At 33.7% G+C, this 115,343-nt stretch carries 86 protein-coding genes (2 of these 86 only partly in view); 34 read left to right on the forward strand and 52 right to left on the reverse strand.

Annotation, left to right across the window (positions count from 1 at the left end; all coding sequences use genetic code 11):
* The 10 genes from QL232_RS01845 to QL232_RS01890 all read right to left on the reverse strand — a co-directional run.
* Positions 1–1,811: the 5' portion of a beta-L-arabinofuranosidase domain-containing protein gene (locus QL232_RS01845; protein ID WP_168882270.1), read on the reverse strand. It extends 217 nt beyond the left edge of the window; the window shows 1,811 of its 2,028 coding nt (coding positions 1–1,811); its start codon is at positions 1,809–1,811; its stop codon lies off the left edge, out of view.
* 183 nt (positions 1,812–1,994) lie between these two features.
* Positions 1,995–4,985 carry an Ig-like domain-containing protein gene (locus QL232_RS01850; protein ID WP_281612825.1) on the reverse strand — a complete coding sequence of 997 codons (2,991 nt, stop codon included), beginning with the start codon at positions 4,983–4,985 and terminating at the stop codon, positions 1,995–1,997.
* 241 nt (positions 4,986–5,226) lie between these two features.
* Entirely contained in the window at positions 5,227–6,840 is a 1,614-nt protein-coding gene (locus tag QL232_RS01855) for a hypothetical protein (RefSeq protein ID WP_281612826.1), read from the reverse strand.
* Between the two features lie 11 nt (positions 6,841–6,851).
* Positions 6,852–8,546 carry a RagB/SusD family nutrient uptake outer membrane protein gene (locus tag QL232_RS01860; RefSeq protein WP_281612827.1) on the reverse strand — a complete coding sequence of 565 codons (1,695 nt, stop codon included), beginning with the start codon at positions 8,544–8,546 and terminating at the stop codon, positions 6,852–6,854.
* A gap of 19 nt (positions 8,547–8,565) precedes the next feature.
* The gene (locus tag QL232_RS01865; protein WP_281612828.1) at positions 8,566–11,649 is read right to left on the reverse strand and encodes a TonB-dependent receptor; all 3,084 of its coding nucleotides are present in this window, start codon (positions 11,647–11,649) and stop codon (positions 8,566–8,568) included.
* 302 nt (positions 11,650–11,951) lie between these two features.
* Complete coding sequence (locus tag QL232_RS01870; RefSeq protein WP_281612829.1) at positions 11,952–15,179, reverse strand: glycoside hydrolase family 2 TIM barrel-domain containing protein; 3,228 nt, start codon at positions 15,177–15,179, stop codon at positions 11,952–11,954.
* A gap of 10 nt (positions 15,180–15,189) precedes the next feature.
* Positions 15,190–16,701 (reverse strand): family 16 glycosylhydrolase, encoded by a 1,512-nt coding sequence (locus QL232_RS01875; RefSeq protein WP_281612830.1) that lies wholly within the window; start codon positions 16,699–16,701, stop codon positions 15,190–15,192.
* Positions 16,702–16,705: 4 nt separating this feature from the next.
* Positions 16,706–18,088 (reverse strand): sulfatase, encoded by a 1,383-nt coding sequence (locus tag QL232_RS01880; protein WP_281612831.1) that lies wholly within the window; start codon positions 18,086–18,088, stop codon positions 16,706–16,708.
* A 94-nt stretch (positions 18,089–18,182) separates the two neighbouring features.
* Positions 18,183–19,022: an AraC family transcriptional regulator gene (locus QL232_RS01885; RefSeq protein ID WP_168882277.1), complete on the reverse strand. Its 840-nt coding sequence runs from the start codon at positions 19,020–19,022 to the stop codon at positions 18,183–18,185.
* A gap of 407 nt (positions 19,023–19,429) precedes the next feature.
* Positions 19,430–23,476 (reverse strand): ATP-binding protein, encoded by a 4,047-nt coding sequence (locus QL232_RS01890; protein WP_281612832.1) that lies wholly within the window; start codon positions 23,474–23,476, stop codon positions 19,430–19,432.
* Positions 23,477–23,782: 306 nt separating this feature from the next.
* Here QL232_RS01890 and QL232_RS01895 point away from each other — a divergent pair, with 306 nt between their 5' ends.
* Positions 23,783–24,658 (forward strand): family 16 glycosylhydrolase, encoded by an 876-nt coding sequence (locus tag QL232_RS01895; RefSeq protein ID WP_281612833.1) that lies wholly within the window; start codon positions 23,783–23,785, stop codon positions 24,656–24,658.
* Between the two features lie 777 nt (positions 24,659–25,435).
* Positions 25,436–26,185 (forward strand): class I SAM-dependent methyltransferase, encoded by a 750-nt coding sequence (locus tag QL232_RS01900; protein ID WP_281612834.1) that lies wholly within the window; start codon positions 25,436–25,438, stop codon positions 26,183–26,185.
* Between the two features lie 114 nt (positions 26,186–26,299).
* On the opposite strand, the gene QL232_RS01905 is transcribed toward QL232_RS01900, so the two are convergent.
* From QL232_RS01905 to QL232_RS01920, 4 genes are all read right to left on the reverse strand, one after another.
* Positions 26,300–29,083: a bifunctional aconitate hydratase 2/2-methylisocitrate dehydratase gene (locus tag QL232_RS01905; protein WP_281612835.1), complete on the reverse strand. Its 2,784-nt coding sequence runs from the start codon at positions 29,081–29,083 to the stop codon at positions 26,300–26,302.
* A 455-nt stretch (positions 29,084–29,538) separates the two neighbouring features.
* Complete coding sequence (locus tag QL232_RS01910; RefSeq protein WP_281612836.1) at positions 29,539–30,615, reverse strand: efflux RND transporter periplasmic adaptor subunit; 1,077 nt, start codon at positions 30,613–30,615, stop codon at positions 29,539–29,541.
* 26 nt (positions 30,616–30,641) lie between these two features.
* Positions 30,642–33,788 carry an efflux RND transporter permease subunit gene (locus tag QL232_RS01915; protein WP_281612837.1) on the reverse strand — a complete coding sequence of 1,049 codons (3,147 nt, stop codon included), beginning with the start codon at positions 33,786–33,788 and terminating at the stop codon, positions 30,642–30,644.
* A gap of 1 nt (position 33,789) precedes the next feature.
* Positions 33,790–35,187 (reverse strand): TolC family protein, encoded by a 1,398-nt coding sequence (locus QL232_RS01920; RefSeq protein WP_281612838.1) that lies wholly within the window; start codon positions 35,185–35,187, stop codon positions 33,790–33,792.
* Positions 35,188–35,929: 742 nt separating this feature from the next.
* Here QL232_RS01920 and QL232_RS01925 point away from each other — a divergent pair.
* The 3 genes from QL232_RS01925 to QL232_RS01935 all read left to right on the forward strand — a co-directional run bounded on the left by QL232_RS01925 (position 35,930) and on the right by QL232_RS01935 (position 39,847).
* Positions 35,930–36,517 carry a hypothetical protein gene (locus QL232_RS01925; protein ID WP_281612839.1) on the forward strand — a complete coding sequence of 196 codons (588 nt, stop codon included), beginning with the start codon at positions 35,930–35,932 and terminating at the stop codon, positions 36,515–36,517.
* Positions 36,518–36,538: 21 nt separating this feature from the next.
* The gene (locus tag QL232_RS01930; RefSeq protein WP_281612840.1) at positions 36,539–37,789 is read left to right on the forward strand and encodes a hypothetical protein; all 1,251 of its coding nucleotides are present in this window, start codon (positions 36,539–36,541) and stop codon (positions 37,787–37,789) included.
* A 384-nt stretch (positions 37,790–38,173) separates the two neighbouring features.
* A complete protein-coding gene (locus tag QL232_RS01935; protein WP_281612841.1) occupies positions 38,174–39,847 on the forward strand; it encodes a hypothetical protein in 1,674 nt (557 codons plus the stop codon).
* On the opposite strand, the gene QL232_RS01940 is transcribed toward QL232_RS01935, so the two are convergent.
* Positions 39,844–40,341 (reverse strand): hypothetical protein, encoded by a 498-nt coding sequence (locus tag QL232_RS01940; RefSeq protein ID WP_281612842.1) that lies wholly within the window; start codon positions 40,339–40,341, stop codon positions 39,844–39,846. The genes QL232_RS01935 and QL232_RS01940 overlap by 4 nt on opposite strands.
* 182 nt (positions 40,342–40,523) lie before the next feature.
* Here QL232_RS01940 and QL232_RS01945 point away from each other — a divergent pair, with 182 nt between their 5' ends.
* On the forward strand, positions 40,524–44,513 hold the full coding sequence (locus QL232_RS01945) for a T9SS type A sorting domain-containing protein (RefSeq protein ID WP_281612843.1): 3,990 nt from the start codon (positions 40,524–40,526) through the stop codon (positions 44,511–44,513).
* 111 nt (positions 44,514–44,624) lie between these two features.
* Here the strand turns inward: QL232_RS01945 and QL232_RS01950 are convergent, their stop codons facing one another.
* On the reverse strand, positions 44,625–50,027 hold the full coding sequence (locus tag QL232_RS01950) for a leucine-rich repeat protein (RefSeq protein ID WP_281612844.1): 5,403 nt from the start codon (positions 50,025–50,027) through the stop codon (positions 44,625–44,627).
* Positions 50,028–50,243: 216 nt separating this feature from the next.
* On the opposite strand from QL232_RS01950, the gene sigZ reads away from it, so the two are divergent.
* Together sigZ and QL232_RS01960 are read left to right on the forward strand one after the other, a co-directional pair.
* A complete protein-coding gene (sigZ, locus tag QL232_RS01955; protein WP_281612845.1) occupies positions 50,244–50,792 on the forward strand; it encodes an RNA polymerase sigma factor SigZ in 549 nt (182 codons plus the stop codon).
* A gap of 153 nt (positions 50,793–50,945) precedes the next feature.
* Complete coding sequence (locus tag QL232_RS01960; RefSeq protein WP_281612846.1) at positions 50,946–52,169, forward strand: PatB family C-S lyase; 1,224 nt, start codon at positions 50,946–50,948, stop codon at positions 52,167–52,169.
* An 84-nt stretch (positions 52,170–52,253) separates the two neighbouring features.
* On the opposite strand, the gene QL232_RS01965 is transcribed toward QL232_RS01960, so the two are convergent.
* From QL232_RS01965 to QL232_RS01995, 7 genes are all read right to left on the reverse strand, one after another.
* The gene (locus QL232_RS01965) at positions 52,254–52,973 is read right to left on the reverse strand and encodes a DUF481 domain-containing protein (RefSeq protein ID WP_281612847.1); all 720 of its coding nucleotides are present in this window, start codon (positions 52,971–52,973) and stop codon (positions 52,254–52,256) included.
* Between the two features lie 182 nt (positions 52,974–53,155).
* Positions 53,156–53,452, reverse strand: coding sequence for a GNAT family N-acetyltransferase (locus tag QL232_RS01970; RefSeq protein ID WP_281612848.1), 297 nt, complete (start codon positions 53,450–53,452; stop codon positions 53,156–53,158).
* 117 nt (positions 53,453–53,569) lie between these two features.
* On the reverse strand, positions 53,570–54,016 hold the full coding sequence (locus QL232_RS01975) for a hypothetical protein (protein WP_281612849.1): 447 nt from the start codon (positions 54,014–54,016) through the stop codon (positions 53,570–53,572).
* 249 nt (positions 54,017–54,265) lie between these two features.
* Positions 54,266–54,652 carry a DUF3037 domain-containing protein gene (locus QL232_RS01980; protein ID WP_281612850.1) on the reverse strand — a complete coding sequence of 129 codons (387 nt, stop codon included), beginning with the start codon at positions 54,650–54,652 and terminating at the stop codon, positions 54,266–54,268.
* The gene (locus QL232_RS01985; RefSeq protein ID WP_168882294.1) at positions 54,639–55,421 is read right to left on the reverse strand and encodes a HipA family kinase; all 783 of its coding nucleotides are present in this window, start codon (positions 55,419–55,421) and stop codon (positions 54,639–54,641) included. Before QL232_RS01985 ends, QL232_RS01980 begins: the two co-directional genes overlap by 14 nt.
* A gap of 117 nt (positions 55,422–55,538) precedes the next feature.
* On the reverse strand, positions 55,539–55,751 hold the full coding sequence (locus QL232_RS01990) for a hypothetical protein (protein WP_168882295.1): 213 nt from the start codon (positions 55,749–55,751) through the stop codon (positions 55,539–55,541).
* Between the two features lie 81 nt (positions 55,752–55,832).
* Positions 55,833–56,375, reverse strand: a complete 543-nt coding sequence (locus QL232_RS01995; RefSeq protein ID WP_168882296.1) for a hypothetical protein — start codon at positions 56,373–56,375, stop codon at positions 55,833–55,835.
* Positions 56,376–56,828: 453 nt separating this feature from the next.
* Here QL232_RS01995 and QL232_RS02000 point away from each other — a divergent pair, with 453 nt between their 5' ends.
* Positions 56,829–57,413, forward strand: a complete 585-nt coding sequence (locus QL232_RS02000) for a hypothetical protein (RefSeq protein ID WP_281612851.1) — start codon at positions 56,829–56,831, stop codon at positions 57,411–57,413.
* 195 nt (positions 57,414–57,608) lie between these two features.
* Positions 57,609–58,028 (forward strand): hypothetical protein, encoded by a 420-nt coding sequence (locus QL232_RS02005; RefSeq protein WP_168882298.1) that lies wholly within the window; start codon positions 57,609–57,611, stop codon positions 58,026–58,028.
* Between the two features lie 101 nt (positions 58,029–58,129).
* Here QL232_RS02005 and QL232_RS02010 read toward each other — a convergent pair whose 3' ends face one another.
* Together QL232_RS02010 and QL232_RS02015 are read right to left on the reverse strand one after the other, a co-directional pair.
* On the reverse strand, positions 58,130–58,693 hold the full coding sequence (locus tag QL232_RS02010) for a hypothetical protein (RefSeq protein WP_281612852.1): 564 nt from the start codon (positions 58,691–58,693) through the stop codon (positions 58,130–58,132).
* A 158-nt stretch (positions 58,694–58,851) separates the two neighbouring features.
* Entirely contained in the window at positions 58,852–59,358 is a 507-nt protein-coding gene (locus QL232_RS02015; protein ID WP_281612853.1) for a hypothetical protein, read from the reverse strand.
* 276 nt (positions 59,359–59,634) lie between these two features.
* Between QL232_RS02015 and QL232_RS02020 the strand changes: the two genes are divergently transcribed.
* The 3 genes from QL232_RS02020 to QL232_RS02030 all read left to right on the forward strand — a co-directional run bounded on the left by QL232_RS02020 (position 59,635) and on the right by QL232_RS02030 (position 61,582).
* Entirely contained in the window at positions 59,635–59,892 is a 258-nt protein-coding gene (locus tag QL232_RS02020; protein WP_281612854.1) for a hypothetical protein, read from the forward strand.
* Between the two features lie 206 nt (positions 59,893–60,098).
* Positions 60,099–60,545, forward strand: coding sequence for a hypothetical protein (locus QL232_RS02025; protein ID WP_168882301.1), 447 nt, complete (start codon positions 60,099–60,101; stop codon positions 60,543–60,545).
* Between the two features lie 71 nt (positions 60,546–60,616).
* Positions 60,617–61,582, forward strand: coding sequence for a hypothetical protein (locus tag QL232_RS02030; RefSeq protein WP_281612855.1), 966 nt, complete (start codon positions 60,617–60,619; stop codon positions 61,580–61,582).
* 202 nt (positions 61,583–61,784) lie between these two features.
* Here the strand turns inward: QL232_RS02030 and QL232_RS02035 are convergent, their stop codons facing one another.
* From QL232_RS02035 to QL232_RS02060, 6 genes are all read right to left on the reverse strand, one after another.
* Positions 61,785–62,189 carry a DUF4345 family protein gene (locus QL232_RS02035; RefSeq protein WP_281612856.1) on the reverse strand — a complete coding sequence of 135 codons (405 nt, stop codon included), beginning with the start codon at positions 62,187–62,189 and terminating at the stop codon, positions 61,785–61,787.
* A 220-nt stretch (positions 62,190–62,409) separates the two neighbouring features.
* Positions 62,410–62,727, reverse strand: coding sequence for a hypothetical protein (locus QL232_RS02040; protein ID WP_281612857.1), 318 nt, complete (start codon positions 62,725–62,727; stop codon positions 62,410–62,412).
* 138 nt (positions 62,728–62,865) lie between these two features.
* Positions 62,866–63,312 (reverse strand): GNAT family N-acetyltransferase, encoded by a 447-nt coding sequence (locus tag QL232_RS02045; RefSeq protein ID WP_281612858.1) that lies wholly within the window; start codon positions 63,310–63,312, stop codon positions 62,866–62,868.
* A complete protein-coding gene (locus tag QL232_RS02050) occupies positions 63,313–64,980 on the reverse strand; it encodes a glycoside hydrolase family 3 N-terminal domain-containing protein (RefSeq protein WP_281612859.1) in 1,668 nt (555 codons plus the stop codon). It lies immediately after the preceding gene.
* Positions 64,980–65,261, reverse strand: coding sequence for a hypothetical protein (locus QL232_RS02055; RefSeq protein ID WP_168882307.1), 282 nt, complete (start codon positions 65,259–65,261; stop codon positions 64,980–64,982). The genes QL232_RS02050 and QL232_RS02055 overlap by 1 nt, the downstream gene beginning before the upstream one ends.
* A gap of 41 nt (positions 65,262–65,302) precedes the next feature.
* Positions 65,303–65,731 carry an NUDIX hydrolase gene (locus QL232_RS02060; protein WP_168882308.1) on the reverse strand — a complete coding sequence of 143 codons (429 nt, stop codon included), beginning with the start codon at positions 65,729–65,731 and terminating at the stop codon, positions 65,303–65,305.
* Between the two features lie 422 nt (positions 65,732–66,153).
* Between QL232_RS02060 and QL232_RS02065 the strand changes: the two genes are divergently transcribed.
* The gene (locus tag QL232_RS02065; protein ID WP_281612860.1) at positions 66,154–66,369 is read left to right on the forward strand and encodes a hypothetical protein; all 216 of its coding nucleotides are present in this window, start codon (positions 66,154–66,156) and stop codon (positions 66,367–66,369) included.
* A gap of 124 nt (positions 66,370–66,493) precedes the next feature.
* Here QL232_RS02065 and QL232_RS02070 read toward each other — a convergent pair whose 3' ends face one another.
* A complete protein-coding gene (locus QL232_RS02070) occupies positions 66,494–66,814 on the reverse strand; it encodes a hypothetical protein (RefSeq protein ID WP_168882310.1) in 321 nt (106 codons plus the stop codon).
* A 155-nt stretch (positions 66,815–66,969) separates the two neighbouring features.
* Between QL232_RS02070 and QL232_RS02075 the strand changes: the two genes are divergently transcribed.
* Positions 66,970–67,302, forward strand: a complete 333-nt coding sequence (locus QL232_RS02075) for a hypothetical protein (protein WP_281612861.1) — start codon at positions 66,970–66,972, stop codon at positions 67,300–67,302.
* Between the two features lie 447 nt (positions 67,303–67,749).
* Here the strand turns inward: QL232_RS02075 and QL232_RS02080 are convergent, their stop codons facing one another.
* The 4 genes from QL232_RS02080 to QL232_RS02095 form a co-directional block, all read right to left on the reverse strand.
* Positions 67,750–67,881: a hypothetical protein gene (locus tag QL232_RS02080; RefSeq protein WP_262889529.1), complete on the reverse strand. Its 132-nt coding sequence runs from the start codon at positions 67,879–67,881 to the stop codon at positions 67,750–67,752.
* A gap of 92 nt (positions 67,882–67,973) precedes the next feature.
* The gene (locus tag QL232_RS02085) at positions 67,974–68,501 is read right to left on the reverse strand and encodes a M15 family metallopeptidase (RefSeq protein ID WP_281612862.1); all 528 of its coding nucleotides are present in this window, start codon (positions 68,499–68,501) and stop codon (positions 67,974–67,976) included.
* Between the two features lie 62 nt (positions 68,502–68,563).
* Complete coding sequence (locus tag QL232_RS02090) at positions 68,564–69,940, reverse strand: ParB/Srx family N-terminal domain-containing protein (protein WP_281612863.1); 1,377 nt, start codon at positions 69,938–69,940, stop codon at positions 68,564–68,566.
* 14 nt (positions 69,941–69,954) lie between these two features.
* Positions 69,955–70,785 (reverse strand): helix-turn-helix domain-containing protein, encoded by an 831-nt coding sequence (locus QL232_RS02095; RefSeq protein ID WP_168882314.1) that lies wholly within the window; start codon positions 70,783–70,785, stop codon positions 69,955–69,957.
* A gap of 1,538 nt (positions 70,786–72,323) precedes the next feature.
* On the opposite strand from QL232_RS02095, the gene QL232_RS02100 reads away from it, so the two are divergent.
* Positions 72,324–73,472, forward strand: a complete 1,149-nt coding sequence (locus QL232_RS02100) for a replication initiation protein (RefSeq protein ID WP_281612864.1) — start codon at positions 72,324–72,326, stop codon at positions 73,470–73,472.
* Between the two features lie 303 nt (positions 73,473–73,775).
* Here the strand turns inward: QL232_RS02100 and QL232_RS02105 are convergent, their stop codons facing one another.
* Positions 73,776–74,714, reverse strand: coding sequence for an AAA family ATPase (locus QL232_RS02105; protein ID WP_281612865.1), 939 nt, complete (start codon positions 74,712–74,714; stop codon positions 73,776–73,778).
* Positions 74,715–75,127: 413 nt separating this feature from the next.
* On the opposite strand from QL232_RS02105, the gene QL232_RS02110 reads away from it, so the two are divergent.
* On the forward strand, positions 75,128–76,120 hold the full coding sequence (locus QL232_RS02110; protein WP_168882317.1) for a DNA-directed RNA polymerase subunit alpha: 993 nt from the start codon (positions 75,128–75,130) through the stop codon (positions 76,118–76,120).
* A 111-nt stretch (positions 76,121–76,231) separates the two neighbouring features.
* Here the strand turns inward: QL232_RS02110 and QL232_RS02115 are convergent, their stop codons facing one another.
* Positions 76,232–76,702 carry a DUF4493 domain-containing protein gene (locus tag QL232_RS02115; RefSeq protein ID WP_168882318.1) on the reverse strand — a complete coding sequence of 157 codons (471 nt, stop codon included), beginning with the start codon at positions 76,700–76,702 and terminating at the stop codon, positions 76,232–76,234.
* Between the two features lie 403 nt (positions 76,703–77,105).
* Between QL232_RS02115 and QL232_RS02120 the strand changes: the two genes are divergently transcribed.
* Both QL232_RS02120 and QL232_RS02125 read left to right on the forward strand, forming a co-directional pair.
* Positions 77,106–77,723 (forward strand): YtfJ family protein, encoded by a 618-nt coding sequence (locus QL232_RS02120; protein ID WP_281612866.1) that lies wholly within the window; start codon positions 77,106–77,108, stop codon positions 77,721–77,723.
* Positions 77,724–77,915: 192 nt separating this feature from the next.
* On the forward strand, positions 77,916–79,214 hold the full coding sequence (locus QL232_RS02125) for an L-serine ammonia-lyase, iron-sulfur-dependent, subunit alpha (protein ID WP_281612867.1): 1,299 nt from the start codon (positions 77,916–77,918) through the stop codon (positions 79,212–79,214).
* Positions 79,215–79,729: 515 nt separating this feature from the next.
* Here the strand turns inward: QL232_RS02125 and QL232_RS02130 are convergent.
* The gene (locus tag QL232_RS02130) at positions 79,730–81,112 is read right to left on the reverse strand and encodes a hypothetical protein (protein WP_281612868.1); all 1,383 of its coding nucleotides are present in this window, start codon (positions 81,110–81,112) and stop codon (positions 79,730–79,732) included.
* 351 nt (positions 81,113–81,463) lie between these two features.
* Here QL232_RS02130 and QL232_RS02135 point away from each other — a divergent pair, with 351 nt between their 5' ends.
* From QL232_RS02135 to QL232_RS02155, 5 genes are all read left to right on the forward strand, one after another.
* Positions 81,464–83,332, forward strand: coding sequence for a glycoside hydrolase family 13 protein (locus tag QL232_RS02135; RefSeq protein ID WP_281612869.1), 1,869 nt, complete (start codon positions 81,464–81,466; stop codon positions 83,330–83,332).
* A gap of 651 nt (positions 83,333–83,983) precedes the next feature.
* Positions 83,984–84,547 (forward strand): TetR/AcrR family transcriptional regulator, encoded by a 564-nt coding sequence (locus QL232_RS02140; protein ID WP_281612870.1) that lies wholly within the window; start codon positions 83,984–83,986, stop codon positions 84,545–84,547.
* Between the two features lie 93 nt (positions 84,548–84,640).
* A complete protein-coding gene (locus QL232_RS02145) occupies positions 84,641–85,999 on the forward strand; it encodes a coniferyl aldehyde dehydrogenase (RefSeq protein WP_281612871.1) in 1,359 nt (452 codons plus the stop codon).
* Between the two features lie 3 nt (positions 86,000–86,002).
* Complete coding sequence (locus QL232_RS02150) at positions 86,003–86,800, forward strand: SDR family NAD(P)-dependent oxidoreductase (RefSeq protein WP_281612872.1); 798 nt, start codon at positions 86,003–86,005, stop codon at positions 86,798–86,800.
* An 11-nt stretch (positions 86,801–86,811) separates the two neighbouring features.
* Entirely contained in the window at positions 86,812–87,225 is a 414-nt protein-coding gene (locus QL232_RS02155) for a hypothetical protein (RefSeq protein WP_281612873.1), read from the forward strand.
* Positions 87,226–87,355: 130 nt separating this feature from the next.
* Here the strand turns inward: QL232_RS02155 and QL232_RS02160 are convergent, their stop codons facing one another.
* Both QL232_RS02160 and QL232_RS02165 read right to left on the reverse strand, forming a co-directional pair.
* Positions 87,356–88,573, reverse strand: coding sequence for a pyridoxal-dependent decarboxylase (locus QL232_RS02160; protein WP_168882327.1), 1,218 nt, complete (start codon positions 88,571–88,573; stop codon positions 87,356–87,358).
* Positions 88,574–88,710: 137 nt separating this feature from the next.
* A complete protein-coding gene (locus QL232_RS02165; RefSeq protein WP_281612874.1) occupies positions 88,711–89,748 on the reverse strand; it encodes a dipeptide epimerase in 1,038 nt (345 codons plus the stop codon).
* Between the two features lie 188 nt (positions 89,749–89,936).
* Here QL232_RS02165 and cysK point away from each other — a divergent pair, with 188 nt between their 5' ends.
* Positions 89,937–90,854 (forward strand): cysteine synthase A, encoded by a 918-nt coding sequence (gene cysK / locus QL232_RS02170; RefSeq protein ID WP_168882329.1) that lies wholly within the window; start codon positions 89,937–89,939, stop codon positions 90,852–90,854.
* Between the two features lie 59 nt (positions 90,855–90,913).
* On the opposite strand, the gene QL232_RS02175 is transcribed toward cysK, so the two are convergent.
* Genes QL232_RS02175 through QL232_RS02190 form a run of 4 tightly spaced genes read right to left on the reverse strand, consistent with a single transcriptional unit; the run spans position 90,914 to position 97,720 of the window.
* Positions 90,914–92,050 (reverse strand): adenylate/guanylate cyclase domain-containing protein, encoded by a 1,137-nt coding sequence (locus QL232_RS02175; RefSeq protein WP_168882330.1) that lies wholly within the window; start codon positions 92,048–92,050, stop codon positions 90,914–90,916.
* Positions 92,051–92,061: 11 nt separating this feature from the next.
* Positions 92,062–93,309 (reverse strand): Pycsar system effector family protein, encoded by a 1,248-nt coding sequence (locus QL232_RS02180; RefSeq protein WP_281612875.1) that lies wholly within the window; start codon positions 93,307–93,309, stop codon positions 92,062–92,064.
* Positions 93,310–93,311: 2 nt separating this feature from the next.
* Positions 93,312–96,926 (reverse strand): BamA/TamA family outer membrane protein, encoded by a 3,615-nt coding sequence (locus QL232_RS02185; protein WP_281612876.1) that lies wholly within the window; start codon positions 96,924–96,926, stop codon positions 93,312–93,314.
* 2 nt (positions 96,927–96,928) lie between these two features.
* Positions 96,929–97,720 carry an SdiA-regulated domain-containing protein gene (locus QL232_RS02190; protein WP_281612877.1) on the reverse strand — a complete coding sequence of 264 codons (792 nt, stop codon included), beginning with the start codon at positions 97,718–97,720 and terminating at the stop codon, positions 96,929–96,931.
* 302 nt (positions 97,721–98,022) lie between these two features.
* Between QL232_RS02190 and QL232_RS02195 the strand changes: the two genes are divergently transcribed.
* Positions 98,023–98,937, forward strand: coding sequence for a phosphatase PAP2 family protein (locus tag QL232_RS02195; protein WP_281612878.1), 915 nt, complete (start codon positions 98,023–98,025; stop codon positions 98,935–98,937).
* Positions 98,938–98,979: 42 nt separating this feature from the next.
* Here the strand turns inward: QL232_RS02195 and QL232_RS02200 are convergent, their stop codons facing one another.
* Positions 98,980–99,381, reverse strand: a complete 402-nt coding sequence (locus QL232_RS02200; RefSeq protein WP_281612879.1) for a DUF2809 domain-containing protein — start codon at positions 99,379–99,381, stop codon at positions 98,980–98,982.
* Positions 99,382–99,572: 191 nt separating this feature from the next.
* On the opposite strand from QL232_RS02200, the gene QL232_RS02205 reads away from it, so the two are divergent.
* The 3 genes from QL232_RS02205 to QL232_RS02215 all read left to right on the forward strand — a co-directional run bounded on the left by QL232_RS02205 (position 99,573) and on the right by QL232_RS02215 (position 101,921).
* Positions 99,573–100,670 carry a GIY-YIG nuclease family protein gene (locus tag QL232_RS02205; protein ID WP_281612880.1) on the forward strand — a complete coding sequence of 366 codons (1,098 nt, stop codon included), beginning with the start codon at positions 99,573–99,575 and terminating at the stop codon, positions 100,668–100,670.
* A gap of 65 nt (positions 100,671–100,735) precedes the next feature.
* The gene (locus QL232_RS02210) at positions 100,736–101,083 is read left to right on the forward strand and encodes a DUF1801 domain-containing protein (RefSeq protein ID WP_281612881.1); all 348 of its coding nucleotides are present in this window, start codon (positions 100,736–100,738) and stop codon (positions 101,081–101,083) included.
* Between the two features lie 160 nt (positions 101,084–101,243).
* Entirely contained in the window at positions 101,244–101,921 is a 678-nt protein-coding gene (locus tag QL232_RS02215; RefSeq protein WP_281612882.1) for a hypothetical protein, read from the forward strand.
* Positions 101,922–102,053: 132 nt separating this feature from the next.
* Here QL232_RS02215 and QL232_RS02220 read toward each other — a convergent pair whose 3' ends face one another.
* Positions 102,054–103,166 carry an acyltransferase family protein gene (locus QL232_RS02220; RefSeq protein ID WP_281612883.1) on the reverse strand — a complete coding sequence of 371 codons (1,113 nt, stop codon included), beginning with the start codon at positions 103,164–103,166 and terminating at the stop codon, positions 102,054–102,056.
* 199 nt (positions 103,167–103,365) lie between these two features.
* Entirely contained in the window at positions 103,366–104,790 is a 1,425-nt protein-coding gene (locus tag QL232_RS02225; RefSeq protein WP_281612884.1) for an arylsulfatase, read from the reverse strand.
* Between the two features lie 452 nt (positions 104,791–105,242).
* Between QL232_RS02225 and QL232_RS02230 the strand changes: the two genes are divergently transcribed.
* From QL232_RS02230 to QL232_RS02240, 3 genes are all read left to right on the forward strand, one after another.
* Entirely contained in the window at positions 105,243–106,256 is a 1,014-nt protein-coding gene (locus QL232_RS02230; protein WP_281612885.1) for an FUSC family protein, read from the forward strand.
* Between the two features lie 192 nt (positions 106,257–106,448).
* Positions 106,449–106,784 (forward strand): hypothetical protein, encoded by a 336-nt coding sequence (locus tag QL232_RS02235; protein WP_168882341.1) that lies wholly within the window; start codon positions 106,449–106,451, stop codon positions 106,782–106,784.
* Between the two features lie 218 nt (positions 106,785–107,002).
* Positions 107,003–107,992 carry an AraC family transcriptional regulator gene (locus tag QL232_RS02240; protein WP_281612886.1) on the forward strand — a complete coding sequence of 330 codons (990 nt, stop codon included), beginning with the start codon at positions 107,003–107,005 and terminating at the stop codon, positions 107,990–107,992.
* Positions 107,993–107,998: 6 nt separating this feature from the next.
* On the opposite strand, the gene QL232_RS02245 is transcribed toward QL232_RS02240, so the two are convergent.
* Entirely contained in the window at positions 107,999–108,967 is a 969-nt protein-coding gene (locus QL232_RS02245) for an AraC family transcriptional regulator (RefSeq protein WP_281612887.1), read from the reverse strand.
* 955 nt (positions 108,968–109,922) lie between these two features.
* Positions 109,923–111,227 (reverse strand): serine hydrolase, encoded by a 1,305-nt coding sequence (locus tag QL232_RS02250; protein WP_281612888.1) that lies wholly within the window; start codon positions 111,225–111,227, stop codon positions 109,923–109,925.
* 153 nt (positions 111,228–111,380) lie between these two features.
* On the opposite strand from QL232_RS02250, the gene QL232_RS02255 reads away from it, so the two are divergent.
* Entirely contained in the window at positions 111,381–112,205 is an 825-nt protein-coding gene (locus tag QL232_RS02255) for a TlpA disulfide reductase family protein (protein ID WP_281612889.1), read from the forward strand.
* Between the two features lie 75 nt (positions 112,206–112,280).
* Here the strand turns inward: QL232_RS02255 and QL232_RS02260 are convergent, their stop codons facing one another.
* Complete coding sequence (locus QL232_RS02260; RefSeq protein WP_281612890.1) at positions 112,281–112,940, reverse strand: DUF6090 family protein; 660 nt, start codon at positions 112,938–112,940, stop codon at positions 112,281–112,283.
* A 137-nt stretch (positions 112,941–113,077) separates the two neighbouring features.
* Entirely contained in the window at positions 113,078–113,371 is a 294-nt protein-coding gene (locus QL232_RS02265) for a hypothetical protein (RefSeq protein ID WP_281612891.1), read from the reverse strand.
* 219 nt (positions 113,372–113,590) lie between these two features.
* Here QL232_RS02265 and QL232_RS02270 point away from each other — a divergent pair, with 219 nt between their 5' ends.
* On the forward strand, positions 113,591–115,343 hold the 5' portion of the coding sequence (locus tag QL232_RS02270; RefSeq protein ID WP_168882359.1) for a 7TM diverse intracellular signaling domain-containing protein. 299 nt of this gene lie beyond the right edge of the window; only the first 1,753 of its 2,052 coding nucleotides appear in the window; its start codon is at positions 113,591–113,593; its stop codon lies beyond the right edge, outside the window.

The raw sequence follows: 115,343 nt of genomic DNA on the forward strand, positions 1-115,343 counted from the left end.
AATGGAGCTGCACCTTTGATATAAACATCAAGAATATTTACATCTTTTGGTAAGTCTGGAGTCTCTACACAATAAACTACAGGACCACGTTTTACAGCCACTTGGTTTCTTGCTTCTTCAACAAGTGGGTTTGCCTCTACCAACTTCACTTCCATTGGCATATCAATAGTGACAATATCACCTTTCTTCCACTTTCTGTTTACTATTGCAAACTCACCTTCAGTTACTTTGATATCCAACTCTTTATTATTGACCTTGATTGTTGTTCCTTCCGCCCATTTAGGAATACGCAACATCATATCGAAAGCCTCTTTTTTCGCCTTTTCTACAGTGATATTTACTTCACCATCCCAAGGGTAATTAGATACTTGATTAAGGATCAAGTCCGAACCATCCTCTAATTGTGTCTTCAATCTGTTTCCACCGTATAAGTTAACAGCTACACCATTTTGTGATAAACTGTAGGCCCAATTCGATGATTTTGCAATAGTTCTTACAATGTTAGGAGGACAACAGAAACACTCAAGGTATGGCTCTCTTGTAGGTGTCTCTGTATTATGTTTTGTATAATCTCTAGACCCAGCCACCATTCTTAGTGGATTAGAATAGAAATAATCTTTGCCCTCTAATGAAATACCAGATAATCCACTGTTATATAACACTAGTTCCATGATGTCCGCATATTTCGACTCACCATGAATCCCCAACATTCTGTATGAGAACATTGAATTACACACATTTGCACAAGTTTCGTTATATGCCGTCATGTTTGGCATCATGTAGGCATCAATAAAGCCTTCTTCAATTTTATCTCTATGTGTAGACGCACCATAATGTGCTTGACCAACTGCACCTGTTACATACATTTTCTTTTCTGTAACATTACCCCACAATCTATCTAATGCATCTACTAATTCTTTTTCTCCAGTTTCTGATGCAACATCTGCAGCTCCTGCATAATAGTATAAAGCTAAAACGGCATGACCAACCGCCTCATCTGCTTCTCTAATCGCAACTCTTTCTTGCACCATATCACCAATAGGGTAGCCTTTGGTTTCATTCGTTTCAACTACAGGATATTTACCTCTATTATTGATGAATTGCTCTGCTAATTTTAGGTAGTTTTCATTTGAAGTTGTTCTATACATCTCAACTAGCCCCATAATCTGAGTTTGATTGAAACCAAATCTTGCTAAACGCTCTTCGTTACTACCAAATGTTGCATATAAATAATCTGCATGTTTCTTTGCTACGTTCAAGAAGTTATCCTGACCAGTAACTCTATAGTGAATACAAGCAGAAGTTAGTAAGTGCCCTGAGTTATACATCTCATGGAACTTTCTATTTTCGTATCTATCTACGTTAGATCTTAATTGCACTTGAGTTTGAAGATAACCGTCATCCTCCTGTGCTTTTGCGATAATGTCTATGTAGCCATCAATTTCTTTTAACAAGTCTTTGTCTCCATTTTGGGCATATACATACATAGAAGCTTCTATCCATTTATAGAAATCTCCATCATGCCAGTGCATACCTTTATGCTTTCCTTCTTTTAAACCTGCTGCTATTTTGAAGTTGTTAAGTGCATGTCCCACATCACCAGTCAACACCTCTCCCATATAAGGGACCATAGAATTTTCAGCCACATCAAATTTGTCAGCCCAGAACCCTTCTGTCCATTTACAGTCTCCTATGTTGATACTCTTAAGATGAACATGAGGTGTTTTTTGCTGACCTAAAATTCCTTTTTCTTGTGCTGCAGAAATATTTGTTACTAATGCAGCGCAAGCCATAACGATCAATTTTTTCATAATAATAGATTGATTATTGCTTTATTATTATATCTAGTGCTATAAGCTTTGTTGTATATTACTACTAGTTTACAGTGTAAAATTACTAGCTGCTGCAGAGAATTTATTCTCAAAAATTATCCAATCACGGTAAAAAATTAGCATAAAAAAAACTGACCCAAAATGGGCCAGTTTTACTCCTTCTTATTCTATAAGAACTTTCGAATTGAATAGATAATTAGTAGTTGTAACATGTAAAAGGTAAACACCCTTTAAATGCATAGTATGAAATGATTCTATTTTAACTTGAGATTTATTACTAAATGATTTTTCTAAAACAAGTTGTCCATGTAAGTCATATAACTGTACCATACCTTCTTCACTACTTGGTAAGGCAACATTTAAATCTTCTCCACGAACAGGGTTAGGATATACTTTAATCGATGAGCTTTCATCAATAACTGATGTCACTCTATTTGATGAAGAAGTATCACCCCAATTGAATTTTGTCGCATTCTGACTATTGCTTGTCGATGCAAACAATGGATTATTATTTAATGATTCATCCACCACTAAATACTTTCCATTTACTTTTCCTTTGATTAGTAGATAGTTATCAGAGACTTCGAATGTAAACTTTTGTCTATCAAAAATACCTGTGGCACCACATTTAATTGGATCATTAGTTCCTGAAGCTACTGTAACATACTTTCCAGTACCAATAGACTGTAAAGCAAAGTACCCATCTGCATCTACTACTAAGTACTCTTCATTTGATGAAACAGATGATTTAGTCGCCTGCAGTGCAGTTCCTGAACCTGCATTCACCGTAATATAAGTACCATCAACTGTACTTAACCAAATTGTACTTCCTCCAGTAGGTACATCAGTAACTCCACCGTTATTATCCTCAGTAACAGTTACTGAACAAGATGCAGTATAGCTACCATCATTAGTAGTTACACGAACTGTAGTTGATCCAGCAGCAACTGCCGTAACAACACCATTATTTACTGTAGCAATTGAGTTATTATCACAAGACCATGAAACTGACTTGTTTGTTGCGTTAGAAGGTAAAACATTTGCAGTAAGCGTAACGTTTTCTCCCGCATTTAAATTAAGATTATTAGTATTAAGTGATACAGAAGTTACAGGTGTAGTCGTATTACTACCTTCTTCTGTTAATTTAAGGTCATCAATATAATATTGTCCTCCTTGGTTATTCCAGAACCAAATACGGTAATCATTTACTGATGATGAAGTTGTAAAAGTAATGCTAAGTTGATTATATGATGTTGAAGTGAATAATGCATTTTCAATAAAAGTATTAGTAGTAGCATTCGTTACACCAAGGTAAACACTTTGTCCTTGGCTTTGAACTTTACCCCAAGCTGTTAAAGTGTAGGTAGTATTCGCAGCTAAAGATACCACCTGATTGATCGAACCGTTACCGTTAATATAGCCTGCTTTCGATCCATTTCTACTGTTGTTATTCACAATAGCTCCTCCGCCTTCTAAGTTCCAATCTGATTCATCTGAAAGTTCGAAACCAGGATTGTCAAGCAAGTTATCATTGATAAGAACAGTGACTGTTGCTTGATCTTCAAAACTACCATCAACGGTTGTCACCTTAATGGTTGTTGTACCTTCATTCACTGCTGTAATAACACCGTTGGAAACCGTTGCTACATTGTTGTTTGATGAAGACCAAGTAACCCCTTTATTTGTTGCATTAGAAGGAACTACATTCGCAGTAATTGATTGTGTTTCTCCTTTGTTTAAGCTTACTTGATTAGTAGAAAGGTTTACTCCTGTTACTCCAACATCTGGAGTTTCTTCTCCCTCTCCTTCAACAATTTCAAAATTATCACAAACTGCATCGTTTGCAGACCAGAACCATAATCTGTAAGTAGCTTCTGTTGCTCCTGTGTTTACAGTAATACTTCCATTTGTGTAGTTCGTCGAATTGAATTCATAATTCTTAACTAATGTATTCGAAACGGCTTCGTTTAAACCAAAATAAGCTTTACCGCCTTGGCTTAATACTTTTCCATCTACAGAAATAGTATAAGTTGTATTTGCCTTTAATGTAATTATTTGAGCAACATTTCCGTTCGTTACTTGAGCAGCATAATTACCATTAGATACATTACTTTGAACAATAGAACTTAAACCGGAACCTGCATTCCAATAGTTCAATGAACCTTCTTCAAAACCCGGGTTACCAATATCACCAACACCTAATACAGGGTTGTTATTTGTACCTGATTTCTCCCAAACTCTTACATAGTCTACATACATTGTTGTAGGCATTCCTGGTAATTGAGCTTTAGCATCTGCATCAGTTTCAGGGTTTACTGCGTTGTTTCTGTTGTTATAGAACTCTACAAACGGCTTTCTTAACCCCAAAGATAAAGTAACGTTCATTGGACGATACCAATAAGTATTTGGTTTTCTTCCAACTTCAATACCATCAACATACCAAATGATTTCCGTCTCATTTACTTCACAACCATAAATATGGTAGTCTTCCGTCGGATCCCATGGTGCGCGGTACTTATTTAATTGCTCATCTGGATAAGCTTTTGGTCTTCTCCAAACGCCTTCATTACCTACTTTTACTACAGCATGAAGGTTATGGTCCATATCTCTGATATCATCCTGATGACCTTCGTACCAGTCAAATTGTTGTAATTCTACTACATCAATTTCACTATAAACTGTTTTTCCATTCCCTACTGAGTAATCAAAGTTTGAATACAACCAGAAAGATGGACAAACACCTTCACCGATGTCAGCACCTTTAATTTTTGCTTCGTAGTATCCATATGTAAAAGTCTGATACGATTTTAAAATACCAGATTTAAAATAGGTACCACCATCAGAAGCATTGTTAGGGTTCTGACGCATTGTTAACTCAGCTGCACCATTGATGATTTGTACATTCTGAGCATTGTCCCACTTCCATGCCGTGGTGTTTGGAAGGTTTCCTGTTCTGATCCACTTCGACCAGTCGGGTGTTGCTCCGTTGAATTCATCTGAAGCACTCCATTTAATTTCCCACTCATCGTTGGGATTTGACGTTTTGATTGGTTTTTGTGCATACGCACTTGAAGAGAGCACCAAACATAAAATGATTGATACCAGTTTTGCCCAGGCCTTGGGCAAATTTTCATTTAGTTGGTCTTTGATCATAATTTAGACGTCTTGATTATACAAGGCTATTCAGCTGGTTTACAAATAGCTACATGCACAATCGTGGTGAATAATTCATTTCAATGACAATTTATGGCTACATAGAAATTTTAAATAACTGATAATTACCCTCTTATAATCAATTCTTAACCTTTAGTTTTCACCATAAATAGAAAGCAAAAAAAGCAAGGTCATTACCAAAAAGTAACGACCTTGCTGTGCTTCATCAGTTCAATTATAACTATGGTCTCGGGTAGAAACGCATCAATTGAATATTATCAAGATAAATTACGTATGTTTCCTCACCTGTATGAGCAACTTTGATGATTAAGTTGAATTCATCCAATGGGTTGTTGACTGAGATTACATTATCAAATGTATACCATTGATTTTCATCTAAAGATCCAAATGGATGAGCAGCTTCTTGCCAATCTCCACCTCTGTTACTTAAGTGAATTCTAACGTTTGTTTCGAACCCACCAGAACCAGCTGCAGGAGATCCACCGTTTGCTTCAACAAATACATCATATGTCATCAACAGTTTGTTGTTTTCGTTTTCAGTAAAGTTGAACGTATGAGGTGCACCAGCTACATAAGTTGAAATTGCAGAAGCATTTGCTCCTGAACCACTAAATGGTCCTCTTGAGATTTTTAAACTAGAGCTTCCATCTGTTGCTTGAGCAGTAGAAGTTTCCAAAATATCTGGAACAAAACCACCTAACCAAGCTGGGTCTCCACCTACATATGAAGTCGCAGAGCTTTCAAAGCTATAGTTGTAATCCGATGCTTTTAATAGATCGTCTTCAACATGCACTAACTCTTCATCTTCGAATTGTGGTGCGATTGCTGCATCTTGCGACTCTAATTCAGTACCTGAATAAGTAACTAATACATCATCATCAGTATAAATCAATTCGCCATCGATTTCTAATAATACTGCACTTTCGTTTTGTGGATTAACAGCTGCAGCAGTTACTTCAGGAGTTAATGTAGCACCAGCAGCAGTAGTAATTTTCACTGTGAAATCTTCTTTGTTTACTGAATTAGCATTCAGACCTCTAGAGAAGATTACATTTACTTTTCTGTCTTCATCGTTGACAACCTTATCCAATGTAAGTGGTACCGACGAACGAACACACTTCACAAAATTCGCTACATATAAAGTATCTGAACTGTTTGGTTGAGGTCTTGTAAAGACTGGGGCAAAATCATAAGTTGCATCTAATGTTACATACTTTACATCGAAAGTACCATCTAAAGCACTTTGTTCTAATAACTCAGCGCCAAAGAATTCACCTGCTACCACAGTTGGATTACCTTCTGCAGTGTATGTAAAACGTAATACACTACCAAATGGAATCTCTGTTGGTGTTTCAGGAGTCATGCTTACTTCATCTCCTAAAGTACCATCAAGATTAACGATGTTGGCTTTGATTGTCTGTAACTGAACTGCAGGCATTACCGTAACGATAATTGTAGTATCAAGAACATTTGTCTCTCTTGCAGTAGTTTCAGTACCTACATAAGCATTGTTTTCGAATTCTTGGTGTAAAGTCACCTCCCATTCTCCAACCTGAGGGAAAACACCTCTTACCTGTGCATCTTCAGGGTTACCTTCCATTATTGTACCTTCCTCTGGGAAGATCCATTCTCTTGAAACTACACCTTGAGAAACATCAGCAAAATCAATATGCTGATTCATATTAATGATGTTCTCGTTGGCAGCTTGCGATATTTTTAGAACACTGTGACTAGGAACTTTAACCACAGGTTTGTTTTCATCTTCTCCACATGCACTTAACAGAAGTGCTATCAAAGCGAAAAGACTAAATCTTAAATCTTTAATTGTACTCATTATTGTGATGTTTAGAGTGCTTCGTTCGATTGAACTTCAGCAGATGGAATAGGGAAATAATCGTGTCTTTCTGAGTCGTAGAAGTTGTAGTTGTTTACAAAATCTGGACGAACTCTACCTTCGATATAAAGAGGTCCTTGAGTAGGGTTTTCACCTGCTTCTAATCTGATTACCTCATCGTTGTGATGACTAGTAAATACCTCTTTTACAATACCCCATCTAATAAGGTCTCTCCAACGAGTATTCTCATAAGCTAACTCTAATGGTCTTTCTACCATTCTTAAGTGAGTTCTTACATTTTCAACACTTGCAGGAACTATTTGGTAATTACCATGCAACTCTCTACTAACATGTAATTGAGGAATACCTCCATCATTAGCAATGTAATCTGAAAGCGTTACCACACCTGCTCTCTCTCTCACTTTGTCGATATATTCGATAGCTACTGTTAAGTTACCTTCACCTTCAAGCATTGCTTCAGCATACATTAAGTATACATCCGATAATCTCATGTGCTTGTAATGAATTGATGATCTCCATTCAGGATCTTCAATATCTAAGTGGTACCAGTTAGCGTATTTCTTCACATAAGAAGACTCACCAAAGTTCCATCTTCTTGGAACATCTGCTTTTAATTTCTCTGCAGTTTGGTTGTAGTATAAACCTTCAGCATCTCTACCTGCTAATGTCGCAGTATATCTTGGAGAGTGTGCTGTAGAACCTGACACTGAATCTGCTGCAAATAACTCATGAGCCCAATAAGTACCCATTAATACTTGCCATCCTCCTAAAGAGTAAGGACCGTACCATCTTGCTAAAGCGTTAGATTCCGCTCCTGAAGAATCATCGGTATCATCAACATAACTTGTGTTAGCTGCACCTTCGTTTACTGAACCGTCAAATGGAACTTCCATAATAGACTCTGAAGTATAGATATAGTCATGTCTAAAGTTATCACCATAGTTTGGTAGTAAGCTATAAAGACCTGAATCCATTACTTCCTTGAATTCTTCAGCTGCTTTCGCCCAATCCTTGTTATATAAATATACTTTACCTAACAATGTATTGGCCATACCCCAAGTAGCTTTACCTAAAGAAGCTTCTTCTCTTGTAAGAGGTAAATTTTCAATAGCATACTCCAAATCAGGAATAATTACTTGGTTGTTTACCTCTTCCATTGGAGACAATGGAATATTGTGATTCTGTGTTGTTGAAGAAGTTCTAATTACAGCCTGACCGTAAGTATTTACTAATTCAAAGTAGAAAAATGCTCTTAGGAATCTTGCTTCTGATAAAAGTTCAGTTTTTCTCTCATCAGTAAGTGCTTCCATTGTAGGAATGTTATCAATTACTTGATTACATCTAAAGATACCATTGTAACATTCTGCCCACTTGTTGAATACAGGAGTATCGTTATCAGAAATTGAGAACTCTGTATAAGGGAAGTGTCTTACCCAGTCGTTAGTACCACCCATATCACTACGTATCATTTCGTAAGTTAGGTTACCACCACTAATCGATTGGAATTGTAATGCTCCGTATGCTGCTGTTATTGCGCCTTCCGCGTCTGCTTCTGTTTGCCAGAAGATCTCGTCAGTAATTGCATTTGGGTTCCTCTTGTTTAAAAAATCGTCATGGTTACAAGAAGAAAATAGCAAAGACAATGCAACTACTTTGAGCTTGAGTATATTTTTTAAAGTATTCATCTGTATTATACTTTTTAAATTAGAAACTTAGTTGTGCACCGATTAAGAATTGTCTTGATACAGGGTAGTTACCTCTATCTACACCTCTCATTAATAAACCATCACCACCAACTTCTGGATCATAACCAGTATACTTTGTGAAAGTGAAAGGGTTTACTGCTGATACATAAATTCTTGCTTTAGAAATACCTGCTGCGTTGTTGATTACTCTACTTAAATCATAACCTAAAGTCATTGTTCTAATTCTAAAGTAAGAACCATCCTCAATCCATCTGTCAGAAAATGCTCTTACATTTTGATCTTGTCTGTTTAATGATAAAGGAATATCTGAGTCAGGGTTTTGAGGACTCCACATACCTACTAAATCAGCGTGTCTTGCTTCTGCGTAAGCATAAAGTTTTGCACCGTTAATGATTTCTGCTCCATGAGAATAGTAACCCTGAATGAAGAAATCGAAACCTTTGTAACCTAATGTTGCTACAATACCTGATTCAAAATCTGGCATACCTGAACCAGCATACACTCTATCGTTATCATCAATAGTACCGTCACCATTTTGGTCCACATATCTAATATCACCTAAACGAGCATTAGGGTTGATTGCTTCTTGGTAAGCTACTAATTCCTCTTCAGTCTTGATTACACCGTCAGTTTGTACTAGGAAGAATGATGCTGCTTCGTATCCTTCTGCCATAAATGTAGTGTAGTCCATCCAACCGTGAGTAAGTGATGGTCTACCACCTGGATAACCTCTCTCAACACCATTTAAACTAGTAATAATGTTCGTATTTTTAGTGAAAGTCATACCAAGGCTATAGTTTAAACCATACTCCGTTTGGTTCTTGTAGCTTAATGATAATTCAATACCTTCGTTGGTCATATCACCAGCATTCAATGTCATTGTTCTGTAAGTCTGAATCTCTGAATCAGGTCTTGTTAAGTTAACACCTGCTGATAAAGGAAGTTGTTGACCTAAGATCATGTCTTTCTTATCGTTTTGATAAACGTCTGCAGTAAACTGTAAACGATCGTTGAACATGTTCATGTCGATACCAATGTTTTTCGCTACACTAGTCTCCCAAGAGATATTCGGATTCGAGAATCTTCTTTGCGTTAAACCAGGAGTTAATACTTTACCTGAACCGTAGATATAGTTAACACCTTGCTCGATTACTGTTGATGCGATATAAGGGTTGTTACCTACTCTGTTGTTACCTAACTCAGCATAACTTGCTCTTACTTTCAATCCGCTGATCCAATCTACATTGAAGAAGTTTTCTCTATCAATATTCCAACCTAATGATACACCTGGGAATACATCAAATCTGTTCTCAGGGTTAAACTGTGAAGTACCGTCTCTTCTTAATGATACTGAGAATAAGTACTTACTGTCATAGCTATATTGGAATCTACCCATCATACCTACTAATGCTGTTTCGTTTAATCCACCTGTAGGGTTTGAAACTGAAACTGCTGCACCTGGAACTTGAACATCGTTATTACCATTTTCAGCAAATGTCATGTTAAGACCTGTAGTTCTGTTAGTATACTGCTCAAATGAGTAAGTACCAGTGAAGTTTAAGTTGTGCTTACCAAATGATTTGCTATACGTTAAGATATTTTCTAATGTATATCTTTGGTTCCATACATAATCATCGTTTAATCTTGCCTGAGGTCTAGAAGCTGTAGGGTTGTAGTTTCCGTTATAATCCAAAACAATATATTTTGGTTGGAATTGTGATCTTGTAGAATTAAAGATGTTACTACCCGCTCTAACTTGGTATGTTAATCCTTTTACAAACTCATAAGATGCATTGAAAGCAATGTTTAATCTTTTGATGTTTTCTAAGTCAGTGTTTGATAAGATACCTGATAAGTAACTATAAGTAATCTCATTTTGATCTGGAACTTGAATCACATCACCATTTGTAGGGATATCTTCAATAGGAGTATTCCAAGGTCTTTGTCTTAAGGCTTGCTCATATAGACCCCATGGCTCTCTTTGTCTGTTTTCGTTTTGGAAACCAATCGAAGTAAATAACTTGAATTTATCCTTATTGATTGATCCTGTTAATCTAGTCGCTAATCTTTCGAAACCAGAGTTAATCAAAATACCTTCTTGGTTAAAGTAGTTGACGTTAGCGTTAACTAATAAATCACCTTTTCCTGATGATACGTTTAATTCATAGTTTTGAATTGAAGCGTTATCATTCTGGATAGTGCTGATAAAATCTGTATTATTTTCTAATGCTCTTGGGTTTACTGCTAAAACTGAAGATTCAATACCTGTTGCTTGAGCTCTTAACTCATCGTAGTAGAATTGTTGGTGAGTATCCATTAATTCTGTACCTGAAGTAATGTTTTGAACACCACCCCATGCTGTAAAATCTACTTTTACTTTTCCTGGATCACCTGTTTTTGTTGTGATTAAGATTACACCGTTTGATGCTCTAACGCCATAAACCGCTGCAGATGCACCATCTTTTAAGATATCAATTGACTTGATTTGAGAAGGAGCAATATTTGGATTTCCTTGGTAAGGAATACCATCTACAACATATAATGGCTCTCTTGATCCTGCTAATGAACCTACACCTCTAATTTGGATGTTTGCTGCTTCACCTGGAGCACCACTAGCAGCCTGAACGTTTACACCTGCTACTTGTCCTTGTAATGCTGATCCTAAATCCGGAGTTGGAACTTTTTCTAAAGCTTCAGATCCTACATTGTTTACAGCACCTGTTACTTCTTTACGCTTTTGAGTACCATAACCTACTACAACTACTTCTTCTAGTAATTCACGGTCCTCTTCTAATTCGATATCAAATGTAACACTCGATCCAACCTCTTTTTCTTGAGTCAGATAACCAATATAACTGAACACTAGTATATCTTGTTTTTGCACAGTGATACTAAAGTGTCCATCAAAATTTGTTACTGTACCGTTTGTAGTTCCTTTAACAACAACATTTACACCTGGTAAAGATTGTCCAGCACTAACAACAGTACCACTTACTATTACTTCTTGAGCAAAAGCTGAAGTAAATACCGCAAATAATAGTAGTACTGACAGGCAATACTTTGGTATTATTGGTGGCTTCATATTTAGTTTACTTGAGAATAACATAACTTGAAACTTTAATGAATAGAATAGAAAAGAGCTTCCTAGGTCAAACTCTTTAAAAAAATAGAGTTGAAGAATTTGTTTCTTACATTACAATATTAGCCAAGTATTGACTCTGCTTATGTGTAAGAATTACCCTTTAGTTGCACTTATTTAACCTGTGTGATTCTGAGTGGTAAATTTTATTCATAATTGATACTTATGATCCATAAAACGACAAAAAAAGTACCCATAAACTCAAGGCTTAATGGGTACTCCAATTCAATTAAACTTAATTTATTCTACTGATTCACACCATTTAGAGACAAAATCCCCCAGGTGAAGCTAAGACGATAATGTTGTTTAGACATTTTATATTTGTCTTGTGTAACGGATAGTGTTCCTCCTATCCCTGCCTGCTGGCAATGAATATTTAATGTATAGAAATTATCTTCTTCTAGCTCATACTGGTGTCGAGCTGTTTTAATTTTATCTTTTGAATAAGGCCATACAGAAAATTCAAAGCTATCCTCTGATGCGATTTTCACTCCACCTTTACTCTTCGATGAAGTTAATTTAAGCCACTTCGTCTGTGTACGATTACCATTCTCTTGAGGCTTCACATAAGGATAAAAAGCATCTGCTGTGTTAAAGCGATACACGCCCATATTCACTGCTCTTTTTCTATCTGAATAGGATTCAAATGGACCATTTCCGTAGTATTGCAAAGCATCCATTTCTTTGGATACTCCTGCAGTCATACCAATAAGAATAGCATCAGGAACGCCTTCCTTCTTTTCAAGCTCTAGGTTAACACTAAGCTGATCATTAACCAAAGCATAGGAAATGTTGATCTCTACCTGATCTTTCAGCTTTTTTGTCACAATCACTTTACCATTTTCCTTTTGTACTTTCTCAGAAGTCCATTGGTCTTCGATGGATCCCCAATACTCTCCCGATTTTTTCATCGGTCTAAAACTAATACCTCTAACATCATTATCAATTGGAGGTCTAGTAAAGTTAAGTTGTAACGGTTGGTACAGCTGTTCAATACCCTTATACTGGTAAGAGATGACCTGACCATTTTCTTTACTTACCTTAATCAGTACGTCATTACCTTGAATACTGAAAAATGTATCTTCTTCTTGAATTGTTCCTGTTGTCTTTTTCTTCTTCTTTTGCTTCGCTGCTTCTTGAATTTTCAGTTGTTCTTGAGCCAACTGATGTCCTTTTGCACACCATAATTGATCTTTGCTCTCAAACATTCCAAAATTCAACCAATAATCCTTATTCCCTTTTCGCTCTATACTGTCAAGAGGAATTGTAAAGATCAAGGAATCTCCTGCAGGAATATTTAAAGTAACTTCAGAAGCTCTAACCACTCTTCCTTCCTCTTGAATTTCATAAGAGAAAGTATATTCGGAAAGGTTTGTAAAAGCATATCGGTTATAAATCACCACTTCTCCTTTAGCAACATCCGACCATCTCACCTCAATAGGTTGAAATGTATACTTCATCTCCAATGCATGAGGATGTGGATTTAAATAACTATCAAAAACACCATTAATACAGAAGTTTTCATCATTAGGTACATCTCCAAAGTCACCTCCATAAGCTAAAAAGTCTTGGCCATTTTCAGTTTGGTTGATCAAACCTTGGTCTCTCATATCCCAGATAAACCCACCTACAAGATTTGGTGTCTTTCGGATATAATCCCAATAGTCTCCCAATCCGCCCATAGAATTACCCATAGCATGCATGTATTCACATAGAATAATAGGTCTCTGGATATTTTTATTCGTAGACAAATGTACTATTTGTGCATAGTTTGGATACATTCTACTCACAACATCTACAAAAGATGGGTCTGTTGGATTCGCCATAGAAGGCCAGTTTTGAGAAGTATACCCTACATTATCTCCTTCTTTATATTCAGGATGTGTTGGGTCTCCTTGTGCTCCTTCATAATGAACAAATCTACTCGGATCAAAATCCTTAATCCAACCTGCTGCTGCTGCAAATGCAGGTCCAGTCCCCGATTCGTTACCTAATGACCAAGAAATAACACATGGTTGATTTTTATCTCTTTCAACCATTCTTGTGATTCTACTCATCATTGATGGTACCCAAGAAGGTTGATATGGAATGTAACTACCTAAATGATGACATTCTATATTTGCTTCGTCCATCACATACAACCCGTACTTATTACATAATTCTAAAAAATAGGGATCATTTGGATAATGAGACGTTCTTACTGCATTTACATTAAAGCGTTTTAATAACTGAACTTCTTCTTCAAGGTCCGCTCTGCTAATTGCTTTTCCTTTTGTTGGATGATGATCATGACGATTCACACCCATAATTTTCACAGGTTGATTATTCACCAACAGTGCATTTTCTGCATTGAAAGTAATCTCTCTAAAGCCAATCTTATGACTTCTTGACTCTATGACCTTACCTGATTTATCCTTTAATGAAAGAACTAAAGTATATAAATAAGGTGTTTCTGCAGTCCATAAATGAGGTTGAACTACTGTCGATTCTAACAAAGCAAATTTAGGCAAGTCCCTTGGAGGCCATCTTTGCTCATAAATTTTCTTTGCTCCAACCGACAGTTCGTTATCCAACACCATTTTATTTTCCTCATCAAATAACTTGGCTGTTACCTTGTAATTCTCTAATTGCGATGGAGAATCTTCTACCCATAATTCAGGTCTAATCTTCAGCTTCGCCTTTGTAAAATCATTATTGAAATCAGTTTTTACATAGAAATCATTGATAGATATTTTAGGTTGAGCAAGTAACATCACATCTCTGTGTATACCACTTAAACGCCACATGTCCTGATCTTCTAAGTAACTTCCATCACTATAACGGTAAACCTGAACGGCTACCTTATTTTTTCCTTCTTTTAAGAAGTTTGTGATGTCAAATTCTGCTGCCAAGCAACTTCCTTGAGAATAACCTACTTTTTGTCCATTTACCCATACATAGAAAGCAGAAGTCACTCCACCAAAGTGAAGAATAATCGATTGATCTTTCCATTCTTTAGGCACTTTAAACTCTCTGAGATAAGACCCTACTGGGTTCTCTCTATATATTTTAGGAGGTAATGGAGGTGTCGGCCCTTTCCAGTCATATACCAATGTAGTATCTAAGATATTTGGTGTGAAAGGATAGGTGATATTCGTATAAATCGGTTGACCGTACCCTTTCATTTCCCAATTAGAAGGCACCTCTATGTCATCCCATTTCTTCCCATCGAAATCAACATTCATAAAGTGTTCAGGCTTTTCCTCCACTTTAGGAACAAACTTAAATTTCCATGTTCCATTTAGAGAAAGCATTCTTGATACCTCTCTATTACCTTCAAGAGCATCTGATTCATTTTCAAAAGAATATGAAGCCACTCTTGCTGGTAATTTATTGATTTCAAAAACATGTTCATTTTCCCAATCTACCTGTGCATGACAGACAAAAGCAGAAAATAAACTCACAGAAAGAAGAAAGATTGCTTTTTTCATCATCAGTTAAACCTTATAACTTCAATAATCTTTTCGTATATACTTTCCCTCCGATGTTTACTTTTACGATATAAACACCATTTGTTAACGATCGTACGTCTACTTCAGTATTAGGAGTAATACTACTTTCCAACACCACGTTGCCTGTTGGGTTTAAAATAGAAATATCTACCGGTCCTTGAATTCCTTTTAGTCTAAAAGAAGAAGACGTTGGATTCGGGTATAATTCAATATTTTGTCCTAAATCGATATCACTAGACGTAATTTGATCAACAATCTGAAGGTCTTTGATTGATGTCGTTAAAGTAATTGTTTCTTCTTCATTTTCTGTAGAAGTGAAAGAAGCTGTTATTTCATAATAATGTCCGTCATCCAATTCCGATGTATTTTTCACATTTTGGATATTGATTAGAGAAGCAGTTTCCCCTGCAGCCTTACCAACTATTAGTGCTTGTGATTTCCCTACTACTTCAACAGACTCTCCATTTTCATCCATCTCATGTAATTCAACTTCAAGGTTTGAAGCCGCAACAGAACCACTTCCTGCATCAAAATATGAAATAAAATTAATGCCATCAGCTTTCGCAAATTCAACATTCGAGTACTGATCTTTATCCGCATAAATTTGAGATTTTGCTTTCCAAACTCTCACATACTGACAAGCCATTTCTGTAGGAAACCCTACAGTAGTTGTAGAATCTGGAACGGGACGTCTTGAACCGTCTTCAATATATTCCACAAATGGAGCTCTAAGACCCATTGACACAGTAATATGCATTGGTAAATGCCAGTACAAGTTTTCTTTACGTCCTCTTTCAACACCATCCACATACCAGAAGATAGAATCCACTCTACTTAATACACCATAAGTGTGATAATCTTCTCTAGGGTCAAAATCTGCAATCCACTTATTTTGTGCAATTTCTGGTGTTTTATGAGGTCTGATTTGAATCAACTCACCATTTTCTCTAGCAACAGCGTGAAGGTTCATATCGATGGCTTCAGGTCCTTCCCAATCGTTGTTTTCAAAATCCCACTCTCTTTGTGTTAACTCTACAACATCGATTTCTGAATATTTGGCTTGTCCATCTTCAGTTGGATCAGGTTGGTTGATACTGTATAACCAGAATGCTGGAGATACACCAGGAAACCTATCTGCTCCTTTTATCTTTGCCTCAAAATAACCGTAAGTAATCGTTCTATTATTTCTAATAATTCCCGATTTGTAATATAATTCTTGATTCGAACCATAGTTTGTATCTCTTCTATGAGTCTCTTGAATCATTTTTATTTTCAGCTCATTATCTTCTACATAAGCTAATGAAGGCTCCCAAGACCATACTCCCCAATCGTTCGGATCATTTTCCCACTTTTGAGTATCTAACGATTCAAATTCATCAGATTGGTTGTCATCTAACTCCCATTCTAAATGTCCATGAGAAACAGGAGTTTGTGCAGAAATATGGTTTGTGAATGCTGCTATCATTAAAAATAACAGCAGCATTTTTGTTCGTTTGTTTTTCATTATTCTAGTTTAGTTTGTAATTGTCCATTCTATCGATATCATATTTTTCGAATTGTCTTTTTAGCTGCCACAATGGACGTTCTAAAGTCAATTCCCACTCGTACAGTAGTTTAAAAAGTTCTCTCACTTTTTCTTTTTCGACGTAAGCAAGGTTGTTTTTCTCAGAGATGTCTTCTTTGATATTATACAACTCGGCTGGTCTATCTGAGTATCTTATTAATTTCCAGTCACCACTTCTTACAGCCGCTCTCGTTTCTTTTTTCCAGAATAGATTTTCATGTGGTGCTGCAGTATTTTTACCATTGATATATGGCATTAAGTTCACACCGTCTACGTTCACTAGATCTTTTACATCTCCGCCACCTGCAGCATAGAAAGTTGGAAGTAAATCGAAAGTACTTACAGGAAAATCAAACGATGTGTTCTTTTTGATTTGCCCTTTCCAAGACATTAAGAATGGTACTCTAATTCCTCCTTCTAAATGATTTGATTTTGTTCCTGATAATGGGAAGTTAATTGATCCATTCTTATCTGATGGACCACCATTGTCGTTAGTATAGACTACAATTGTATTTTCAGTTAATCCTAATTCTTCTAGTTTATCTAATAATTTACCAGATGCTCTATCCATAGCCCAAGTCATAGCTGCTAATTCTTTTCGCTTACCATGTAAATTGGGAAACCTTTTCAGATCCTCTTCAGTAGATTCCAATGGGGTGTGCACAGCGTTATAAGACAAGAAGATAAAGAAAGGCTCGTCTTGATTTTTCTCTACAAACTGAATCGCCTCATCAGCAAAAATATCTGTTGCATAACCATCTGGCTCTTCGTAGTTACCAAAGTTTCTTTCCATCTTTTTATCTGGGTGTGGAAACTTATCATAAGCAAAGTAGCTTCTGTCACCACCTCTGAAACCATAAAATTCATCAAACCCTCTTTTATTTGGATGGTATTTATCAGCATCACCTAAGTGCCACTTTCCATAGAAAGCAGTTTTGTAACCTAATTTCTTCATGTAGTCACCCATTGTCTTTTCATCCAACGGTAAGCCCATGTCCACATCTAATAATTTTGACGACTCACTCATGTAGCCCGGTACGTTGTTTTCCTCGTATCCGAACTTTTGTTGGTACTGACCAGTAATTAAACCTGCTCTTGAAGGTCCACATACCGATGCAGTCACATACCCTTGTGAGAATATTAAACCGCTTTCTGCAAGTTTATCCAAGTTAGGCGTTTTAATTTCTTTACTTCCATGAAAACCAAAGTCTGCATATCCGCCATCATCAGAGAAAATCAGAATGATATTAGGCTGTTTTTTATCCTGTGCATACAGCTGGTCGATAGATAACAGAATAAAAAGAGTGAAGATCCAATATAATTTCATATGTAATACTTTTTATTTTTCAGATGAAAAAATTTATAATAATTGTAATATTCTTTCGATATATAGCTGATTTAAAGAAGAGTAATAGTGATGATTACATAGCCATTCTGTATTCCCTTGGTGTTTTACCAATGATCATTTTGAATTGCTTATTGAAGTTCGTGATCGAATTAAATCCTACTTCATAACATACATCAGAAATCTGATAATTTTTCTGTACTAATAATCTGCTAGCATTTCTAATTCTAACTTCATTCAGGTATTGTTTGAATGACTTATTAGTTACTTTCTTAAAGAATCGACAAAACGAGTTGGATGTAAGGCATGCAATGTCTGCTATCTCTTGCAAGTCGATATCCTTCTCATAATTATCAGAAATATATTTTAATACTCTGTCTAATCTCTCTTTATTAGAATCACCTTGTTGTCTCATATCTGATGTTGACAACTGATGAATACATTTTGAGTTGGCTAGTTTTAATAATAAGCTCAATAAGAAAATATTCTTTTCAGCTGAACTTAATTGTTGACAGTTCATCAATTCCTTCTCCAAAGATTTTCCAAACTCTTTAGAAAAAGAGATTCCGTATTTTGAATCACTTAACATCTCATTGATACAAGCAAACACTGGATTATCAAAAGTGTTTGGTCCCATAAAAGACTTATCAAATTTGATCACAAGGTTGCACATCTTTGTACAGTCATCATTGTTCTTCCAAAGGTGTGGAAGATTAGGACTGATCAAAACCAATTGACCACTTTCAAAACTTGAAACATGATCCCCTACAAATCTCACCCCGCTGCCTTCCTTTATATATATAAGTTCATACTGTTGGTGGTAATGCCAAATTGTTTCGTGACAAGGTTCGTTTTTCTGAGCAATAGTGATAGCGTTGTTTACTTGTTTTTCAGTGTCTTTAAATACTAATCTCATAACTTCGAAAATTTAATTCTCTTATTAGAGAAGGTGTGTGATAATTCATTTCAAATAGTCAAATAAAAAGCGGCTAGTGTTTTATGCTTTTCATTTCAAAAAATCATTGTTGACATTGTAAAACTCACACTTAAAACTGAGGAAGTATTTAAATTACGTATCAAAAATGTTGTTTTCGGTGTCATTTTGCGTCCAAAAACAGCATTTAAAGCATATGAGACTAATATTTACATTTGTGATACTAATGGAGACATTATTAGCATCATTTCTTCATGGATTTTTATTCTGATCAGATATTGTCCAAAAAAAAACCTTATCGCTACCAAATAGCGACAAGGTTTTTATAGTATAATGTTCCTCTCTGAGACGAAAAACATCAGTAATATTCTTATGTTTTAAGTGATTCTTTATCCTTTATTCATGGTATCTACACTAGCAGAATACTTACCTGGTGTAACACCATACTGTTCTTTGAATAATTTACTGAAGTGTGTCCTATTCTTGAAGCCTGTTAATATCACAACATCGTTTACAGTATTCTTCTTATCTAATAGAAACTCCGCAGCTTTCTTAAGTTTGAAGGAACGTATAATATCCTGTGGAGTAGAATCGGTAAGGGCTTTTATTTTCCTAAAGAACTGACTTCGACTCATCATCAACTCTCTTGAGAATTCCTCTAAATCAATATTCTCATTTGAGAGATTATCTTGTAATAGTTTAGACAAACCATCTAAGAACTGCTGATCGCTGTCTGATATTTTCTGTTTAGAGATTGGTAATGGCACCTCAGATTTTAAGCGTTCCTGTATCTTGCTTCTGTTATTTAAGATGTTTTGTATGGTAGCAACAAGCTGTTTCATCTCAAATGGTTTTGTAAGATAAGCATCTGCTCCAACCGACATCCCTTCTATCTTTTCATCACTAGAAGATTGTGAAGTAAGTAACACCACAGGTAAATGACTGGTCTGTAGATCGTCTTTTATTTGTCTACACATTTCAAGACCATTCATCTCTGGCATCAATATATCACTGATAATAAGACTTGGCCACTCTTCTTCCAAAGCCTTAATACATTCCGCTCCGTTATTAAATGTCTTTACTCTGTAATGCTGAGAAAGAACATTAGAGACAAAATTTCTCAGATCAACATTATCTTCAGCATAAAAGATCAAACTATCTTTATTACGACCATCTTTAGTAATAAAAGATAAGTCCATGTTTTCATTCACAATTCGTTGCTTCTGATCATGGTCTTCCTCTTGTAATACCTCTTCTAATCTTAATTGACTTGGAGCATCTTCCTCAACTACACCCACTGGCAATGTAATTTCAAATTTGGTTCCTTTTCCTATTTCACTGCTTACTTGAATTTTACCCTTATGTAGGTCAATAATCATCTTAGATAATTCTAGACCGATACCAGAACCCACAGAATAAACTTCTTTCTCATCAGATTGGTAGAACCTTTTGAAGACATGCTTCTGATCTTCTTTAGATATTCCGAAACCTGTATCCTCAATACTAAAACATAGATCCTCTCCCGAGAAAGAGTATGATATTGTAATTTCGTCACCTTCTTTTGTAAATTTAAAGGCGTTATTCAATAAGTTATTGATAACCATCTCAAGTTTACCCTTGTCAGCGCGTATGGTTAGTTGATTTGTTTCTCCTACCAGATTTAACTTCTTATTAGAATTAATTGCCAGTTGTTCAAAATCCTTTTTTACGTCAGTAATCAAATGTGTAAAGTCAAAAGCAGCTATTTTCAGTTTTAATAAATTTTGATCTGCCTTTCTCACTTCATGAACTTGATTTACTAATTGAAGCATCTTCTTCGATTGACGTTGAATCAAATCAATATGTTCATAGGCATCTTTGTTGTTCTCGAACATGTTCCTCAAAACATTAATAGGTCCATTAATTAATGTAAGAGGAGTTCTGAACTCATGAGAGATATTCATAAACAATTTCAACCTAGCCGCATCCAATTCTTTTAAACGAGAACTTTCTAAATGCTCTAATTTAAGCTTATAACGAAGCGACTTGAAACGTAATAAAATACCTATGCCAATACTTAATACCAATAAGAAAACAAACACATAAAAGATCTTAGCAAAAGTGGTATTCCACCATGGTTCTCGTATTTGTATTTTTAGGCTTTTTACGGCAGACCATTCGTTGTTTGCGTTCGATGCCTGAGCTTCAAAAGTATATTCACCAGCAGGAAGAAGGTTATAAGTGGCTATCTTATCTTTTGAAGAAGTGACTCTCCAAGTCGTTTCCTTTGGTAGCAACCTATAACGTAAGTTATGAGTATTGGCATTTCTAAAATGAAGAGAGATCAATTCAATACCTAATGAGTTTTGATCGTGATTTAGCTTAATTTTAGCCGTTTCATTCAACCTCTTTTTTAAAACTCCTTCTTCATCGTTGGCAGTAATATTCACTTTTGCGTTATGCACTCTTAAATCCCCAAATAATAACTGAGGTTGTTCTGAGTGATATTTAACAGCATATGGATCAAAATAACATAGGCCATTATTTCCACCAAAGACCATCCTATCATTTGAAAGTTTTGTGGAGGTAACTTCGAATGATGCCGGAACAATCCCTTCGTTAGTGGTGAAATTGATAATTTTCTTTGTGCGCGGATCTACTTGGTTAATGCCTCTATTTGTGGCTACCCAAAGGCGATTTCCTTTATCAAATTCTATTGACATCACATCATTATCATCCAACCCATCCTTTTCTGTGATCTGATCAAAAGAAAATAAGCCGTTTGATTCATTGATTTTAATCAATCCTTTCTCTAATACACCAATCCATAGTTCATCATTCAATGTACGGCGAATACATGTTACGGAGTTTTCATAGATGGAAATCTTATTATCCTTATCACGAATTTCTGTGACTTCGCCACCATCAGATAAGCTTTGATCATTTCTATATTTAAATCGAATCAGCCCTTTGCCATTAGTACAAATCCATAATACATCGTCTTTTGGATCTGCATAAAGCATATTCACCAATAAATTGATATCATAACTGATATCTCCTAAATCTTCAACAAAATCAATATTTTTAATTTCCCCTTGGGTATCTAGTTGAATTCTATAGAGTCGATCCAACCCTGCCAACCAAATATTTCCATGTCTATCGGTAGTAAATGCTCTAGCCCCTTCATCGATAATTTCCGGAATGTTTTTCACCTGTTTCCAATCAGAAGACAAATTTTTCATTCGGAAAATCCCTTTTCTTCTACTTCCTCCCCAAATTGCTCCAAACTGATCTCTTGTAACTCTAGAAATTCTCTGGTTATTGACTTTTGGATGTTCAAGATTAATGATCTGCTGTGTTCTTAAATCAACAACCTTATTTTCATTGGCATTTAAGGTGATGTAAACTTTATCAGGACCAAAAGGTAAAATATTAAGTACTTGTGACGATCGATTTTCACTATACTTCTCTTTTAAAGCCGAATATTTAAAAGTAGGTTGTTCATTAAAGAACTGGAAAAATCCCTGATTAAAGCTACCAATCCACCCGCCCTTGTTTGTAAGGGCAATACTACTTAAACGCGTAAAATCATCCCTGAAGGTATGGAAAACAATACTTTGCCCGATATTTTTAACGTAAGATGGAGAAGGTATTAAAGCAACTTTATTATTATTTTTCATGAGCCAAAGCTCCCCTTCATCACTCAACTTTAATTTAGAAAACTTCTGATTATCAAGAACTTTAGAGACAAATGAGATGGATTTACCCTCTTTATTATAGTTAAATACATATAGATCGAAATAACTAAGAGCATAGATCTGCTTGTTACCATCGAACGTCACATCAACACAATATTCTAATTGTCCACCTAATATATATATCTTCCGTCCTGTAAATGGATCAAATTGGATTAAGCCCCTGTTTGTTGCTAATAATATTTGGTCATCAACAAAATGAGAGATCTTAAATGTCTTATAATTTTTATTCTCAATTTTAAGAGGGTGTACCTTTTTTTCTAAAGCATAAGTGGTCTTATTAAACATCAATAAGTCACCAAGAATAGTATTACAAATGATGTAATTCTCTGTTTCCTCTATATCATTAATTGGAGTATTCTTTGTCTCTTCTAGTTCGTATAAACTTTCAAAACGATCTTCTTCGTATCTGTATAGTGTTATGCCTTTCTCTGTTCCTATAATGATGTTGTTCTTTGAGTCTTTGAACAGAGTTGTAATTCTATTACTCCCTAAGGCAGGAAAGTCCTCCTTAAAAAAAGTTTTGAACTCATAACCATCATATAGATTAAGACCTTTAAAAGTCCCTATCCACACAAAACCTTGATGATCTACCTCTAAGGACGTTACACCAAAGTGAGAAAGTCCTTCATTATAAGTAAGATGATTTGAGATATTTATACTTCTATCATTACCAAAAGCAGCAAGAGAAGTAATCATCATTATAACACAGGTAATTACAAATATGACGTATTTAATCATTGATTTCGACAGTGAAAAAATCATATTATATCTGAAGAATAAAGCAAACGCTCGTCTAGAATAAAAAATATATCAACCCTCTAAAGCAGTAGAGTTTGACCCCAAATATGAATATAAAACATATTTCTCTTAAAAATAGGTTGAGGTACACATTCGGTAATTTTTAATCATAATTTGGATAAGAATAAGGAAGAAAAATTCGTGAGTTTAAAAGTACTTTGTAATTAAGGATTATTGTTATTATCAAATTTTAAGCTTTCTATAAATATGTATAGACTGACAATCGTCATGCTTGTCATTATTCACCTGATGGGTTGTAAACAGAACCATCAACAACAAATAACGAAGAGTGTGATACAAAAAGAACTACTTCCGTTTATATTACAATCAAGTACCCTCCCTCAGTACTGGCAACTCAACCATAAGTTAAGTGATGAGTTTAATAGCACTACTATTGATACGGCCAAGTGGAACGTTCAAGGTGTAAATAACTATAGTAATAATTGGAAAGGTAATGCCCCTTCACAGTTTAAACATAGCAATATATATCTAGATAGTGGAATTTTAGTGATTCAATCCGCTTGGGACCCCAACTATAAATTTTCTGAGGCGAAGTATAATGGCATCGCTTATGAAAATGTAACAACAGGCAAGATCTTAAGTAAGCATGATATCACTCATGGGTTTATTGAAATAAAGGCTAAAATCCCACCTTCTAAAATTTCTAATATCTTTGGTGTTAAAGGGCAATTCAATGAGTTTCAAATCTTTGAACAATATGAAAGTAACTTCTCATCACCACAACAATCCTTAACTTTAAATTCTATACAGTTAACTCAACAACCCATTTTTAATAAGGTAAATATCTTTAATTTACCTTTGGAAGTAGCACTTAGTAATGATTTCCATATTTATGGCTGTGAATGGAATGCCCATGAAGTAAAGTTATATTTTGATGGGAAACTAATATATAAGACTCAGAAAGATCAACTGTTATGGTCTAAGCTCAATAATACATTAAAGTTATATGCAAGTTCGGAAACGAACCATAAAAAAGGATTACCAAATGAGACTGATTTACCCTCATACTATGAGATAGATTATATCAGAGTGTGGAATCCAACTTCATTTGCAAGCAAGTAGATTAGTAAAACGGAATATATATAAATAAAAAAAGGTCGTACCATTTGGTCGACCTTTTTTGCTTGTATCTAAAATGCTTTGTTAAAATGTAATTGTTTAAATAGATGTGTAATTTCTTTCGTTTGCTTTATTCTGTGTTCAATATAATTATACGCTATGAATTGAAGGGTGGTTTGGTAGAAAAAATATTATTAGTGGTAAAAAATAATTTTAGAATAACCGGAATATGAAACTTAATAACAGTTTAATGAAAAATGATCACTCAGAAATGGAGTATATATATGTGTAGTTCAATTAATAGTGATTATAACATACCCAAAAACGATTTTTTAATATCGATATTTTTTGCCCTTATCGATAATGCTTTGTTGAGATGATGATAGTTTAAAGATGTAAAGATTTTACAGCCTGATTCAGTTGAGTCAGGCTGTTTTTGTTTATTTCTTTCCGATGTCAAGCTAGATAATATATACCAGATACAAGTACAATAAATATAATTAAAATACTACATATCAGATATTTAACATCATTATGTATTATATTAATGGAATGAAAACTCAAAATACATCATTATATCGTTCAAAAATTGAAGAGATTTTAGCATTTGGAATTCAATTCATCACCATTGTGTCTTTATTGATGGGTATCATTATTAATTTATAAAATTGCCCCTGATCTACCTTATGATTAAAGCATTTGAATAATTTTCTGCTCTAATAAAGGTCTAAAAACTAGAAACATCATTTTATGATGAATCAATAAAACCAATAGCTCAAAATGACAGAATTAGAATTAATCATGGATCTTTTTAAGCATCTGGATCGTCAAGGTCCTGGAAGTAAAAAAGAAACGTTGAAAGCATTAGAATACCTGAATATTCCAACACATAAAAAATTAGAGATCGCCGACCTTGGATGTGGTTCCGGAGACCATTCGATACCATTGGCTCAAAAGTTAGATGCAAATATTATCTCTGTTGACCTATCCACTGAGTTTCTTGAAGTACTCAATGAAAATGCAAAAAAAGAGGGTGTTCAAGAAAAAATAAAGACGTTAGAAGTTTCTATGGATGACTTACCTTTTGAAAAAGATCAGTTTGATATAATTTGGTCGGAAGGTGCTATCTATAATATTGGATTCGAGAATGGCATCAAAAATTGGAAAGATTATATTAAAACAAAAGGGTACTTGGTGGTCAGTGAAATCAATTGGTTGACGAATTCAAGACCTAAGGAGGTGGAAGATTACTGGAAACAAGCCTACCCTGAAATCAATACAGTGGGTCATAAAGTGAGAGTATTAGAAGAAAATGGATTTTCATTAATGGGATTCTTTAATTTCGGTGAAGATAGTTGGCTAGATACTTACTACACCCCCATTGAAAAGAGCTTTCCGGATTTCTTAGAACGTCATCATCATTCCGAATTAGCACAACAAATTGTAAAAGGGAATCAAGATGAGATCGACTTTTATAAAAAGTACAAAGAGTATTATACATATGGTTTTTATATCGCACAAAAGGATTAAATACCCATTGTGATACTCTTCATATCACTGTGATACAAAAATATAAAAGGCCTACCCAACAGCTTGTTGAATAGGCCTTTATTATTTTTACAACTTATATAAGTTGTGGATTGTCTAGTTTGAAGTTAACAACTTAGATGAAGGCTTGAACTTCGTTAAGTTGATATCTTTAACAGCTCTTTCGTATTCCTCTAATGTAGGAGTTCTACCTAAGATAGTAGAAAGTACTACAACTGGAGTTGAAGATAATAACGACTCACCTTTCTTCTCTGATGAATCTTTTACAACTCTACCTTGGAATAAACGTGTTGAAGTAGCCATTACAGTATCACCTGGCTCAGCTTTCTCTTGGTTACCCATACATAAGTTACAACCAGGACGCTCTAAGTAAAGCATTTTTTCGTATTTCGTACGAGCAGCACCTTTTGGAGCATCATCGTCGAATTCGAAACCTGAGTACTTTTGTAATACTTCCCAATCACCTTCTGCTTTTAACTCATCCACAATGTTGTATGTTGGAGGAGCAACAACTAGAGGTGCTTTGAATTCTACTTTACCATGTAACTCTTCAATGTTTTTCAACATTTGAGCTAAGATCTTCATATCACCTTTGTGAACCATACAAGAACCGATGAAACCAAGGTCTACTTGTCTGTCGCCACCATAGTAAGATAAAGGTCTAATTGTATCGTGAGTATAACGCTTCGATACATCTTCGTTGTAAACGTCTGGATCGGCAATCATTGGCTCAGCAATTTCATCAAGATCTACAACAACTTCAGCAAAGTATTTCGCATCTGAATCTGGAGTCAATGGAGGTTTATCACCTGACTTGATTTCAGCAATACGCTTATTCGCTTTGTTGATTAACCCTTGAAGAACCGCTTTTTCGTTGTCCATACCCTTCTCAATCATGATTTGGATTCTAGACTTAGCGATCTCTAATGATTCGATTAACGTTTCATCTTCTGAAATACAGATAGATGCTTTTGCTTTCATTTCAGCTGTCCAGTCAGTGAAAGTAAACGCTTGGTCAGCAGTTAAAGTACCGATGTGTACCTCAATTACTCTACCTTGGAATACGTTGTCACCACTAAATTGCTTCAACATTTGTTGTTGCGTTGCGTGTACAACATCACGGAAGTCCATGTAAGACTTCATGCTACCTTTAAAAGTAACTTTTACTGACTCAGGAATTGGCATTGAAGCTTCACCTGTTGCTAAAGCTAATGCTACTGTACCTGAATCGGCACCAAAGGCAACACCTTTTGACATTCTTGTATGCGAGTCACCACCAATGATGATATCCCAATCTGAAACAGTAATGTCATTTAATACTTTATGAATTACGTCAGTCATTGAGTGATAAACACCTTTAGGGTCTCTCGCTGTAATTAGACCGAAGTCGTTCATAAACTTCATCAACTTAGGAATGTTAGCTTGTGCTTTCTTATCCCAAACTGATGCTGTGTGACAACCAGATTGGTAAGCACCATCTACGATTGGTGAGATTACCGTTGCTGCCATTGATTCTAACTCTTGAGAAGTCATTAAACCTGTAGTATCTTGAGAACCTACGATGTTCACTTCTACACGAACGTCAGAACCTGCATGAAGTACACGACCTTCTAAGTCTGTACCTACTGCATTTTTATTGAAGATCTTTTCTACTGCTGTTAAACCTTGACCTTCATGAGAGATCTCTTTTGAAGGAGCAAATACTACTGGTGCAGTTACACCTAAAGTTTTCGCAGCGAAAGATTGTAATTTCTTACCAAATACAACAGCATAAGAACCACCTGCTTTGATAAACTCAACTTTTTGAGGAGTTAAAGAAGCAGAGATATCGATTAACTCTTGGTCACCGTTGTATAATTTTTTCTCTTTTGTATTGATAGTTAAAACAGTACCTGTTTCAACAGAGTAAGCTTGTTCTAATACTGGCTCACCGTCAGCATCAACTACAACTTTACCGTTAGCATCTTTTTGCTTCACCCAGTTTTGAAGGTCAATACCAATACCACCTGTTACACCAACTGTCGTTAAGAAGATTGGTGAGATACCGTTAGTACCTGCAATGATTGGAGCGATGTTTACGAAAGGAACGTAAGGAGAACCAGGAACACCTGTCCAAAGTGCTACGTTGTTTACACCTGACATTCTTGATGAACCTACACCCATTGTACCTTTTTCAGCGATTAACATTACTCGCTTATCAGGATGTTGCTCTTTTAATGCTGAAAGAGCTGCTTGTTGTTCTTTATTGTGCTCGAAGATACACTGTCCATGTAATTCACGGTCTGATCTTGAGTGAGCGTCTGCACCTGGTGAAAGTAAATCTGTAGAGATATCACCTTCTCCTGCGATAAATGTTACAATTTTAATTTCTTCATCAACTTCAGGAAGTTTTGTGAAGAATTCAGCTTGAGCATAGCTTTCTAGGATATCTTTAGCAACAGCATTGTCTGCTTTGTACGCTGCTTCAAGACGCTCCATATCTGCGTCATAAAGGAACACTTGTGTCTTAAGTACTTTTGCTGCCGCATCAGCTGTTGCTGCATCAGTACCTAAAGCTAAGTCTAAAAGTACTTCAATAGAAGGTCCACCTTTCATATGAGACAATTGCTCAAATGCAGATTCCGGTGAAATTTCTTCTACTTTTGACTCACCTAAAATGATTTCTTTTAAAAATTTCGCCTTTACACCTGCAGCACTTGTTGTACCCGGTAATGTATTATAAATGAAAAACTTAAGAGAATCGTCTCGGTGTTCATTATTAGCATCTTTAATTTGTGCAATGACCTCACTTAATAATTCAGCGTCATCAATCGGCTTTGGGTGAAGTCCTTGAGTTTTTCGTTCCTCAATCTCGTTCAGGTATTCGCTATATTTGCTCATAAAAAAGTTTGTTAATTACATCAAGTTGAGATCAATAAGTCGCACTTATATTTTCAGAGTAAGTATTACCTATTATTTATCATCCCTCAATGACAAATCTCATGGTTTATTTTATTTACTGCAAAAATAAAGATTAATTTTGAAAATAACTCCTTGATAGTCTATTTATATAGTTTAATTATTTTCAAAGATATATGAATTAGCTTAACAATTAGGTAGTTTTGTTGAATTTTCTTTGTCATTGTCTCAATAAAACCAATGATTTGGAACTAAATACGAAGACAGCATTTCTCAGATTTAAGAAGGCTATATCTTATGTAAGGTTTGTCTATATAGTCCCCACAATATCAGATCATTTCAGTCAATTAATAAGCTTTTAATACATCAAAAAAAATTAAAACCTCAACAGCAACGCCATTGAGGTTTATGTATGATGAAATGAATAAAATCTACAGTTACTTTAAGGCTACTTTTAGTGAAGTTCCTGGCTTTAGTTCTTCACTTCCGCGCACCAATAGAATATCGCCTTCCTTCAATTCGCCAAAGATTTCGACTTTATTATTATTGGTGATACCTTGTTTCACCTCGATCCATTCTACTTTTTCATGCATACTTTTTACTACAAATTGTTTTTCCATTGCCGTTACTACTGCTGTAGAAGGCACTACAAAAGACTTTGATTTCCTTTTTAGGGATAGTTCTCCCATGGTATACATTCCTGGTTTTAAAAGGTGAGCTGTGTTTTCATAAGTAAACTCCCATAACTCTGTTCTAGTCTCTTTATCAATACTCCCCGATTTTCTAGACAGCTTTGCCTTTAATTCCTTCCCCACTAACGCATCTGTTGTAAATACCAATTGATTTTCTTCTAATTCAAAATTGATATATGACTCCGGTACATACACCCTTACCCTCATCGTATCGACAGATTCAATAGTTAGTAGCTTATCCTGACTTGAAATCCCTGCAAAGTCACCCACATTGACAAATCGTTCTGTGATTATTCCATCAAAAGGTGCTTTTATTGTGAGGTAGGATAATAATTGACCATATGCATTGATACTCGCTTTAGTAGATTTCATAAGAGACTCATCTGCTAACATTTTATTTTTAGCCGTAATTCGCTCACTTTCTGCGATTACCCCATCCGTTTTTGATGCTTTTTCTATACGCAGAAATGCATCTTTACTCCCCTCATAATTGGCTTTTGCTTCCATGTACTTCGCCTTAGCTTCTACATATTGAGCATTGATTTCAGGAGCATCAAGTACCAATAATACTTGCCCTTTTTTCACTTTATCACCGATATCTACCTTTAGTTGTGAGATATATCCCTCCATTTTAGCATGAAGCGTTGCTTGATCAAAAGGCAATACTTCAGCTGGGATAGATAACTTTTTAGTCACCTCTTCGGTCTTTAATAGAAAGGCAGGTTTTGTTTGGTCTGCCTCAACTTTTGTGATTTCTTGTTCTTTCTGACATCCCATCAAAAAGGTTAAGATTAGCGAAAGGGAAATAAATGTCTTCTTCATTTTTGTATATCTTTCAAAGGGTTCAATTACCCGTTAGTGGCGATAAAATATTTACTGTTCTTGTCTTCTGGGTTAAGTGATTCACTCTTAAAATTATTCCCTCCAACAAAATTCTGATAGAGCAATGGTAGTATCACTAGAATACTAAACATGGAGGCGGCAAGACCTCCAATTACAGCGACCCCGAGAGGAGCTATTTGATCTCCACCTTCTCCCATGCCTAATGCCATAGGAAGCATTCCTACCATCATTGCTAATCCGGTCATCAGGATAGGTCTCAATCTATTTTCAGCTGCGGTGATAAATGCTTTTGTATTCCCTGCTTTTCTTTCTTCCTCTGCATTCGTGATAAATAATACGGCATTAGAAACGGCTACACCTACAGCCATGATCATTCCCATATATGACTGAATATTAAGAGTATGCCCTGTCAGTATAAGAAATACTAGAGATCCCCCGACAACCATAGGTAATATAGAGAGTGTTGTCATAGAAATTTTAAACGACTGGAAACTTGCTGCCAACATCAAGAATATCACAGCGATAGCAATGCCTAATCCTAATTCTAACTCTCCTAAAGTAAGGTCCAATAAGTCAGACTGTCCTCTTTTTATGATTTTAATACCCGGAGGTAAATCTCCTAACGCCTGAATAGAACGATCTAAATCTTTTATTGCTGTACCTAAATCCTTTTCATGAATATTAGCTGTGATGGTAATAAAGCGTTGTTGGTTGAGACGATCATATTCTGCAGGTGTTTCTACATTTTTCCAGCTGGCAACATCTCTTAAAAAGATCTTTTTCCCATCTTTATTCGCTACGGGGACCGACTCAATATCCTCAGGACTATTCATATCGTGCTGTGGATATTCTACCTGTACTTGGTAGGCTACCCCAGACATAGGATCTCTCCAATAATTTGGTTGGGTGAATCTGCTTGTTGAGGTTGCCGTTACCATAGATTTAGAGATTTCCTCGACCGTTAACCCTAACTTCCCTGCCTTTATTCGATCAATGTCGATCTTTATACCGGGATAATCCAAAGGGGTAGTAATTTGAACATCTCTGTAATAATCAATTTGTTGCATTTGAGCTTCCAACTGTTCTGCTACTTTCATCGAAGTGTTAAGGTCCTTACCTAGTATCGCAACTTCTAATGGGTTGGTAGCTCCAAGATTCATCACTTGATCCACTAAATCTCCAGGTTCAAAAGATAATTTAGCTTCAGGATATCCTTTTAAAAACTTCTCTCTCAAGGCTTCTTTGAAATCTTCAATAGGATAACCTGCTTCCTTCTTCAAATTAATTTTCACAACAGATTCATGGGGTCCGCTGGTCCATAAGTGAATTAAGTTGACAGGAAAACTTGATGGTTGTGTACCGATAAATGCAGAAGTGATATCGACATTTTCCTCCCCCACAATTTCTTTTGTAATACTGAGTAAGTCTTTGATTGCTTCTTCTGTTCGCTCTACTCTTGTACCCGTTTTTAATCGTAACCTTACTTGTGCTTGTCCTGCATCCACCTTTGGAAAAATATCAAGACCAATCACATAAAATCCTATACCAATAATACCAGCGGCAACTATAAAATAAGAAGTGACATATTTTCCCGAACTACTTTTCATCCTATTGATCATACCAAGGTAAGTCAACTTAAATTGATCAAAATATTTACTTTCATGAGCTGAAGGATCAAACTTTTTCATCAACCAAACAGCCATTACAGGAACAAAAGTCATGGATAATAAGAAAGAAGCAATCATCGAAAAACCTACTGCTAAAGCCATTGGCATAAACATTCCCTTCGGTACTCCCGACATAAATAAAGCTGGGGCAAACACTGCCAGAATACTAAACAGAATCAGAAGCTTTGGAGTCACGATCTCTCTACAGCCTTCTAATACAGCTGCAGCTTTTGTTTTCCCCATCTCCAAATGTCGATGTATATTTTCTATCGTAACAGTTGCTTCATCTACAAGCATACCGACAGACAAAGCCAAACCTCCCAAGGTCATTATATTGATGGTCTGACCAATCATATTTAAACAAATCACACTCGATAATATGGCAATTGGTATTGTTAATACCACTATTAATGCTCCTCTACGATCACCTAGAAATAGCATCACCATTAGTCCCGTTAGCAATGCTCCGATGCCTCCCTCAACCATTACACTTTTTAATGAATTGATCACATACCCCGACTGATCAAACTCATAAGAAACTTTGATGTCTGAAGGTACGGCGGCTTTCATTTCTGGAAGTGATTTCTTTACATTTTGTACGACTTCCCATGTAGACGCATCTGCCCTTTTTGTTACAGGGATATAGACAGATCTTGCTCCATCAACTAAGGCATAACCAGTCGTAATATCTGCACCAATAGAAACATTAGCGATATCGTTTAAATAGACATTGGCTCCATCACCAAAAGACAATGGTATTTTACCAAAATCATCTATATCTTCTATGACTGTATTTTGAGGTGTGATCTTCATCTCATCTCCTATACCAATATTTCCTGCAGGAGAAATGGTATTGGACTTCGACAAAGCCGTTACTATCTCTTCTGGAGTATAATTGTATCGTTTTACTTTCTCAGGATCTACTTTCACTATTACTGTTTTAGAAGACCCGCCAAAAGGAGGAGGAGCTGAAACGCCAGGTAAAGTGGAAAACATTGGTCTTACTTTAAATAATGCTAAGTCAGCAATTTCACCCAAGGTTCTAGTATCCGAAGAGAATACCAATTGTCCAACTGGCACAGACCCTGCATCAAAACGCGTGATAAACGGAGGTACAGTACCCGGTGGCATAAATGCCCTTGAACGATTCACATATCCTACCACTTCAGCAGCTGCCTGACTCATATCTGTTCCTTCATGGAATTCAATTTTTATCAATGCATTCCCTTGTACTGACTTGGATTCCACTTTCTTGACTCCTGTTACATACAAAAAATGGTATTCATAATAGTTCGTTACAAACGATTCCATCTGATCAGGTGACAAACCTCCATAGGGCTGAGCCACATAGATTGTAGGTGAACCAAAAGTGGGAAAAATATCTATTTTCATATTACGGATAGCAAGAAAAGAGAATATGGCAATCCCTATCACACCAACCATCACCGTAATCGGTTTATTTAATGATCCTTCAATTAGTTTCATATTAGTTTTTTATTTGGTTAAGAAATAGCTGAATATCACCTTTCACAACAGCAAGCTGTAATAATGATTTCCATGCAGAAGCATAAGCGTTTTTCAATTTCGTTTCGGCATCTAACAGATTGTACTGAGCTTCGATCAACTCTGTGTAATTCACCAATCCTTGTTCATATCTTGTTTGCATGGATAAGTAGGCACCTTGACTGGCTTCGTATTCTACTGGAACTTCTTTGGCAATGGCCAATGCTGTATTTAGTCCTGTTCGAGCCGTTACCTCTTGTTTTTTAAGGTTATTTTCTACTTTTCTAATGTTTTCTTGTGAAGCTCTTACAACTGCTTTCTGCTGTATATTTTTGGTCTTTTGAGAAGCTAAATCCATGATCGGAAAAACCAGCTGTAATCCCACTCCATAATTATAACGCTGCATTCCCCAACCGTCTGCATGATTCACTGTTCCATCGTATGCTACCCCAGAACCTCTTGCGTAAGTAGTGCCCCAAAATTCTAACTTCGGCGTCCATGCTCTTTTAATTTCTGTTAGTCTAGTTTCATTGGCTTCCAATTCTTTTGTTACGATCGTTAATGTTGGATGTACAAACGTAGCGGTACCTGTATAAGTTTTTATTACTGAAGGCAAATGATCAAAGAAGAAAGTACTAGTTGTTATTTCTTTTACTCCATCAGACGATAAGTATTCCTTTAACTGTTCTTCTTGACTAACCAATAAGTTTTTTAATTGATATAATTGCGATTTAGATTTCGACAATTCTGCATTCACTTTAAGACTATCAACTGAAGGACGTATACCACTCTCAACTAATTTTGTTATTCTTGTGAGATTGAACTCATTTCTTTCAATATTTTTTTCGTATGTCGTAATTAATTCTTTTGTTGAAGCAATTTCTAAATAATAGAATGCGACTTGAAACTGTATTCTTAGTACCTCATTACTTACACTAGCCAACTGCTTCTCATAGATACTTTGGTTGTGAGCAATTGCATTTTTACGTTCTCCAAAAGTAATCGGAGACCATTTTACCATCATACTGACACCTGAACCTACAGTACCTCCATAATTGTCGTCCGATGGAGGACCACTAATTGGTACATTATTACCAGGATAATTCATTCCTGTAATGTTATTATAAGTAGCAAAATTGGCATCATAGCCAATATCTACCGAAGGCAATAAAGTCTTTTTCTCCAGGGAGACTTCTTCTTTTGAAGCTTCCGCTAAAGCTTGTTTTTCTGCTATAGATGGAGAATTTTCCTGAGCTATTTGTAGTAATTGATCCAAATCGGATTGTCCAAATGCTGTGTTTACGGTAGCAAATACAAGGGTGTACATTACCAGCATCCAAAACCACTTGATTTGGAATTTTTTAAATATATTTCGCATCATTTTTCTTAATTAGTTACTTCTTTTACAGTAGTCTAAGAAGTACATTCGATTGATAATTTTATGTTTAATTGTTTCGGTATATTCTTAGTTATTTATCTTTTCTCAACATTACAAAAGTAAAGCGTAGTAAAGGTTGTTTTGGTGTCCATTTGAAAAAAGTATGGACTATTTGAAAAGGCCCTGTTAATGAGATTGAATGTTTGTTTGGTATTTAACTTTCATTAAAATTGAGTTGATTTCATTTGGTATAGATGAAGGTCAATGCAATAAGGTCTATTAAATTACTCATATAAGATGAACTCATAGGATTCAATTATAATGCGATTAGCTTTAAGTATTGTACAAACGTAATTGGATAAATAAATATACCATTGTTTCTTGATACGGCTATACTTGTATTGAAGCTCTTAATAATGAGGTTATACTTTCTTTGTAATACTCCTTCCTTTCATTACCAATACTCTTGATTGTATACTCCTGTAATAACATAACCTTCCAAATTGATTATTAATAAGTTAACTGCTATAATTTATATTTTCAAAAATACAGATACAGCGGATTAGGTATAAATACCTAATGTGAAAATCAAGTGTTTTTACTCTAAATTAAATTCTAACATTATAAGACATTTGTCTTGTCATCAATAATTAAATAGCAAGTCAGTGACTCTTCTATTTTTGATGATAAAGGCGATATCCGAAAAGCCTATTTTAAATAGAGTAGGAATTAAATGACTAAAATAATGGAAAGTTCAAAGCAAACAGAAAACGCTACAATAACAAGTTTTGATTGGGATCAGTGGAAAGTAGATATGCTTTCTTCAAATTTTGATCAAAGTAGGAGTACTGAAGAATTGTTACTAGTGAAAGAGAATTTATCTCCTACCGTAAAAGCTGCAGCTCAACAATGTGTAACTGACTCGAACAATGATTTTCAAAGTGAAATTAAAAATCAGCACCAACTGATATTACAGTCTCTAACCCCTTCAAAACCAAAAGATGGCAATACATCAGGCGTGAATTGGAATGCATGGAAAAAGAAAACACTTAAACAATTGGACCAAGCTTCTGATAAATCAAACGAAAAAACGGTAGATGCAATTGCTGAAAAAGGAAAGAGCTTACCACCTCAAGAACAAGAGAGTTTTGCTGAAGTGATGGGACATGCATTACTGAGTAATATCGATGAGGTTTTTAACGATATTCGAGATGGTATTGTAGAAGCTGCAGATAAGATTGCTGAGGGTGTTGAAGATGCAGGCAAAGCAATTGGAAACTGGGCTGAGGGTGCTGCAAAATCTGTAGGAAATTTCTTTTCTAGTATTTTTTAATCCCCCAAATAATTATTAATCATGGAATTAATAACTGAGAAAATCACTAACAGTGAACAGCTTGCAAGTCAATTAGGTAACATGTACTTATCACAGTCTTTGACTAGTATACAAAAAGACTTTACTGACTCATCAATAAAAGTATTAAAGAATAATGGTTCATGGAATGATTGGGCTAAAAATGCGTTGAAGTTTGCCGATCAGGTTACTGATAAAACAAATCAAGATATTGTAAACATGGTCGTTGAAATTGGGAAGAAGCTTCCTGATTCGTTACAGCAAGACTTCAAAACATGGGCTAACTCTAACCTCATATCCAAATTGGAGGGCTATTTTGCGAACCAAATGGCTTTGTTATCTCAAAAAATTGATAATGAACTTTCAAAACTTGACCCTAAGCAATTAAGTTTTTGGCAAATCATTTCAGGTTGGGTTGAGGATGCTTGGAAAGAAGTATCTAATACATTTGGTAAAGTTGTAGAATGGGTTGGTCAGGAAATTGAGAAAGCATTCAGTTCATTATATCACATTTATGAGGATATTAAAAATTACATTAGTGAAGGATTAGAACTGTTAAAAGAAGGTTTAGAAAAAATTGTTGAAGCACTTGAGGAACTTATTGATAAAAGTGCTTATATCAAATTAGCAGTTGATGCAAACAATGTAATTGTCAAAGGGCTAGAAGAAATTGACATGACAGCAAAAGAATTAGCTGATGCTTTCAAAAATGATGTAACTTCTACTCTCAATAAATTGAGAGCAACCAATGCAGTAAAATCATTTTTCGGAAATTCTAACCTTCTAGAAGATGAAAGTTTAGAATCAACTTCTCATGAAGGAGCTTCTATTCTATTTATTATAGAATTGGCTGGACCTATTGCTGGACCTGTTGGAGCGGGTTTTATGGCTTTTATTGCATTTAATCTTGATAGTTATTCAATTGGTGTAATAGGAGGTGCAATGTTAGGTGCTTTTGAAGAAGTTGAAGTCGAATTCCTGATAGGTGCTTATCATGGTACACCCAAAGATGAAGATGGATTCTTTCTGGCAGCTGGTGGTTCATTAAAAGGATTTGGACTTTGTTTATTTGTAGATCTTACAGTAGACACTAGTAGCTTTGATAATTTCTTTGACGCTATTTGGAGTGATATTAAGCACGTAAAAGGTGGTGGTTTAATTTCATTTTGTCCACAAGAAATACTTGACCCTGAAGACCCAGGAGTTTCAGGTTTTGGTGAATTAGGTTATGCTACAGTTGTACATGAGGGATAGTCCGTTTTTCTTAGTATAACTTGATTAATTACTGTAAAGACTGCTCAAATGTTTAGTCATTACAGTAATTTTCAAAATGTGTAAAATACTTTCTAAAAGTAAACATATTCCTTTGACTACCCAACTACCTTCTTCTAAACTATATTTTTGTCATCAAGTAACGGATTAATAAACTATATGTTTCTTTAGCATTTCAAGTAATTATCTAAAAACCTAGAGTCTCTCTTTCATATTCTTAAAATAGATCAATTTTCCACAAAGAATATAAATTTGTAAGGTTGCTTACTTACACATTTTCCGATAAACTATTTTTTTCTATAGTTTTGACCTACCTAATTTTTACACAAATACTTACGCAAACTATAAATTATCTCATTAGCACTTATGTTATACCGAATTTTCATTATTCTATTAATGATTTGGGGATGTTTCAGCTGTAGAAAAAAAGAGACTGAAACGATACTCCCTAATAACTTATCTATCCAAATTAATTGTCCTGAATACCTAAGAGGAGAGCAAAACCTACAACTTCAATTAGAGAATACTGAAGAGCAAGATGTCATTATCAATGAAATTCAGATTTCTTACCATGGTCAAGTTATCTCCAATGCTTTTCATTTTAATCATGGAGTATATCTTATCCCTTTTAATTCATTGAAACTAGAAGATGGATGGAAGGAATTATTGATTCAAGCCAATACTGTTAGTCCTTTTCACACCAAAAAGATTAGCAAAACCATAAAGGTTTTTATCGATAATTACTTACCCACAGTGATTGTAGAAAAAGGCTTTGTCGATCATCAAAATACAAGTACTATTACCAAGAATGATATCGGAACAAGTAAGGTAACTGATTACCAAAGTACAGGGTACCTTTTCTTTACAGATACTTTAGGAAATCAAATAGGCGATTTTTACAATGTTGAAACAATAGAAGGAGATACTTTACATGTGATGATTCCGGATGGCTTGACGTCTACCCAATTTGTACGTCACTTCTGTTGGGTCTATCAGCAAGACTACTATTACCAAGCCCATGATCTGTCATATGATCAATCCCAACAACGGAAAGTTTATGACATCCAGTCGAAGTATATCGATTCTAAAAGTGAAACAAATCTTCAACTTCAGCTATCAAAGGAAGAAGCAAATAGAAATAAGCAAGAACATATCTATGTTTCCCTACCTACTAAAATAATGGAGGCTCAACCTTACTTATCACAACATTATGTAGATAGAGATTATGATGGAATGCAAACCATTCTGAAATTTGAAAAATTCTCCTCTGAAGACATTCAAAATCTTCTTATTGAACAAGCTGATCATTCTTACGTTTATCTTGCTTTTCATCACCTAATGAGTAATGATACGATAACAGTGACGAAACAAGATTTTAGAACAGATTATAGGTTTTTTGAAAAGGACAGAGATACCCCTACTTCAAAATTTGCAGTCTATGATATTTATACTCTACCCAATAAAAAGGTCAAAAGATACGCAGAGAAGAAATTCCTCTTGGAAGACAATACCGATTATTATGTTGGGTATTATTTATTAAATAATAGTTCTTCAATCCAAAACTGTGTAAGTGTTGCTATTCATAATGATAAACAAATTGCTACCTCATATAGAGAAACATACCATACAACTTATTTATCAAAAGCAATATCCCCTTATCAAGAAGATAACATTGAATACAGTTTTTCTAAAGAACACTTTGTGATGCAGCATACTTTTAAGAAAGATCAAACACAGAACTATTTTGAAAACTACTACTATGGGCAAACAAAAAATGGATTAGAGATTTATGGCTACTTCACCATAGAAAGTGGTAAGGAATTAAACTTCAAGTTTAAAAATATTGAGGGATTGAAAAAATTAGAAGACCCTATGCTTCATCAAATCTATACCAATAAAGTGGGCTCTCCGTACTGTATGGTTCGTTTTTCTTCTGTCGATGATTTCATCAGGTTAAGGCTCAAACAACATCAAAACCCTGTGTATAAAGAGAATGAGCTTTTTAAAAAGACATTGAGGAAAAACTTTATTAAAAACTAGTTAGTTGTTTTTTGGATGGTCACATCTAAAACTTGTACCTGAGCATTCTTACCAATTCTATAGCGTTTCCACCAAAAAGGTATTGTAGCAGCGGAAATTAAAAAGAATGCTCCTGATTGTAATAGAGCAACGTCTTTAGCATAATGATTTTCACTGTCTCTAGAAGTTGCTCCAGACAATAAAAACCCTGCCCCAATAAGTGCAGTACCTCCTGCAATTAGTTTGGGAAATGGTCTATGAAACTTTATGACCTCAATTTCTTTAATCGGGATTTGGGTCATAGACTTTAATAGAATAAATGAAGAATCCAATACGGCGTGTACTTCATCATGATAGACTGCTTCTGTGCCTTTCATCTTAAATACTATCTGATCTCCAGCATATATTTTTCTCCTATTGCGGCCATAATTGTCCACTGCAATAAACTTCTGGGCGCAAACCATTTCAGAAAAAAAGAAAAATAGTAATGTTATTAAAAGTGATTTCAAAGGCATAATGAATAGATTTTAATTTGACAGTTTGCTAACTTTTTTGACACTTTTAAAAAAAATATAGTTGTAACAACTTATACTATCAAAGAATTTGTAACTTCAGTTTTATATATTGAAATTTACTTTGGATATTGATTTTTTTAAGATATTCAAGTTTAAGCAAACTATACTAACCATCTGATATCATGCGTATTTATAGCATCTTCTTCACGCTATTGTTGTGTTTACTTAGTTCTTCTTTTACCTGTTTAGGAAGTAATAAATACCCTAGAGCGACCTTTGGAAGAAATACTACTTATAATGGTGAAGACCATTCAACATACTCTATTTTTGTACCCCGAAAAGCAAAATTTGTTGAAGTATCTTCCATCGGTTTAACCACTTTTGATACGAACGTTGGAATTTACGATAATGAAAATACCTCATACTACAGTACTATTGATTACAATAGTGATGCGTTCAATACAAGACAGTCTTATCTAAAGACAGATATTGCCGAATATCAAAGTCAATATATCTACATACGATGGGATAAAGCCTATTATGATAATGAGAACTACCCTTGGGAGTTAAAATTTTATGATGAAGACAATAAGCTAATTGATGAAGTTGAACTACCTGAATCAGTCATCAGATATGGCCGCGAAATGGAACTTCCTTCGAAATCATTTTGGGGAGAGGAGCTTCATTATGAGCTAGAGACGCCTACCTCTCTTATTTTAGACCAAGAAAACCATCTACTAAGTAGTAACAATACTGAGGGTACGTATAAAATAAGAATCTACACTGAAGGCTCTGCTCAATATTCTGCCTATGATACGCTTGTTTCCATCTACAATAGAGTACATGCCTCTGGAAAACCCTACCCTGCTTTAAATTATAGTGAAGAAGAGATCTTTACTAAAAAGGATCTTCTCAACCCACTTAACATTACATCTAATGCAGAAAACCCTTTAAAGTTATCTTCTAACAATTATAACGTAAGTATTGAGGGAAATGCGTTTCGACTCACTCGTTCCGGCAAAAACTCTGATATTCATATAAGAGTAGAAATAGATGAGAGTGAGCATTTTGCCCCTCTTTTCGAAAACCTCTACATTCCTGTTACTATGACTAAGTATAATATCTACTATGATGATTATTATGCTATAAAGGCCATATATGATAATATGAATGTAAAAAATTGGGAATCTAATCAATGGTTTAATGAAAATAAACCGGCTACTAGTTGGTCGTCTCACCTCAGCTTTAAAGAGCAACGATTGGATGATTATTCTGAATGCCTTTTCTTATATAGTATTTCATTAACCGACGACAATACCGAAGGGGAAATTCCCGAAGAGGCTAATCAGCTTCAGCACCTTTCCACATTGTATGTACGTAGCCTAGCAAATGTTCCTAACTTTGACAACCTTTCTCAATCGTCATTATCTAGAATTTATATAGAGCATTCTGGTTTCGATCATTTATCGCTACAGCAAGACGGGTGGAAAAATTTAAAGACGGTAACACTCAACTATCCCAAAAGGTTAGATGCTTCTTTTGCCAATTGGATTGGAAAATGGACAAGTTTAGAAAAGCTGGAAATATTAAGAGGTACACTTACAGAAATTCCTGATGAATTCTATCAATTAACAGCATTAAGAGAACTTGATTTAAACTCTAATCCATTTGTTGATTTTGATGAGAAGGTCAGTCAATTAACACAACTAAGAAAGTTAGAATGGGAGTATGCTGAAGGTGACCTCCCTAAAAACTTTGAGAAAATCCCAAACTTAAGTTATCTAAATTTATCACATTCATTAGATAGCTTGTTGCCCTTAGAAATTACACAATTAACCTCTTTGGACACCCTCGTTCTCAATTATTGCAACTTTGATGTTCTTCCAAAAGAGTTTAATCAACTTTCTAATCTTAAATCTCTTAGCTTAAGTAATAATTATATCTCTCATGTGGAAACCGATCTCACCAACCTTACTCAGGTATCTTCTTTAAATATTGATAGAAATAAACTGAGCCTTGATGAGTTAGATAAATTTAGGACAGCTGCAGAAAATGCAACCTACCTAAGGTATAATTATCAATATAACGAGAGAATACCTATTACTATCGATTCATCAAAAATTAGTCAAAATAAGATTATTATCCATGTGCAATCTGATAAACCTGGACGCTCGTATCAGTGGAAATACAATGGATATTATACAATTGATGGTGCTACATCTAAGAGCTATACGGTCAAAAACTTTGGGGAGACAAAATCGAGTGTTTTCTGCGAGGTAAAAGATGATTTCTGGACAGATATTACTTATCAATCAACATCCTATTTTAAGCCACAACGAGATATTAAATTGATCGTAAAGAATATCCCTGAAAATACTCCCAAAGGAGTGAAAATACATGCTGTTGGTAACATCACTAATAATTTATATTACAAGGATACATACCCACTAGAGTACAACGAAGAGCTAGATCAATATGAAATTATACTCAATGAAAGATTAGGAAAAGTGACTTTTCAATTCTCTAAAGGTAAAAATGATGAGTTTGTTGAAGTCAATCGCTATGGCAATAAGTTTACGAGAACATTTAACCCTGAGACACTCACAAACACAGAATATGTGATTAGTGATATTGTGGCATGGAACTATGCGTCTCCTTATTGCTTAAACACTATTAATGTTACCGCAGGAGTACATCTCACACCTAAGCAAGGAATTAAAAAGTACCGCTTTACTGCGAATCAAGATATGACGATCCGTATCTCTTCTTATAAGCATACTTTTTTAAATACTTATTTAGAAATCTACGATGATTGTAATACTGGTGGATACCTATTAGGATGGAGTTCTAATCATGAAAACTCATTACAATCACAGTTGGATTATACTTTATTCAAAGGGCAGTCCATTAATATTGTTTGGGAAGATGAAATGACAATGGCAGGATATGACAGTCAGTTTGAATGGGAGCTTTCAATCCTTAATGGTTCGAAGTTAGAACAAACAGACCTCAGTACTTCCTATCCAAATATTAAAAGTTTAGGCAACTATTCTTTAGATCTAAAAACTGACAATGATATTCCTTTACAAGCTGAAGTAATTTCAGGTAATGCTATTATTGAAGATAACATCTTAAAAGTAATCGGTCGAGGTAATTACCAAATTCGTTTTTATAATGAAGGAGACAAATATTACTCTCCTTTTGAGACAGTTAAAAGCTTTTCGTTAGCCTATATTAATGGTCACTACTATGATCTATCAAAGTTGATAACAACGAATCATGTAGGTGTTTATGAAATCACTGAAGAGTTTTCAAATGCTGATGAACCTGTACAGATTGAATTTTCGGGTGATAATATTACCTATGAAGCACCCTACCTTACTATTCATAAAAAAGGACAGTTTCAAGCGCATATTTCTACATCAGTACTCTCCAATTACACACCCCTCGATGAGACCATTTATATTACTGTAAACTCAGATTATTCTGAAACCTTGGATAATTTCTTTGAAGAAGTAACAACTACAGGGTACTATGATCTCCCGAGTATTATTAGATCGAAAGGTTTCGCTATCAGATCATTAAATGATCATGCTGAAATTGAAGACTTCTTTAACGTCACTTCTATCAAAATTAATGAATTAGCAAAAATTGAATTAGAGCTTTCAAAGGCTGCCACTAAAGACCGCTTTAAAACATCGGTTTCCTACCTCTATTACCTAGAAGAATCTCCAAACGAAGGAAAGCCTGATACTGATGAAGGAGACAATGATAATAACGGTGGTGAAAATAGTGAAGAGGATAATAGTGGAGATGGTGACAATAATGAAGAAGGTAACAGCGGAGATGGTGATTCGAATGAGGAAGAAACTAATCCTGATGGAGGAAATAATGGAGAAACACCAACTGCTATAGACACTTCATCCACTCAATTTAGTATTTTCCCTAATCCGGCAAATCATATCATTTACGTTCAAAGTGATGTCATAAATACTGCGAACTGTTCTTTATTCCTTTCAGACCTTAGCGGAAAGAGTATGGAAATTGATACTCAAATTTATGGTCAGAAGAAAGTAATGATTGATATTTCAACACTGCAAACTGGAGTTTATATTCTATTGATTGTAGATGATCAAGGAAGACTTTATTCACAGAAGATTATCAAAGAGTAATCCGTTAATGTAGCAAGAAAGTTATATACTTTAGGCTTTCACTCTTACAGATAAATACACAAAAAAACGCCTTATGTAACGAAATACATAAGGCGTTTTTTATTGAAGTTTTTACCTCTTTATTATTCTTTGTCTTACTACTGTATGATCCTCCAATACTATCTCTATCAAGTATATACCTTGGGTAAGATCTGTAATATTGTAAGCACTTTGTGGTACCTTAAAAGATTTTATCAGTTTACCTTCTAAAGAATAGATTGTTAGCTGTTGATGAGTGGTAGTTACCTTAAATTGGTCACACACCGGGTTAGGATAGACCACCAACTCATCTTCTAACAGATGATCAATATTGGTCACTAAATTATATTCCCATTTGGCATATAATTCAATATCACCATAACTTCCTGCAGGAATTGAGTGCTGTTCCTCCAAGAAAGTTGCGTCTTTATACCATCCTTTAAAGTCGTAGTTATTCCTTTTCGCTTCAACAAAAATTATACTATCAGAAGCAATGTTATAAGACCTTGGATTATCTTCATTACGGTATTCATCATGGTAAATAATATGATATTCCGCTATCGTAAATTCAGGGTACAAAGTAATATCTCCTCCCACAGAAGGAATAGCTGTGATTTTATTTTCTAGTTGCTCTTCTAAATACCACCCTGAGAAATCATACCCCATTTTCACTGCATCATTTAATGGTGTATTAAAATCATACACTGTAAACTTTGATGGATTATTTACTTCATAGATTTCCTGATCACTGTAGTAAATCGCGTACTCGTCAACACTGAACTCAGCATATAAATCTAAATGGCCAAGGTTCTCTTCTGTTACCGCAACTACTTCATCGGTAAAGTCTGGATTTGAGGACCACTTGATAAATGTAAAGTCTGCTTTTGTTGCCGGTGTTAATACTAACCCTAAATCGGCGATAGTTACTGTCTTTGGGTTTTCATGGATAACCCCTTCCATATGATGATAAGTAAGAGGGTATACCACAGGTGTAAGTAAAGGATATAAATCGATATCATCATAAGAGCCCTGCTCAATATTTTCTACTTTCTCTGTGAATTCCTTATCTGTGTACCAACCTTCAAAAATATAGTGTGCTTTTGAGATTTCAGGTAAATTAAAGGTTGGCGTATTAATCGTAAATTCCGACGGGAATTTATCCGTATCGATACCTTCTTCTACATGATATTTAATTTGATACTTTTTCAGTCCTCCAACCGTAAAATCAAATGATTTACTTTCTTGAATATCTTCAATATTAATCTCACTAGGAATCACTTCGTATCCCTTGGTTTTAGGAGTGATAGTAAAAGAGTTTCCTTTGTTGACCATGAACGTTGTAGATTGCGAATCTCTTAGCTTTGAAACTAAATTGACATCTCCTGAGACTTCGTAATAGTATACCTCACCTTCTGGAAAATTAAGATTTACCTGTAGCTCTGGAATCTTATTATCTCGATATGACATTAAATTACCATAAGGAATATTATCTCCAGATTCGCTAATTAATTCATCCAACACATTGCTCTTATAGGTCTTATAACTTATCCACTTTGTCGATTGACCATACACTGACGATAAACTAGGATATGGTAAATACAACATTGTTGAGAATGTATATTCTCCGATATATAGCAAAGTGGTCGGCAATTCGATAACAGGGAAATTATCGTTATGATAAAACACTCCATCTTCCAAAAATTTTAATCCTTCAGGTAAGTTGATATCGATGATATTATTGTAATCGAACACATTATCTTGCAATCGAATAAGCTGACTATCTTCCTCCTCAAATTTCACTTTCCATAGGTTATTGTTACTAAATGCTTCATAACCAATTTCTCTTACAGTGTTAGGAAAGTATAACTCTTCTATATCATTTCCTCGAAAAGCTCCTTTCCCTATTGATTTTATATTTTCTCCTAATTTCAATGATTTAATCCCTAAGCTACTGAAGACATAATCACCAATACCTTCAACAGGTTGCCCATTTAACTCATCAGGGATTATGATGTGTTGAATACTCTTATTAGAGAAGTACTCTACAATCACATTATTTTCTATCATCATATGATTTTCATCTAATGTAATTGTGTCTTCCACTATAAAGGTATATTCTAAATAAGGCTTCGCTTGATACTCTCCTTTAGTATAAGTATAGCTCCCTGCCTTCCAATAACCTTCGTATGTTGGATGCTCAGGTAGGTGAAAAGGTACCCATGGATGTGAAGTTGAGTAACTCAATTCATTAAATGCTTTACTTTTAATATGTACCAATGAATTGGGAAGTTCGATCGTATCATAAGCATTTCCATAAAATGCCTTTTCACCAATAGAAAGTAACCCTTCATTGAAATCTATAAAGGCAATTTCATTATCCTTAAAGGCAAAATCTCCAATATTTTTCACAAAACTTGGTATCGTGATCGTCCCTGAAATCTTGTTTCCTTGAAAAAGCTCACTACTGATTTTTTTCAAATTTGTTGGTAAATAGAGGACTTCCAATTCATTATCCATAAATACACCATCGCCCAAAAGAATATCGTTGTTCTTATAAAGAATTTCATTGATACTATTCCCTTGGAAAGCATAATTACCTACTTCTTGTATGGAAAGTGGTAAAGTCAGTTTTTCGATCTTATTGCCCCTAAGAAATTCTGTCGGTATACGGTTAATTCCTTCAGGGAATACTAATTCAGTAAAGTTATTATTTTTAAAAACTCCTGTGCCTAAAGAAACTACTTGATCATTAAATATTACAGTACTTAGATGATTCAAAGCAAAGGCAAAATCTCCAAAATCAGTAACATTGCTCAAGTCAACCTCTTCTAGATTACACCCATAAAAAGCATAATTACCTATTTTTTTAACACCCGAGGGTAATACCACTGTCGATAAACTTTTATTATTCTGAAAAGTGTTAGGAGCAATTTCAGTCATCCCTTCAGGTATGACAACTGCTTCCAACTTTGCTCCACTAAATGCTCCATACTGGATTTCTACTAGTGTTGACGGTAAGGTAATAAAAGTAAAACTACTGTTCATAAAGGCTTCCCTTTCTATCACTTTTAATGTCTCCGGTAGTTTGATTTGATCGATCTTACTGTACCTAAATGAACGTTCATAAATCGTATCATATTCAGAAGATATTTCAATGTATTTGGCACTGACATTATTAAAGAATTCTTCTCCTATCTTCGTTACTTTTATTCCTCCAAATTGGGCAGGGAGAAAAACTCTATCATAATACATAAAGTCTTTTCTATTCAACTTCGAAAGTACCCCATTATCATCGATAACGACATCATCTAATGTTAGTGTATAATCTTTCGCCCCATCAATCAGAATATAAGAACGATTGTAGTTTGCACTGTACGTAATTTCCTCTAAAGGTTCATAAATCTTCCCTGTTTCCACTTCCAACCAAATACTCGTCCCGTCTAATGGTTCAGGCATGGGTAATGACTTCAATTGACTATTATACATGAAAATATTTTTATCAATTCTTTTTAAGGCTGAAGGTGAAGGCAAGTGAAATCCTTCGTACAAACTGCTTCCAAAAACACCTTCGTGTATTTCTTCTAAACTCTCGGGGAGTATCACAGAAGTGAAATTATTATACTGTAATGACCACTTTTCTAAAATCGTCACTGTATTTGGAAGCTCTATACTTACTAAATGCTTATTACGTAAAACATTCTCCCCTAATATTTTGACTTCTTGATCCTGTAGTATTTCAGGTATAATTAACTGTACATCGGTTAAATCTGGGTAGACTGTCACCAAACGTCCATTGACTATTTCAACATCTGCATCTGTTAATGTATATGGAACTGAGGTGTCGATTGGGGGGCGTTCTTCTACTGATTCTCTATAGCTATAAGTTACTGTCAAAGATGGCGTTCGCATACCTGGAGGAAAAGCATAACTACTCGTATACCATAGTTTTCCTTCTGTAGCAGAGTGAGGCAAAATGAATGATAAGAATTCATTATTACTAAATGCACTACTTTTAATCTCTCGCACTTTTTCATTGAAGTTGAGGGTGTTCTCACTTAATAGATTTGACGCAAAGCTTCTTTCCCCTATCACTTCTATATTTTCAGGAAAAGTAATTTCTGTTAGTCTATTACTCGCAAAACATTCCTCCGAAATTTCCACTAATGTCGAAGGCAAGTGTAAAACACTTATTTCATTTCGATAAAATGCCTCTTCACCTAATGTTCCTGTAAAATCACTCAGGTCTAAAGCTTGTATTTTGTTATTCTCGAAACAACTTTCTGAGATGTAATTAATTTTATCACCAATAGTAAGTACTTTAATTTCATTTTCTGCAAAAGCTGCTTCCCCTAACTCTACTTCCTTGTCCTTTAACGCCAAAGCAGCTATCTGATTCCCATAAAATGAACGATCACCAAAGTAAATATGGTTGGTCTCAATGTTCAACTCTACTATCTGATTTTTCCAAAAAGCATTACTTTTTACACTATCTAATGAAGCTGGTAATGTTATACTTTTTAGCTGATTTTCGTAAAAAGCTCTTTCTCCTATGACTTCTAAGGTTGAAGGTAGGTTCACTTCTTCAATTACATTTCCTTCAAAGATATTATCTCCAATTTTAGTTACCCCTTCGGGTATTACAACCTTTTTAATGGATTCAAAACCTTTGAAATAAGCATCGGGCAATACTTTCCAACCTTCTAAGAAAACGACTTCTTCAAGTGATCGATTATCTTCAAATGGATTCTTGTATAGTTCTACATCAGCAGGTATCTGAAGGGAAGAAAATGAGTTATAACTAAATGCATTTTCCCCGATATAACTTATTCCTTCAAAATCAACTTCAGTCAGGAAATTACTTCTAAAAGAATATTCAGGAATACTATCATTATATACCTCTTTCAAAACCATCTCAGTAAGTTGGTTTTCTCTAAATAATCCTTTAGGAACTCTATTCAACTGCCCATTAAATGCTACATTTTCAAGTTCATTTCTCCTAAAACATTCATCTCCAATTTTTGTCACTGAAGAAGGAATCGTTATTTCTTTTAGTTGATTATCATAGAAAACCCCCTCCCCCAAAGAATCTAAACCTTCTGGTAATTGAACTGCAGTTAAGTAGTTTCTAGCAAATGCTCCATCCCCAATAATTTCTACAGATTCTGGGATAATAACCGAGTGGATTCGATGTTTTTCGAACGCCTGTTTTCCTATCACTTTTACCGTTGGAGGAATCACGACACTTCTTATAAACTCTGACCGATTGAATAAAAATGTTTCCTCGTCTATTTTTCTTAAGAAGGCTTTCTCACCAATCTCAATAATTTCTTGGTTGTCTAAAATTCTAGGAATAATAATATCTCCATAGACGTATGAAGATTTTAATAAGATACCATTTTCCACAATTACATCATCGTCTTCCAAGACATGCTGAGCTTGAGTAATAGACGTAAACGTACTAAGGAAAATTAGTAGAAGAAGTGGTAGTCTGTACATCCGTAATAGAAGTTTGCTTTAATATAGATTTTAATAGCAATTTAGATATTTTTTCATTTTTTAAAAACAAACACAACAGTAATGTTATCTGTAATACACTCATCATCAATAAGAGAATAAATAACAGAAGGTCAGTACTTAAATTTCTTAACAGCACTAATCATCCTTAATCTCTACCTTTACGTTTAAATAAAGTACATCAAGATCATTTTGTCTATGGAAAAGGAACTGCTGATTGTTTGGAATGAAATGCATGAGCGTTTATTGAACTTTGTCAATAGTAAAGTTCATGACGACGATTTATCTCAAGATATTGTTCAGGAAGTCTTTATTAAAGTGTTCTCAAAAATCGATACACTAAAAGATAAGGACAAACTTGTTGCATGGATTTTTCAGATCACAAGAAATGAGATTGTTTCCTATTTCAGACAAAATAAAATTCAATTACCTGCCAATGAACTTGTGGAGGAAAACGAAGTATTGGAAGATGAATATTTAGATGAAATCATCAATTATGTTCACCCAATGATTAATGTTTTACCCCAAAAATACAAAGAGGCCTTAGTGTTATCAGACATAGAAAATATATCACAAAAAGATTTAGCAGAGAAACTTCAAATTTCTTATTCAGGTGCTAAATCTAGAGTACAAAGAGGTCGAAAATTGCTTAAAGAAACGTTTGATAAATGTTGTGATATAACCACTGATGTATACGGTGGTGTTATAGATTGCAAACCAAAAGACCCATTTAATCAATGTGACTAAACTTATTTTGCGTCTTTTTTTTACGCCAGCGTCTATAGGGTGTTTTTAGTAATAAAGGCCTTAAAATGAAGAGATAAATACTGAATAGATACGTTTTATCTACTCTTCTTCACTTCATTTTCTGTTTAGCGTAAATAAAAAATAGCAATAAAGATGAGTTTATTTGATCAGACACAAGCTGTAGAGAACCACTTCGCAAAGAGCAATCCTAATTACTTGGAATCCATGTTCGGAAGAACAGATCTTGCTCCATTATGGATTGCAGATATGGAATTCAAAATCGCTGCACCTATTTCTGAGGAACTGAAACGTTTAGTGGATAGAGGGGTGTACAGTTATGAATTTATTGAAAAAGATGTTGTGCAAGCCATTTCCGATTGGAACCTCAAAAGACATCAATTACAACTTGATACTTCCTCTTTTCTCCAAGTTCCTGGTGTGTTAACTGGTATTTCTATACTTGTCAGAGAATTATCACAAGAAGGAGATGGCGTACTTGTACAGACACCAGTATACCATCAGTTCTTTAAATTAATAAAGTCTGCCAATAGAACTGTTGTAGAAAACCCTCTTAAAATTCAAGATGGGAAGTATTTCATCGACTTCGAAGATCTAGAGCAGAAGTTCAAGTCAGAGAAGGTGAAACTGATGATTCTTTGTAACCCTCACAACCCTGTTGGACGCGTATGGACCAAAGAAGAAATGATGCAATTGAACCATCTTGCAAATCAATATGGGGTAACAATTATTAGTGATGAAATTCACTCTGATATCACTTTTTCTACTTCAAAATTTAATAGTATTGCCTCTGTAGATACTTTACAAAAGCATATTGCAGTGATTGGTTCTCCTGCTAAAACATTTGGTATGCACAGTATCTCGAATGGTTATTTATATGTTCCCAATGAAGACGTTCGCCAGCAATTAAAATCAATTATCGGTGGTATGTATTTAGATCATGGCAATATTTTATCGGCTTACGGAACAATTGCCGCTTACACTAAAGGGGAAGCGTGGCTCAACGAATTATTGGGTTATCTAGAACAATCCAATCAATGGATCAAAGAGTTTGTTTCAAATGAGTTGCCTGCTGTCACACTTTTCCAACCAGAAGGAACGTATCAGATTTGGTTAGATTTTAGCTCTCTGAAACTTTCCGATGAAATACTACAACATTTAGTTGTTGATAAAGCAAAACTCGCACTAACCCCTGGTAATTGGTTTGGAGAACAACATGGACAATTTATGAGAATGAACATTGCATCTCCTTTAGCTACTTTACAAGATGCTTTTTATCGTTTAAAAAAGGCCATTGATGAAAGGGATCAACTTACTGAATTAAAAAAAGAAGCAAGTAAAGGTTGCTGTTCTTGCTAACTAATATATAATGAAGAAAGGAGAACGATTTCAATTACAATCGTTCTCCTTTTTTATTTACTCTCCTATATATCATCCTACAAACTACCATTGAACATTAAGTCCAAAATAAGCTACCGAATTTAAGTTTTCAGTTAATGGAACCTCTTTATGGTTATAATATATTTGATGTCTTATGTTGAGCCCTAACCATTTATTTACCATAAAATTTAATACTAATAAATTACCCAGCCCTCTATAATCTGTATCTTTTGTCGATTGATAAGTCAGCACTTCCCATTCTACTTGAAATAGCTTTGATATTGGAAATCTTGCTCTAGCAGAAGCACTCCAACTAAATGCTTCATGCAATGGTGTTTCGGTAAACTGAAAATTCAAGTACCCTGCCATCACATGCAACTGCAAATAAGTATTGGGCTTTTGTTTTAGTACATTCCAACCCATACCCCCACCTAAAAAAGAGGATTTATCTATATGGTATGATTGGGCAAAACCATTCAAACCATATACAACAGGATATATTTTCTGTTGATGTCCGTATTGCATCAAACCACTTACCCAAAAATCATTGACCACCTCAAACTCTTCCACTTTTATATACTGATAATTCACATCTAGTTCTACATATATTTTGGAATTATGTAAGGTCGATCGTAGTGTAGGCATAATACTGTACTGATTTAAATTTCCAGATTGATGTCTTCCAATTAACGACACTCTATTGTTCCATTTCAAGGTATCTAACTCTTGAGAAAAAGCGGTCATGCTAAATAGTATGATAAAAGAGAGTAGTAATGTTTTCATTTTTGTTTAATATAATATTATTGTATATACATTAATTAAATTAAAAAATATATTGTTACAACAACTAATGTATATACAATAGTATAGAAGAATTTTAGTTTTATCAACTTTTTAGTCTAAAAATTTACTTTATTCGATAAAAATGAGAGGATACAAGAGTTCCAATGAGTTTTTTTTAAGCCTTATCCTATATTGACTGTTTCTGAAAGAATTTCTTTCCACTCCGGGTTTTTCTTGATATATGCCGCTACAAATGGACATAAAGGGACCAATTTATATTCGGTTTTCTCTTTAATTTCAGTCAATACATCTAACACCAATTTTTTTCCTATTCCTCTTCCCCCTAAAGATCGAGGAACCTCAGTATGCGTTAAGTAAATATTACCTCGAGCAATCAGGTAATCTATAAATGCAATATGACCATCAACATGGTATTCGTAACGTTTTCTTTCTTGATTATTGATTAATTGATTTTCCATTTTGGGTAGGTGTTAAAGTACTGATAACCTTTTAGGTGTTGATCTAATTTAAGGATAATAATTGGTAGAACTATAATAAGTGATGGTCTGATTCAACTGCAAACCACCACTTTTCTTTTATAGGGCATGAATATATGTACTAAAATAAAATAATGAGATATTGATCACTGCAGACCACATAACTGCACTAATAAACATGTACTTTATGATTTGCCTTTTGTCTGCTCCTAATGTTAGTATGATGATCATTCCTAACGGAGGTCCAAAAAGAATCGGTGTAAGAAATGCTACACCTTTTATCCCATCTTTTCTCCAAATTTTTACGATCAGTCGATTTTTCTTCGTGAAGATTTTTCTCTTTTTCTTCTTCGGTCTACTCTTAAATTTTTCTTTAATGTAAGATCCTCCATAGGCCAATAGAATCACCATAGCCATCATTCCTGTAAAACATAAAATAATGGATTCATATACTGACAAACCTTCTTTTAATGCCATAAAAGGACCCAATTCGAATTTAAAAGCACTCATTATTATTATTGATAAATAATGTGCTAGTGTTTCCATTTGTGTTGTTGATTATTTTGATTGATTGTTAGGTGAATGTACCTTCTATTTTACTGAGTGTTTACTTTTAAAGATTTGATTTTTAATCTTCTAACCCCATTAATAGTACGTTTTGAATAGACTTTAATTAGTTTTTGGTAATAGATTCAATAAACCTAAAAAGTCACACTTTCATTATCTAGCTTCCTTAACTACATAAAAAAAGGGACGTATTTCTACCTCCCTTTGTATCTACTATCTTTATATTTTTTACTTTACATATTTATCATACAGCTGCTCCAAAATATTTTCTGGTGCCACGCACATTCCTGGGTGTACTTTAGAGCTTTGTAATAATGTTGATCTTGTTGCTGTTAGCCAACGAAAACGACTCGGCACATCTTGTTCACCAATCACACCTCCATGTTTTCCTCCTATACATACCTCTTCCCATGCCTTCAGGTAAGAACGCACTTCTTCTATGGCTATGTCAGGAGCAAAAGCCTCAAATAATTGCTCATTAATATGATATTTGATTTTAATAAAGCGCTTTGCCTTACAAAACATTATTACTCCTACATTCATAAATTCCTCTCGCTCCACTTTTGGAACAAAACGAATTATCGCATATTCATATACAAACTTATCCTCTTGCATCGATGGCTTCTTTAGTTAACACATCAATATTTTCTATTCTGGTGTTCAAAAATTCCTTGTACACCGCTCTCCTTTCTTCAGGAGTGGCATCAATAGAAGCCTCCGACAACCAATCATCAGGCAGCAAATTTACAATTCCTTCTATAATATCGGGAGTTAATTTTTCTTTGATTATAGATTTTGCATCTTCTAACCTAGCTGCCTTAGCCAATAAAACATGGTCTTTGATCATTGGAAACTTTCGCTGAGCATGGTCTTTCCATCCTTCCCATGAGTGATGGAAATATAAACTAGCACCATGATCAATAACCCACAGAGCTTTGTTCCAATTCAATAAATTTGTATTCCGGTGTGTTCTATCAATGTTTGTGATAATACTATCCAATAACACCACTTTAGATGCAGCCAAAGGATCAGCAATAGATACTAGAGGATCATAAGTAATTGCTCCGCTTAAGTAACTCATACCTAAGTTGAGCCCTTCAGAAAACTTTAATAAGTCTTGAATTTCCTCGTCCCCTTCCGATTTACTAAAAGTATCTACTAAATGTATAAAGACTAATTCCGGCATGTTTAGGTCCAACTGTCTAGCCATCTCACCACCCAACAATTCAGCAATTAATGCTTTGACACCTTGGCCAGCTCCTCTGAACTTAATGACATAGTCGAAACCGTCATCACATTCTACAATAGCAGGTAATGACCCTCCTTCTCTAAGAGGAGTTACATACCTTGTCATATTTACAGTTCTGATCTCTCTGTTGTACATATTTATCTATCAAAAATTTCACTCATACGATATACTTTCATGAGTGTTATTCAAAATAAATATTTCATCACAAACATTTAGGAGATACAGAATATTTTTTCGAAAAATTACCAAAAGTTACATTGAAGATAGGATACCTCTAATTACACTGTAACAGCATAATCCAACAACAACGCATGTAGCTAAAAGTAATATCACAAGGGTAAACCAATAGGCAAAAGTATCTGATAGCAATTTTTCACCTTGGTCATATATGTTCATCAGTTTATCCGCAAAAAATAACAATCCACAATACACTATACTCGAAGTGTAATAGTCTAGTCTTTTCATCTTATCGTATATTAAAAAGTCTCTTATCAAGAGGAATTGATTGATACATCAATTTACTGTTTTAATATACTTTACACAACCCTACTTTGAATCTTTTACGGTTTTTCTGGGCAGCTTGAACGCCAATTCTTGTTCGTTGGCTACAGTAACTCTAAAACCTGCATCTCTAATAAGATGTACCCAAATTTTTTGATCTATGTAACTTAGGTCAGCATATATTGTAGGGTAATCTGTTGTTAGCGGCTCAAAGTCTAATTTTAATTCAATATCTGGATAGATTTTATATCTCTCAGCGTCTTTCAGCTGTATTCTACCTTCGTATCTCTGTATTTTAAAACCATGTGTCTCAAAATACTCTACCATTCCTTTTCCAGAAATTTGAATTAATAGTGGTTGAGTTGGAATATTGTTCATTACCATCTCGGCAATGATTTCTTGATATCTCTGATCTGACATGTCTCCCTTAACGTAATTTCCATCACGTTTATTGGCATATCGAGCATCACCACTTTTCAACCATTTTACCGTTTCAGGCTTATTATGGTCTACATATCCTTTTTTAGAGGAAGAGCAGGAGGTAATACTTAGTGCTAGAATCAAAGAAAAGATACTACTACGTAACATGTTAATTTTTATTTAAATGAGATCTAGTTATACGAGTTTGTTCGGGATGCAACTATACATTTTATCAAATAATCTTAAAATATAAGTTGACTTACCTGTTTTTTACTATTTAAACTAGTTGTTAAAGTTCATTCACAAATTTAATAAAATAATTATTATACTTTTGTGTTGGGTAAAGAATCATAGATATTAAGTATCTATAAAACATTGACTCCCCTTCACTGCTTTGCAATGAAGGGGTTTTTTTGTTAATAGACAAATCTTTTAGACCTATCTTACCTTATTATTTCCTAAAAAACAGCTGGATTACCTTCCTTATTATCAATATCATAGAAAATCATACATCCTTTTTCTAGTCATTTTTCTCCTTATCGCGATCAAATAAGTTTTTTGAACATCATTGGTGACATTATACCTCTTAGGATATTAGTAAGTGAGAGACAAAAAAATACTATGAAAAAGATTATAATAATTTCGCTTCTACTGTTCAGTTCATTCATCGCACAAGCTCAACTTGTTATTGTTGTTCAAGCTGTTGCCTCATCAATAAAAGCTCCCAATCAATTGGATAACGTTACATTTTATGTGGATGGTGATTCCGTTGTTGTTCCAGTTACCAAATTAAAGAAACAAAAAGTGGCCGATTATGACAGTATTAAAGTATCGACTTTAATGGCTGCTGATAAAGTGCATAAAGTATATGGTGATAGCGTTGCTATGTCGGAAGTTCCCGAAGACGCTTTATTTTATGAAAACACCAAAAGATATAGAAAAGCAAGAATGTCGACTCTATTTGCGGCTTCTTCATGGACACTGACACTTTTAAACCCTTATTTTCTGATTGTAGCCCCACTACCTACTATTCAGGCACTAAAAAGAGATAAGACCGTCGACAAAGCGTATGTTATGAGCGGAAAAGAGTGGCGAGAACACCGTGATGAATATAAGGCTTATCGCAAACAGTTTAACAAGAAGAATATGAAAGATAGAGAAGAAGAAGAAACCTCTTTTAGTGAAGAAGCTATCGTAAAAAAATAAATCATTTTCTGAGACCTAAATAACGGGTCTCTTTTTTTATACTATTGATTTTCTTCGTTATTACCACTTATTGATAATTTATTAAACATTAAATGTTCATATTTTTATCATTTATATTTACCTTTGTAGTATGATTGGTTCCCCTAGACAAATGCTACTTTAATTAATTATGGTCTAATACAATCGTAAATTAAGATGAGTGAATTTGATATCTCCTCTCCTGAGGAATTTGACAACTTGAATGAAGAAGAAAAAAAGAGGTTTAAAGAAGAACATTTTCAAGCAAGTGGTTTTCCATCACCTGCTCAAGAATATGCTAAGGATGATGTGTCTGCCGATGACATAATCAACAGAGGATACAATACTTTCTTCTGTAGAATGCAGCGTACCGTTCCTGAATGGCGTTTCCAGAAAGGAGACTTTATTGTCGTTTCTAAAGGAACAGATATTCGCATCCATGAATTTTTTATAGGATGGTATAATAATGAGTTTAGAGTACTTCGAATGGGAAAAAATGGGTTCTGGACTTCTCCCCATACTTTTTCCAAAAGTCAGGTACAAGTATGGGGAAAAGTGACCCATGCTATTGTGTCTTATCAGCAAAAGCACTTGTAGTTGATTAGGCCTTATTACCCTTAACGATTAAACCAAATACTGATTTTATATAAGGATAATATTATGATCTAAATATCAACCATTCAAAATACAAAAACTATCTATTCCTCTATTAACTCTGGAGTATGAGAAACTAAGTTATCAAACTCATTTCTAATATCTAAACCACTTGGTTTATCAGTTTCAAGTGGATTAATAGAGAAAGAATTTTCCCAATCATCATTCTCCGTCTCTGAATATTCTAATGTCGGAGCATATTCATAATGAAGATACTCACGTTCTTTAGTTTCAAAAGTCTTATTTTTTTCATAGATATCAATAACCGGATTGCGATTTTCAGGTGAGGCACTTTCATAGGATTTATATATACCTGAAGTTTCTTCAAAAGTATAATAATCGACTATCATTGTATCGTACTCATATGTTTCGTAATTGTAAATAGGCTTTTCAGTGTGTGTCTCTCTATAAGAAATTTTAATAAAGGACCCATTACCTTTTAAGTGAAATTCTGTTTGTATAAACTCTCCGAGTCCTGTCTCTTCATCAATTTCACCATGTGTTTCGTACAATACTTGGTTTACAGCATCTTCCCTAAGGAATGCTTCCTCTTTATCACAACTTCCAAAAACAACTAATACTAAAACTGAGTAAATAAATTTTTTCATTTTCTTAAATTTTAAAATAGATAATACACCAAATGATCATTAAGGTGGGTAAACAATCATATATTGTTCTTTAATGATAACAGGACAAAAGTACAAAAAAGAAACAACGTTACTTATTATATTAAAATTTATTTGTATTAAAATTACAAGAATTTGCTTTAACTTTTTTTTCCAAGGAAAACATTCACACCTTTAGGTTGAGGATTTCCAGAAATACGTCTCCAACTTACTACTTGCCCCACATGAGTAAGAGCATCTGCAATCTGTCCGTTCAGTAAATACCAAAATGGAAAGCTCTGAGATGCTCCCATATAATTATAATTTTCTAGCTCTTCATCAGGCATTACTTTTAGCCTATCACTTAGGTCTTTGTATAGATATAAGGTTTCTGCTCTAAATTCTTCGTAAGTAGATAAATCTGTTTTCTTTTTCATATGTCCACCTAAAACATTGTTGGCAGCAAAAGCAAGGTGATAAATATGACCTAACAGTTCGAGCATATTGCGACTATCTTTTTCTGGTCTAAAGTCTATTTCTTTTTCTGTGAGTCCTTCTGTTGCCCAATAATAACGGAAGCCTAAACCGTCTATCATTCTGGCGATAACATGGGTACTACTGATTTCTTTTGGTAAGGGAGGAATTGATGAATATGGTAATTCAGACATTCTAAAAATTGATTAATGGTGAAGTGCTGAAGATACTAAAAAGCCATTGATTTCATGTAGGTAACCAAATCTTTTATCCTGTTTAAAAAATATCTTTCTTGCTACACAAATTACATAAACCATTAATTGTCAATTTTTTAACATCAAAAAATATGAAATTGTATAAATTACAATTAATTTAGTAGAATATGCAGCAAGGAAAAAGATGGCTTGACTGCGGCACCTAATAATTAATCTCATCTTCTCATTACCATATAAAATTAACCCAAAACTGATATGGAAATCACGATTAACCAAAAGAATTATATCTTGTTATTCGATACACAGCAAGACCTTAATGCAAGCAGACAATATCTAGCTTCCACAACAGGTAATATCTGTTCTAGATTGAGTAGTTTCAAGTATGATATTGGTGAAGCGCTTCCTGAGGGAGGTAAAATAGAGCACATTATCACTTATAAAGAAATGAACGATCAGATTGCTCCTTTGTTAGAATCATCAAAAAGAAAACGAAGAAAGAAATCTGATGCCTAGTATTTGTTAAAGGTAGCGAGCTACCTAAAAGCATTTACATCAATGAAATCGTTAAATCGATCATCCAAATAAAAACATTCCGAAAGCATTTTTGGGATGTTTTTTTTGAGTTCAAGAAAAAAAGAGATAAATTATTAAAGCATTGAGAAAAATGCACCCAAAGAAAAAATACCCAATTAACTACACTTCAACTGAAGTTTATATCAATGAGATTATTAATAACCTTACTACTGCTGATTATTAACTATAGTGCCTTTGCACAAATTGGTCCCTTCAATCATGAAATCAAAAACATAAATATCAAAGATTTATCGTCTAATAAATTGATGAAAATTGAGGATGATACGTTTGCTGGTGATAAAGCCATAAAAGTGCTTGAACCATATATGGGGTATAATCAGGAAGGAAAAGTATCTTATTTTTATAATTATACTACCGGAGAGATTGAACTGTATTTAAAGAATGAAATCTCTAGCTTAGTGATTTATGATTATGAGATTACAAGAGAAATATGTAATATCTATTTTATCATCGATAGTAAGATCAAGTTACATGCAAGCTACAACAAAAGTGATGGTAAAACTATAGACATTGTTTCTTATCAAAAAGACCGGAGATCAGGTGAATGGGTAAAGGTCATTACAGAAGAATAAAATTACTTACAATAGATAGATAAGCTCTTGGAGGAAAGTGTATATTTACACCAGAATTCAAGAGTTTTTGTATGTTACTAAAAAGAAGAGATGAAATCAATGTAGAGCAATGGGATGAGTGTATTGAGCAGTCATCGCAGTCTACTATTTTCGCTTTTTCATGGTACTTGGATATTACAACAGAAGATTGGTGGGCAGTTATCGTCGAAGAAAAGGGTAAATATGTATGGGTGATGCCCTTTCCCATAAAGAAGAAGCTCAATTACTATTATATTCAGATGCCTGTCTACTGTCCTGAATTAGGATATTTCTCTACTGTAGCTTCTTCAGAACAGCTTTTTTCAAATGCACTTCAACTGATACAACAAGAAGTACGATACTGCATCAGTTATATAGGTAATCAGCATAACAACTTTGGAAATTCTGTTTTCTATGAAGATGTAACTATAGACCTTAATAAGAACTGGAAGGAAATATATGCTCAGTTTAGTAAGGATAAAAAGACGAATTATAAAAGGGCAAAGAAGTACCATCAAAATATGTATTCTTCTGATAATCCTACAGCATTGGTACAACTATTTATCAAACATACCATACCAAGAATTGGAGATGTAAATATCAAAGATGCTGAAACTATCATTCCTCAATTAATCGCAACAAGTATTGAGAAAGGAAAAGGAAAATTGTATTATACTAGATATGAGGATAAAGAAGATGCTGCAGCATTCTTCTTTAGGCATCAAAATAAATTACAATACTTTCTCAATAGTGCCGATGAGCAACAAAGAAAACGTAATGGAAGAATGTATATTCTCTCCAAGATTATGAAAGACAATAGTGATAAGCCACTTACCTTTCATTTCGGTGCCTATATCAAAGAAAATAGTCTAGATGATTACAGTATGCATGTCCGACCGTATTTTGAAGGTTTTGGTGTAAAAAAGGTAACATTTCCAGCTTTAGAATGGAATCACTTACCGATACATATTAATGCGATTCATCAACTAAAGAAAGCCATTTATAAGATCCTTTATTAGCGTCATCTGTGAGCTCTAGGAATACAAAAAGAGAACCCAAATTGAGTTCTCCTTTCTATCAATATACCTAATTAAATACTATCTTATTATTCTCTAACTTCATCTTATTATAACATGAAGTAAAAAATGTCACCCCTTCTTCCCATTATTTTTTGAAAAAAATAATTTATCCCAAAATACATCCAAGAAGGGTAGTTATCCGCTAGCTAAAAAGGATACTGATTAAGGATATAACATTAAGCACTCCAAATAATAATTCGGCCATAGTTCCTTGAATAATCTGTGGATTGGGTTTACCATCTAAGCCAATACTTAAGAGTCGACCTGTGGCAAAGCCTAAATACAAAACAATAGCAACCATAATTGATGAAAGCTCCATTGATGAAACGAACACACCTAAAAGTACAAACAAGCCTCCGATAACAGTTACAGCACCTCCACCTCTCATTTCATTAAAAATATCTTCTTCTCCTTCCAACTGTAAGTTAGGATTATCGGAATAGGATTTTAGACAATACGATTTGATGGGATTAAACACTCTCATGATACCTCCAAAAATTAATAAAGCACCAGATAAAGAAAGAACTACAATTTTAAAAATTTCCATTTCGTTTATGTTTTAAGTTTGTGATAACACAAAAGTAGAAATGGCTTATGACAAGGGTATGTCAGGGGTATTTTCAAAAAAGTAAATAAAATAAAAAAAGAACCCAAAATGAGTTCTTCTTTCAATATCTTATTTTCTACCTAATCAACTTAAACATATTATCTATCTACATTTACTAATACCGTAAACAAAAAAATGTCACCATGAAAAGGAAGAAAATTTAAAGAGATACTGAAAATTTTTGTTGAGGCTTTAACACCTCTCCATAATATTTTTGCTGATGGCTTTGCTGTACTTTATCTACTAGATCCCAAGACCATTTTTTTCCAGACACTTCAGAAAGCTTTTTAGAAATGCCAAAAAATGTAGCACCACGGCCAACATTTATTACATAGCTATTTACAACTACTTTATTTGTTTTTGGAACATGAGATAATAATGCTCTATTATCATTCTCTACATTATAACCTACTGGCACTGCAGATGTTGTTAAACAAAATAATACTACTGTAAGAAAAGAAATCAATAAATTTTTCATAACTATTAAATATCTAAAAGATGATCATCACCTTGTGAATACAACTACTTTATTTTCTATATGTTACAAATTTAATCATTGATTATATTTTACACAAATTATTTGTTTATTTTTTTAACATGTGGATTTATTTATCAATTAAAGAGCTAAGTACATCTTCTGATGAATGATTCCTGTTTTTAATGAGGGGTATTTATTTCCTTCAGTAAGGAAGCCATGTTTTGCATAAAAGTCTAAAGCTGTTTCTCTTGCACTTAATTCTATTCTCTCAATATCAAGTGATTTTGATTTAGCCATAAGCTGCAATAATATAGCTTGTCCAATACCCTTTCTTTGGTAATCTTCATGGATCGCCATTTGAGATATCACAGCTGTGTTTTCCACTTGATGAAGTCTGCCAGTTCCTAAAACTGTATTCTCAGAATTTAGACAAACAAGATGTATACTTTCATGTTCAAAAGCATCGTTGATCAGACTATGTGCCTCAGGCATATTTTTGAAGAAACAATCTATCCTAATATCTACCCCAGCTTGATAGAATACATCTGTAGTCTCTATAAATTTAAATTGAAGTGATTCTTGCATTTAAGGCGTTGAATAATGTTGTATTGAAACTGGTAATTGACCTATTGGTGATAATTCCTTCTTAAAGGCTTTCATAATACTCTTCTGAGCATATGGTGAATCTTGATAGGTAACTAAAATTGATTTGATACGATCATAACCTTTTATTTCATCAAGTCCATAAACATTGCCAAGGTGTAAATAGGTTATTCTTTCGGAAGGTAACTCCAAAAATAGTCTTTCTCTAATCACAGTAGGAATATCAAAATGATTGAACGGTTTGATATTAATACCATGAAGGCTGACAATAATATGATCGAATTCTTGTAGAGTATTGATAGTTGTTTGTAGACTTTCAATGGAATCACTTTCTTTCCATTTGAAAATAGTTGCACCTAAAGTATCTAAACCATCAACTAAAATATCTTCTTTCTTTTTCTTGATTTCCTTTAAGTGATGTGCAACATTATCTCTAGTACTTGTTGTTTTACTTTCAATTTGTAAATTGAGGTAAGCTACTTTTTTAGAAAAGTCGACAGCTAAAGGTTTACCCAATTGTGTTAATGCCTGATCAAATAATTTTTGAGTTAGTTTTTTGGCTTCGACATCCTCTTGATGCAGTGCAGAAGAATAATTGATCGTATGTAAATTCTGTAAACCCACCCAACGTTTCATAGCCAGAATTTTTGTTACAGCATCATCTAGTAGAGAAATTGATAATTTACCAGATGAGATACTATCTAAAATACATTGTACTCCTGCTGCTACATCACAACTGTTTGTAATAATATGATTACCCGCTAAAATTGCTTTCAAATCGGCTTCTCCATTTTTATAATGGTTGGTGATGCCTTGCATATCCATCGCGTCTGTAATTAGTAATCCTTCAAACTGTAACTCCTCTGTTAGAATATCTTTTATAATTTTAGATGAAACAGTGGTCGGCATATTATCTGCATCATCCCAAACAGGAATTTGCAAGTGAGCAGTCATGATACTACTTAATCCTTCTTCTATTAATTTTTTAAAAGGATACAGTTCGATATGGTGTAACCGTTCATTAGAATGATTCAATTGTGGTAACTCTAAATGGGAATCCGTTGCAGTATCACCATGACCTGGAAAATGTTTGGCATTATCTAGAATATTTTCTGATTGTAACCCTTTCATGTAAGCTATACCTTTTCGGGCTACATTTTCTTTATTCTCTCCAAAAGAACGATAATTAATAACTGGATTGGATGGATTATTATTGACATCAACTACAGGTGCCAAAGGAGAAGAGACTCCTAACGCCTTACATTGTTGAGCAACCTTTTTACCCATATCATAAATGAGTTGATCATCCTGGATAGCACCTAATGTCATTTGATAAGGAAAAGATAAACCATCAGATAATCGCATACCTATTCCCCACTCTGCGTCCATATTTATAAACAGTGGTACTACACTTTTTTGTTGGTATAACTTGGTTAGCTCAATCTGTTGATCAATGCTACCCTGAAAAAAAGTAAGTCCACCTAAATGAAAGTTTTCGATCAAAGATAAGATCTCGTTTTTGTGCTCCTCTCCTCTATTCGAAAAAGCCGCCACTTGAAATAACTGTCCGACTTTTTGTTTTAGGCTCATAGATGATAAGGTCTTTAATACCCAATCATCCGATATATGTTTTAAAAATTCTGGTTTCATTATTTATCAGAAGTAACTTCTTTTAATAGTCTCGCTTTAATTTGTGAGATATAAGATTTAAGCATTTTCTCTTCTACAGGAAAGTTATTTTTTCTTCTTCTAGTAAGGTAGGCTCTTATTTCTTCACCAAGTCGTTGCTCTAACTTTAGATTAGGTTTCGTTTTTGAAAGACGATCGAATTTCACTGAAATTAAATCTTTACCTTGATTTCTTAATTGATCTGCTTTTGATTTCTTCTTAGGAAGTAATGCCTTTCCTGTTATCTTCTTTTTTCTTAACATTTGTGATCTAGGGTTTATCTCTTTGGACTAAGTTAATAAATTTAGCTGTGATCTTTCAGATAGAATGAGTTCTTCAAATAACACTGAATTCCCATTTCACTGGCATCAAAATGAGGTAATGGTAAATTAGTAGGAGTATACCATCCCCAAGATTCGCATTTGTCTGGTTCCATAATTTTAGGTTCTCCAACGAAATCTTTAACGAGTAAAATCACAGAGATATAATGCGTATGAAATTCTTTGTATGTTTTTAGATTGTTGGTTACACTAATTACCTCTGGGTGTTCAATGTGTAAACCGGTTTCTTCTTCCACTTCTTTTATCGCAGCCTCTTCAAATGTCTCACCATTTTCTAGATGCCCTCCTGGAATTGAATAATAAGGAGCATGGCTCCCTTTTCTCTTTCCTATAAGTACCTTACCTTCTTTATTCAGAATAATAACACCAACTCCTACTTTAGGTCTATCCATCACTTTCTTCTTATAACATTATGAACGATTCCTTAATATTTCGATTTTGGTAAATTTGCCAAAACCGAATGAATACACAAAACTAAATAGCACTATTTAAATTTTCTTGTATGAACATTCAACTAATGCCATTTTTTTTGATTTTTAAATTTGTGAACTGATCAAAATTGATGCTTCTTGAAATCATCAAAGAAGAATAATCAATAAACAACACATTAACACACGTTGTTTTTAAAGATAAATTAGTTGGAAGTTTGTTTGTTAGTTTAGTTTATTAAGAGGAAAAGAACCTTCATTTTATGATGGTTCTTTTTATTTATATACACATTCATTCTTTGTCAAAAACGTTATAACAATTACAAATAACTACTTCGCTAAAGTAAAATTATCGTTAAAGTATAGTGTAGATAAATACTAAAAAGATGAACAGTAAAATCAACAAAACTTATCAAAGTAATCCTTTTGGAGATCGTGTCATTTACTCTTCTGAGAAAGGAGAAATCGCTTTAGATTACCCTTGCTATTTACAGCATTCTAAGTATGAACTTAGAAATATAAAAGGAGATGTTATTCAAAAAAATGAAGCCTTTACTAGTATAGAAAAAGCGGAAGTAAGAATCGAAAGGTTGTTATCATAAGAAGTTAATTCATATAAATTAAAAAAGCCACATTTAAGGATGTGGCTTTTTTAATGAGTATATATTGGAAAAGTACTGTCTAAAAATACGACAACCATATCTTCCTCTAACACTTAATACTCTATTAATATTTAGAGTGTAAATGTTCTAATTGTTGTTCTTGAAGCAGTAATACAAATCTTAGATATTCCATTGTATCTGCTTCTGTTTTATTATGAATATCATTGAATTTGTTATTAGCTAAGAAACCATTTGTCAACTTTGTAAGATAGACAGAATCCTGTTGTAAAGTTTCTATTGTGATCACATCTACTAATGAAGAGATTTCCTCTACATTTTTATCATACTGTGCTTGTAATTCAGCAAGGGATTTTGGTTCTTCTTTTTTTTGGTTACAACCAAATGTTAACCCTATTAAAGCAATACCCAGTAGTATCTTTCTCATTTTTCGTTTATTAAATTATAATCTCGTATACGCCGCAATATAAGTAAAAGATCACCTATGATAAGCCTATCAGGATTTAATATAGTTTAGCAGAAGATAGATAAGTATAGATTTTTTTATAATTTTACATTTATAAACAAACCCCAATTTTTTTTATGAAAGCTTCGACTATTTTTCTTTTACTTACAATTTTTTCTATTTGTTCGTTTGCTCAGGAAAAAAGAAAACTACTTTATGGTGTTCCTGGCGTCGAAATTATAGCAAAAGAAGGAGGTGAAATCACCTTTAAAAGCGACTACATCCAACAATCAAAATTTCAAAGAACGTTGGATAATTTTAAACTGCATATCGAACATTACAACAAGATTCGGTTTGACGAAGACAATTTTGCACAGAACCTTCAATTTGTTTACGAGTTGGAAACAGAGCAAAAGGACTCTATGAACAGAATCATTCTAAGAAAGACAAAACAGAAACTTGTTAATTGAAAAGATTCTAAAAGAATAATTAAAAGGCATTTGAAGAAATTCAAGTGCCTTTTTCTATTGAAGCAATATAGTTACCTCATCAGTCATATAAACCTGAATTATAAAAACCCATAACACAATACACTTAATAATTGTACTTTTCTAATTTTATCATATTAAGATTTTTGAAATATTCATTTCTATCTATGATATATTTGTTGTCATGAAAAAAAAGGTGCTAATTAGTATTATCAAAAAAGAAAGACACAAAAAGCTGATAATAAAGGCTTTTTAAAAGATAAATTAGTTGGAAGTTTGTTTGTTAGTTTAGTTTATTAAGAGGAAAAGAATCTATGTTTTGCATGGATTCTTTTTTTATTTATATGATTTTAAAATATGACTATTATAGTATTTTGGGCATAAAAAAAGCATCCATTAATGAATGCTATATATATGAATATGTATTTTTTAATTCTTTCTTTGTAATCCTAATTTTCGTCGGATTTCATCTTGTGATACTCCTTTTCTAATAAGATCACCTAAACTTGTTCCTTTCTTGAAACGTCCTTTAATAGGATGTGAAATAGAGCTTGAGTTCATAAAATTTTCCATTTAGTGTACTTATAAATACGAAATCGAGGAATAAAAAGTTTACTATGGAATATCAATAAGATTTAACAGAGATGAATGATTTAAAAAATAATATCAGAAATTTTGAGTTGAAAATGAGGTTTATCCACTAGTCTTGTCCATCTTCCTCCCCATTTTAAACCACACTCCTCTCCTAGTTCACCTACCCTATTCCAGTGTTTGGAATTCCAGTTCAATGCTCCATTTTCTACTGGACATACATCGATCGCCCAACCATAATTATGATACGATAATCCAGGAATTGCATTAGTGACAATCCCTCCGGGAGCTGTTCGTCCTTGTGCATAAAGCTTTGCTTGAGTATCTAAGTCTCTAAAACCCCTGACCAATCTAATATTGATACCTTCTTTCCTTGACTTCTCAATTAAAAGGTTCAGCTTCTTTTCTAATAAAGGATGAATACCATTTGGTGTTGCATACGGCTGACTGCTCACCGTATGGGTCATTATCCATACCAATGCAGTTCTAGCTTTTACATAGGTCCATTTGGGGGCATATAAATAGGAAGAAATAATAGTAACCACTAAAATTACTATGGTGAAGGTTGAATATTTTATGAATGCTTTCATATAAAAAATAAAAAGCCACCCTATTCTAGAATATCGCAGGGTGGCTAATTACAAGTAAGGAACTATAGTTGTCTATAAATCCCTTCTCTCATCATTTGAAGTTCTTTATGTTCCTCAATCATTATATAATGACTTTCATGAACAACTTCTACTTTATGTTCTTTATCTATAGTAATTACACCAACTACCATATTTTCTGATTTTACTTGTGCAATAGCTTCTTTTGCAAGATCTACATTTACAACAACATAAAATTTATGACAGAATGTAGCCAATTCATTTAAAGAAGAAATATACTTTAAATCATCGGCAGTAGATATATATTGATATCCTATGATTAAAGGGAAAATATCTTGGCTATTTAATTTTACAAACTGAACCGCTTCGATATTCTTACTTTGGCGTACCTCTTTCCCATCTTCAACAAAACGAATATTAAAATCGTTATGCTGCTTAAATGATAATTCATTTAGTTGAATGGCATCAAAAGCCTCATCTTGATAACGAAAAGCATAACCTACTTTTCCAATTGCTTTTACAACTCCAGAAGTTTGTAAAAGTGATTGAATTACCTTTGGGGTTAATGCCGCTTTTGAAGGTTTTGCCTTTACCTTGCTCTTTCCTTTTTCATCTTTTTCAGAAGCTCGAATATCAGTCCAAGCCTTATGGATAGATAAATCTCCATCGATCACCGATCTGACAATATTCTCGCCACCTTTTTCGATGATCTTTTTCATCTTAGTCACATTCTTAGTAGAAACACCTGCAATTTTTGCAGCTTCTTCTGCTCTATTAATTCTGCCACTAGGATCCATATTTAAGGTATCTTTAAAAGCTTGAAGTTCTAATTCGTCTTCACTCTTTTCTTTTACCTCTTCTTTAACTTTAGCCTTTGCTTCAGTCTGTTTTTTTTGCCCTTTATTAAACGATTCAACTTGACGTTTCTTTCGTTCTTTTGCTTCAACACCTAAAAATTCTGTGAGTTGTAGTGCAATGGTAATCTTTTCAGCATCACCGATATTTCTTCGACCTAATTGGTTTCTAAGCATCCATATTCTCACATCATTATGAGAATTGAACTTCAACTCTTTACTAGGAACATATTCTAAACCTAATTTGATGGCAGCTTCACATCTATGGTGACCATCTACTACAGTATGAACTACTCTAGCTTTACCAGAATCATCTCTTAATGTATGAGTCCAATATAAAATAGGTTCACGTACTCCTTCTTCTTTAATTGATTTCTCAAAATTCTGAGCCTCATCGGCAGTTTGTTTTCTGATGAGTTCTCTGTATTCTGGTTCAATATGGAAAGATCCAGGAGATTTATAATCTACTTGTGTTAGTTTTTCAGAAGATTCTTTCTCGCGGAGAGAGGTCATCCCCTGCTTATGTTTTTCTTCTTCTTTCTTTTTAAACTTATCTAAATTGAGCATGGGCTTTAATCTTATTAATCAATCACGGGTAAAAGCTCTTTTACTACTGCTTTTACTTCATCAGTTGGATTTAACTGGTCAAAGTTAGTATCTCTTTGGTATCTAATTGCATCCGGTAAGAAAGAATTTAACAAAGTAAGACCTAAATAACCATTTAGTTCGAAAGGCATCTTTGATTCTTTTACTGTTCTGTTGACACGATTTCTAATACCAATAATTTTAGTTGGCAGATCCAATGAATCTCTAACATCTGCAATGTTACTGATACTCGAAATGGTTGGCCCCAAAGCTGTTTCATTTAGAGTGATAGGTACAATGACATCAGAATTCGCAATAATACTTGTCAATAAATCAGTAACAGCTACATACCCTGCTGTATCAACAAGGATATAATCATAATTGTACTGATTGTCTTCAATTAATTTGCGGTACTTCTCTGATACAGCGATAGAGTTAGAATCGAAAGCAATTACATCAATGTTATCTACTGAACCATTTTCAGCATACATCATTAAAGTTTGTTGTGGATCTGTATCAATACACAAGACTTTTGCAGTAGGTCTTAATGTGGCGATACCAACAGCAATCTGACGAAGTAAAGAGGATTTAGTATTTCCTCCTTTTGAGTTAATAAATGAAATAACTTTCGAAGGCTCTCCCTTGACAATATAATCTAATGGTACCTGAAAGATATCAGAGATCTTAGATAAACCTGAATACGGTATCTCTACTTTACCTTTTTCCCATTTGATAAGACCTTGAACAGAAATATCGATTAGCTGAGCTAACTCTTTCTGCTGCATATTGTTCTTTTTACGAAGTTTGACGATGTTATCTCCGATCATTGTCTTAAAAGTTATATTATTGTATAGTTACAAAGCTATATATTTTGTAAATATGGTACAAGTATTCCATAAAAATTATACTAAAGATTAACTGAAATAATTAATTATGTATCGAAATTCCTTGAAATGTACGGTATACCTATACATATAATTATTTTACAGTACACCATATCGATTCAAAAGTGTATGTAATTCTGTTCTAATGTATAGATATACCGTATATAAGCCTTATATATGTATAGTTTTACCGTATTCGGAAGTATTTATTTTATTAAAAATGTATTGATATACCATAATATTGAAGGAAAAGCTATCATTTATGGTATATCTATACACATTAATTGAAATTATACAGTAAACAGAGAAATAATATTAAAAAATTAAATAAAAATGGTATAGGTATTTATTTAATATTGTATATACTTTGTTTATTTATAGGGTAACATAACTATCTGAAAATCAAAGATTAAAGTGCTTTATGTATGTATAGATTTCCCGAATAAAAATGTATAGATATACCATATACATATGTATAGTTATACCGCTCATTGATGTATTATAATTCTTTAGATGTATTGTAAGTAATATAACTGTATAAGAAAGTCCTTTATATGCATAGTTTTACCGTAGTATTATGTATAGATATACCATACATTTAAGTGCAATTCCAGAATTTATGTACATACCTGAATCTTCCTATAGAAATAAGAGTGTATTGAATCATCAGAATATGTATAAAATTTAAATACTATGTATAGATATACCGCAGTATTATGTGTTGGTAAGTCCTTAAATGTATAGAATTACCGTAATTGTGTTTCATGGATACATCTTTTGCTATATAATAAGTTTTGAACTTAATTAATTCACCAGATAATACATAGTTTATGTATTTGATCTCCTGAACATGTATAGTTTTCCCGCTAATTACTATCGATACATGTTCTTTTCATGGTTATATGAGAATTTACCTCCTGAATATGTATAGATATACCATAATAATGTAGAAATATGACTTCTAATGTATAGGTTTACCGTATATAGAGAACATATTCGTTATTATTTATGCTGTTGATATGTATTATTTGCCTTATACCTGTAACGGTTTACTTAAATATGTATAGATATACCGTATAAATATGGGAACATTTGTACTAAAGAAGAATTCTGATACATCATATCAGAAAAACTATACATGTATTGAGTCTTATCTGTATAGAAAAGTTAAACTATGTATAGTTATACCGTATATTTTAGTCTTTAAAAGAGAAATCAATTACATTTTTGAGGATAAACATGAAAACCTACATTTTTTGGTACATATATACCTGCTTATTGAGATAAGATGTATGAATAGTGAAGCTATTATATGTAATAAAATTCTTAACTATGTATAGTTGTACCGTAATAATTATAGAAAATGTATGAATTACCCGACTATTTTTTTGCTTTTATGTATAGATATACCGATAATGTGAATCGAAAATGCGGTAAAGCTATACATATTAAAGAAATAGACTAAAGAAACTTGTCTTCAGATGGACATTTTAAATAAAATACGTACCAGTAGTAATAAAGTAAAACGTCATAATCGTTTTATTAAAGCAAAACAGAAGAAACCCCTACCCTTAGTTTCCCAAAAGTTGCTACTGTTTGCTTTTACACTGAATGATTTAACTGCAGAGGATGAAATAGAATTTAAGGTATCTGAGTTTTTAGGAAGACATCCTGGAGGTAAAGATCTTAAGCAGCTAGATTTTGGTTGTGATGCATTAGCAAGTGCTAAAATTACTTTAGGAGAGGCAGACCACGACTCTAGTCAATTTGATAGAGAATATATTCCTCTTTTTTCAAAGATAAAGTTGGATAAGACTTCTATTAAGTTCCAGTTTAATGGAAACTTTAAGAACCTCTTATCCCCTACAGGTAATTATACTCAGTACTTGTACTCTAGTGTAAGACACATGCGTTCTCCTCATGCAGTGAGAATGTACGATTTGTTATCGCAAGGTGTAGGTAAGTACAATTCAAGAAAGATATCTGTAGAAGAGTTAAAATCTATATTAGGTCTATCAGATTCTAAATCATATAAAAACTTTGCAGCATTTAATCGTTCGATTTTACAGAAATGCTTAAAAGACATCAATGAGAATACTGATTTAGAAGTACGCCTAGAGTTAATAAAAACGGGACGAAGGTGTACACACTTGGAGTTTTTCTTTACGAAAAAGGAATCAGAGAAAAAGAAAAGTATTGCAGCTCCTAATCAGCAAAATGCTTCAAATCAGTCTGATAGTAATGAAACCATGCAAAATTCATTACAGCAGAAGATGAAGATGTTGCAATCTTTAGGATTCTCAAGAGAAGAAATTCTTAGAGAATTATTGAAGACAGATGTTGTGAATGAAGTGGAGGAAACGATAGAAGTAGAATCAAAGGTTGTTGAAGAACCTCAACCTATGCAATCTTCTATAGATTTCGAATTTCAAGGTAAAATAAACAAGTTGCATACTCGTCTTACAGAATTAGGAATGGCTCAGGACATCGTTCGTTTGGCAGTTCAACGTTACCAAAGTAATCCGAATTGGAAAATTTGGCCAGAGGTAAATGCGGTGAAGATGGCACAGAAAGACGGTCAGAATTTCCCTAATGTACATACATTGAAAAAATGGATCATTGGAGAATAAGTGATCAAATAATATACATTGAAAAAAGCCTGTAGAAAACATATTTCTACAGGCTTTTTTTATCCCCTTAAGAAGAAAAAAACTCAACACAAAATGTTGAGTTTTTACTCTAAACTGATATTGATATTATCCTAAAAGTGTAATTTGATTATTAAATCTGATGCTATATCTCATAAACTTGTACAGTATCTAATTGTTTATGAATACTAAATTTTTTTTCAATATTTTTTCAGAATGTATGTATCAGCCTATAAAATGTATTGTGAGGGTGAAATATGTATAGATATACCGTATTTCAATAATTTATAAGATTTCACTAGCTAATTGTTCAAAGTCTTTACAACCTCTTGAAGTTGGAGCATAGTCAAAGATGTTTTGTTTAGAAGTAACTGTGCCTTCAAACCCAATGGTATGATGTATGATCGTATCAAATATATTGAAGTCACTCTTTAGTCTATCATTGATATGTTTTAAAAAGGATTTATGTGATGAATTTGAACTCTTGATTCCTGTAAACAGTATATGCGAGTTCCCTAAAGATGTATTGATATCCCTTACCGATGTAATCATTTTTGTCATGGTTGATAAACCTTGTGTATTATAACTTTCAGGGTGTACAGGAATGATAAGGTCAGTTGAGGCTAATACTGCAGATATACTTATTGCATTGAAAGATGACGGACAATCAATTAGAATATAATCATAAAGGAAGCTAAAGTGCGTAAAGGCATTTCTGATTTGATATATTCCAGATAAGCCACCCATTCCATATTGAATATTGGCAATATCCAATTGTATTGAAGATGTGATCATATCTAGGTGTTCTCCTATAGGTGTAATGATTTTATCTTTTTCTGTAGATGGGTGTTGAATCAAATGATAGAAATCAACATCAACTTTATTTTTAGCATATTCACTTAAAGCAGCTTGAGGATCAGCATCAATAAGTAATACCTTTTTCCCTTTCATGGCTAAAGCCTTTCCTAAGTTTAACGTGGTAGTGGTTTTACCAGAATTAGCCTTATTGTTTAAAACAGAAATGATATTTACATCCGTCGAATTTTTATAACCTAATGGAGTTAGAAGCCTTTCTAACTCCTCTACATGTTGTTGTTTTAATCCTTGTGTTCCGCTCAGTGCCTTTCTAAGAGAATTCGTTGGAATCTTTGCTTGTCGTTCTAATTCAGAAACATTAAGTAATTTATTCTGCTTAATAAAGTGAATGACCTTTTCTGTATTCATTGGAAAGACTATTAATTATATAACTTTTTTAAAGTCTGTATATATACTAATATTTGCATAATATAGTATTTAAATATACTTAATAATTGACAAAGATCTAATTTAAAGTAATTAAATATACTTAATATGTTATTTTTAGTCTAAATATATTCTTTTTGCTTATCTCTATTATTTGAGGAAAATATGGTAATCCACAAAAAAAATACAGAATGTGGGAACTATTTTCTAAAAACTATTGATTTAAAATACGTTATTGACGAGATTATCTTAAAATTTAAGTGATTCTGAATCATTTTTTTGTTAAATTTGCGGGTTGATCATTATTAGAGATGATAATTGTTCGTCAAGGATAGTTTCATTTCAATGATTATAAAGCAAGTATTCGATAGAAAAATAATCATATAAGAATAAATATGTCAATATTATCATTCCAAAAGCCGGAAAGAGTTGTAATGGAAAAGGCCGGTGATTTTAAAGGTCTTTTTGAGTTCAAACCTTTAGAAAGAGGTTATGGTGCTACTATTGGTAACGCCTTCAAAAGAACTTTGCTTTCTGCTCTAGAAGGATATGCAATTGCAGGTGTTAAGTTCCTTAATGCAGTTCAAGAGGAGTCAAAAGTTTCTGGCATAGCGGAACCATTATCAGAAGTTGTTTTGAACTTAAAGCAAGTACGTATTAAAACAATTGCTGAGTCTCCATCACAAAAAATCGTTGTTGATTTAAGTGGAAAGACTGAATTCAAAGCTTCAGATATCAAGGATTTCACTGAAGAGTATGAAGTTTTGAACCCTGAATTGGTTATTTGTACTTTGGATGGTAGTGCTAATCTTCAAGTAGAAGTTACTGTAGAGAAAGGTAGAGGTTATGTTATGGCAGACAATCAGGTATTAACTGATGCTGACACTACAGGTCTTATTACTATCGACTCAGCATTTACTCCAATTAAAAATGTTGAGTACCACGTAGAAAATACTCGTGTTGAGCAACGTACTGACTACGAAAAATTAGTGATTGAAATTGAAACTGATGGTACTTTACTTCCTGAAGTTGCTTTACAAGGTGCTGCAAACATCTTAATTCAACACTTCGCTCAAATCACTGACAAAGAGATTACATTTGATGTTACTCCTCGTCAGCAAGATCCTAAGTGGACTCCAGAAGAGATCAAGAAACGTGCTATGTTAGAGACTCCAATCTCTGATCTTGAGCTTTCTGTACGTGCTTACAACTCATTGAAAGCAGGTGAAGTGAAGACACTAGGTGAATTAGTTTCTTTAGAAGTTCGTGACCTAATGAAGTTCCGTAACTTTGGTAAGAAAACTTTAACGGAATTAGAAGAGATGTTATCTGATAGAGATTTAACTTTCGGAATGGACGTTTCTAAGTACCGTTTAGGAGAAGATTAATCTAAAGCATTAATTGCTAATACATAGAAAAAACCTTTCAGTTATGAACTGAGAGGTTTTTTTTGCTTTGGTATTCGGCTTTCTTGTGTATGTAACAGACAATCTTTCAACTTAAATCTTCTTTTCTCTACTACGTTTGCTTGGACTTGTATAACTAAGAGAGTGATAATCTACATCTCCTATTTTCATAAACTTGCTAGTCGGTAGACAATTTATTCTTACTACAGATGTGTTTCCTCCAATAACAGTAAGCGTTTCTAGCCCTTTATATTCTTGCTTATTCAGATTATCTGAGAGTACTTCAATAATATATACTCCTTGATGTAGATGTATCGATGTAGGAACATCTCTATAGTCTTCATAGGCAAAAACAAGCTGGTTCGTTTGCTTATGTATAATATTTACCGCAAAATCATCTGTGATAGTCATTTCGTGATTATAATTGAAAAAGTGATTCCCATGAATATCTAGTTGTATTGTAACCCTTCCTAATTGGTTTTTATTCTCTAGTGTTGAATTGCATGATGATGCAAATAGTAGTACAATAGTTGGCCATAATAAAGGGGAAATATTGATTTTCATGATACAGGTTGATTTATTTCACAGTGATGTTGGTTGTGTTTTCTTTTACGGTATTTGTTAGGGGTGGGGTTATTTAAGAATTGTAATAGAAAGGCATTTTTTCTTAATTATTGATCACAAAATAGTGGACAGGGGAGGATTGCCCACTTGTATTATTCTAAGAGAAATACAGGATAATACAGGTGAATGAGATAGATTTCAAGCAAATATTGATTTTATAGAAATAATAGTACATCAATAAAAAATATCAGTAACCCTACTTTATTCCAAAAACAAAGTCATATTTTAGTGTGTTCAACTAGCTACATGACACAATTGAAAACAAATAGTAATCGTTGAAAACTCGTTTTTAGTTGTGCCGTATAGTTACTTTATATTTGAAAGCATATTATCATAACTTAAAATGTTGTTGAAGCGTACTGTCGTTTTTCTTTTATTCGTCTTGTTCAGTGGAAATGTAGTAGTATATGCTCAGGAGAACAGCTCAGCAGTCGACACCCACTTTTTACAGAAAGGAGACACTATTCATCCTATAGAGGTTCGTGACTTAAAAAATAAGCCATATACCACTCCCAGTATTGGAGAAAAGGTACTATTGATATTTTACCCTGATCCTGATAATCCTTCAGAGAACGATTATTTTGTAGAACAGACCAAGCAGTGGAAATTTCCTTTAGATAAATTCCATGCATACGGTATTGTCAATTTAAAAGACACCCCTTATCCTAATGGAATTATCCGATTTATGATTAGAATGCTAAGGAAACGTTCAAAGAGAGAGGCTGGAGCTTTAATACTTACTGATCCTAAAGGTGTAGTTCAGACAGAATGGAATACTGGTGATTGTAATAATCATATTAGTGTACTGGTCGTAGACAAGACAGGAGAAGTGATTTTCTGGAAAGCAGGCCCTATTAATGAAGAAGAGACCGCATATGTTATTGATGAGCTGGTAAAACGCTTACCTGAGGCCAGAAAGTTGACGGCTGAAGAATTAAAAGCAATGGAAATTAATGATTAAACATTGTCCAATTAGAGACAATTCTAAATATATTTTAAAGGAAGATCCCTCTGAGAGCAAAAAAGCTTAATCAGAGGGATTTTTATTTAAATTGAAACGTAAAACTAGGGTTTTATACTACGCTAAACACTTATACTAAATAAATAGAGCTTGGACTACTAAATAAGCTTTACAATTAAACAGTTATCACAAATGAGCCTAATTATCAATCGAGAAGAAGAACAATTGATCTTAAAGATCATGGAAGAGGAAATTGTACCAGCAGAAGGATGTACTGAGCCGATTGCTATCGCTTATGCTGCAGCGAAAGCCGTAAGTTATTTAGGAAAAAGGCCGGAGGAATTGATCATCAATGTATCTGGTAATATTCTTAAGAACGCGAAGAGTGTTGTAGTACCAAATAGTGATGGTAAAGTAGGAATTGAGGTCGCGGGAGCTATGGGAGCACTATTTGGAGATCCACAAGCTGACCTGATGGTGATAAGTAAGATCACTTCTGATGATATGAGTGTCGTCAACCATTTCCTTGAAGAACATCGAGCTAAAGTAAAGCTTGCCGATAATAATATGACACTATATATCAATATTGAGGCAATAGCTCAAAAAGAGTGTGTAAGCGTAGAAATAAAACATACCCATACAAATATCACTAAAGTAATTAAGAATGGTGAAGTGATTATAGATCAACCTTGTAATGACAATGACTTTAATTCTTCATTAATAGATCGAAGTATCCTCTCGATCGAAAAGATTTATCATCTAGCTAAAAACATAGAGATTGAAAAGATAGAGAAGATTTTCGAAAAGGTATTTACTTATAATTCTCGTATAGCATCTGAAGGATTAGCTTCAAAGTATGGTGTAAACATAGGGGCTGCAATACAGAAAAATATAGATAAAGGGTTGTACGGAGATGATCAAAGAAACCGTTCAGCTAGTTTTACAGCTGCAGGAAGCGATGCAAGAATGGGAGGGAGTGCAATGCCTGTTATGACCACAAGTGGTAGCGGTAACCAAGGTATGACGGCTTCTTTACCAATTATTAAATACTGTATTGATCAGGATATCGAAAAGGAAGAAATGTATAGAGCATTGTTTATGTCTCATCTATCGACTGTACATGTTAAAACTAACGTAGGAAGACTTTCTGCATATTGTGGAGCAATGACAGCTTCAGCTGCTGTAAGTGGCACCTTGGTATTTTTAGAAGGGGGTACAGTTGAAAATGTGAAGAATGCGATTACAAATACGTTGGGTAATGTCTCTGGAGTAATTTGTGATGGAGCAAAAGCTAGTTGTGCGACAAAAATTGCTTCAGGAATATATTCAGCATTTGATGGAGCAATGTTAGCACAAATGGGTAGTGTACTGCAAGCAGAGGATGGAATTATTGGTGATTGTGTAGAAGATACCATCAAAAATGTAGGTACATTAGCTAAAGAAGGTATGAAATCTACAGACAAGACGATTCTTAATATTATGTCTAATTAATACTGAGAATGTTTGATTGATGATCAAATATTTTCTTAAAGAATGGTTATTTCAACGGAGTTGAAGTAGCCATTTTTATTTTATCTACTTCAAGCTGAGAAAACTAAAAAATCCATTTTAACATTGCGATATTAGAAAAATACAATAATGTTCCACGTGGAGCATTGTAGACATATTTGATTCTTGAATAATTCACAAAATTCTAAAAAAAGTACTAATGGTCTTATACCGTAACTGTTTGACTTGATTTAGGAAATCGCATTGTATTAAGGTACCGTTTAATATCCTATATACACTGAATAATCATCTTTTACTATGATAAACTAACTACTAATAATTTATATTCAATACTACACAGCGGAAAGGGTTTCTATACTATAATAGAAACCTTTTTTTATGAAAAAGAGGCAAAATAGAAACTATTTTGCCTCTCGAGATATCATCATTACTACTACCTAATTAAAACGATTGAATACTACGTTCACTTATAGTAGCGTAATTGTAGGATGAAACCCCTAATTAGAAATTGATTTTTTTTCTTCTTTTATAAGAGTCGTAGCTTTTAGAATATTGTCGATAATAATATCTGTGTTTTTAAGGTCAAATATTGGTTTCTCTTTTTCAAGATGTTCTTTCTTAATGAGCTGAGAAGAGATTTTTTCCCACTCATAAGAAGAAGTAATTTCATGCTGTAATGTTCTTTGTTCTGGAGAAATGAAAACGGTAATCGGCACATTTGATTTGTTCGCATGTGGTAATTCATCGTTCAAAGGATTGTAGTAATTAATAAAATCCTTTTCGAAACTGTTCATTTTACTTTTAGCATCTTGGGTAGATAATTTAAGGTAATACTTTGATGCTTTTTTCCAGATCATTTTCGCCAATGATGTATTTTGTTTTAAAATACCCCACGTTTCCGCCAATTCATTATTGATATAGCTATTGCTACTGAAATGTTGTATCGTTGGTGTATTAATTAAAAAACTATGTGCTTTGTTCTTGCTTTCTACGGCACATTGATAGGCTAAGAACCCAGAGAAGGCATAACCGATATGCATAGAAAATGAAATAGGAAATTGATCAATATAGGAAACTAACTTATTGATCATATTACTTGGAGAGAATAACTCTTTCGTATCACATTGTATAGTAAATACATTACAGTGTGATGTTAATCGATCCATTAGAGGTTGGTAGAGCTCTGTTTTTCCGTCTGTAGCAGCGAAAAATAATACATTTGGTCTAACACCTTCCTCAAAGTAAAAAGTCTTGATATGAGGGCTTTTGATAGTCATTGTCTTAGTTACCTTAACAGTTCTTCCTTCAAATAGTGCATACATAAGATCGCGTACAGCATCTAAAGAGATCAATTCATTTTGCAGACAAAGTGTAGTTGTCTCTCTTTTTACTTGTTGGTTGATCTGATGGAAAATTTGTTGTAGAAAACTACCGTAGGTATGTTTTTCATATTTACCAGACTCTGTATTCAGTTCATAGCAGAAAGTATGTCCATCATAAATTTTTTCTGGACGTAGGTAGGTAACTTTATCCGAAGAATAGAGTTCGTCGATTACACGATCATTTAATAGAAATACATCATCATGAATCTCTAAAAATCTTTGATGATTATATTCTTCTTTGTTCAAGATCACAAATGACTTTCCACAACATAATGTTGCAAAAATTGATACCAATCGGTCTTCAAACTTATCTACATGAATACCAATAGTGTCACATTGAGTTTCATGGATAAGCAATTGTGATATCTTATCAATAGAAGAAAGTAATTTTTTGTATTCTAATTTTTCACCTCCATAATGAACAAAAGGTTTCTTTTTGTAAATGTTCTTTTGTTGTTGGAGGATTTCTTTAAAATTGGGGTAAAACACGGTTTTCATATGTATCAGCTAGTATGATGATAGTAACGGGGAAATTGTATTTAATGATAAAAATTAGAAAGCCGATTTAAGTAATGAGAAAATGGTTAAATGACAATGAGGAATATTTAAGTGTGCTGTGGCTTTCTATATTCTATTGTTTTTGTTCATAATGAATTTAAAAAGAGTTTTTTACAATTGTTCACAATTCATGTTTTATTGCAGCATATTATATGAATTCTACTACCCTTTTTTGTTAATCACTTAAGCAATCATAAAATATTGTCTATGCTTTGTTTGTGCTCTAAATTATCACTTACTTAAACAGGCAAAAATATTAATACTAAACCTTTATCTAATCCATAATTTAATATGAGAAAACTATTTACAGTACTATTGGTATTGTTACAACTGCATGTATTAGCAGTAGGTAAAAAAGTAACTATTGACCATATCGAACCCGCATTTTGGTGGGCAGGAATGCACCATCCTACTTTACAAGTTTTAGTGCATGGTGAGGAAATCTCTGATCTTATGCCTTCACTATCTAAAGAAGGTGTAGTGTTAGAGGAAGTGGTTAAAGTAGAAAATCCGAACTATTTATTTTTAAACCTTAGAATCGATCAAGCAGTTCAGCCAGGAAAATTTCCTATTGTTTTTAAGAGAAAAGGCAAGGAAGTATTTACATATGAATATGAATTGAAAAAAAGACGAGAAGGTGCTGCTTCAAGAGAAGGCTTTTCTAATAAGGACATCATGTACTTAATTACTCCAGATCGATTTGCAAATGGTAATCCAGATAATGATAGCGTTGAGGGTATGAGAGAAGGAGTAGATCGTAATAATCCGGCAGGCCGACATGGTGGAGATATTCAAGGAATTATTGATCAGTTGGATTATATACAAGCCATGGGCTTTACAGCTATTTGGGTGAATCCATTATTGGAAAATAATATGGAGAAGTATTCATATCATGGATATGCAACTACTGATTACTATAAAATAGATCCTCGTTTTGGAACCAATGATGACTATCTTAAACTATCTGCAGAAGCAAAGAAAAGAGGAATTAAATTAATAATGGACCAAATTGAAAACCACTGTGGATCTTTCCATTGGTGGCATGACGATCTTCCAACATCGAATTGGTATAATTTCCAAGATAGCAAAGAAGTCATCTATTCCTCACACAATAGAATATCTTTAGCGGATCCTTATACTTCACAGAGTGATTTAAAAATGCATAGTGATGGTTGGTTTGATACCATAATGCCTGATATGAACCAAAGAAATCCATTGGTGGCAAATTATCTGATCCAGAATTCTATTTGGTGGATTGAGTACGCAGATCTAGGTGGTGTTAGACAAGATACCTATGCTTATCCTGATGCAGAGTTTATGGCAGAGTGGTCTAAAAGAATTATGAAAGAATACCCTTCTTTTAATATAGTAGGAGAGGAGTGGACAAAGAATCCAGCGATCGTATCTCGTTGGCAAAAAGGAAAAGTAAATAAAAATGGGTATACATCTTATTTACCATCACTTATGGACTTTCCTATCCAAGAGACATTGATAGAAGTATTAAATAAAGAAACAGAACCATGGAAGAGTACTTTTTCTGATGTTTATGAAATGCTATCGAATGACTTCTTATATCCTGATCCATACAATCTAGTTGTCTTTGCTGATAATCATGATACACCAAGACTTTATAATGCTGTTCATGAAAATAAGGCTCTATTTAAAATGGGATTGGTTTATTTATTTTCTGTTAGAGGAATTCCGCAGATCTATTATGGAACAGAGATAATGATGAGTGGAGATGTCAATAATCCTAAGGATCATAGTACACTTCGCGTTGATATGCCTGGTGGTTGGGCTGGAGATACTTCAGATGCTTTTAAAGGAAAAGGCTTATCTGATGATGCCAAAGAAGCTCAGCAACTAATAAAGAAGCTTGCTAACTTCAGAAAGAATACCACTGCGTTGCAAGATGGCAAGTTGATGCATTTTGTACCTAGAGATGAAATTTATGTTATGTTCAGGTATGATTCAAAAACTAAAGTGATGTCTATATTCAATAAAAAGACAGATACAATGGAGGTTGAATTAGAAAGATACCAAGAACAATTGGAAGGGATTACCAAAGGAAAAGATGTTGTTACTGGAAAGGTGTACGACCTAAGTAAAGGAACGATATCACTTGAGGGTACTTCAGCATTGATGCTAGTACTAGAGTAAAGGAACGGTAAAGATTAATAAACTATTACAATAGTCAGTTACATAGTCTATTCATTAGATTATTTAACTGACTATTTTTTTGGATTTATTGAAGTGTATTTTTAGATGTGCTGAGTGTGGATAAAGTAAAATCTTTGAAATATTAAGAAATAAAATGTTCCAGTGATTTTACGTATTAACATTGGTGTAATAGTAACTGTCTTTATCATAATAATTATGTAACATTTTATAGATGTCTAATTTACCCTAGATGAATAATTTTGCATCATCATCTAAACAACAAACATATAGTTATATTATTTACATCGAACTTCAAAAATCAAAAAAATATATATCGGAAATAATTTCAGTTGATGTATAGACACCATACTATACCATCGACTCTTATTATTTATACTTTCATATTTAAAGAAAATATGCGATTAGAATGATAAAAGTAGTATGCAAATCATTCTAAAATATTGTAATAAAGCTTTCGTAATTTTTATGGAAGCTTTTTCTTTATACTACATATTCGATTTTGGCAAATTTACCAAAATCGAAAAAAGCCTTAAATCTACTCTTAATTTTGGTTAAGAAAGTAATAAGATTTTTTCTTCTAAATTAATTCCTCTAACATTGTGACTGATTAGTCACTCTAAGGATTATACAATGACAAAAAGAGAGTTATTATTAGAATCAGCATTAAAGCTATTTACAGAAAATGGTTTCCATGGTACAGCAACTTCGAAGATTGCAAAAGAAGCGGGTGTTTCTAATGGTACATTATTTAATAACTTCTCTACAAAAGATGAACTAGTTTTGGAACTTTATTTGGCGATTAAAAATGAAGTTTCACAGAAAATGAAAGAACATCTAACCGAGGTAGAAAAAGACCCTAAACTAGCGCTCAAGAAACAAATATTTAATGCTATTTATTGGGCCATAGATAATCCGAATAAATTAAATTATCTACAGCAATTTCATTTTTCGCCATATGTCAACTTACTAACAGAAGATATAAACTCAAGGTCTCTTATACCACATTTATCACTGATTCAAGAAGCAGTAGATAATGGAGTAATCAATAACATTGACCCAGATTTTGTATATGCACTTTTAGGTAATCATGTATCTGGAGTATATCAATATATTCAATCAAAAGACTTTTCAAGTGATGAAGTAAATCAAATTGTAAATACATCATCAGAGCTTTTTTGGAAAATGATTACTTAAAAAATTTTATCACCTAAATGACTGACTAGTCAGTTTTGAAAACTAAATATAATAAACCATATAAAAATGAGACTAAACAACAGATTTCAACAGATGAAAAAGGCATATTCTTTAAAACCTATGCCTAGTTACGAAGAAAGAATTACACACCTAAAAAAGTTAAAAAAAGAGCTTAAAGATAATGTGGAAGAGTTGTCGTTAGCACTGAACTTAGACTTTAAAGGTCGTAGTATGCAAGATACAATGCTAGAACTGTTACCCAGTATCAATAATATCGACTATACAATCGCTCATTTAAAAGAGTGGATGTTACCTTCTCCAAGACATACTGGAGACTTATTGCCATCTTCTAAAGTGGAAGTAGTCTATCAACCCAAAGGTGTCGTTGGGATTATTAGTACTTGGAATGCACCAATAATGGTTACTATTAACCCTCTTACAACTGCTATTGCTAGTGGAAATAGAGTAATGATAAAGATGAGTGAATTTACTTCTAATCTAAACTTCTGCTTAAAGAGTATTTTAGAAAAAGTCTTTAAGCAAGATGAAGTAATATTAATAGAAGGAGAAGTAGAGATCGCACAAGAGTTTGCCTCTTTGCCTTTTGATCACTTATTATTTACAGGTTCTACAGCTGTAGGAAAATTGATTATGAAGTCAGCTGCAGAAAACTTAACTCCAGTCACTTTAGAGTTAGGTGGGAAATCTCCTGTAGTTATTGATAAAACCTTACCAATAACAAAAGTAGTCGAACGACTAATGATCGGGAAGAATGCTAATAATGGACAATTGTGTATTGCTCCAGATTATGTAATGATTCATGAAGATAGATTGAATGAATTTATCAGAGAATACCATCAACAGTATCGTAACTATTTCCCTAAGGGAGTATTTGATAGTCAATTGACCTCAGTAGCCAATAAAAGACAGTTTGATAGAATACAACAATTATTAGAGGATGCGGAAGATAACGACTTCCAAATAATACCTGTTCATGAAGATAGTATCGATAGAGAGGTACATCGTATGGTGACTCATATGGTGATTAACCCATCTCCAAATTCTAGTGTAATGACTCAAGAAGTCTTCGGACCTGTTTTACCTATTATTACTTATAAAAAGGTGGAAGAATGTATCACATTTATTGTAGATAGACCTCGCCCTTTGGCATGTTATCTATTCTCCGATAATATTGACCTGCAAGAAATATTTAAAGCCAATATTCATTCAGGTGGATTATGTATAAATGATACCATCTTTCATGCCTCAGTAGATGATGCTCCTTTTGGTGGCATAGGAAACTCAGGAATGGGAGCCTATCATGGGAAAGAAGGTTTCCTTACGTTTTCACATGCGAAAACAGTCTTACAAACAGGGGAGGAATCGATAGTGAAATATTTATTCTTACCGGGTGAAAATGAAATAAAAACGCAACTCCTTTCTCAATTATAATATATGAAAACTATAAAGAATAAAACAGTTTTAGTTACTGGAGGAGCCTCTGGCATGGGGAAAGCGTATGTTCAAAAAGCTATTGAAAGTAAAGCTGCAAATATTATCATTTGGGATATTGATCCATTATTAATGGAACAAGTGGTGAAGGAAAACGAGGATCATTTAACAGGGATAAATATATATACTTTTAAAGTAGATGTTACTGACACATCATTGGTATACAAAACAGCAGACCTGATATTAAAAGAAATAGGTAGAGTAGACCTTCTCATTAATAATGCAGGTATAGTTATTTCGAAACCTTTTGAGGATTCTTCACCAGAAAATATTGATTTAATTATGGATGTGAATGCTAAAGCACCCATGCATATTGTACGAGCTTTTTTACCCGAAATGATTAAATCTAATGATGCACATATTGTAAATATAGCATCTGGTGCAGCTTACATGTATTGTCCTAAAATTATCACCTACTGTTCAAGTAAATGGGCTGTATTAGGATGGTCATTGGGCTTGTCTACTGAAATGCAAGAAAAATATCCACATGTTCATGTTACCACAGTAACACCAGGACATATCGATACGGGTATGTTTGAAAATGCCCATTCATCTTTAGTACCATTGATTACAGTAGATAAAATGGTTGATGCAGTATGGAGTGGCATACTTAAAAATAAAGAACTGATTGCTCGACCAAGAAGAGTAAATATTGTTCCAATCATCAGAGCTTTGTCTGGTGTGAAGGGTTGGAACTGGTTAGCAAGAGTGACAGGGACCAATGATTTTATGGCGGGGTAAATGACAGTGATATGTTTCAAAAAAATCTAAAACTCTTTCTACTTGTTGGCGGTGCGATAACAATGTTTGCAGTGATCTATGCAATTAATCCGGGACTCGCATTGGAGAAAATTAACCGTTTACCTTATGATACATCATATGTATTCTTAATTCGACATTGGGGTATTATGGTTGGCTTAATGGGGTTCTTTATGTGTTATTCTGCATACAAGGAATCATGGAGAGAACCAATAATATTATTCTCCTTCATAGAAAAGCTGTTTATGGTATATCTCTATATATCCAATGTTTTTGATGTAGAGACAAGTTATCTAAATGAGCGATTTCAAGCATTTGGAATTACAGACCTACTAATTGTTGCTTATACAATTGGGTATTGGTTTGAAAAATATAAAAGTAATGAGATGGATAAAAATCTTATTTAGAGTTAATAGTTTAGTTAAGTAAATTTATAATTAGGTAGTTATTGGGTGAGGGGCAAATATATTATTTGCTTGTTCATTAATAAGTTTGTGAGCAAAAAGGTTGAGCATTTAAGTACTCAACCTTTTTCTTTTATTTTAATGCCTCAACTAAAGGCTCAAGTTTTTCGATCGTCACATGTTCCATAATAACTACTTTGTACCAATTAGGTTGATGGTGTACATCTGGAACAAGTCCAAACCTTTGAGCAACTTCAGGAGCAATTTTATCTGCTTTCATGGTAATGATATTAGATTGTGAACTCCTGAAATATTCAATACCTAATTCATCCAACTTATGAGTAAACCAATCTGCTCGTTTGCTCAGAATAAAAATCTTTTCATTCATTCCATAAGGACCATACGTCATTAGTATCATCCATATAGCAATAGCATTTGCTCCAGATCGACTACCTATCATTGTAAAGTCATCACCTTCCACATAATCGGCTTTGGTATTGGCGTACTTCATCCAATCTTTTCTGACAAGAAAAAGCCCAGTACCATAAGGAGCTTGTAGCATCTTGTGTGCATCTAAAGTAACGGATGAGACATCGGGATTTCTGAAATCAAGAGCATGTTGTTTATGTGCAAAAGGAAAAAAGAAGCCACCATAGGCTCCATCAACATGAAGCTTAAATGGAAGTTTTGCATGTTTAAAATACTCAAGATATAAGTGTACTTTATCAACCGAACCAAACATTGTGGTCATCATATTAGCGATCACAATAAAGTATTTCTTACCTTCTTTTATAGCTTGCTCAACGGTGGCTTTGATCGCCTCGGGTGTGATCTCTCTTGTATTGTAATCTACATCTACTCTATAAAATGAGAGTGATAAAATATTACTGGCTTTGGCCATTGAGTAATGAGAGTCAGAAGAGGAGATGATGGCAATTTCATTATTGGAAGCTTGAAACTCTTCTTTATAATAGTTTCTGTAAATCCATATTGCTTGCATATTGGCTTCTGTACCACCTGCAGATACATAACCATCAATACTATTAGGTGTTGCTTTTAAAATGTCAGATCCACAAATCTCTATCAATTCTCTTTCAATCTTCTGAGTACCTTTAAAAAAGCTTTCTGATACACCCTGTGTATGGCAGCCTATATGGTTAGGGTTGTGTAATAAAGTTGTAATGAAGGGAGCATCATTTAAGAAAGGGGCGTCATCAGGAAATACTTTACTATCCAAATGAGAGCCAGGAACACCTAAACTTTGGTCCCCAAAATAATCCCTATTCTCTTCGAGTGCATTGAAGATAATTTCTTTTATCTCTTCTCGAGATTTCTTTTTCCAGATATGCATTTATGTATTATGGTATTATATGATAGGGCAAAGATACACATTTGAAATATAGTTTTTCCCATTTTGGCAAATTTGCCAAAATCGAATTTACCCTTTTGTGAAATGATCAACTGGAGAAAAAAGGAGAGCTTTTACTTCTAACTTTTTAGTGATATACCACTTCCATTTTTATTCTGAAATCTCACTTTATAACCATCCCAACTGATACCAATTGCAGGGTCATTTGAGATAAGTAGAGCACCATCCATATCAACAAAATCTACTAATTTACATAAATGGGCTATATGGGTTATTCCTACTGAAGACTCAGTCATACAACCTAGCATTGTGAGAAGACCATATTGTTTAGCTTTCTTTATCATTCTTAAAGCTGCTGAAATACCTCCGCATTTTGTGAGCTTGATATTCACTCCATCAAAAACAGTCATACATTGATCAATATCTTGTTCACGAATACACGACTCATCTGCAATGATTGGTAGAGCACATTTTCCTTTTAAAACTTTCATTCCTTTCCAATTCTTTTTCCCTAAGGGTTGTTCTATAAATTCAATACCTAATTTCTTCAGGAGAGAACTATTATCTATGGTTTCTTGAACACTCCATGCTTGGTTGGCATCTACTCTAAAGGGAACATCACTGACTTCTCTTAGTGCAGATATTATTTGTAAATCATGTTCCGTACCTAGTTTGATTTTATATATAGGCCATGGGAACTCCTCTAATTTTCTTTTCATAGTGGGGATACTATCTAGCCCTATGGTATAATTACTTATGGGAAGTGCGGTGTTTACATCACTCCATAATTGATACAAAGGTTTGTTCTGTAGTTGAGCATATATATCCCATAAAGCTTGATCAATAGCACATGTAGCAAAAGTATCTTGAGTGATAGAAAGTAGTTGGTCAAATAGCAAGTCAGGTTTTTCTCCTCTCCATTTGTGTAAGAGAGGTAATGCCTTCTCAATATTATTACATATAGATGTTTGAGAAACTTGGTAATATTTGGTGGCTACAGCTTCTCCAAAACCAATATATTGATGATACCTTATTTCAAGTATTACAGTAGGCTGAACGGTTCTTTCATCATGAGCGATTTTAAATGTCTCTTTTAATTTAAGGTCATATAAATGATATATTAGTTCAATGGGTGATTTAGTATTGTCGGTTTTCATCACTTATCGATGGTTAGTAGATGTAGCTTTTGTTAAGAATCAATATACGCTTTTCAATACTAAAATTTATGGGTAATTTATATTGAAAAATAAATTCCTTAAATAATACCACAAAGTATATAGAAATACTAGGGTAAATAATTATATTCGCAAAGCAATAATTCAAATACTGAAAAACAACTTTAGACATGATTTACAATTCTATCTTAGAAACTATCGGTAAAACTCCAATTATCAAGATCAATAAACTTTATGGTAATACGCATAATGTTTACATCAAAGCTGAAAGAAGCAATCCAGGAGGAAGTATTAAAGATCGTATCGCTTTGGCGATGATCGAGAAAGCTGAGCAAGAAGGTAAACTGAAGGAAGGTGTAGAGATCATTGAACCTACTTCAGGTAACACAGGTGTTGGTTTGGCTATGGTTGCTGCAGTGAAAGGCTACAGCTTAACTTTAGTAATGCCAGAATCTATGAGTATAGAGCGTAGAAAATTAATGGCTGCATACGGTGCAAAATTAGTTTTAACTGCAAAAGAGAAAGGTATGAAGGGTGCTATTGAAAAAGCTGAAGAATTAGCAAATGCTTCTGAAAACACTTTTGTTCCATCACAATTTGATAATCCAGCAAATGTTGATATTCATAAAACAACTACTGCACTTGAGATCTTAAATGATTTCCCAGGCGGTGTAGATTATATCATTACAGGTGTAGGTACAGGTGGACACATCACAGGTGTTGCAGAAATTCTAAAGGAAAAATGGCCAAACTTAAAAGTATTTGCAGTTGAGCCAGAGTCTAGTCCTGTAATTTCAGGCGGAGCTCCAGGCCCACACCCAATCCAAGGTATTGGAGCAGGCTTTATTCCAGAAAACTTAAATACATCATTATTAGATGGAGCTATTACTGTTAATCCTGAGAATGCTAAATCTGCTGCTAGAGAGCTAGCACAGAAGGAAGGTATACTTACAGGTATTTCTACAGGTGCGTCTCTTGACGCTGTAAAGCAGAAGCTTTCTGAGATTCCTGAAGGAGCTACAGTACTAACGTTTAACTACGATACTGGTGAGAGATACTTATCAATAGAAGGTTTTTATGGTGCATAACCTAAAATTCTGATGCATTAAAAAAGGCTGATTCAATAAACTTGAATCAGCCTTTTTTATTATGAAGATGAAGCTTGATCGGGATAATCTGTAGAAATAAACTTTATTTCTTTTACATGACTTGCTTCATTTTTTGTTGTATGTAATGTATAAACATGCATTGCTTTTCGTTTACCTCTAAATTGATATTCTCCCATATCTATAAATGGAAGCTCTAATTTTGAAGAGATAACTTCAGAGATTAGAATTTTTTCACCGAGTTGTTTACAGCTTTCTTGTAAACGAGCAGTAGCATTTACGGTATCACCATGATAAGCCACTTCTCTTTTAATGACACCTACTTGTGCTGTTGCTACGATACCACTATGTAACCCTGCTTTGAATTCTGGAACATGCCCATACTTTTCCATGAAATAATCTCTTTTCTCTTCTAATGCTTGTTCTATTTCAAAGAAAACATGAATACAGCGATTCTCTTTTAGCCCTTTTTCAGTAGGCCAGGTTAATACTATTTCATCTCCTACATATTGATAAACTGACGCTTTATTTTTCACAATAGCATCGGTAATAATCCGGTAAGAGTCCTGTATTAGATTACTGTATTTAAGGTGACCAAGACACTCTGCAATAGATGTTGAGTTATATAAATCAAGGAACATAAAAATACGATCTTCTTCTTTTGGTAGATAGTATTGTCCTTGAATAACGGATTGGAAAAGTTCCGGACCTAATATATCTCTTAATTGGAATAAAGAGTTGATCACTAAAGCACCCATAAAAATATAGATGAAATAGATGACAAAACTTTGTTGAGACAATTCATTAAAATAGGGTAGACCATCTGGGTAGAATTTTTTACCTAGAAAATCGCCTAAATGTAAGAGTAATGATACTTCTAAAGTACCAACAATAAGTATGAGTAAACCTCTTTGCCAATGTTTTAACTTGGATCGTTTATCAAGGAAAAAGTAAAAATTCCAGGAGAACCAACTTAGAAATAAAGTAATAATAGCATTTGCTACCATTGCTACCTTTAGTTCTTCATGAATAAGAAAATACTCATGTTGGTCTACAAAACGACTATAAAACTGTAATGCATCATACCTGATCACTAAATACAATGCATTAATAACGTACCAAGCAGCAAAAGAAATTATATAACCCTTTATATATTTTTGAACCTGATAATTATTCATCAGTATGATTTTTAATAAACGGAAAATGCGATGATGAATGAGATTACAGAAATAGTAATACCTCCCATAAAGAAGTTGAATGCAGCTCTTACCCTTCTGTATTTAATTTCTAGTACCTTACCTAGGTAATAAGAATCCTGACTCATTTTTTCATAAACTTGTTCAGGTACTCTGGTCGCTTCTCTTAATAGGTGTTGGTATTCGCCTAATTCTAAATCGACAAAATCTCCAAAGAAAAGAAGGTTAAGATCTTTCTTATCCTTTTTAAGATGCTTCTTTACATTTGGTCTAGTGGCCAATACAGCTAAAATGACGGATACTAAACCAGTCACCGCTAAAATAAAGCTAGGCCATAGTAGTGCAGGTAGCTCCTCAATTTTTCTAAATAGATAACCAATAGCAAAAGAGGTAATCATGGAGTTAATAGAAAGCAAAATACTCGCTTTTCTATCCGCAATAGCACTTAAACCAATTTGGTTTCTTGCTAACGTAGTAAACATAGCCTCCACATCACGTCGAGGTTTTTGAAAAATAGGAATACCATCTTTAGTGATAACTTCTTTTTCTGTTGTATTAACTTTCTCCTTCTCCTTCTCCTTCTCCTTTAATTTTTCCTTTTCTTTCTTTTTCTTCTTTTTAGAGGATTGATCTTTTTCATCAATCAGTCGTTCCACTTCCTCTTGAATACTATTGAGGTATTCCTGTTTTTTAGGGTTAAGGACTTCTCTTGCATAATTTGTGAAGTATCTATGTTCCGATAAAAAACGGATGTTCATTAGATGCCATTGTAGCTTCGTTAGCTTTTTGGGCATCTTCATCGAAGAAATGATTTCGTTCCTTAAATCCTCTGAATATTTAAAGAAATTATCTTTTCCAAGGTGTGCGAGGTCAGAGTCGCACATCACTTGTTCCATTAAGTTTCTTGGTGTTTGAGGGAGCTGTGTAGCCATGATACATTCTTTAATTTGAATGATATCGTCATCTGGCATTTTACCTTTTAGAAAGGCTTCACACAGTTTTGCTCCTTTATTTTCATGATCTGTACAGTTGCCTTCCTCGTACCCCGTATCATGGAACCAAGCGGCTATTTCCAACAACTGTAACTCTTTTTCTGATAACCCTTCTGCTTTACCAATTTCTTGAGTGGCAGAAACAACATTTTCAGTATGTGCTAAATTATGAAATGAAAGATCTTTGATATACTGTTTCGCATATTCTTTAGATTCTTTGATCACTTCTATTAAATCTATTTCTATCATAATTAAAAACTGAACCCTAGATTAAAATATCCATTTACTCCTTCATGAGAAGTTCCAACTACCCCTGATAAAGCAACCTTATCTACAGGTACGATGAATAAACCACCCCCAGTAGATTGGTGCCAAGTGTCAGAGCTCTCAGACTGTACCCAAACACGTCCAATATCATAAAATCCTAATACTCCGACAGTAAAAGGAATAATACTGTTCTTAAATTTAAATATATCTAGACGGGCATCCAAACTATTGTAGATAGAGGCATCTCCATAGAAGCGGTCTCTTCTATATCCCCTGAGGTTTTTACTGCCGCCAATTTTATTCGCCATTAAGAAATGATAATCGCCAAAGTTCTTTGCCCCGCCTATTTGATAAGCCAGTGTAAGATCAGTAGGTAACTTGAATGTATAATGATACGAAAAAGTACCATTGAGGTTGTAATAATTCAACGACTCATCATTGGTATTGTTTAATGCATAACCCATGATCTCAAAATGTCCACCCTTTTTAGGGAGTAAACTATTATTACGTTTATCGATTTCGAATCCTAACATACCTCCAATATAGTTTTGAGGACCGTAGGCATCTGTAAGAATTAAATCGTCACCAGACTCTTGGAAATACCTTCCTTCAAGGTATTTTCCATCATCAACGTTATTGAAAACATAAGATGCACCAACTTTGAGGTTTACATCTTTAGTGAAATCAAATAACAAGTAAGAGTTTATTCTTTGGTCGTTATACAGAAAACGGTAATACTCTTCTTCTTTTGATGTATCGTAAGTTGTTTCGTTTCCAATGCCATAGTAATTAGAGTTTCTAGGAACATATAATTTAGCTTCGACAACTAAGTCTGCCAGTCCTACGACATCGGTAAATTGACCTTTGTATTTTAGTTTAAACGCAGCAGCATTGGCTGTAGCCACGGCACCATACAAAGTATGCTTCTGATGAAAAGGAGTTTTTCTAAATTTATGTGAGGTGAAAATAAACCCACCACCAATTAGTACGCCGTCATCTGGAATATATCCACCATACAGCAAAGGAAGCATTGAATTGAACTTAAACTCTGCTCTGTTGTAATTATTGACACCTGGTTTGTTAGATAACTTCTTATTTACAGCCCCATCACTTTTTGCAATGACTGTACTGTCTTTGGTGTCGTAGAGGAGGATGTTTCTAGACGCTTTTCTTTTACTCTCGTCTGTAATTGTATCTTCTCCTTCGCCGCCAATCACTCGTATTTTTATTCCGCTTCTGTGATCTCCTTTGAAAATAAAGTCGTCTTTTCCGCCTAAACCGTAAATACGAATCTCTTTAGTTTCTTTAGGGGAAAAAGTACGTTGATACATCGTTTGTTTGATATTCCCTTTCTTAGAAATCTTTTTAACAGTAATCTCAGTTTTCCCATCTTCCATTCTGTTGACAGTAAATTGTTCCATTTTATCGGTACCAATTACTGACACATGTTTAGAAAGGTGTAGGTAGTATTCTTCTGCGATAGCTGGAAGTTGTTTTTTTCTAGCTAAAAGAACAGACTTAATTTCATTATTATGATGCTCTCTTACTTCTTCAGGAATATGTAAAAGTGCTTCATCAATCACTTCTTCCGTGATATGATCTTGGATGTATTTAACAGCTTCTTGCCAATCTTCTTTTGTGGCTTGAGCTAAGAAATATCGATCAAAATACCTTGCATTGAAGTTAAAACCTGGAGCCCAATTCATTTCAGGATCAAATCCTTCAAACTTTGGCATAATCCATCGATGTGAGGTAATATTGGGAATAATCCCTTCATTTAAAAAGTATACTTGATCTCGATCTCTTGGTATTGGTCGGAACATTCTACCTTTTTTGTCTTTAAATGCCGCCCATCTCCATTGGTCATCATGTCTATCCCAATCACCAATTAGCATATCAAAAAGGCGAGATTTTAAAGTAAATTTATAGTCGATGTAATCGTCATTGTCCTCTCTCAGCTTCTTCACCGTTTTGATTGTACTGTAGATTTTTTTCGCATTCCCAAAGCTTTCTACTTCCCCGGTATTTTTTGAGGGGCGCTCTTCAAACATAAATACCTTGTTTGCGGCCATTTCTTGGTAAATACCAAATTGTGGATCGTCCTCTACATAGACAACCATAGGGTTACAATGGTATATTCCGATTGCGTCTGCAAGTGTAGGAACTGTAAGAGGAGAGTAAGGGTGTGCAGCAGAAATTTGATCCTGTACAACCGTCTTTGCGATAGTTTCTTTCAGTTCTTCAGGTATCGCTTTAACAGGATTTTTGTCGATTGATCGTAAAGTATATTGATTGCCCTCTTTATCTTCTAGTCGAAACGAAAGAGTGGCCATACCTCCACCTTTTTGGACGATCTTCAATCCCCCTTTAACCTTTGAAAGGTCAAATACAGGCATCTTCACAGGAGTTTCCCATTCTTTACGATAGTTTTCTCCCATCCATTTTTGATGTGAGGCACTACTTGAATATTGGGAACTTGCGGCGACCACAACACTGTCAGGAAATTCTATCTGTTTTATATTCTGTGACGTTTGTACCTTTTTGGGAACATACGATGTTTCATAAATAACTCCTTCAGGAGTGAAGAATTCAATCTTGGTTTCATCTTTAAGGAAAGTGACTTTGCTAAATCCTTTTTCACTACTTGCAAAACGAGCATATTTTCCTTGTTTTACATGGCTAGATTTAGAGCCTGCACCTGAAACTATGTAGTGGACATTATCTTTTAATATATACTGAAGAGTATGTTCATGCCCACTTGCATAAATAATATCGGGATGGGACTTGAAGATTTCTTCAAATCCATTACGCATCTTTTTATTTGTCTTATTATTGATGTCTTGTCGATTTACACCAGATTTTCTCGCAATTGGATAAACAGAACCGACGACTGGTAAAGGTAGATAAGCCCAATCAATAAAAGCTGTCAAAGGGAATATGTGATCTTTTGGAGTAAAAACACCACCATGTTCGCCATATGTATAAACGGGGTGATGCCCAACGATAATTAACTTCTTGTCAATATTCCTTGCTACAATGTCTTGAAGTCCTAGTAAAACCTCATCTGTACTATGGTATTCACACCCATTGAACTCAGCAGTTTCCTGATAGTCAAAAATCAACCATTGAGTATCTAGTATTAAAAGTGTAACATCATCTGTGAGGGGTACTTCAACGGGATCAGGACATCCACCATAAGGAGCAAATGTAGAGTCTCCCATTAATTGATTGACAAAAAGTTCTTCGCTTCTCAATCGTTGGAGTCCATTTTTCTTTCCTCTATTGTAGTCATGGTTTCCGGGGATCATAAAGGTTTGCCCCTTGAACCCTTTTAACGCTTCTAATTGAGCTTTTAAAATAGCTTCTCCCTCAGTTCTTTTCTTATGGTTGATGTCTTCTAAACCATGAGGATAGAGGTTATCTCCAAGGAATATAACAGTACTATTGCTATCATTTATATCTATTTTATTCATCATAGTTGTGATAACAGGGTCGTCTTTCTGTGCTTTTCCTGCATCACCAATTAGATAAATAGAATGTTGGGCGTTAGTTATAAATGGACAGACTAGAAGTAGAATAAATAGATATAGGTGTTTCATTCTTAAAATTCTAAAATATTAGCATGGAGGTTGTCCCCCTGTTCATTAGATATAAAAAGTCGACCATCGGGAGACATACATACTCCTTCAGGCTGTTCAAACATCGATCGGGAAAATTCTATGGTTTTGAGAATAGTTCCTTCAATCGCATCAATGTAAAAAATATGTTTCGAACGGTGCGATAATACGATGAGCTGTTCGGTTGTCTCATTCGCCCAAATTCCAGATAAACCTATTTTAGGTAATTTGGGAAGTTGATAGGCCAAGTCAACATCAAACAAGTCTTCCATATTAACGCTATAGATATTACTTGTTTCAGATTTTTTGCCTTCTAAACCACCTTTGCCTTTTAGTGCGACCAAGAGGTGATTTTTATAAATACAAAGGCCTTCAATATCATTATCAATGGTAAAAGGTAATTGGACCTTATCTGTTTCGTTGGTTTCTTCGTTGTAGATATAAAGTTTACCATTACTTTTTACAACATAGAAAAAAGGTTTTTGGTAAGCAATTCCTTCATAGTCTCCAGATTTACCAAACTTATAATCCTTAATTATTTTCTCTTGTTCGAGGTGGTATAAGTAGATTTTTCCTTGCTCATCATTAACACAGGCAAGAGTATTGTCTGCATACCAAGTAAGACCAGAAATTTCATCTAAAGTAGTTGGTAAGAACCACTTGCGTTTGTATTCAAGTTCACTTTTCTTTTTTTCCTTTTGTTGTGCACAGGAAATAGTCAGTGTAGAAAGGATAATAAAAAAGATATATAGAAGATGTCCTTTTTTTAGCATCATAAAGAAGTTGAGATGAGTATTAAAAATAAGGAATCATTTTATCAAAAGAGAATAAATTCAGATTTAATGTTCTCCAGGTACAAATTTACATTTTCTTTATGAGGAAATTTATATTCAATCCTTTTAAAACGTATCATTATTCATAGTCTGTAATCTATTAATCATACTTTTGACACTATCAATTTTTTGATTTATCAGTAATTATTGAACTTTCATTCCAACAAAATCCCTGATAAATAGTTCTTATTCAAAAATTTTAATAGATTCAATAATCTTCTATTTATCCATCAATGATTTTTTTTATGTCGAAGAAATTAAATTTACTCTTCATATTACTTGCTCTTACTACATCTTTATGGGCCCAGTCGAGTGTAACTACAGCCGATTCAGTTAATTTTCAGGCTCAGAGTACCAAAAAATGGTATCAATCAAAATCAGATGTTTATTATGCTCCACCAATCTCTTCTGCGGCAATTGCAGCAGCAGGGTTGATCGCTAATGTATACGGAATCAAACGATTAAATGATAGACCTTCCATCTCAGAAGAAACGATTACAGCCTTAAATATCAATGATGTAAACCCTTTTGATAGAGGCGTATTTGACCACCCCGTGGAAGAAAGGGAAGACTCTCACAATTTTACTGATTGGGGATTATATATCTCCGTTGTATTGCCTTTTACCCTTTTTATTGATGATGCTATTCGCGAAGATTGGCTTGAGGTAGCATTAATGTATGCTGAAACGCAGTTTATCACTGTAAACCTTTATAACTATTTAGGACCTGGGTTAGTAACAAGGTATAGGCCGATTACATATATGCATGGACACCCTGATGTGCCAATGTCGGAACTTACGGATAACAACAATGCCAGATCATTCTTTAGTGGACATACAGCCAATACATCAACAGGTGCTTTCTTCTTTGCAAAAGTATTAACAGATTATCATCCTGAGTGGTCTACTGCTGCAAAAATTGGTGTATTTGCGGGAGCATCTATTCCGCCAATATTGGTAGGTTACTACAGAACAAGAGCCTATAAACACTTCTATTCAGATGTTATTGTTGGAGGTGCAGTTGGTGCTCTTACGGGTGTTTTTATACCACAAATTCATAAGTGGATGAGAAAGAAAAGAAATAAGAATGGTAAAGACACTTCGTTTATGCCGATCATGCAACCAAATATGATGGGAATGTATGTGAAGGCTACTTTCTAGAGTTTTAGATAAAAAGATTTACCAAAAGACTTCCTGTTCACTTTAGATAGCATGAAGTCTTTTTTTATAAAAGATGAATTCACCTAGAAAGCCTGTGATACATCCAAACGTATAAGCAACTAAATCACTCCATAAAAATCCATGACCTAAGAATAAGCTTCCTAATGTTGTATTCCTTATTTCTACAATCCAAGGAGCTTGGTATAATTGTAATGTTTCTATAAAAAAGCAGCTTAGTGTGCTAACAATGAGTACAAAAAAAGTGGTTTGTGATTTGAATACCCATGCTATAATAAAGTAAAACATGAATGCATAAAGGTAATCGCCAAGATATGGATATATTATTGCAGGGGTAAAGGAAGTTCTAGAAAGTAAACCAAAAGAAATAATTAAGAAAATAATGAATGTATAAACAATTCGATTCCGTTGAGGTTTTAAGTTCATTTTATTCGTCCAAATATTGATTGTTACTTGTAATACAAAGATAAAGTTAAGGTAAATAAAACGAATCGTTAGGGAAAAATTCTAAATTCAAGTTTAATCTTCTGAAAAGTATTCCTAATTGATAATGATGTATTTTTTCTTTCTTATTTTTAAATTCAAGGATAATCTATTTTTTAAACTTTAAAAGACACATGCAAGAAGAACAAATATTATATGCCATTGCTGGAGTTTTTATTTTTATTTTCGTCATTGTAATCCCTATTTTATATGCTAAAAGAGGGAAAGTTATACGAAAACAAAAACAGAGGTTAAGTAAAATAGATAACTCAACTGATACAATTGAGTCGTTAAAGCATCAAATTTTAGAAAAAAATAAAGAGCAGGAAAAGCAAAATGAGTTACACAAAGAAGAAGTAAATCGACTTAAAAATCAGCTCTTTACTTTAGAAAATGACAAGTCTGCGTTTGCTAAAAAGTTGGTACATGATCATGTTCTTTTCGAATCAAATACCATTACTGCCTCAAACTATGTGGAAACAAAACACAAGCTTGAAGAAGTATTTGATTTCTGCGAGGTGCATCACTTCGATATGAAATCGGATAAAGAAGAAGCCATCCGTATGTTGAAGCATAAATTTGAAGAAAAAGTACGTAAAGATTTAGAATCACAAAAACAGTCAGATCACAAAGCTTTGATGCAAGAGGAAAGTGATTTTAAAGCAAAAGTACAAGATGAGCTAAACAGATTAAATCAAGAGCTGAATAAACAAAAGGAAGAGCAGCAGCAAGCGATTCAGGGAGCTGATGAGAAAAAAGTAGAGCTATTACAACAAAGAATTCAGATTACTGAAAAAGCAATAGAAAGAGCCACACAGCAGGTAAAGGATTCTACTTCTGGGTTCGTTTTTGTCGTATCCAACTTTGGTTCGATGGGCGAGGGCATTTATAAAATCGGTTATACACAATCGGAAGAACCACTACAGGAGATTGAAGCGTTAAGTACAAACTCAACTATTCCTTTTCCTTTTGATGTACATGCCGTTGTTCCTACAAAAAATGTATTTGCATTAATGGAACACTTAAGGTTTAGCTTGAATAAGACGAGAGTTAACAGAGTCAATTTTAAAAAGGATTTTTATAATGTTGAGCTAGGCTTGATCATCGATACGATAAAAGAGAAAGAAGAAAATGTCACTTTCCAGAAAGAGCCAGAAGCATTAGAGTATTTCCAAAGTATGGAAGTTACTGCGGATGAACTACAATATCTATCAGAAACAAATAATAAATAGTAAATCTATTAGAGAAGCTTCTAGTTATCCACTGGAAGCTTTTTTATTATAGTTATAGATTAAATATGAGAAGCACAGATACTTTTTACTTAAAGCAAGAAGAACCAAATAAGAGTTGCTTCTTGACATTAAGAACAATTATTCTCAAGTCGGAAGAAACTATTGAAGAAACAGTAAAATATGGTATGCCTTGCTTTTGTATTAAAGGGAAGCCTGTTTTTTATTTATGGTTTGATAAGAAAACGACTGAACCTTATATCTTATTTGTAGATGGTTTATTATTGGACCATCCGCTTCTAGAAAGTGGATCAAGAAAAAAAATGAAAGTACTAACTATCGATCCAACCAAAGATTTACCACTTCATACGATCAATGAATTATTAAATATGGCTATTCTTTTGAAGTTAAAGTAGGGATAATTTCTTCCAATTGAATACTCAATTTTTCCCATAAAGTGACCATTTTTCCCGACCGTTTTAACGAGATTTAAATACGACCACTTAACAGATTTTAAGTCGTTAGATAAGATATAACAAATTAATCATCACTCTATTTATCTAACTGAACATCATCATGAAAAATCTTATCTTATCATCTGTTATTACGTTATCAATGTTGACTTTAGTATCATGTAATCACGATAACGACCCTGTTCCTCAAAAACCATTTATATCCCATCAGCAAGTAGAAAAACCAACTACAAAACAAACTGAAGCTAGTGTTAAAGATAGTGTAGTTACAAAAGCTACTACACATCAAGAATATACCTCTTTAGTAGAAGCAAAAGATGTTTCTACAACTACATCTACACCGGCTAATGTGACTGAAACAGAAGGAGTGGGAAATCCATTACACCTTGAAGAAGGGACCGGAATAGGTATGCATAGTAAATATCTACAGAAAGAAAAAAGTGGTGTAGGTGAACCCGTATATATGGAAGAAGGTGTAGGAGAAGGAGCTTATGCTGAATACCAAGAAAAAGTAAAAGAAGGAGTGGGAGACGGTTTAATGTATGAACCACAAACACAAAGTAACCATGACTTAACAGGTTCATTAATCGAAGAAAATGGTCAACCTGTAGACTTTGTGCTCACATTTAGTGATCATGAAAATATGGATGTATATGTAGATTATAAACCTTTTGATGGTAATCCAGATAGACAAACGGTATACAGAGGTGTAGAACACTGGGAAACTGTATCAAGAATATCTTTTATGCTTGATGGAAACCGTTATTTCTATGAAAAATAATGAACAGTTGATATAGATAAATAAGGGCTAATCTTCATAAGGTTAGTCCTTTTCTTGTGAAATAAACAACCCCCAACTTACAATAATAAGCTGAGGGTTTGACGAATAATAGACTATATACAATCTCTTATATTAACCTACAATGTATTTACTCTTTGGTAGGTATGATAATATTTTTACTAAAAGGTAACTTGCTGACCATGTGAAAAATGTCACTAACAGGATAGATAATGGTGTTGATAATGCCATTGGTTGAACGATATACGTCCAAGACAATCCTACAAAGAACAAGTGGGAAAGGTAAACACCATAACTTAACCTTGATAGTTCTTTAATGATACCATATACCTTTTCGTTGGTAACAGTAATGGTTCTGAACATAAGAAATAGCCCAATAGTCATTAAAATAACATTAGGAGTACAGAATCTCCAAGCCATTTCTACATAGTATATCTCTTTGGTTTGAGATAAAAAGTGTCCAAAAAGAAAAGCTGTTATGGCATAGCCTACTCCGAAGATCACCAAGCCAAAAATTCTACTTTGTTTGTTATTAAGGTGAACAAACTTTCTGAAATAGAAAGCTAGAACAATAAAGCCTAGATGTCCTGAGAAATACCATAAAGAATGAAACTCATTCCAAAAAACTTCTCCAAATACTCCATCAGGAAAAGCCAACTTTAAATAGTGGTGGAAGCTAGAAAGAAACCACAATACCAAGTAAAATTCTACGAATCGTTTTGATGCTACCTTTAACCATGGAGAAATAATGGGTAGAAATAAATAGATCCCAACAAGCATGTAGATAAACCATAAATGCCCCGATTCTAAGTTAAAGTTGTGAAGCAGAGTGGTTATCTTATGTTGCATAACAGCAAACGTATCTTGACCAAAAATATAGGGAACTACGGCATATAATACCGACCAAATAATGAAGGGAATAAGAATTCTCGCAAAACGTTTTTTATAGAATTCTTTTGGCGACGACTTAATTGGGACAAGCAAATAGCCTGATGCCATCACAAATAAAGGGACACACGCTCGTAATGGACTGCTCATTATATTCACCCAGAACTCATCGCCTGCTTTTATGGATACATGGTCTACAGCGAGGTAAAAGATTTCAATTGCATGGACCATGAGTACCATAGTAATGGAGATTACTCTTAGGTAATCGAGGAAGACAATACGTGGTGTAGGTTTTTTGATATCAAATGTTGGTTGTGTTTCAGTAATGTTCATTTTCATTCTTCTAAATAATATAAATCAGTATTATTTAATGTAACGGGTACAATGTTACAAGTAACGATTTTATGGACTGAAATGGAAGAAAATAGTACCAGAACTGAGGTTTATCGGACCCAAATGAAAGATTACAATTGAAGTCATTTCTACAATTCAAGCATAAGGAGTAATAATCATCACTCCTTATACTTTGAGGTGAAGGTTATTTACTCGGTAGGTAAGGATCCAGAGTTCCTGGTTTAATTGGGGGTTCTTCTTTTAATGTATTTAGATGATTGACCAATACTTCACCTGCAGGCCAACGGATCCATGTATTATGATACCATTGAGCGTTGAGTGGGTTCTCTTCTTTTGGGTCTATATGTAGATCATACATTAGAGGTACACCATATGTTCTAGTAGGGTCAGCAAAGGCTTTATCGATTTCCTTACTCATCATCTTATAATTTCTCCATTTTACTCCATAAAGCTCATCTCCAACATATACAATTACTGACTCTCGATTTGATGAATCCTGCTTTCCTAAGAAAAAATCAGTTTGATCTATGCCATCTATTATTCGATCAGAAGGCAACTGTTGTTGGATGATATTGGAAAATGTTGGTAGAAGGTCCATTTCATGAACAATTTCATTATTTGCACTACCTTTTTCTATCTTATTTGGCCATCTTATTATAAATGGTACTCTGAGTGACCCTTCTTTTCCAGTGAAGTATGAACCACTCCAAGGTCCTGCAAAACTGGAATGTGGTGTGGTAGGATCGGGACCGTTATCTGATGTGAAAATGAAGATAGTATTTTCAGCTATTCCCAAATCATCCGCATTTTGCATTAACTCACCAACATAATAGTCTGTTTGTATCAATACATCAGCGAAATCACCATTTCCAGATTTACCTTTGAACTTTTCTGAAGGTATTACGGGCATATGTGTTTGAGTGTATGGAATGAATAAAAAGAAAGGTTGCTGATCTTTAGATTTTCTTTCCATAAACTCCTTTGCTTTTAGAGTAACCTCTCCATCAATTTCTCGCCTAGCCTTTGTATTATATATTTTAATCTTTTTGGGAGATTGTCCTTTTATGCCTTCCATTACATATTCAGGAACAGCAAATGGGTGGACGTTTTCCCGAAAACGACTGTCATCAGCCCACGCACATTCATCACTTGAGTTAGGAATGCCATACCATTCATCAAAGCCTTGGTCGGTAGGAAACCGTCCTTTGGTATGCCCAAGGTGCCATTTACCAAAAATTCCTGTAGAATACCCAGCATCTCCAAACATTTCTGCCATTGTATATTCCCATTGTGTTAATCCATATACAGGAGACTCTATAGGAACGCTAGAATTACCAGTTCTAATGGCATATCTACCTGTTAAAATAGCCGCTCTACTTGGGGTACATTGAGCTTCTACATTAAAATTAAGTAGTTTCATTCCTTGTTCAGCAAGCCGGTCAATATTTGGACTCGGCGCACCTCTTAGAATTCCACCTCCGTAACAACCGGGTTCTCCCCATCCGTAGTTGTCCATAAAAATTAAAATAACATTGGGTTTTTCTTGTGCTATGTTTTGATGAGTGATCATTACCATCATCAAAACATAAAAATAGTGTAGTGATTTCATAAAGTGATTGTTTTGTATTTTGAAATACAAATTTATTTTCCATTTAAATTAAGGCGTAGAATATGAGACAACCCTAATACAAAATGGACTTTAGATAAATCGGACTTCTGTAAGTTTGAGATCATCTTTTGATCTCTGTAATAGTACTTATCAACTAGTATTTTAAATTCAATCAATTAAAAATCGGTTTAACTACTGTTAGTTTTGCTCTAGTCTTGTTCATTCATATTCTACAATAAATCAGTATTAACTATATGAAACGAGTACAATGTTATATGTATTTATTTTATGGACTGAAATGGAAGAAAGTAGTTCCGGAACTGAGAAAAAGGGTTTTCAAAGGATGGGTTTTGTCCTGATTATTTGAAACGAATATACCACAAGAATAGATTTTTTTACCACGATAAAAAAAGGGGGATAGGTACCTTTGTAGCGTACTAAAAATTGATTATATGAAAAAAGAAAAAATCTATCTCGGTGGCTTATTTGCTCTTATTGTAACCTTATTATTATATATACAGAACGCCTTAAATTTACCTCATACAGAGTGGGGGTTATTGTCATTACCCTTATTATTTATCCCTTCTAAGCAACATTATATTCAGAAAAGTTTCGAGAGAATACTAGGAACATTAATAGGGATAGTCATTATACTCAGCTTGTCTCTAATTCATAGCCCTTTTATCTATTTCTCTCTATTGGCATTAGTTGTCATTAGTTTAGGCCACTTATCAATAAAATACCGAAAGCATTTTTATGTGTTCTTTATGGTCAATATAACCTTAGGGATTTTTGGTCTAGGAAAGTTTGCTTTGGCAGATAGTATGGGAGCAATAAAAGAAATGCAATCAAGAGTTGTTGAAATATCATTAGCCGCAATTTTAGTCATTGTTATCGTTTATATTTTTATGAAATTGACGAAAGGATATATTGATATAGAACAACCTCCAAGAAAAGTAGAGGAATTATCGCACTTACAGTTTTTCTTAAGAGGAGTAATTGCATTTTCTTCATTTTTAATGATTTACTATTTATTCGATAATATCATGTTACAAGGAGGGGCAACAATGCTGACGATTTTACTAGCTTCTTCATCAATTCACAAAAATCCCGTTCCAGAAATAGTTATGAATCTCAAGATTATTGTGTTGGCTTTTCTTACTGTTTTCCTTCTAAAATCTGCATTTCCAATCAACCTATTAGAAACACCTATAGCCTATACATTTATTGGAATCTTTTTCGGAGTGATTATGTATCAATCTTTAAATTATATAAAACGAAGTATGTTCTACCGCTTATACCTTGTGATTACGACAGTGGTGTATGCCATTTCATCGCTAAGTACTAGTCAACCTTTATCTTTCGGGATGGTTATGGGAGTGTTTGTATTTGGTATCATTATGTTGTTTGTAGGACACCATATATCTCAATATGTACATCAGAAAATAGAAAATAAATTACAGTAGAAGTTCCTTTATTTTATATAATTATTCAAGCTCTTTGTTTATCAAAGGGCTTTTTTATTGAGGTGGAATATTTTATAAAGATCTGATTATTAATATGTATTAACTTATAACAGGTAGTGTAACAATGTAGTAGGATGTATTAATTATACCAAGACTTCTTAACTAAACAACAACAACTTAACTTACCAGAAAATGATAAAGCAAATCACATTAACGATCACTATAGTATTCACTTTTTCGTTTGTAGCCAATGCACAATATTATTACTTCCCATTGGATATATTATTTCATCGGGGAGATGATACGAAAAGCAAAGTAGATATTCAATTGGGTGATCCATTATTAACACATTCAACCCAGGCCAACAAAACAAAAGACGAGAAGAATATTGAATATAACGATGCACATGTGGCATCAGCATCTACAAAAGGTAGATCGACGACATTACTTAGTTTCTTCCAATTATTTACGACCTCTGATAAAACAAGAGATAGAAAGAAGAAACAAACAACATCTATTATTGATTGATGAGCGGATAATTTTACTATCAGATTAGGCTGAACATGTGTTGTTCAGCCTTTTTTTATTTAAATAATGACGGATTATTTTCCGAAGCAAATATTCCAACTTGAACTGAATTGGAGCACAAAATTGTTTTATACCATCAACTCTCTTATTGAAAATTTTTTAACTCTTCAGCAGATTTTTATCTTTATATATACCTCAATACTAATCCACCCATTACGATGAAGCATGAAGAAAAGGTAATAGACTTAGCAGCCCATAAACAGAATGTAGCCAATTTCTTTAAAGGAGAATTTATTGATGAGAATATATTACAGGTGGATTCTGAGGTAGCCTCTGGTTTTATTTTATTTTTTCAGGAGTCTGAAAAGGTAAATATGATGTGTTTCAATATTCAGCTTAATCAAGATGTGAGTTATTATATTAATCTAGAAAACAGTAGTTATTTTAATCGAGCAGCTTATTTTTTCTTAAACAATGCTTATATCTGTAATCTTAATGATAACAACGAACAACAGGTTAAATACAATGGTTTCTTAACAGCGAATAAAGAAATAGCCTTAAAAGGGAAAGCAAAGAAAGGAGATTATCTACGTCATATCTCAATGTATTATGATGAACATCTTTTTGATGAAATACGGAATGAAGAGATCAAATCTTATTATAAATCAAAACAAGAATTTTTGATATATATGGATGCCAGAGACGAACTTCAGTTTTTCAGAAAAACCTTATGGAGGATTTTTGAATATCCGGAAGAAGTAAGGAATAAAATTATCAGAATTAAACTACAAGAGCTCAAATACATTTTTCTACAACGATTGGTGAGTTTGGATGTTTCTAAACTAGATGTAAAAGCTTCTGGAATCACAACTTATCAGTTAACACAACTATTTATGATTAGGGATAGGATCCTTAATAATCTGAAGGAAAAACCCAGTGTGGCTGAATTAGTTACCGAAACGGGAATTCATAAAACGCTGCTTCAGAACTTATTCCAAGAAACATTTGGTTATACGATATATAACTTTTTCACAGTAAACCGATTAGAACAAACTAGAGTTGCGCTGGTAGATAAAATGATGAGTACATCTGAAATAGCTTTCGAGTTTGGTTATAGCGATGTGCAGCACTTTTCAAGTCAGTTTAAAAAGATGTACGGAACATCGCCTAGTGCATATTATAAACAATTTAATGATCCTTCAGAATGAATAGTTTTACTTTTGCATTTTTCTTAAATCGCTGGGTTTAAGTTTAAAGTATTCAATTACACTCTTAGAAAAGTGATTGATATCCGTAAAGTTGAACTCGTAAGCGATTTCTGTAAATGATTTATTCGTTGTAATGATTTCTTCTTTAACTTTTAGCAAACGCTGTTCAGTATAATATTTATAGATCGTTAACCCATATAAGTTTTTGTAAACGGAAGTGAGCTTATTGGTATTAATACCAAACTCTGTGGCTAATTTTTTTAGTGAAGGTTTCTGCCTTAAATCATTAAGAATACGTTCTTTTATAGTGTGTGCAGCATTGATTTCATAATCAAGAAAGAAAGATTTATTGTCATTGGGAGTATACTCATGTAGCGTATTCTTAACCATCAGCAACAAGGTATTTAATCTCATTCGTATCCATTCTTCTTTGTACTCGGGCAAGATATAGTTGATGATCCCAATACTTACAGATCTTAAAAATTCAGTAGTGAGGTTATTGCCTGTGTGGTAAATAAATGAATCTATGGTATCGAGCTTTTGGACAAGGTCATCCCTCAAATCTTCTTTTTTTAGGTGGAAAGCAATGTTCATTTTATAATCACCCTGTTTTTCATGAAGCCTGATCACCTCATTTTTCTTTAATACAAAAAATCCTTTCGGAATATTGATAATGGTCTCATTGCCCTCATTAAAAATGCCTACATGATTAGAAAAACAAGTGATGAGATAATCATAATCTTCGGATTTTTGTAAGTCGATAGTAAAGTCTTTAAAGTGTTGGTGGAAATGAGCTGTAGCCTTAAAATTATTGGCATCATCATATACATAAGTACGTCCTTCTAGATATTCATTATTAATATCAATTCGATAGGGAGTGGAAACTTTACCATCAATTTTTTTAGCTAAATAGTTGATGTAGGAGTCGTTATTCTTTCCGTTATTTAAATCAATGTGACTATCAATAATTGGCATATCAGTTTTTTAGGCTTTGGGTGATTTTTTTTATTACTTAATATAATCATATTCTTCCTTTTTTTCAATGCCGTCGAAATAGTAAAAAAGAGAGGATTTTGTGCATAAGCCATAAAAGAGAAAACACTGATCAATAACGTGAATAAAATTTTTCTTTTCATGATTATAAAAAGATTGTTGTACCGTTTCTAAATGTATTTCCATACTTTTCATGTCCCATATGAAACAACTGTAACTGTACTTTAGGAGCTACAAAGTAATTGAACTGTGTCTCGAAACAGTGGTGATATTTGAACTTCTAAAATCGGGCAATTGCCAAATTGGAGTTAACCGTACAAAACACTTATTATTAAACTTTACTGGTGTGATCACTTGGAAACTTGCTCCGTGTGTGTCACGGCTCCTGTATTCATATTTGAGCGGTATTGATAAGAGATAATTGGAAAAAACTGTACTTTTTCTGTTGCTATTATTCCCATCAGAACACCCGGAGAAATCATCAGGTTATTATCTCCAATTCCTTCTTGTCCTAGAACAAAAACATCTACATAGTATCTAAAAGTACCAAATGTCTTTTCATAGTTTTTATGGATAACATAAAAAAACTTACTCTGATGTTACCGACACCAAACTTTCCTTTTCCTGTTTCTTGATTCTCCTTGTAAAACAAGGGCTACTCAATTCAATACAAAATATTACTTCTAGGCACCCCATTAAAAATGAATGAGTCGAGTGCCGTAGGTCCCTCCATCAGAAAACTCAGTAACTGTATTAATTCTTTGGTATAAATTGGTAGAGGTTTGCTATTATCAATTTTTTCATCCTCTTGATCTTGTCCAAACACTAAAGTTGACATTGCAAAGAATATTTTATCTTTTCAAAATAGATCTGATTTTTTGAATAAATTAACAACAGGTTGTCAAATTCATTTTTAACAACCTGTTATCTTAAAAATTTACCTTGAGTTATTTTGCGTGTTAGAGAAGTAATCAATAAGTGCATCAAATGCTCTTACATTGTATGCTTCCATAGCTACATCAGCTGAATTAGGTTGTGACGATTGTTTTACAATAGCGATATCTCTTCCAACATCTATATAGATCCACTGTCCGTGAATACCTATTGCCATGATCGCTTCTTTTCCTTTGGTATGACGTACCCACCATTGAGCACGATAACTCCACTCTCCATTATCTAAAGCTGATTCACTTCCGTTTTTAAAAGCTTCTGTATTTGCTCCTTTTTGCAACTTTTTAATTACAGAAGAAGGAACAACTTGCTTTTCCTTTACTTTTCCTTCATTTAGCATCATCATAGAAAATCTTGCTAAATCTGATGGTGAAGCGTTTAATCCACCACCAGCAAACAACGCCCCGTTTTTATCAAGGATAACATACGTTTCATCTTCTGCTCCAATCGTATTCCATATTCTATATAACCCTTTCTGAAAATCTTCTTTTGTTGCTCTATTTGTTAACCAGTTTATAACATCTGTTTTTGGTGTTTGATAATTAAAAACTTCACCGTGTTTTAAACTTGAATCAATCTTTAAAGTCTCCAAGTACTCATAAATATCATTAGCATAGCTTACATTTTCTTGTTCAGGCATCAAACCTATAACAGTTCCATAATGAACAATATCAGATTGAGGATCTGCATAAGTTTCATCAAAAGACATTGAATTGGTCATATCTAAAATATGTTTCACCTTTGCCTGATTAAAAGCTGATGTATTATTTAATTCAGGTATATAATGAGTAACCAATTCTTCTTCATCTAGTTTTCCTTCTTCTTCAGCCATAAGTGCTAATAACCCTGCAAAAGATTTGGTACATGACATCATTTGATGTGGCTGATGAGAAGTCATTCCATTCTGATAATTTTCATATACAATCTCATTCCCTTTTACTACAACAAGAGCATCTGTATATGTTTCTTGTATATAAGTAGGTAATGAAACAACCTCATTTGAGTCTTTCTGAACTTTTACAAGATTATCAACGTTACTATCAATCTTTCTATTGATTAAGTTTATTTTTTCTGATTTTGGGATTCCTGATGTTGGGTAAATTTCTCTCATATGTTGGTATGACCAACGATTAAATGGGAATGTCAATAAAGCATTGTCCTTATCCACTTTTTTATCCTTTGGTACAGGAATTCCTTGCATAATCCCCAACTCTTCATGAGTTCTATAATCTTGTGCAAATAATGAGGTAGTAATTGAAAGTACTAGTGTCGTAATAAAAATTGATTTCATGATCTTTCTCTTTTTGGTTCACCTTTAAAAGGGAAACTAGTGCTTAAAAACCCTAAAGTTCCTGAGAAAAATTTTCATTATTTAAAACTCTTCATACCTAAGTATTTTTCTTATATTTGATATACTAATTCTATTATTTTTTAAACTAATTACATGAAAAAAATATCTATTTTTTTCATTACATGTTATCTATGTTTTGCCTGTAATGATCAACAAGAAAAGACTTACCCTAATACTGGAATATATTTTCAAAAAATCACTGAGAATCAAAGTGATATTGAACAATTAGCAAATAAAATAATTGCACAACCAAAGGATGATAAAGAGTATTATCAAAACGATTCTATCATAGCTCTATGGGGAATAGCTAATGAAAAATTTCTAAATTCATTTGCTGACGCTTATGGCAATGTGCCAACTGATAGTTTACTCAAAATGTTCAATGGGTATATTCCAGAAGTATTAATACAAAAAATCCAGCCTTCAGATTGGGAAACACCTATTGGTTCAAAAGCTAAAAAGCAATATGATGAGTTTCTTAATTATTATGAAGAATATAATAAGTTAGTCGGTAAACCACTTTGTGAAGAAACTACTCTTGTCAAAGACACAGGAGGTACTATGGTAGATCTTCAAAATTTAGTTTCAAAAGGTACTTTTTTAATAGATTTATGGGCTAGTTGGTGTGCTCCTTGCAGAACATTTAATCGCAATTTCAAAAGACAATATATCTCTATTAAAGACAAAGGTATTGAAACGATAAGTATTTCTATTGATAAGAACGAAAAGGCATTTCTTCAAGCATCAAATAGAGATCAATTACCTTGGAAAAATTATTTAGATAATAATCAGATTATAAAAAATAGATTAGGCGTACAAGGTGTTCCATTTCAACTATTAGTAAAAAATGGAATAATCGTAAAAGTTATAATTGCTGAAAGAACTGAAGCAGAAATTTTATCCTATTTAAATCAATAATATACATACTTCCATATATATCAAACGCTTAGAATTGAGAATATTAAGCCTTTGATATATATGGAAGTTTTATTTTTATAAAACTGATTGAAGTTCTGTATTCAGTTTAAGTAAATTTTTATATTCTGCTATTTTTAATCCCTGATTGTAATAGATAATCTGAAATGTATTTAAGAATTTCTTATTTCTAAAAAGTGATTCAGGTGCATCTTCCTTTCCTAATAAAAAATATTCAGTGCAGAATTCATTAAATATTCCCAACCTCTCTACTTCATTATCTTCATAAAAATCAACATGACTAACTCCATCATAATAGTTTATAATTTTATTACTTAATTCCTTATCGCTAATCAGATAAAACTCTCCTGTATTTAAAGCATATTCATAGGCTCTTTTTCTTACTTCAAAGTAGGAGGTAGTATAGATTACCTGATGAATATTAAAGAATTTTTGACCTCTTAACGTAGTATCATCAAGCATTTCAATAGCTCTTTCTAACTTAATTAGCTTATTCTGTTGATTATTGATTAGTCTATTTAATTCCTTTTCATCCAATTTTAAATCAGATAAAATTTCATTTTTAACTACACCAACTTTTTTTTCTTCTATACTTTTGGCTTTCCATTCATTTAATTGAAATGCTATAGTTATACCTATAATTACAATTAATAAATCTATAAATTTATCACCTAACCAAGCTTGTCTTTTTAATAATACTATAAGTTTATTCCACATTCGAATATTATTTGGTATTAAAAATACTGTAATAGCAACCCAAAGGATACAAATTTTAAGTTACTCTTTTTAAATTCATAAATTTTAATTCATTTTCAGCAGGTGTTTTATATCTTAAAGCCGAATGAAGTCTTTTATTATTTTCCAATAATTATGCCTACATGATTGGGAAAACAAGTAATGAGATAATCATAATCTTCGGATTTTTGTAAGTCGACAGTAAAGTCTTTAAAGTGTTGGTGGAAATGAGCTGTAGCCTTAAAATTATTGGCATCATCATATACATAAGTACGTCCTTCTAGATATTCATTATTAATATCAATTCGATAGGGAGTGGAAACTTTACCATCAATTTTTTTAGCTAAATAGTTGATGTAGGAGTCGTTATTCTTTCCGTTATTTAAATCAATATGACTATCAATAATTGGCATATTAGTTTTTTAGGCTTTGGTGATATTGTTTTATTACTTAATATAATCATATTCTTCTTCTTTTTCAATGCCGTTGAAATAGTAAAAAAGAGAGGATTTTGTGCAAAAAATATGGTTAGATGTAGTTGAAAAATAATTTGTATGTTGTAATTTTAACTTGCCATATCATCTTTTTTAAACTTCATTTAAGTAGTTAAATTTTTAACTCTTTAATTTTTTATGAGACTAATTTCGCAAACTATACTTCTTTTATTCATTCTAACTACTGGCATTGCTCAAGCAGAAATAAAAGAACGTACAGTATTAAATATGAGTCATGATGTTGAGTACTTTGTTGATGCCAACCATGAAACGGATATCTCTGATATCTCACTAAAGACTTTTAAAAAGGTAGAAGGTGACGTACTAAATTTTGGAAACAATAAAGCCACCATATGGTGTAGGTTTAAATTAAATAATGATGTACAAGACCCTATTCTTCACTTAAAAACTTCTTTAATAGAAGAGGCTATTTTGTATATTCCACAAGGTATGTCGGACTTCTCTGAGAAGAAAAGTGGATACACTAAGTCATTCCAATCACTTGATTATCAGATTCCTAATATATACTTTAATATTGAAACAGACTTTAATGATGAAAGGTACTTCTATATTAAAATAGATGCGACCTATCTTCAGTTCTGGGTGTATTCGGGGACATCCAAAGACTTTATTCAATACATTTATAATACATCAATTATAGATGGTATTTACTACGGTATCATTCTGATTATGATCTTATATAACCTTATTGTTTTCTTTACAGTAAGGGATTCGATCTATCTATACTATGTATTGTATGTTCTTTTTGTAGGGTTTATGGTAGCCCATTTCCAAGGGCATGATGCTCACCTTTGGGGAGAATTCAGCTTTATTGCGAAAAGAGGACCTATATGGCCAGCGTTTGGAGGACTTACTTCGGTGTTGTTTGCCTATAATTTCCTGAAAATAAAAACGAACCTTAAAATACTTCAGAAGACCTTCTATTTGATGTTTTCGTTATGGTGCTTAAGTATTCTGAGTGTTTTATTTGGTTATAACTTTGCCAGTTCATTACTAAACCAAACTTCAGGACTTCTTTGTATTATTACATTTACCTACTCAGCAATTACGCTAATTAACAAAGGACACAACGAAGCGAAATTATTCCTTTTAGGTTGGGGTGGTTATATGACTACTTCCGTATATTTTGTATTGTGTGGTGCCAATATCTTTCAATATACTTTATTGACTGACTATGCTTGGCAAATCGGATCTACTTTCGAGATGCTTGTTCTTTCTATTGCCGTTGGACAGAAGATTAATACACTGAAGAAAGAGAAGCACAACCTCTTAGTGAATCAGAATAAAATTCTTGAAGATAAAGTAAGTGAAAGAACTGAAGAACTGAAGTCTTCTAATGAAGAATTAAATGCGATGATCGAACAAGTATACGATCAGCATAATGTGATTAAAAAGAAGAACCAAGACCTTAATTCATCGATTTCTTATGCACAAAGAATTCAGAGATCTGTATTACCTCCATCAGACATGATGGACAAGTACATTTCAGATTACTTTGTTTTCTATCAGCCAAAAGATGTAGTAAGTGGAGATATTTATTGGTTTACTCATCATAACGGTCATAATTTCTTAGCAGCAATCGATTGTACAGGTCATGGTGTGCCGGGTGCATTTGTATCATTGCTTGCGGTAAATATCATAAAGGAAATTGTTACGCTGAAGCAATTGGTAGACCCTTCTGAAATTCTTGATGCGATGGCTAAGGAAGTAGAAGTGGTATTGAACCAAAAGCAGAATAAAAACCGCGAAGGTATGGATATGGGACTTTGTGTGTGGAAGAGCAACGGAACAGAGTTGAAATTCTCAGGAGCAAAGAACCCTCTTTATATCAGTAGACAGGATGGAACAATAGAAATGATTAAAGGAGATA

Source organism: Flammeovirga sp. SubArs3, from assembly GCF_947387565.1.
Taxonomy (GTDB): domain Bacteria; phylum Bacteroidota; class Bacteroidia; order Cytophagales; family Flammeovirgaceae; genus Flammeovirga; species Flammeovirga agarivorans.

Bases quoted from the DNA above. Each gene is read 5' to 3' on its own strand.
- QL232_RS01850 (WP_281612825.1), bottom strand. From the start codon at position 4,985: ATGATCAAAGACCAACTAAATGAAAATTTGCCCAAGGCCTGGGCAAAA.
- QL232_RS01855 (WP_281612826.1), bottom strand. From the start codon at position 6,840: ATGAGTACAATTAAAGATTTAAGATTTAGTCTTTTCGCTTTGATAGCA.
- QL232_RS01860 (WP_281612827.1), bottom strand. From the start codon at position 8,546: ATGAATACTTTAAAAAATATACTCAAGCTCAAAGTAGTTGCATTGTCT.
- QL232_RS01865 (WP_281612828.1), bottom strand. From the start codon at position 11,649: ATGAAGCCACCAATAATACCAAAGTATTGCCTGTCAGTACTACTATTA.
- QL232_RS01870 (WP_281612829.1), bottom strand. From the start codon at position 15,179: ATGATGAAAAAAGCAATCTTTCTTCTTTCTGTGAGTTTATTTTCTGCT.
- QL232_RS01875 (WP_281612830.1), bottom strand. From the start codon at position 16,701: ATGAAAAACAAACGAACAAAAATGCTGCTGTTATTTTTAATGATAGCA.
- QL232_RS01880 (WP_281612831.1), bottom strand. From the start codon at position 18,088: ATGAAATTATATTGGATCTTCACTCTTTTTATTCTGTTATCTATCGAC.
- QL232_RS01885 (WP_168882277.1), bottom strand. From the start codon at position 19,022: ATGAGATTAGTATTTAAAGACACTGAAAAACAAGTAAACAACGCTATC.
- QL232_RS01890 (WP_281612832.1), bottom strand. From the start codon at position 23,476: ATGATGATTACTTCTCTTGCTGCTTTTGGTAATGATAGAAGTATAAAT.
- QL232_RS01895 (WP_281612833.1), top strand. From the start codon at position 23,783: ATGTATAGACTGACAATCGTCATGCTTGTCATTATTCACCTGATGGGT.
- QL232_RS01900 (WP_281612834.1), top strand. From the start codon at position 25,436: ATGACAGAATTAGAATTAATCATGGATCTTTTTAAGCATCTGGATCGT.
- QL232_RS01905 (WP_281612835.1), bottom strand. From the start codon at position 29,083: ATGAGCAAATATAGCGAATACCTGAACGAGATTGAGGAACGAAAAACT.
- QL232_RS01910 (WP_281612836.1), bottom strand. From the start codon at position 30,615: ATGAAGAAGACATTTATTTCCCTTTCGCTAATCTTAACCTTTTTGATG.
- QL232_RS01915 (WP_281612837.1), bottom strand. From the start codon at position 33,788: ATGAAACTAATTGAAGGATCATTAAATAAACCGATTACGGTGATGGTT.
- QL232_RS01920 (WP_281612838.1), bottom strand. From the start codon at position 35,187: ATGATGCGAAATATATTTAAAAAATTCCAAATCAAGTGGTTTTGGATG.
- QL232_RS01925 (WP_281612839.1), top strand. From the start codon at position 35,930: ATGGAAAGTTCAAAGCAAACAGAAAACGCTACAATAACAAGTTTTGAT.
- QL232_RS01930 (WP_281612840.1), top strand. From the start codon at position 36,539: ATGGAATTAATAACTGAGAAAATCACTAACAGTGAACAGCTTGCAAGT.
- QL232_RS01935 (WP_281612841.1), top strand. From the start codon at position 38,174: ATGTTATACCGAATTTTCATTATTCTATTAATGATTTGGGGATGTTTC.
- QL232_RS01940 (WP_281612842.1), bottom strand. From the start codon at position 40,341: ATGCCTTTGAAATCACTTTTAATAACATTACTATTTTTCTTTTTTTCT.
- QL232_RS01945 (WP_281612843.1), top strand. From the start codon at position 40,524: ATGCGTATTTATAGCATCTTCTTCACGCTATTGTTGTGTTTACTTAGT.
- QL232_RS01950 (WP_281612844.1), bottom strand. From the start codon at position 50,027: ATGTACAGACTACCACTTCTTCTACTAATTTTCCTTAGTACGTTTACG.
- sigZ (WP_281612845.1), top strand. From the start codon at position 50,244: ATGGAAAAGGAACTGCTGATTGTTTGGAATGAAATGCATGAGCGTTTA.
- QL232_RS01960 (WP_281612846.1), top strand. From the start codon at position 50,946: ATGAGTTTATTTGATCAGACACAAGCTGTAGAGAACCACTTCGCAAAG.
- QL232_RS01965 (WP_281612847.1), bottom strand. From the start codon at position 52,973: ATGAAAACATTACTACTCTCTTTTATCATACTATTTAGCATGACCGCT.
- QL232_RS01970 (WP_281612848.1), bottom strand. From the start codon at position 53,452: ATGGAAAATCAATTAATCAATAATCAAGAAAGAAAACGTTACGAATAC.
- QL232_RS01975 (WP_281612849.1), bottom strand. From the start codon at position 54,016: ATGGAAACACTAGCACATTATTTATCAATAATAATAATGAGTGCTTTT.
- QL232_RS01980 (WP_281612850.1), bottom strand. From the start codon at position 54,652: ATGCAAGAGGATAAGTTTGTATATGAATATGCGATAATTCGTTTTGTT.
- QL232_RS01985 (WP_168882294.1), bottom strand. From the start codon at position 55,421: ATGTACAACAGAGAGATCAGAACTGTAAATATGACAAGGTATGTAACT.
- QL232_RS01990 (WP_168882295.1), bottom strand. From the start codon at position 55,751: ATGAAAAGACTAGACTATTACACTTCGAGTATAGTGTATTGTGGATTG.
- QL232_RS01995 (WP_168882296.1), bottom strand. From the start codon at position 56,375: ATGTTACGTAGTAGTATCTTTTCTTTGATTCTAGCACTAAGTATTACC.
- QL232_RS02000 (WP_281612851.1), top strand. From the start codon at position 56,829: ATGAAAAAGATTATAATAATTTCGCTTCTACTGTTCAGTTCATTCATC.
- QL232_RS02005 (WP_168882298.1), top strand. From the start codon at position 57,609: ATGAGTGAATTTGATATCTCCTCTCCTGAGGAATTTGACAACTTGAAT.
- QL232_RS02010 (WP_281612852.1), bottom strand. From the start codon at position 58,693: ATGAAAAAATTTATTTACTCAGTTTTAGTATTAGTTGTTTTTGGAAGT.
- QL232_RS02015 (WP_281612853.1), bottom strand. From the start codon at position 59,358: ATGTCTGAATTACCATATTCATCAATTCCTCCCTTACCAAAAGAAATC.
- QL232_RS02020 (WP_281612854.1), top strand. From the start codon at position 59,635: ATGGAAATCACGATTAACCAAAAGAATTATATCTTGTTATTCGATACA.
- QL232_RS02025 (WP_168882301.1), top strand. From the start codon at position 60,099: ATGAGATTATTAATAACCTTACTACTGCTGATTATTAACTATAGTGCC.
- QL232_RS02030 (WP_281612855.1), top strand. From the start codon at position 60,617: ATGTTACTAAAAAGAAGAGATGAAATCAATGTAGAGCAATGGGATGAG.
- QL232_RS02035 (WP_281612856.1), bottom strand. From the start codon at position 62,189: ATGGAAATTTTTAAAATTGTAGTTCTTTCTTTATCTGGTGCTTTATTA.
- QL232_RS02040 (WP_281612857.1), bottom strand. From the start codon at position 62,727: ATGAAAAATTTATTGATTTCTTTTCTTACAGTAGTATTATTTTGTTTA.
- QL232_RS02045 (WP_281612858.1), bottom strand. From the start codon at position 63,312: ATGCAAGAATCACTTCAATTTAAATTTATAGAGACTACAGATGTATTC.
- QL232_RS02050 (WP_281612859.1), bottom strand. From the start codon at position 64,980: ATGAAACCAGAATTTTTAAAACATATATCGGATGATTGGGTATTAAAG.
- QL232_RS02055 (WP_168882307.1), bottom strand. From the start codon at position 65,261: ATGTTAAGAAAAAAGAAGATAACAGGAAAGGCATTACTTCCTAAGAAG.
- QL232_RS02060 (WP_168882308.1), bottom strand. From the start codon at position 65,731: ATGGATAGACCTAAAGTAGGAGTTGGTGTTATTATTCTGAATAAAGAA.
- QL232_RS02065 (WP_281612860.1), top strand. From the start codon at position 66,154: ATGAACAGTAAAATCAACAAAACTTATCAAAGTAATCCTTTTGGAGAT.
- QL232_RS02070 (WP_168882310.1), bottom strand. From the start codon at position 66,814: ATGAGAAAGATACTACTGGGTATTGCTTTAATAGGGTTAACATTTGGT.
- QL232_RS02075 (WP_281612861.1), top strand. From the start codon at position 66,970: ATGAAAGCTTCGACTATTTTTCTTTTACTTACAATTTTTTCTATTTGT.
- QL232_RS02080 (WP_262889529.1), bottom strand. From the start codon at position 67,881: ATGAACTCAAGCTCTATTTCACATCCTATTAAAGGACGTTTCAAGAAA.
- QL232_RS02085 (WP_281612862.1), bottom strand. From the start codon at position 68,501: ATGAAAGCATTCATAAAATATTCAACCTTCACCATAGTAATTTTAGTG.
- QL232_RS02090 (WP_281612863.1), bottom strand. From the start codon at position 69,940: ATGCTCAATTTAGATAAGTTTAAAAAGAAAGAAGAAGAAAAACATAAG.
- QL232_RS02095 (WP_168882314.1), bottom strand. From the start codon at position 70,785: ATGATCGGAGATAACATCGTCAAACTTCGTAAAAAGAACAATATGCAG.
- QL232_RS02100 (WP_281612864.1), top strand. From the start codon at position 72,324: ATGGACATTTTAAATAAAATACGTACCAGTAGTAATAAAGTAAAACGT.
- QL232_RS02105 (WP_281612865.1), bottom strand. From the start codon at position 74,714: ATGAATACAGAAAAGGTCATTCACTTTATTAAGCAGAATAAATTACTT.
- QL232_RS02110 (WP_168882317.1), top strand. From the start codon at position 75,128: ATGTCAATATTATCATTCCAAAAGCCGGAAAGAGTTGTAATGGAAAAG.
- QL232_RS02115 (WP_168882318.1), bottom strand. From the start codon at position 76,702: ATGAAAATCAATATTTCCCCTTTATTATGGCCAACTATTGTACTACTA.
- QL232_RS02120 (WP_281612866.1), top strand. From the start codon at position 77,106: ATGTTGTTGAAGCGTACTGTCGTTTTTCTTTTATTCGTCTTGTTCAGT.
- QL232_RS02125 (WP_281612867.1), top strand. From the start codon at position 77,916: ATGAGCCTAATTATCAATCGAGAAGAAGAACAATTGATCTTAAAGATC.
- QL232_RS02130 (WP_281612868.1), bottom strand. From the start codon at position 81,112: ATGAAAACCGTGTTTTACCCCAATTTTAAAGAAATCCTCCAACAACAA.
- QL232_RS02135 (WP_281612869.1), top strand. From the start codon at position 81,464: ATGAGAAAACTATTTACAGTACTATTGGTATTGTTACAACTGCATGTA.
- QL232_RS02140 (WP_281612870.1), top strand. From the start codon at position 83,984: ATGACAAAAAGAGAGTTATTATTAGAATCAGCATTAAAGCTATTTACA.
- QL232_RS02145 (WP_281612871.1), top strand. From the start codon at position 84,641: ATGAAAAAGGCATATTCTTTAAAACCTATGCCTAGTTACGAAGAAAGA.
- QL232_RS02150 (WP_281612872.1), top strand. From the start codon at position 86,003: ATGAAAACTATAAAGAATAAAACAGTTTTAGTTACTGGAGGAGCCTCT.
- QL232_RS02155 (WP_281612873.1), top strand. From the start codon at position 86,812: ATGTTTCAAAAAAATCTAAAACTCTTTCTACTTGTTGGCGGTGCGATA.
- QL232_RS02160 (WP_168882327.1), bottom strand. From the start codon at position 88,573: ATGCATATCTGGAAAAAGAAATCTCGAGAAGAGATAAAAGAAATTATC.
- QL232_RS02165 (WP_281612874.1), bottom strand. From the start codon at position 89,748: ATGAAAACCGACAATACTAAATCACCCATTGAACTAATATATCATTTA.
- cysK (WP_168882329.1), top strand. From the start codon at position 89,937: ATGATTTACAATTCTATCTTAGAAACTATCGGTAAAACTCCAATTATC.
- QL232_RS02175 (WP_168882330.1), bottom strand. From the start codon at position 92,050: ATGAATAATTATCAGGTTCAAAAATATATAAAGGGTTATATAATTTCT.
- QL232_RS02180 (WP_281612875.1), bottom strand. From the start codon at position 93,309: ATGATAGAAATAGATTTAATAGAAGTGATCAAAGAATCTAAAGAATAT.
- QL232_RS02185 (WP_281612876.1), bottom strand. From the start codon at position 96,926: ATGAAACACCTATATCTATTTATTCTACTTCTAGTCTGTCCATTTATA.
- QL232_RS02190 (WP_281612877.1), bottom strand. From the start codon at position 97,720: ATGATGCTAAAAAAAGGACATCTTCTATATATCTTTTTTATTATCCTT.
- QL232_RS02195 (WP_281612878.1), top strand. From the start codon at position 98,023: ATGTCGAAGAAATTAAATTTACTCTTCATATTACTTGCTCTTACTACA.
- QL232_RS02200 (WP_281612879.1), bottom strand. From the start codon at position 99,381: ATGAACTTAAAACCTCAACGGAATCGAATTGTTTATACATTCATTATT.
- QL232_RS02205 (WP_281612880.1), top strand. From the start codon at position 99,573: ATGCAAGAAGAACAAATATTATATGCCATTGCTGGAGTTTTTATTTTT.
- QL232_RS02210 (WP_281612881.1), top strand. From the start codon at position 100,736: ATGAGAAGCACAGATACTTTTTACTTAAAGCAAGAAGAACCAAATAAG.
- QL232_RS02215 (WP_281612882.1), top strand. From the start codon at position 101,244: ATGAAAAATCTTATCTTATCATCTGTTATTACGTTATCAATGTTGACT.
- QL232_RS02220 (WP_281612883.1), bottom strand. From the start codon at position 103,166: ATGAAAATGAACATTACTGAAACACAACCAACATTTGATATCAAAAAA.
- QL232_RS02225 (WP_281612884.1), bottom strand. From the start codon at position 104,790: ATGAAATCACTACACTATTTTTATGTTTTGATGATGGTAATGATCACT.
- QL232_RS02230 (WP_281612885.1), top strand. From the start codon at position 105,243: ATGAAAAAAGAAAAAATCTATCTCGGTGGCTTATTTGCTCTTATTGTA.
- QL232_RS02235 (WP_168882341.1), top strand. From the start codon at position 106,449: ATGATAAAGCAAATCACATTAACGATCACTATAGTATTCACTTTTTCG.
- QL232_RS02240 (WP_281612886.1), top strand. From the start codon at position 107,003: ATGAAGCATGAAGAAAAGGTAATAGACTTAGCAGCCCATAAACAGAAT.
- QL232_RS02245 (WP_281612887.1), bottom strand. From the start codon at position 108,967: ATGCCAATTATTGATAGTCACATTGATTTAAATAACGGAAAGAATAAC.
- QL232_RS02250 (WP_281612888.1), bottom strand. From the start codon at position 111,227: ATGAAATCAATTTTTATTACGACACTAGTACTTTCAATTACTACCTCA.
- QL232_RS02255 (WP_281612889.1), top strand. From the start codon at position 111,381: ATGAAAAAAATATCTATTTTTTTCATTACATGTTATCTATGTTTTGCC.
- QL232_RS02260 (WP_281612890.1), bottom strand. From the start codon at position 112,940: ATGTGGAATAAACTTATAGTATTATTAAAAAGACAAGCTTGGTTAGGT.
- QL232_RS02265 (WP_281612891.1), bottom strand. From the start codon at position 113,371: ATGCCAATTATTGATAGTCATATTGATTTAAATAACGGAAAGAATAAC.